The sequence below is a fragment of the Nocardioides potassii genome (assembly GCF_021648885.1).
GTDB classification, from domain to species: domain Bacteria; phylum Actinomycetota; class Actinomycetes; order Propionibacteriales; family Nocardioidaceae; genus Nocardioides; species Nocardioides potassii.
This window is the reverse complement of the sequence record NZ_JAKJHZ010000010.1, coordinates 1-110,865: the sequence shown is the minus strand read 5'-3', so window position 1 is coordinate 110,865 and position 110,865 is coordinate 1. Positions and strand designations below refer to the sequence as shown.

Below are 110,865 nucleotides of genomic sequence, written 5' to 3'. Positions count from 1 at the left end.
GACGCGCGCGCGGTCGCCGAGCTGGCGCGGGTGCTCACGCCGGGCGGACGGATGCTGCTGTCGGTGCCGGCCTACCAGTGGGCGTGGAGCGACCACGACGTCCAGGCCGGCCACCACCGGCGCTACACCCGGCCCCGGCTGGTGCGGCTGGTCGAGGGCGGCGGCCTGCGCGTCGCGCGGGCGACGTACGCCTTCACGGGGGTGTTCCCGCTGTTCGTCGCCGAGCGGGCCAGGCGCCGCCTGTCCCCGCCGCCGCCGGGTGACACCCGGCTCCCCCAGGTGTCACCGCGCACGGACCGGGCGCTGATGGCGCTGTGCCGGGCCGACGCGCGGGTGCTCCGGCGCCGCGACCTGCCCTACGGCTCGTCGGTGCTGCTGGTCGCGGTCAAGCCCGACCGCCCGGCCTGACCGAGTCGCAGCGACCCCCGCGCCACCACCGCCAGCGCGAGCGTCGCGGCGGCCTCGGTGACGAGGAAGGCCGTGGCCGTCCGCGCCACCGGCGCCCACCCGGCGAGGACGACCACCGCGATCGCGCCGGCGAGGACCGCGGCGGCCCACGCGCCCACCACCCGGAGCGGACGGTCGCCGGCCAGGGCGGCGACCATCACGACCACGTTGGCGACCGCCAGCGTGCACGCTGACGCGATGACGCCGGCCACGCCCGCGCCGACGTCGACCGTGCTGCCGAAGACCAGCCGGAGCAGCCACGGACCGAGCGCCCAGCCGAAGAGCCCCGCCAGCGGTACGGCGACCACGGTGACCACGGCCAGCCGGCGGGCGAGCAGCCGCAGCCGGTCGACGGCGCCCGTGACGACGTGGGTCGTCACGCGCTCGGTGAGCTGCGGGAGCGTGCCGAGGACGACCATGTAGGGCGCACGGAAGAGCGCGAGCGCGGCGAACATCGCGGTCACCTCCAGCGGGGAGCCGCCGAGCAGGGCCAGCAGGACGGCCCCGCCGGTGAGCACGCCCTGCCCCACGACCTGCGCGCCCGCGGCGCCGCCGAGGAAGGCGAAGGCACCGGCGTCGCCCGCGGTGTCCCCGGCACGCCCGAGGCGCCACGCGGACGGCCACGCCGCGACCAGGCCGCCGGCGACGAGGGCGACGCCGTGGACCACGGGGTCGTGGACCTCGGCGACCAGGAGGCCCGTGACGAGCACGCAGCGCAGCGCGTTCTCCGCGACCAGGCTCCACGCCACCGCGACGAAGCGCCCGCGACCGGCGAGCCCACCGCGCACCACTCCCACCGCGGCCGAGGCGAGCGTGACCGCGACGACGAGCACGGGGAACCAGGCGTCGTCGCGGTGGAAGAGCCGGTCACGCAGCAGCCACGCGACGAGGCCGAGGACGAGGGACGTCGCGACGACCACGGCGGCCACCCGCGGCGCCGCGCGGCGGACGCTGCCCTCGTGGCCGGCGACCGTGCTCCGGGTGATCCAGTGCTGCAGCGGGAAGGTCAGTGCCGCGGCGGCGAAGGTCCACTGGGTCCACAGGACCGAGACCGGCGCGGCCGCCTCGGCACCGAGCCCGCGGGTGACGAGCGCGAAGAGCACGTAGGCGAGCAGGCCGCTGACCACGGACCCGCCCGCGAGGGCGACGGGCGCCCGGCGCGCCATTCCCATCAGGGCGAGTCCTCCAGCACCGCGAACGGGTCGGCGGGGTCGTAGTCCGCTGCCTCGCGGAGCCGCGCGATCGTCTCCTCGCCGAGGTCGGCGCGGGCGTACCACTCCCACTGCGGCGCACGGCCGACGAACACGTAGTCGGGCGTCAGCGCCCGGCGCCAGGTGAGCGAGACCGTCTCGCCGGTGGAGACGAGGTCCGGGCCGTCGGCGACGAGGTCGCGCTTGAACCCGTCGAGCCCGCCGGGCCAGGTGTCGTCCATGTAGTCCTGCAGGCCGCTGCGGAACATCTGGTAGCGCGTCGGGTTCGTCCGGTCGGTCAGCACGAGAGGCTGCGGTCCCTCGACCGAGGTGATGGTCGCGCCGTCCGGCAGCTCGGCCAGCACCGCCTCGGTCGCCTCGCGCTGGAGGTCGAGTGTGTCGTCGCGGGTGGTGAGCGAGTAGTCGAGCGCCAGCGCCAGGCAGGTGACCGCGGCGGCCGCGGCGAGCAGCCACCGCGGACGCGGAGCGAGTCGTCGTACGACGACCGCGGCGGCCGCGCCCATGCCGAGCGCCGCGAAGGGCAGGAGCGGGAACAGGTCCGCCCAGGAGTCGTACTCCTTGGTGATCCACCACAGGCCGGCGAGGAGCCCGGCCGTCATCGCCGGCAGCACCTCGAGCGCGGGGAACGCGCGGCGGGCACGCGGCACGACGGCGGCGAGGGTGACGACCACGAGGGCGGCGGCACCGCCGAGCAGCAGCCAGGCAGTGGCGCCGTAGGCCTCCTGGAGTCCCAGCCAGACCTGGTCGAGGTCGAGGATCGGGTCGGGCACGGTGTAGCGCCGGTTGATCACGTAGAAGGCGTCCCAGGACTCCCGCAGCGAGCCGGCGAGCGCGAACCACGCGGCGAGGACGGCCACCGGCACCAGTCCTCCGAGCGCGACCCGGAGCAACGCGACGAGGCGGCCCCTGACCCGGTCGCCGTGCGCCACCGGCACCAGTATCGCGGCGACGACGACCGCGGCGAAGGTGCTGAAGAACGCGGTCTGCAGGCACAGGGTCGCGAGGCTGGTGCAGATGCCGGCGGTGAGCCACCGGCGCCGGGTGACCGCCCACAGCGCGAGGACCACGAACAGCACCATCGGCGTCTTCTCGCGCGGACCGTCCGAGGCGTACTGGATGAAGCCGTGGAACGACAGGAGCCCGCTCGCGGCGACCAGGCCGGCGGCCCGGGAGTCGAGGAGGTCGCGGCCCAGGAGGTAGGTCACGACGACCGCGGCGGTCGCGAAGACCATGAAGACGACCCGCATCGTCACGACCTGGTCGGCGCCGAGCGCGCGCCCGAGGAGCGCGCCGATGGCGGGCAGCACGTGGGCGAGCGGGCCGGCGCGGTTCAGGAGGCCGAGGTAGGGAGGCACGCCGTCGGCGACCTGCTGGCCGGCGTAGCTGTAGAGGCCGAGGTCCCGGGTCAGCGCACCGTGGAAGCCGTGCAGCGTGTAGACGACGGCGGAGACGATCGCCACGAGGGGGGCGAGGGGGTCGCGACGGATCACCTCGGGCACGCGCTCACCCTACGGACCGGGTGCCGGTCGTCGGCGACCGCCTCGCGGGTGTGCGGGGCGGGTGTGCAGGCGGGTGTGCAGGCAGGTGTGCAGGCAGGTGTGCAGGCTCAGCGCATGTGGGGCTCGAAGATGGCGGCGACCAGGTCCGCCGCCCGGACCGGGTCCTGCGCCGCGATGGCCTCCACGAGGTCGTGGTGGTGTCGCCGGGACAGCTCCTCGTCGGCGTGCCCCTCGGCGTCCTCGTCGCGCATGTGCGCGGCGAACACCGCGGTCATGCTCGTGTAGAGCTCGAGGTAGAGGGGGTTGTGGGTCGCGGCCACGACGGCGCGGTGGAGGGCGAGGTCGGCGTCGGCCTTGCCGGCGGCGTCGCCGCCGGTCCGGCTCGCCTCGCGGGCGTCACGCAGCTCGCGGAGCGCCGCGACGTCGGCCTCCGTACGACGCTGGGCGGCGAGCTGCGCGGCGGTGGTGTCGAGCGCCAGCCGCAGCTCGAGGTAGTCGCGGCGGCTGCCGCCGGCCAGACCGCGCTCCAGCGGCCCGGTGAGCGAGGAGTCGGAAATGACGAACGTGCCGCGGCCCTGCTCGCGGCTCACCAGGCCCGCGTGCACGAGGGACTGGACCGCCTCGCGCACGGTGTTGCGACCCACCCCGAACTGGGCGACGAGCTCGGGCTCGGTCGGGATCCGGTCGCCCACCGCCCACCGGCCGGAGGTCACCTCGTCGGTGAAGCGCCGGGCGACCTGGTCGACGAGTCCTGCTCGACGCACCGGCTCCTCGGTGCCAGACTGCTCCACATTCATCCCATGATCCCATCATTCAGGTCTGGAGAGATCGTGCCCGACCCCCTGTCGACCACACCACCTGCCACGTCAGCTGCCACGTCGGCTCCTGTGCCCGAGCACGGTAGCCGTCCCGTCGTCCTCGCCGGGCTCGCGATCGCCGTCACGGCGGTCAACCTCCGCACCGCCGTCACCGGCATCACCCCGTTGCTGGAGGTCGTCGGCGACGACCTCGGCTACGGCCTCACGATCGCGGGCCTGATCGGCACGCTGCCCGCGGTGGCATTCGCCGTCTTCGGCTTCCTCGCGCCCGTGGTCACCCGCCGCTTCGGGCTCGAGCGCACGGCGACCGCGGCTCTCGGCCTCACCGCGGTCGCCCTCGTGCTGCGGGCGCTCTCCCCGACACCCGTCGCGCTGGTGCTCTCGACCGTGCTCGCACTGGCCGGGATGGGCGCGGCCAACGTCGTGATGGTGCCCCTGGTGAAGGTCTGGTTCGCCGACCGCCTCGCGCTCTGGACCTCGCTCTACATGCTGCTGCTCCAGACGGGGCAGTTCGTCGCGCCGCTGATGGCCGTGCCCGTCGCCGAGGCCGCGTCCTGGCGGGTGTCGCTGGGGCTGTGGGCAATCCCAGCGGCCGTGGCGTCGCTGGTCTGGCTGCTGCTGACGGTCCGGCTGCGCGCCGACCACCACGCCACCGCCACCAGCACCTCGGGCCGGACCGCGCTGCGGGTCTCCGGCTCACCCACCGCGTGGGGGCTCATGGTCCTGTTCGCCACGATCTCCGTCGCCAACTACGGGATCGTCACCTGGGTGCCGTCGGTCATCACCGACGCCGGGGGCAGCACCGCGCTGGGCGGCGCGATGGTGGGGCTCTACTCGGCGTGGGGCGTCCTGGCCGCGCTCGTCGTACCGCAGCTGGCGACGCGGATGGAGAACCCGTTCGTCGTCGTGGTCGGGTGCGCGGTGCTCCTGCTCGTCGGGTACGCCGGCCTGGCCCTGTCCCCGCTGGACGGGACCTACCTGTGGATGTGTGCGCTCGGGATCGGGGTCAGTCCCTTCCCGCTCTGCATGACCCTCATCAACCGGCGCACCCGCACCCCGCAGGCCGCGTCGGCGACGTCGGGGTTCGTCCAGGGCCTCGGCTACGGCGTCGCGTGCATCGGACCTGTCGGCCTCGGGCTGCTGCGCGAGGCCACTGGGTCGTGGACCGTCCCGCTCGTTGCTCTCGCCGCGACGGTGCTCCCGGGCGTCGTCGCCGGGTGGTTCGCCTGCCGCCCCCGCTACGTCGAGGACTCCGTCCACCCGCTCGCGTGACGTCCTCCGCCCGTAATATACCCCTAGGGGGTATAGGTTGGCGCGGAGTACCATCACACCCGGAGGCGATCGATGTCCATGCACGACCACCAGACCACGCACGAGCACCACTCCACTCATGCCGACGGCCACGCGAGCCGGGCGATGGCGCTCAGCGCCACCCTGCACTGCCTGACGGGCTGCGCCATCGGCGAGATCGCGGGCCTGATGATCGGCACGGCGCTCGGCCTGGCGGCGGGCTGGACGGTGGTGCTGTCGATCGTGCTGGCGTTCGTCTTCGGCTACTCGCTGTCGACCCTTCCGCTGCTCAAGGGCGGGCTGACCCTCGGCGCGGCGCTCGGTCTCGTGCTCGCCGCGGACACGCTCTCGATCCTCACCATGGAGGTGGCCGACAACCTCGTCATGGTGGTCATCCCCGGCGCGATGGACGCAGGCCTGGTCAACCCCACCTTCTGGGTCAGCATGATGGTCGCGCTCAGCGTGGCCTTCCTCGCCGCGTACCCCGTCAACCGCTACCTGCTCGCGCGGGGCAAGGGCCATGCCCTGACCCACGGGCTGCACGGGGACGAGGGGGCCGCGTCCGGCGCCCGGCGGTTCATCCCGGACCTCGCGGCGACCACGCTCGCGGCCGTGATCATCGCCTTCATGCTGGGCGGGCTCGTCGTCTCGGTGGCGGACGAGATGGGTGCCGCACCGTCCTCCTCCGGGCACGCCGCCCGAAAGAACTCCTAGGGTCGATGTCGAAGCGGCCCCGGGCCGTTCGACGTACGGGCGACAGAGCAACCCACACCCAGTAGCAGGAGAGACCACGATGCCGCGTTTCATGGGATTCGTCAGGATGGAAGAGAACATCGGGATGCCCCCGCAGTCGCTGTTCGAGGCGATGGACACCTACATCGGCGAGCGGGCCGCCAACGGGACGTTCCTCGACGGCGGCGGCCTCTACGGCACCGAGGACGCCGTGAACTTCGTCGTCCGCAAGGGCGAGGTCACCCGGGTCGACGGGCCCTACGCCGAGGCCAAGGAGATCGTCGGCGGCTGGTCGCTGCTGCAGTACGACAGCCTCGAGGACGCCGTGGCGGATCAGCAGGCCTTCGCTCAGCTGCACGCAGACCACTGGCCCGAGGTCACGGTCGTCGCCACCCTCCGCCAGATCTCCGAGGGCCCGGAGCCCGCCGAGGCCTGAGGCTGCCCACCCGCCGTCGTCACTACGCTGGCCACGTGCCAGCCAGCGACGACGCCACGGCAGCGGTCCACGCCGCGTGGCGGGCCGACTCGGCCCGCCTCGTCGGCGCCCTCACCCGGATGACGCGCGACGTCGAGCTCGCTGCCGACCTCGCCCAGGACGCCCTCGTCGCCGCCCTCGAGCAGTGGCCCGTCACCGGGGTCCCCGACAACCCGACCGCCTGGCTGATGACCACTGCCAAGCGGCGCGGCATCGACCACTTCCGGCGCGCCGACAACCTCCGGCGCAAGACCGCCGAGCTCGAGGCCGACACCAGAGGAGAGGAGGCGGACGTGCCCGATCTCGAGAGCCAGGTCGACCACATCGAGGACGACGTGCTGCGCCTCGTCTTCCTGTCCTGCCACCCCTCGCTCACCGCGGACTCCCGCGTCGCGCTCACGCTGCGGCTGGTCGGCGGCCTGACGACGGCCGAGATCGCGCGGGCACTGCTGACCTCGGAGCCGACGGTCGGCCAGCGCATCTCGCGGGCGAAGAGGACGCTGGCCACCGCCGGGGCGACCTTCGAGCTGCCGACCGGCCAGGAGCGGGTCGACCGGCTCGACGACGTGATGGCCGTCGTCTACCTCGTCTTCAACGAGGGCTACACCGCCACGGCCGGCGACGACTGGATGCGACCCGAGCTCGCCGTCGAGGCCATCCGCCTGGCGCGGATGCTCGCCTCGCTCGCCCCCGACGAGCCCGAGGTGCTCGGCCTCCAGGCGCTGCTCGAGCTGCAGGGGTCGCGGATGCGCGCCCGTCTCTCCCCCACCGGCGAGCCCGTGCTGCTCGAGGACCAGGACCGCTCGCAGTGGGACGAGCTGATGGTCCGGCGCGGGCTCACCGCGCTGTCGCGCGCGTCCACCCTGGCCGCGTGGGGACGGCCCGTCGGCCGTTACTTCCTCCAGGCGTCCATCGCTGCCGAGCATGCTCGAGCCACCCGGGCCGCCGACACCGACTGGACCCGCATCGCCCAGCTGTACGACGTCCTCGCGACGGCCGCCCCCGGCCCGGTCGTCGAGGTCAACCGCGCCGTCGCTCACGGGCGGGCACACGGCCCGGAGGCCGGCCTGGCGGTGCTGGACGGCGCCGACCTCTCGTCCCTCGCCGACTCGCCGCTGGTGCCGAGCGTGCGGGGGGACCTGCTCGAGCGGGTCGGCGCCCACGCCGACGCGGCGGCCGCCTTCGCATCCGCCGCCTCCCTCACCCGCAACGCGGGCGAGCGGGCACTCCTCGAGCGACGCGCCGACGCCTGCCGCGCGAGGACGTGACTGTGCGGCGGCGACGACGCAGGGTGCGCATCGCCACCGCCGCACAACGGCTGGCGACAGAGCCTCAGCCCTGGACGCTGACGCTCCAGGTCACGCCGAACCGGTCGGTGACCATGCCGAAGCCCGGGCTCCACGCCGACGCAGCGAGCGGCTCGACGACCGTGCCGCCGGCGACGAGCCGGTCCCAGTGGCGCTGCGCCTCGTCCAGGCTGTCGAGGGCCACCGCGACGAACGTCGCCTGGTCGGTGAGGGTGGTGCCGTTCTCGCGGCGGGTCGTGGCACCACCGGTCAGCGTGCCGCCGGTCTCGCCCGGGACGTCGTACGCCATCACGCGGAAGCCGTTGTCGGCGGCGACCAGACCGAACACGACGCCGTCCGCGCCGGGGAGGTCCGCCGGCATCCCGAGCTCGGCGTAGGTCGTGACCACGGCGTGGCCGCCGAAGACCGAGGCATAGAAGTCGAGGGCTGCCCGGGCGTCGCCGCGGAAGTTGAGGTGGGTGGTGGTCTGGACGCTCATGTCTGCTCCTGCAGGTGGTGGGTGCTTGCAGGGACGACGCTCGCAGCCGAGTAGGTCAGTTCCTGTCCTCCACTTCACCTAATCTCGTGGCATGACCACGACGTCACGGCTGCTGCAGCTCCTCTCGCTCCTGCAGGCGCGGCGGGACTGGCCGGGGACCGCTCTCGCGGAGCGGCTCGAGGTCAGCGCGCGGACCGTGCGGCGCGACGTCGAGCGGCTGCGCGAGCTCGGCTACACGATCCACACCACGATGGGTCCCGACGGCGGCTACCGGCTCGGCGCGGGCGAGGAGCTCCCGCCCCTCCTGTTCGACGACGACCAGGCCGTGGCCGTGGCGGTCGCGCTGCAGACGGCGCCGGCGTCGGGCGTCGGGATCGCAGAGGGCGCGATCCGCGCCCTCGCCACCATCCGCCAGGTCATGCCCTCGCGCCTGCGCCACCGGCTCGATGCCCTCGACGTGACAGCGATCGCCGGCACACCGGGAGCGTCGGCGATGTCGGTCTCCCCCGACGTGCTGATGTCCCTCGCTGCCGCGATCCGCGACCGCGAGGTGATGCGGTTCGACTACGCCGCCCGCGACGCGTCCGCCGACGATCCGGTCTCGCCACCGCGGCGCGTCGAGCCCCACCACGTCGTCACGTCGTCCGGACGCTGGTACCTCCTCGGCTGGGACCTCGACCGCGAGGACTGGCGCCTCTTCAGCGCCGACCGGATCACCCCGCGCACCCCGACCGGACCGCGGTTCGACCCGCGCGAGGTGCCGGGAGGAGACGTGCACGAGTTCGCCTCGGCACGCTTCAAGGGCCGCGACGTCAACGAGTGGCCGTGCCGAGGCACCGTCGTGCTCGACCTGCCGGCCCGCGAGGTCCTGCCGTTCGCCGGCGACGGCGTCGTCCGCCGGGTCGATGACGACCGCTGCATCCTCGAGGCCGGCTCGTGGTCGTGGGGATCGCTGGCCGCCTCGCTCGGACGCTTCGAGGTCGGAATCGAGGTCCTCGAGCCGCCCGAGCTGGCTGAGGCCTTCGGCGTCCTCGCCGAGCGCTACGCGGCCGTCAGCCGCCGGTCTCCCACACCCTGACCCAGTCGACGTACATGTGCTGGGGCAGTCGGCGCGCCGTGATCTTCGGGATCTCGTAGTCGGCGGCGATCAGGCTCAGGATCGGGAACTGCCGGACCGCCGAGACGTTGCCCCGCATCCGCACCGTCTCCTTGCCGTCGATGCGGAAGACGAGCGTCGTGGGCGTCCACTCGACCGAGAAGACGTGGTAGTTGCGCGACCAGCCGTCGCGCCGGCTGCGGAGGTACGACGACGAGTCGGGGACCCAGCCGCCCGCCGAGACCCGGCGGCGGCCGTCGTAGCGGTGCGTGAAGGTCGCGAGGCCGCCCTGCGGGTGCCGGTCGCCGAAGTACTCCACGACGTCGATCTCGCTGCCGAGGGCGCCGGGGTACATCCCGCCGGTCGGCTGCAGCCAGAAGGCGCCGTGCTGGCCGCGCAGCCGGTGGAACTTCACGCGCGCTGCGGCGACGCCGTACCGGAAGCCGAACGAGCCCTCCGTGCCGACGTGGCCGTTGAGGCGGTAGGCGTAGCGGCCGGGGGCGGCGTCGCGGCCGCGGATCCGGCAGGTGCCGGTGGCGTCGGGGTCGCGGATCACGCTCAGCCGCAGCGCGCCGTCGGCGACCCGGACCGCCCGCGGGTCGCCCTTCGAGCAGGAGCGGCGGTTGGAGTGCACGTAGTCGCGGCCGCGGTGGTTCCACGCCTCGCGGAGCTGGGTGCCGGAGAACTCGTCGGTCCACGTGGGCTCCTGCCACCGCTCCGTGCTGACCGGCAGGCTCGCGACGGCCGCCAGGCCACCCCACCGACGGGCCCTGATGCGGTACGTCAGCGGCTCGCCGCCGGGCGACTCCGCAACGGCCGCCACCTGGACCCGTCCGCGGGCGTCCTGGCGCGCCGTGGTGACGGGGAGCCAGGCCTCGCCGTCCCGCACCTGCAGCTGGACGGGCCGACCGATGCGGACCGGCTTCATGGTCGCGGTGAGCGCCGCCTTCGCCGCGTCCGCGCTCGCGACGCCGGCGCCGTGCTGGACGATCTGGGGCAGCGCCTCGAGCCGTACGCGCTGGCGTGACGTCACGTGCACGGAGACGTTGGTCGGCCCGTCGGCGGCGACGGACGCGGAGGGCTCGTCGGCGGACGTCGGTGTGCTCCATCCCACGAGCGAGGCGGAGAGGGCGAGCGCGAGGACCGCGGACAGGCGACGGGCAGACATGCGCCTGTGACGTCGGCAGCGCGGCTTTGGTTGTCGAGTCCCCGTCAGGACCGGGGCTGGTCCTTGGTGAGGTGCAGCAACCACTGCGACCCGCCGGTGTGGATGAGCGCGTAGCGGCGGGTGCCGGTCCTACCGTGCAGCGCGAACAGGAGCCGGCGCTCGCTGCGGTCCAGCTCCTCCCACGTCCCCTCGTCGGCGATCGACTTGTGCTCGTCCTTGAAGTCGACGTGGTCGAGGTCGTGGTCGTCGACCGCGATCGCGAGCCGGTCGTGGCCGGTGTCGTCCGGCATCCCCTTCGGCACCGCCCAGCTCCGCAGCACGCCGTCCTCCTCCAGCCGCAGGTCGAAGTGTGGGCTGGGCCTGCGATGGTCGTGCAGCACGAACCGCGGGGCGGACGTCACCGGTGCACCGTACCGGCGGACTACGTCGAGACGCGGGCGGTGAGGGTCCGCAGCGTCTGCTGCAGCTCCTCGAACTCCTGCTTGTCGAGCCCCAGCTGCTCCACCATGTCGCAGTGGATGCGCTCGGCGTGCGAGCGCAGCGACTCGCCCTTCGTCGTCAGCGAGACCACGACGTAGCGCTCGTCGACGTCGTCGCGACGCCGTTCGACCAGACCGCCCGCCTCCATCCGCTTGAGCAGCGGGGTGAGGGTCCCGTGGTCGAGGCGCAGCTGCGCGGCGAGGTCCCGCACGGTGCAGCTCTCGTGCTCCCACAGGACGACGAGGACGAGGTACTGCGGATAGGTGATCCCGAGCTCGGTGAGCACCGGCCGGTACGCCGCGGTGACCGCGCGAGAGGCGGCGTAGAGGTCGAAGCACAGCTGCTGGTCGAGCGGCGGTGCCTCGGTGGTCCTCATGCCCCCATTCTGCCCCACGATCCGATACCTTGCACACAAGTGGTTTGTGCACGAGGCATGATGCCGCAGCGGGGAGCTTGGGAGGGCACCTGTGGTCGGAGGTACGACGACGCGAGACGACGCGCGTCCGGGTCGGGAGCAGCTGCTGCTCCTGACCGCACGCGGCGACGTCGGCGCCTTCACCGCGCTCTACGACGAGCTGGCCCCCAAGGTCTTCGGCCTCGTGTCGTGCCTGACCCCCGACCGGGCCACCGCCGAGACCGTCACCCGCGACGCGTTCCTCGAGGTCTGGCGTCGCGCACCGTCGTACGACGCCACCACGGCGAGCGCATCGGCCTGGGTCATCTCGATCGCCCACCGCCGCGCGACGCGGTCGCGGCGAGAGTCCCCGGCCAGCGCGCCGGCGTCGGCGGGGCGCGCGGTGGAGGCGCGGTTGCGCGCAGCGGGGGCCTCCGCCGTGGAGGCCCATGCCGTGCGCCGCGCCTGGTCCGACGGCCTCGACCACCGGAGCATCGACGTGCAGGTCTACGGAGGGGCCCCCGCGGCGCAGCTGATCGCCGACGGGCTGCGGACGCTGGCAGTCGCAGGCGTCCGGCGATGAGTGCCGGCAGCCGCCAGGCCGGTAGATTCGGGCGGTGCCCGACGCCCGCCCCCGCCGTACGTTCGCCGTCATCAGCCACCCCGACGCCGGCAAGTCGACGCTCACGGAGGCGCTCGCGCTGCACGCGCGAGTGATCACCGAGGCGGGCGCGGTCCACGGCAAGGGCGACCGCCGCGCGACGGTGTCGGACTGGATGGCGATGGAGAAGGCCCGCGGCATCTCGATCACCTCCGCCGCACTGCAGTTCGTCTACCGCGACCACGTCATCAACCTCGTCGACACCCCGGGCCACAGCGACTTCTCCGAGGACACCTACCGCGTGCTGTCGGCCGTCGACTCCGCCGTGATGCTCGTCGACGCCGGCAAGGGCCTCGAGCCGCAGACCCTCAAGCTCTTCAAGGTCTGCGCGCTGCGCGGCATCCCGGTCATGACGGTGATCAACAAGTGGGACCGCCCCGGCCTCTCCGCGCTCGAGCTGATGGACCTGATCCAGGAGAAGATCGGCCTGCGCCCCACTCCCCTGACCTGGCCGGTCGGCGAGGCGGGCGACTTCCGCGGCGTCCTCGACCGCAGGACCGGCGAGTTCGTGAAGTACACCCGCACGGCCGGCGGTGCGACGCGCGCCCCCGAGCGTCGGATGTCGTCCGACGAGGTGGAGGAGGACGACGTACCTCTCTGGGAGGCGGCCGTCGAGGAGCACGAGCTGCTCACGCTGGACGAGGCCGACCACGACCAGGCGCGTTTCCTGGCCGGCGAGACCACGCCCGTCATGTTCGCCTCGGCGCTGCAGAACTTCGGCGTCGCGCAGCTGCTCGACCTGCTGCTCGACATCGCCCCGGACCCGAGCCCGACCGAGGGCGTCGACGGGTCGGTGCGCGACGTGGACGACGACTTCAGCGCGTTCGTCTTCAAGGTGCAGTCGGGCATGAACAACCAGCACCGCGACCGGCTCGCCTACGCCCGCGTCGTCTCCGGCACCTTCGAGCGCGGCATGGTCGTCACGCACGCCGGCACCGGCAAGCCGTTCGCCACGAAGTTCGCCCAGTCCGTCTTCGGCCGCGACACCACGGTCGTCGAGACCGCCGAGCCCGGTGACATCGTCGGCTTCGTCAACGCCCAGGCGCTGCGCGTCGGGGACACGGTCTACGTCGGCGATGCGATCGAGTACCCGCCGGTCCCGAGCTTCGCACCGGAGCACTTCGTCACCGCGAGCGCGGGCGACATCGGCCGCTACAAGCAGTTCCGGCGCGGCATCGAGCAGCTCGACCAGGAGGGGGTGGTCCAGGTGCTCCGCTCGGACCTGCGCGGCGACCAGAACCCCGTCCTCGCTGCCGTCGGCCCGATGCAGTTCGAGGTCGTCGAGGACCGCATGACCAATGAGTTCAACTCGCCGATCCGGTTCTCGCGGCTCGACTACCAGGTCGCCCGGCGCACCGACGCCGACGGCGCGAACGCGCTGAAGGGGATGCGCGGCGTCGAGGTCCTCGAGCGCAGCGACGGCACCCACATGGCGCTCTTCGTCGACCAGTGGCGCGCGATGGTCACCGCCCGCGACAACCCGGAGATCATGCTCGAGGAGCTGCCCGCCGGGGGTGCGTGAGGCATGACGCCGCAGGCAGTCGGGTAAGGACTGGCGTGGAGCCGATCCCAGAGACCCTGCGAGCGATCGACGAGCTGGACGTCGTCCTCGGCGAGCACACCCTCCTCGACCAGCTGCGCGCCACAGCCGACCGCGCCCGGCAGGTGGCGCCCGGGCTGGTCGGCGTGAGCATCGCCTCACGCCGGGAGGGCATCACGTTCACGCTCGTGGCGACCGACGAGCAGATCGCGGCGCTCGACGCCGTGCAGTACGTCGCCAGCGGACCGTGCGTCGACGCGATGGACATGGGCCACGGCATCGCGACGTCGGCCGAGGGCCTGCTGGACGAGGACCGGTGGCAGGAGTTCGCCCGCGCGAGCGCGGCGCACGGGGTGCAGAGCACCCTCACGCTGCCCGTGATCAAGGACGAGGAGGTCGTCGCGACGGTCAACCTCTACGGTCGGGCCGCCGACACCTTCGTGGGTGTCCACAAGGCTCTCGCCGAGGTCTTCGACGCCTGGGCCCCGGGCGTGGTGGCCAACGCCGACCTCTCGTTCACCACCAGGACAGCCGCGCAGCGGGCCCCCGCGGACCTGCGCGCGCTCGCCCGGGTCGAGGCAGCGACGGGCATCGTGGCCGCGCGCAACGGGATCTCGGTGGCCGAGGCACGCCGGCGGCTGGACGACGCGGCGCTCCGCGCCGACGTGCCGGTGGTGGAGCTCGCGATCGTCATCATCGACCTCCACCACACGGACTGACCCACTCACCCCGCGTATCCTCGAAGGAGTGAATCCGCCCGTGTCGACGTCCGCGTCCACCACGACCAGCCTCGGCAGCCGCTACGCGACCGAGCTTCCCGACCTCGCGCTCCCCTGGCAGGCCGCCGAGACGCCCGAGCCGCGGCTGCTCCTGCTCAACAAGGCGCTCGCCGCCGACCTCGGGCTCGACCCCGCGTGGCTGCACACCGACGAGGGCATCGGGATGCTCACCGGGACCGTTGTCCCGCCCGGCGCGACGCCCGTGGCACAGGCCTATGCCGGGCACCAGTTCGGTGGCTACTCACCCCGCCTCGGCGACGGCCGTGCGCTGCTGATGGGCGAGGTGACCGGGCCAGGCGGTGAGTTGCGCGACCTGCACCTCAAGGGCTCCGGACGCACGCCGTTCTCCCGCGGCGGCGACGGCTTCGCCGCGGTCGGACCGATGCTGCGCGAGTACGTCGTGAGCGAGGCCATGAACGCCCTCGGGATCCCGACCACGCGCTCGCTCGCCGTCGTCGCGACCGGTCGGCCCGTACGCCGCGAGGCCGTCCTGCCCGGTGCGGTGCTGGCCCGGGTCGCGAGCAGCCACCTGCGGGTCGGGACCTTCCAGTACGCCCGCTCCACCGGCGACACCGACCTGCTGCGCCGCCTCGCCGACCACGCGATCGCGCGGCACCATCCCGCCGCCGCGGACGCCGAGACGCCGTACGTCGCGTTCTTCGAGTCGGTCATGCAGGCGCAGGCGGAGCTGGTCGCGCAGTGGATGCTGATCGGCTTCGTCCACGGCGTGATGAACACCGACAACATGACGATCTCCGGCGAGACCATCGACTACGGCCCGTGCGCCTTCATCGACGCCTTCGACCCGGCCACCGTCTTCAGCTCGATCGACGAGCAGGGGCGCTACGCGTTCGGCAACCAGCCGATCGTCGCGGGGTGGAACCTCGCCCGCTTCGCCGAGTCGATCCTGCCGCTGCTCGCCGACACCGAGGAGGCGGCGGTCGAGGTCGCGACCGCGTCCCTGCAGACGTTCCGCGACCGCTACTCCGCGGCCTGGACGGCCGGGATGCACGCCAAGCTCGGTGTCGCGCACGCCCCGGAGGAGCTGGTGTCCGACCTCGTCGCGCTCATGCGGGACAACCACGTCGACCACACGTCGTTCTTCCGCGGCCTCGGCGCCGCGGCCCGCGGTGACCTCGAGCCCGCCCGCGCCCTCGTCCTCGACCTCGCTGCCTTCGACGCGTGGAGCGAGCGCTGGCTCGCGCTCTCCCCCGACGCCGACGCGATGGACCGGGTCAACCCGGCCTACGTGCCGCGCAACCACCTCGTCGAGCAGGCCCTCACGGCCGCGACCAGCGGCGACCTCGGCCCCGTCGAGCGGCTGCTCGAGGTGCTCGCGGCGCCGTACGACGTACGCCCCGGGCTCGAGGACTACGCCGAGCCCGCGCCGGACTCCTTCGGTCGCTACACCACCTTCTGCGGCACCTGACCGCGGCATCCACGCGCAGCCCAGGACGCACCTAGGGCGCGACGATCAGTGCCTGCGGCGCCGCGACCTTGATCCGGGTGCCGAGCCACGTGATCTGCCGGGCGGTCTGCTCGCCCGCCTCCTGCGCGACCCGCAGCAGCTCGGGGTCACGGAGGCCCTGCGCCCCCTGCGCGACGACCATCCAGGTCGTCTGGACGAGGCTGGCGAGGACGTGGAGGTCCTGCAGGTCGCGGAGCAGCCCGATCTCGCCCGGCCGTGCCTCGGCGAGGCCGGCGGCGTGGAGGCGGTCGGGCTCGTCGACCTCGGCCTCGCCGTAGCGCTCGACGACGGGTGCCAGCGCCGTCCGGTGCTCGTCGGACCAGCCGGCGAGCATGCCGCAGGTGTGGAAGACGTCGGCGACGTCGGCGTGGCCCTCACCGATCGCTCGGAACGAGTCCGCGAGGGTCTCCTCGCTGCGGTCGGCGAGGCCGAGGTAGGTGGTGAGGTGCGGCATCACGAGTCTCCTTGCGCGGGGTCGAGCGGGTAGGTCGGCGTCTCCGCCAGCACCTGGCTGGTCGTGGGGCCGCCCCCGGCCGTCGGGCGTGGTCGGCGTCGGGAAGGGCCGGCCGGCGCGGACGCGGCGGTCGTAGGCGCCGGCGCGGGGCCGTCGCCGTCACGCAGCCGGGTCACCTGGCAGGCGGCGGTCTTGAAGGTCGGTTGCTTCGAGACCGGGTCCCACACCGTCATGGTGAGCTCGTTGGCGAGCCGGTGCCCGGCGTCCGGGGCCGCGTCGGCGTCCGGCTGCCAGTGGCCGTAGTGGAACGGAGCGAAGACCGCGCCGGGCATGACCTGGCCGACGCGGGCCCGCACCTCGATCGCGCCGCGCGGCGACTCCACGCGGACCCAGTCACCCTCCTCGATCCCGCGCTCCGCCGCGTCGTGCGCCGACAGCTCGACCCACGCGTCCGGTGCCGCTCGGTCGAGGTCGCGCGATCGCCCGGTCTTCGTGCGGGTGTGGAAGTGATAGACCGTGCGACCGGTCGTGTAGAGCAGCGGGAAGTCGTCGGACGGCAGCTCGTGCGGGGGCGAGTACGCCGCTCCCTTGAGGAAGGCCCGCCCGGCAGGTGCCGACGCCCGGTGCTCGGCCTCCGACACCGTGCCGCCGGTCGCGAGGTCGTGGCCGTAGGTCTCGCAGACGTCCGTGTCGGTCGGGAAGACCGCGTCGGCGTAGAGCCGGTCGGTGCCGTCCGGGTGCTCGTCGTTGACCGGCCACGGGATGCCGCTCGGCCCGCGCAGCTTCTCGTAGGACAGACCGGTGTAGTCGACGGGGCGCCCGGCCGTCACCGCGGCCCAGGCGTCGAACACCTCCTCGGAGGTCCGCCAGCTGATCAGCGGCTGTCCCGACTGGTTCGTGAAACCCATGCGGTCGGCGTACATCAGGAAGATGTCGAGGTCGCTGCGAGCCTCGCCGGGCGGCTCGACGGCCTGCTCGGACAGGTGGACCGTGCGGTTGACGTTGGTGAAGCAGCCGGTCTTCTCGCCCCAGCCGGCTGCCGGGAGCACGACGTCGGCGAGCTCGGCGGTCTCGGTGAGGAAGAGGTCCTGCACGACGACGAAGCACTGGTCGCCCTGGAGGATCCTCCGGATCCGTGCGGCCTCGGGCATCGACACTGCGGGGTTGGTCGCCGAGATCCAGAGAAACCCGATCGAGCCGGTCTCGGCGTAGGAGAAGATCTGCATCGCGTGCGTCGGCGGCGCCCAGTGCGGGATGACCATCGGGTCGACGTCCCACGCCTCGGCAAGCTGCTTCACGTGCGCCTCGTTGTCCCAGTTGCGGAAGCCCGGCAGGTCCCCGTCTGCCCCGCACTCGCGGTTGTTCTGCGCAGTGGGCTGGCCGTTCATCTGCAGGATGCCCGCGCCGGGACGGCCGATCATCCCGCGCAGCAGGTGGAGGTTGTTGACGGCGACGGAGGCCGCGGTCGCCTGGTGTGACTGGTAGAAGCCCTGCAGGACCGTGGACAGCACGGACCCGCTCTCGCCGAAGATCCGCGCCGCGCGCCGTACGTCGTCCGCGTCGACGCCGCACACCGTCGCGACGCGCTCAGGGGTGAAGGGGGCGACGACCTCCCGCAGGTCGTCGACGCCGAGGGTGTGGGCGGCGACCCAGTCGTCGTCCACCCAGCCGTGCTCGAACAGCTCGCGGGTCAGGCCGTTCATCAGCGCGAGGTTGGTGCCGACGCGGGGCGCGAGGTGCACGCCGCCGGTCCGCTCGGCCTCCCGCGCGACCAGCGTGCGCCGCGGGTCGACGCAGACGACGACGGGCGGGTCGTCGCCGCGGGTGCGGTCGAGGATGCGCGCCCAGAGCACGGTCTGGGTCTCGGGCATGTTGTGGCCGTAGAGGAAGACCGCGTCGCAGTGCTCGATGTCGGTGTACGACCCGGGCTGGCCGTCGGCGCCGAACGACTCCTTGAAGGCGGCCGCGGCGGTGGCGGTGCACAGCCGGGTGTTGCCGTCCATGTGGGGCGTCCCGATGCCGGCCTTCCCGATGACGGCCAGCGCGTAGTACTCCTCGAGGAAGAGCTGTCCCGAGGTGTAGAAGCCGTGGCTCAGCGGCCCCTTCTCGTCCAGCAGCGCCCGCGACCGCTCGACGATGCGGCCCATCGCGGTCTCCCAGTCGCTCTCGACGAGGCGCCCGCCCTGTCGCACGAGGGGCGTGGTCAGCCGGTCCCCTGCGCTGGCCCAGCGCGTGGAGCCGTACAGCCCCTTGGGTCCGAGGCGGCCGTGGTTGACGACGTCGGTCGCGCGCCCGCGGACGCCGACCATCGCGCCGGCCTTGACGGCGATGTCGACCCCGCAGCCGTTGCTGCAGAGCAGGCACGCCGACTGCACCCAGCGCTCGACGTCGGACTCCTCGACACCCGGGTCGAGGTACTGGTCCACCCGGGCCGGCCACACCGTGCCCTTCGCGTGCGGCGTACGGGTGCCGTGGATGTCGGCGACCCGGTCGACCTGCTGGTCCGGCTGGAACTGCTCGGGCACGTGCTCCTCCTCCGGTCATCCCCCGTGAGGCATGGCGTCGGACAGGCGCCGTCACTGGCAGTACCCGGGTGGGCCGATCTCACGCGCCAGCGTTCTGCTGTGAGCGGAACGGCGGGCCACCGCCGACCGACCATGGCTAGATTCGGCCCATGGGCGAGATCGTGCGGTTCCCGAGCCAGGCTCCCTCCCGCTCCGAGGGGGCGCCCGAGCCCCTGTGGCGCGAGCTCGTCGGCGAGGAGCTGCACCGCGAGCGATCGGCGCGGGGTGAGCGGCTGAAGGACGTGGCCGGGCGGGCCGGCGTCTCGATCCAGTACCTCTCCGAGGTCGAGCGCGGCCTCAAGGACCCCTCCTCGGAGATGCTCCAGGCGATCGCCGGCGCGCTCGACCTCAGCGTCCGCGAGCTCGCCACCCGTACGGCACGCCCGCAGACGCTGGCCCTGGCTGCCTAACCCCGCGCGGCCGGCACCTGGTCGCGCAGCACCGTGTCGACGATCCCGTAGTCGACGGCGGCCGTGCCCGGCAGCACGAGGGTGCGGTCGGTGTCCTGGCGGATCTGCTCGGGCGTACGACCGGTGTGCTGGGCCAGCACCTCCTCGAGCTCGAGCCGGACCCGGGCGACCTCGTCGGCCTCGAGGATCAGGTCGGGGATGGTCCCGCGGCCCTGGGTCGCGGGCTGGTGCAGGACCACCCGGCCGTGGGGCAGGATCGCGCGGCTGCCCGGCGCTCCCCCGGCGAGCAGGACCGCGGCCGTCCAGGCCGCCTGCCCGACGCAGACCGTCTCGACGCGTGGCTTCACGAACTGCATCGCGTCGTAGATCGCCAGCATCGCCGAGATCGAGCCGCCGGGCGAGTTGATGTAGAGGCTCATCGGCAGCTCGGGGTTCTCCGACGACAGGTGGAGCAGCTGGGCGATGACCGCGTTGGCGACGCCGTCGTCGATCTCGGTGCCGAGGTAGACGATCCGCTCCGAGAGCAGCCGGGAGTAGAGGTCGAGGGTGCGCTCGCCGCGCGGCGTCGACTGGACGACGTACGGGATCGTGTAGCTGCTCATCTCGTAGGTCATCGCACACCTGCCAGGCCGACGGGGCGCTGCGACGCCGGGGTCACGTGGTCGACCGAGGTGATCACCTGGTCGACGAAGCCGTACGCCAGCGCGTCCTCGGCGCTGAACCACCGGTCGCGCCGCGAGTCGCGCTCGACCGTGTCGCGGTCCTGGCCGGTGTGCCCGGCGATCAGCCCGAGCACCGTGTCGCGGGTGCGGCGCAGGTCCTCGGCCTGGATCTCGATGTCGACGGCCGTGCCGCCGATGCCGGCCGAGCCTTGGTGGAGCAGCACGCGGGAGTGCGGGAGGGCGTACCGCTTGCCGGGGGTGCCCGCGGACAGCAGGAACTGGCCGGCGCTCGCTGCCATCCCCATCGCCAGCGTGCTGACGTCGTTGGGGATCAGCCGCATCACGTCGTGGATGGCGAGCATGGCCGAGACCGAGCCGCCGGGCGAGTTGATCCAGAGGCTGATGTCGGCGCGCGGGTCCTCGGCGGACAGCAGGAGCAGCTGGTGCATCAGCCGGTTGCCGTTGCCCTCCCGCAGCTCCTCGCCGAGCACGATGATGCGTTGGTGCATGAGGCGGCGGACCAGCTCGTCCTCGATGCGTTCTGACGTGGGTTGGATGCTCATGCGCCGACCATTGCGCGCCACGACGGGCCACCACAGGGCGTTCTGCCGCGGGCGGATCCGCGGAGGGCGGACCGCCGCTGGTCGAGGAGGTCGCGCAGCGACCGTCACGAGACCCCCTCGGGAGCAGTCAGGCCTCGTACACGCACTCCCCGTCGATCCACGTCGACCGGACGCGGGCCGCACCGATCTCCTCGGGCGTCTCGAACGGGTCTCGGTCGAGCACCACGAGGTCGGCGACGGCACCCGGCACGATCCTGCCGGCGTCGTCGCGGTGGTTCACCCACGCTGACCCGCTCGTGTACGCCGCGAACGCCACCTCGAGGTCGAGCGCCTGCTCGGGCAGGAACGGGACCGTGCCGGCCGGCGCGGGTTCGTCGTACGCCGTCCGGTGCACCGCGACGTGGATCGCCGCGAGCGGGTCCGGGGTGCTGACCGGCCAGTCGCTGCCGGCGACCAGCCGGGCGCCGGTGCGGTGCAGGTCGCCGAAGGGGTACTGCCGCGCCGCCCGCTCCTCGCCGAGGAACGGGATCGTCAGCTCGGTCATCTGGTCGTCGAGGCACGCCCACAGCGCCTGGATGTTGGCAGCGACACCGAGCCCGCCGAAACGGGCGACGTCGTCGGGGTGCACGAGCTGGAGGTGGGCGATGTGGTGGCGGCGGGCGGGGTCCGTGCCCTCGAAGGCGTCGAGCGCCTCGCGGACGCCGCGGTCGCCGAGGCCGTGGACATGGACCTGGAAGCCGAGGCGGTCGAGCTCGCGGACGTGCCCGCGCAGCGCCTGGGGGTCCACGAACGACAGGCCCGAGTTCGTGGTGGCGTGCCCGCACCGGTCGAGGTAGGGCTCCACCAGGGCGGCCGTGCCGTTCTCCGCGACCCCGTCCTGCATGACCTTGACAGCGGTCGCGGCGAAGCGGCCGCGCGACCAGTCCCCACGCCGCGCCAGGAGGTCGTCGACCTGCTCGGCGCCGCGGTCGCGCTCCCACCACAACGCCCCGACGACCGCGCTGAGGAGGTCGCCGCGGGCGGCGGCACGGGCGTACGTCGACCCGTTGTCGCGGATGCCGGCGTAGGCGCCGACGATCGCGTCCTGCCAGCTGGTGACGCCGAGCGAGTGCAGGTGGCGCTGCCCCTCGAGCAGCCCGGCGTACAACTCGTCGTCGTCGGCGGCCGGGAGCACGGCGGCCAGCAGCCCCATCGCGCCCTCGTGCAGCATGCCGGTCGGGACTCCCGACGCGTCGCGCTCGAGGTGGCCGTCGGCGGGGTCGTCGGTCGCGGCGGTGATGCCGGCGAGCTCGAGCGCGCGGGAGCTGACCCACATGCCGTGGTGGTCGCGGTTGACCAGGGCGATCGCGCGCCCCGGCACGACCTCGTCGAGCTCGGCCGCGGTCGGCAGGCCGCCCGGGAAGGCGGCCATCGCCCAGCCACCGCCCTGGATCCACTCGAGCCCGGGATGGGCGTGCGCGTAGTCGGCGACGTGACGCAGGTAGGCGTCGCGGTCGACCGGGAGCGCGCTGAGGTCGCAGGCCAGGCGCTCGAGACCACCCTGCACGGGGTGGACGTGGGCGTCGGTGAAGCCCGGCAGCAGCAGGCCCCCGTCCACGTCGACGACGCTCGCGCCGACAGGCGCGTCCTGCCCGACGGAGACGATCCGGCCGTCGGCGACGACCACGTCCCCGACGCGACCGCGGTGGGTGGTGCCGTCGAAGACGGCGGCGTTGCGGAAGACCGTCGTGCTCACGCGCACATCCTGCACCCTGGCGCAGCCCGGGGCTCGGCGTCGGGGAGCCGAGGGGCTGGGCGGCCCGGGCTAGCGTCGAGGCATGGGCGAGGACCGGCTGCGACGTTCGGTCGACGCCGCCATGCTCCCGATCGTCGCCTCGCTCGCTCCGGCCGGTGTCGTCTCGGCGCACTGGCTGCCCGACCGCGCGGGCGAGCCGGTCGTGTGGCTGCGCGTGCGGGACGAGGCGGCGCGCGTCGCCGTGGAGTCGTACGCCTGGGTGCTGCCGCAGGTGCAGATCATCCTGACCCGGCTCGACGTACCGCCCGAGATGGTGCTGCGGCTCCGGATCGAGGTCACCTCCGCCGAGGCCGAGGACCGGTTGTTCGAGGGCTGACCCGTCACACCTTGCGGATCCGGATTGCACCCTTGGCCGTCGACGGGTCGACGACCTTGCCGCCCTGCGTGATGACCACCTCGCCGCGGTCGACCAGCCGCCGCGCTGCGCGCCGGGCCGGCTCCATCAGGCCGCGCCAGGTCTCCTCGTCGTCGCCGCCGACGGCACGTGCCGCGTCGGACGGGCAGATCGTCGACGTACGGGCGCGCTGGGCGAGCAGGTCGAGGATCGTCGCCTCGAGCCGGCGGTCGACGTCGTTCACACCGCGCTTGCGGCAGGCCGTCGAGCAGTAGCGCACCTGGTCCCAGTCGCGCTCCCACTTCTTGCGCCACTCGATGGTGCGCCCGCAGGACTGGCAGGTCTTCGGCTCCGGTGCCATGCGCCCAGTGTGCCGAGCACGTCCACACGGTCGTCTGCACGGACTGTGACCTCGCACCCATCGGGGCCCGGACCGGCATACGCGACGCCCGCGGCGGGTTGGTGACGACGTACCCCGCAGTCGATGGAAGGCATCAGCATGCGCGCACTCGTCCAGCCCCGGTTCGGCGACCCGGCCGAGGTCCTCGCGGTCCAGGACGTCCCGGACCCCGAGCCCGGTCCCGGCCAGGCGCTCGTGCGCGTGCTGCTGTCCCCGATCCACAACCACGACCTCTGGACGGTGCGTGGCAGCTACGGCTTCAAGCCCGATATGCCCGCCCGCGCCGGCACCGAGGCCGTCGGCGTGGTCGAGGCGCTCGGCGAGGGCGTCGACCACCTCCAGGTGGGCCAGCGGGTCGCGACCGGCGGCTCGTTCGGCGCGTGGGCCGAGCTCATCGTGGCTCCCGCCAAGGGCCTGGTCCCGGTGCCGGACGCGATCTCCGACGAGGCGGCGGCCCAGCTGGTGTCGATGCCGTTCAGCGCCATCGCGCTGCTCGACTTCCTCGAGGTGTCCGAGGGCGACTGGATCGTGCAGAACGCCGCCAACGGTGCAGTCGGACGGCTCGTCGCCCAGCTCGCGGCAGCCAGAGGCGTACGCGTCCTCGGGCTGGTACGCCGGGGCGACGGTGTGGCCGAGCTGGCCGAGCAGGGCATCGGCGACGTGGTCGCCACCGACGACGACGGCTGGCGCGACCGGGTCCGCGGGATCGTCGGCGACGCCCCGATCGTGGCCGGCGTGGACTCGGTCGGCGGCGCGGCCGCCGGCGACGTGGTGTCGCTGCTCGCAGAGGACGGCGTGCTCGTCGTCTTCGGGGCGATGGCCTCCCCCACCCTCGAGATCTCCTCGGGCGACGTGATCTTCAAGCAGGTCACGGTCAAGGGGTTCTGGGGCAGCAAGGTCTTCCCCGCGATGGACAACGAGAAGCGCGCCCGGCTGATGGGCGAGCTCGTCTCCGGCATCGCGTCCGGCACGCTGACCCTGCCGGTCGAGAAGGTCTACGGCCTCGACGAGATCTCCGACGCGGCGCGCGCCAGCGCCGAGCCCGGCCGCCGCGGCAAGATCCTGCTGCGTCCCTGACCAGGGGCGGGGTCAGTCGACCTTCATCTCCCCCAGCTCGCTCCAGTCGTCCTGCTCGACGCTCTGGCTGACGATCTTCGGGGTCGCCGCGAGGTAGGGCGGCAGCTCGGCCTGCGCGGCCCTGAAGTGGTCCGACGAGACGTGGGCGCCACCGGCGTCGCCGTCGCGGAAGGCCTCGACCAGGACGTACTCGTGCGGGTCGTCGAGGCTCCGCGACCAGTCGAACCACAGGCAGCCGTCCTCGGCCCGCGTGGCCTCGGTGAACGACCTCGAGATCTGCGGCCAGTCGTCGGCGTGCTCGGGCTTGACCTGGAACTTCGCGGTGATGAAGATCAACGGCTTCTCCTCGGATGGGTGGACGGTCGACGTCGAGGCTAGCGACCCGCCCTTCGGAGGTGACCGGCCCGCCGCGGACCGCCCTAGCGTCCTCGCATGCCTGACCGCGGACCCGTCGTGCTCGCCGACCCGACCGAGGACGAGCAGGACGAGCTGCAGGACCTCGTGGACCGTGCGGTCGAGACCGGCCCCGACGTGTCCGGTGCGCTGGACCTCGCGCGCGAGATCGGCGAGGCGCTCCCGACCCCGGGCTCGGGACGGACCGCGCACCTGTGGTCGGCCCTCGCGAGCGTCGCGGCCGTCGACCTGACGATCGCCCGCACGATCGAACCGCACCTCGACGCCCTCGCGATCCTCGAGCAGGCCGGCCTCTCCCCCGAGCCCGGCACGTGGGGCGTCTTCGCCGCCGAGGGCCCCGGCGAGCCGTTGCGAGCCTCGCGACCGGACGAGGCGTTCGTCCTCGACGGCCGTAAGCACTGGTGCTCCCTCGGCGGCGTGCTCGACCACGCGCTGGTCAGCGCGTGGGTCGGCGAGGAGCGCCAGCTCTTCGCCGTCGACCTTCGCCAGGACGGCGCCACCGCCGTGGCGGGCACCTGGGTGGCGCGCGGACTGACGGCCGTCGACTCCGGGCCGATCGACTTCTCCGGCGCGATGGCGTACGCCGTGGGCGAGCCGGGGTGGTACCTCGAGCGGCCCGGCTTCGCGTGGGGCGGCATCGGCGTCGCGGCGGTCTGGTACGGCGGCGCGGTCGGTGTCGCCCGCCGCATGGTGCGCGCCGCCGGCACCCGCCTGCCCGACCAGGTCGCCCTGATGCACCTCGGCGCCGTCGACTCGGCGCTGCACGCGGCGGGCTGCGTGCTCACCCGGGCGGCGTACGACGTCGACGCGGGCCGGCTCGGTGGTGCCGACGGCTGGCGCGCCGCGCTGCGGGTGCGCGAGGTCGTCGCGAACGCGGCCGAGACCGCCCTGTCGCGCGCCGCCCACGCGCTGGGGCCCGGGCCGCTCGCGACCGACGAGGACCACGCCCGACGCGTGGCGGACCTCGAGCTCTACCTGCGCCAGTGGCACGCTGAGCGCGACCAGGCGGCGCTCGGCGAGCAGCTGCTCCAGCACGGCGCGCGCGGATGGTGAGCGCCCCGGACTTCCGCCACGACCGGGCGGGCACGCCGCCGAGCGCGTGGGACGCGACCGTGGCCGCCCTGCCCGTGCTCACGCTGCCGACCAGCCGGCGCCGGATCGTGGTTGCCGGCGCCCACCCCGACGACGAGACGCTCGGCGCCGGTGGCCTGATCCGTGCCGCGGCGACCTCCGGCCGGCAGGTGCAGGTCGTCACCGCGACGGCTGGCGAGGGGTCCCACCCCCACTCGCCCACCCGGACGCCGGACGAGCTCGCCGGGATGCGGCGCACCGAGCTCCGGACGGCGATCGCCGCGCTCGCCCCCGACGCCGACGTGCGCTGCCTGGACCTGCCGGACGGGGACGTGGCGGCCCACGTCGAGGCGGTCGTCGCCGCCCTCGTCGAGGCCATCGGCACGAGCGGCGACGAGGTGGTCCTGTGCGCCCCGTGGCGCGGCGACGGCCATCCCGACCACGAGGCGGTCGGACAGGCGGCCGCGATCGCCGCGGCGCGCGCGGACGCGCTGCTGCTGGAGTACCCGATCTGGCTGTGGCACTGGGCGCAGCCGGGCGCCCTTCCGGCCGCGGCGTCCCGGCTGGCACTCGAGACCGACGACCTCGCCGCGAAGCGGTCGGCCGTGGCAGCCCACCGGAGCCAGGTCCGGCCGCTGTCACCCGCACCCGGTGACGAGGTGATGCTCGGCCCCGACCTGCTCGCCCACTTCGACCGCCCCGCCGAGGTCTTCCTCCACCCTCCGGCCGGGGAGGACAGCGGCGACGACGCCCTCGACCGGGTGCACCGCGACGACCCCGACCCCTGGCAGGTCGACTCCCCCTACGAGCGGCGCAAGCGCGCGGTGACGCTCGCGAGCCTGACCCGTGAGCGGTACGGCGACGCGCTCGAGGTCGGCTGCTCGGTCGGCGCCCTGGCCGTCGACCTCGCGGCGCGCTGCGACCACCTGCTCGCCGTCGACGACAGCCCGGCGGCGCTCGAGATCGCCCGCCGGCGTACGTCCGACGTCCCCCACGTCGAGCTGCGGGGGGCGCGCGTGCCGCGGCAGTGGCCGGAGGGACGGCGCGACCTGGTCTGCATCTCCGAGGTCGGCTACTTCCTCAGCCCGCGGGAGCTCGGGGCCGTGGTCGACCTGGCGTTCGGCTCGCTCACCGAGGACGGCGAGGTCCTGCTCTGCCACTGGCGCCACCAGCCCGTGGGCTGGCCGCTGGCCGGACCGGCGGTGCACGACGCGTTCCTCGCCACCGGTGCGCCCGTCCTCGTCGAGCACCAGGAGCCCGACTTCCTGCTCCACGTCCTGGGACGGCCGTCCTGATCACCTCCGTGGCCGTGGTCGTCCCGGCGCGCGACGAGGAGCAGCTCCTGCCGGCGTGCCTCGACGCCGTGGCGCGCGCCCAGCAGGCGCTCCGGTCGGCGCACCCCGCCGTGCTCACGCGCACCTTCGTCGTGCTGGACGCGTGCCAGGACGACACCGCCGGGGTCGTCGCCGCCCGGCCCGAGGTGGCGGCCCTGCCCAGCCGTGCCGGCAACGTCGGCGCCGCCCGCGCCCTCGGGGTCGAGGCCGCCGCACGGTGGGCGGGCGGGCACGCCGGCCGGCTCTGGGTGGCGGGCACGGACGCCGACTCCGTCGTACCGGAGCACTGGCTCGTCGCGCAGGTGGACATGGCCGCGCTCGGGCGCGAGGTCGTCATCGGGACGGTGGTCCCCGACCCCGCGGACCTGCCGGCCGACCTGATGGAGGCATGGCACGCCGCGCACGACCCCGGCGACGGCCACCCCCACGTCCACGGCGCCAACCTCGGCTTCTCGCTCGACGCCTACGTGCGGGTCGGCGGCTACGCCCCGCTGCCGGTGCACGAGGACGTCGAGCTGGTCACCGCGATGCAGGAGGCCGGCCTCGACTGGGTGGCCACCGGCGCGATCCCGGTGACGACCTCGGGACGTCGGTCGGCCCGGGCGCCGCTCGGCTTCGCGACCTACCTCGACGGTCTCGGCGCCTGAGCCCACGAGTCGGCGTCGGTGCCGCCGACTAGGCTGGCGCCGAACGCCATGACCACCCGCTCCCCGTCCCGCGCCCGCCGCCTGCTCCTCGTCGTCGACGCGCCGTCGCTGCTGCACCGCAACCACCACGCGCGCGCCCACACGATGCTGCGCGACCGGCAGGGCCGGCCGATCTGGGCGCTCCACGGGATGCTGCGCCAGATCCTCGAGTCGATCGACTCCTTCGCCCCGGACGCCGTGGTCTTCGGGCTGGACGACCGCACGTCGTCGGTGCGCCGCGAGGTCTACCCCGACTACAAGGCCGGGCGCGCGCAGAAGGACCCCGAGCTCGTCGACCAGCTCGACCGCGCGGCCGCCCTCCTCGACGCGCTCGGCCTCCACACGGTCACCCCGGCCGGGCTCGAGGCCGACGACGTCAACGCGTCGGGCGCCACCTGGGCCGAGGCCAACGGGTGGGACTGCGTGATCATCACCTCCGACCGCGACGCCTTCGCCCACATCAGCCCCCACACGCAGGTGCTGCGCCTCATCGACGGGGGCATCCACGGCTCGCCGATGCTCAACCCGGCCCGCCTGTTCAACATGTACGGCGTCCGCGCGAGCAACTACCTCGCCTTCGCCGCCCTTCGCGGCGACTCCAGCGACAACCTCCCCGGCGTGCAGGGCATCGGCGAGAAGACCGCCGCCGTCCTGCTCGACGTGGCCGGGTCGATGGACGCCGTCTGGGCAGACATCGACCACAACGGTGGCCAAGCGCTCCTCGGGGCCTTCGACGACTGGGCGACCGAGACCGGCGGCCGCCGCGTCGGCCCGACCGTCGTACGACGCCTGATGGCGGACGGCGCCCGTGAGCGCTACGACTTCAACGTGCGGATGATGTCGGGCCGTCACGACCTCGACCTCGGCCTCACCCCGGACGTCCCCGGCTCCCCGGGGTTGCTGCCGCTCGACGTCGACCGGGTGACCAACGTCGTGCGGTTCCTCGACAACGACTTCACCACCGACTTCGCGGTGCGCGTGCTGACCAGCCTGCCCGCCTCCCGCTGAGCCTCACCCCCGGTCCGCGAGCTCCTCCCGCAGCGAGGCCACCTCGTCCTCGAGCGCCAGCACGCGGGCGATCCCCGCGAGGTTGAGCCCGTCGGCCAGCAGGTCGCGGATCCGCTCCAGCCGGTCGACGTCGTCGGGGCTGTAGAGCCGGGTGCCGCCGTCCGTGCGGTCCGGGGTCAGCAGGCCGCGGCGCTCGTAGACACGCAGGTTCTGGATCTCCATCGACACCATCGAGGCGGCCACCGAGATGGCGTACACGCCTCGCGCCCTGTCGGCCATCGGCCCTCCTCGGATCGGGTGTCGGTGGACTTGATTCTGCCTGCTCGTCTGAGTATAAGAAATGTGTAACAGCAAATACACGTCGTGGATCGACCGACGATCCACCCGGCCGAACCAGGAGGAGACGATGTTGCTTCGAACCACCGACCCGTTCCGTGATCTCGACCGCCTGACCCAGCAGCTCATGGGCACCACCAACCGTCCCGCGGTGATGCCGATGGACGCGTGGCGCGAGGGCGACCGCTTCGTCATCGAGTTCGACCTGCCGGGCGTCAACGCCGACAGCATCGACCTCGACGTCGAGCGCAACGTGCTGACCGTCCGTGCCGAGCGCGTGGCGCGCAACGGCGACTGGGAGCCGCTGGCGTCCGAGCGTCCTCGTGGCGCCTTCAGCCGCCAGCTGGTGCTCGGCGACAACCTCGACCTCGAGCGGATCGAGGCGGGCTACAGCGACGGTGTGCTGCGGCTCGTCGTACCGGTCGCGGAGAAGGCGAAGCCGCGCAAGATCGAGATCAAGGGAGCCAGCGGGGCCGGCCAGCACGCCGAGCTGACCAGCTGATCCGGCCGGCTGACGTCCAGTCCCCCCGCCACGGCCGCGGGACCGCAGCCCTCGCGCAGTGAGCTGCGGCCCCGCGGCCGCTACGCGTCCGCCTGCTGGTGGAGGTCCAGCCGCAGCAGACGCGCCGTGAGGTCCACCGCGGGACCGAGGAGGAGGATCACCGCGAGCGTCCCGACCCCGATGGTCGCGCCCATCAGCCACCCGCCGAGCGCGCCGCCACCCTGGACCACGCTGTAGCTCCATCGGAACGCGACGGGCGGGTCCCACGCGAGCGCTGCCGCCTCGGCCGGGCCGGCGCCGGTGTGGCTGCCGAGGTAGAGCGCGATCCCGACGGCCAGCACCGGGAACGCTGCCACGAGCAGCACGGCGCGCCCCGCCAGGCTGTCGGGCGTCGCGACGAGGTCGAGCACGAGACCGACCACCACCCCGACGAGGACGACCTGCACGACCGTGCCCACCCCTGGCCGTACGTGGCGCAGCGCGGCCAGCACCACCAGCACGGCGCCGACGATCGCGTTGGCGATCCAGAACTCGAGCCCGGACGTGAGGGAGATGCCGTTGACGAAGGTCGAGTAGCCGTCGGAACCGAGGTCGGCGGCCAGCAGCATCGCGACCCCGCTCCCCAGGACGACGCACCCGACGAGGAGCATCGCCGTACGGCGCGGGCTGGGGATCACAGCGCCAGCATCTCAGCCGCCTGCGGTCGACCCGCTCCCGGGCATGCGGGCGTCCGGGAGGGGAACAGGGACGCCGTGACCCAGCGAGAGGACGACCGGATGACCACCTCGGACGACGAGCAGGACGCCCTGGCGGCGGAGGAGCGCGAGTCCACGCCCAACGCCTCCGGCCCCGCGGGCGCCGCTGGTGGCAGCGGGTCCAGCAGCGAGTGGGTCGGGCACGCCGGCCCGGGCCAGGTCGGCGCCGACGGAACCCGCGACACGTCGGTCGTCGACACCCCGGACGACGCCCCACCGGAGCAGAGCGAGGGCGGCGTGGAGCCGAACCCCGACGACGTCGAGCCCAAGGCGGGCTACCCCAGCCTCCACCCCCAGCACGACGACAAGCCCTACTGAGAGGCCGTACCGACAGGTCGGCCGACGTTCACCCGTCGGCCACCTGCCGGACCCTCGTACGGCGACCAGCGGGGCGAGGGTCGGGCCCATGACCTCACGCCTCGACCTCCGCCTGCTCCCGATGTCCGGCAAGACCCACGGCAACCGCAGCGCCGTCACCTGTCACCTGCGCTGCGGCGACGCCTGCTCGAAGGCCGCCCCCAACACGACCGAGACGTCGTACTTCCGCGACGTCGCCACCGCGGCCCTCAGCCGCCGCTCCGTCGTCGGCACCGGCCTGACCGTCGCCGCCATCGCCGCCGTGAGCTCGAGCCCGCTGGCCGCCGCCGCGGCCGAGGGTCCGAAGCCCGGCAAGGGCGGGAACGGCGCGCCCGGGACGCTCCCGTTCGCGCCGATCGCTGCCGTCCCCACCACCGTCGACACGGTCACCGTGCCCAGCGGCTACCGCTGGGACCCGATCCTGCGGTGGGGTGACCCGATCCTCCCCGGTGCGCCGGCGTTCGACGGCGCCCACCAGTCGCCCGAGGCGCAGGCCGGCCAGTTCGGCTACAACAACGACTACCTCGACATCATCGAGACCAACCGCGCCGGCACCCGCGCGCTGCTCGTGTGCAACCACGAGTACACGAACGAGAACATCATGTTCCCGCCCGGCACCCCCGCCGAGACCGTCATCCGCACGGTCTGGGCCGCGCACGGCATGTCGGTGGTCGAGCTCGAGCGCCGCAAGCGTGGCGACGTGTGGACGTACGTCCCGGGCGCGCCCCTCAACCGCCGGATCACGCTCGACACGGTCTTCGCGCTCGACGGACCGGCCGCCGGGTCCGAGCTCCTCAGGACGGTGGCCGACCCGACCGGTACGACGGTGCGCGGCACGATGAACAACTGCTCGGGCGGCACGACCCCGTGGGGAACGGTGCTCTCCGGCGAGGAGAACTTCAACCAGTACTTCAGGGCGACCGGCGGCACCGGGACGGCGGAGGGACGCTACGGCCTCGCGTCCAGCGGTGACACCCGCAACTGGCGCTCGGTCGACCCGCGGTGGGACGCCACGACGGCGGACTACAAGAACGAGCCCAACCGCTTCGGCTGGATCGTCGAGATCGACCCCACCGACCCGACGTCCACCCCGGTCAAGCACACCGCGATGGGCCGCTTCAAGCACGAGGGCGCCAACGTCATCGTCAACGGCGACGGCCACGTCGTGGCCTACATGGGTGACGACGAGCGCTTCGACTACGTCTACCGCTTCGTCTCCCGCGACGCGATGCGGCCCGGCAGCAGCGCGAAGGCGCGCAAGCACAACCTCCAGCTCCTCAGCAACGGCGACCTCTCGGTGGCGCGCTTCACCGGCGACGGCCTCGGCGACGGCGTCAGCGACGGCACCGGCGAGTGGATCCCGCTGACCGTGGACGGCGAGTCCGTCGTGCCCGGCTTCACCACCGAGCAGGTGCTGGTCTACACGCGCCTCGCCGCCGACGCGGTGAAGCCGACGAAGATGGACCGCCCGGAGGACGTCGAGCCGAGCCTGCACAACGGCCGGATCTACGTCGCGTGCACCAACAACACGTCCCGCACGGCCCTCCAGGTCGACGAGCCCAACCCGCGCCCGGCCAACAAGGACGGCCACGTCGTCGAGATCATCGAGGACGGCGGCGACCACACGTCGGCCACCTTCACCTGGAACCTGTTCCTGGTCTGCGGCGACGAGGCGTCGGCAGGCCGCTACTTCGGCGGCTGGACCGGCCCGGTGTCACCCATCTCCTGCCCCGACAACGTCGCGTTCGACAGCGTCGGCAACCTGTGGGTCTCCACCGACGGGCAGCCCAGCGCGATCAAGAAGAGCGACGGCCTGTTCAAGGTGCCGGTCGAGGGTCCCGAGCGCGGGCACGTGCAGCAGTTCCTCGCCGTGCCGGCGGGCGCCGAGACGTGCGGCCCGGTCGTCCGGGACCGCGACGACTCGGTGTTCGTCGCCGTCCAGCACCCCGGTGAGGACGGCTCGTGGGCGGCCCCGCAGTCGCGCTTCCCCGACTTCGTCCCCGCAGGCAGCACGCCGTCCCCCGGGCAGTTCGCCGGACCGCGCCCCACCGTGGTGCAGGTGACCCGCAGCTGAGGATCCCTACGATCGGCGCATGACCCGGCCCGTCGCCACCGCCTCGGCGGTGGCGGCGGGCTCGGTGTGCCTGCTGGTCCTGGCGGTCGGCCAGGGCTGGCTCGGACCGGACGTCGGGCGTGGGGCGAGCTTCTGCGAGGCCGCTCGAGGCAGCCTGGTCCGCCAACCGGCGAACACGTTCTCCAACGTCGGCTTCGTGGTGGCAGGGCTCCTCGTCGCCCGCCGGGCCGGCCGCCTCCCCGACGACGCCGTCATGTCCCGCACCGTCGCCACCTTCTTCGCGTGCGTCGTCGTCCTCCTCGGACCCGGCTCGGCCGCGATGCACGCCACCCAGAGCGAGTGGGGCGGGCACCTCGACATGCTCAGCATGTACCTCGTCGCGGGCTTCGCCGCCGCGTGGGCCGGGGTGCGCTGGACGCGGGCCGGCACGACCGCCCTCGTGACGTCGTACGTCGCCTGCGTCACCGCCTGCGAGGTCGCGGGCCGGTGGCCCGACCCGGTCCCCGTCGTGCACCACGCCGGCAACCTCGCCTTCGGTGTCCTGCTGCTCACTGCGGTCGTCCTGGAGACGCTCGTGTGGCGCCGCGTCGAGACCGCGATCGTGTTCCGCCACGGCGTCGTCGCACTCGCCGCCGTGCTTGTCGCCTTCACGATCTGGCTGCTCAGCAACGCCGGCTGGTGCGACCCGCGCTCGCTGCTGCAAGGTCACGCCGCCTGGCACCTGCTGTGCGCCGTGTCGGCGTACTGGCTGTTCCGGATGTACGCCTCGGAGCGCACGTCGCGACAGGCCTAGCCGTTCACCCCGGCGGGTGGTCCCGGTCACATTCGAACCGCATCCGGACCAATCCGTCCTCACCTGCCGCCCCGAAGCCCGTCGGTCAGACCAGCCGGGCTCGAGTCCCGGCGGGGCCGCCAGAGGCTTGGCGACCTTGGCAACAGCGACATCCCTGAATGGAGAACGCATGTTCGGCAAGGCAGTAGTCAAGGACATGATCAACCGGAGCGCGGAGAACGAGACCGACCGCCGCCTCTTCCTCAAGTCGGCCGGCGTGGCCGGTCTCGGCGTCGTCGGCGCCGGTGCGCTCGGCGGACTCGCCTCCGCACCGGCCGAGGCGGCCGGGGTCAGCGACGGCGCCGTCCTCAACTTCGCGCTCAACCTCGAGTACCTCGAGGCCGAGTTCTACTCGTACGCCTTCCACGGCCACGGGCTGCCCGACAGCCTCACCGGCGGCAAGGGCAACAAGGGTGGCGTCACCGGCGGCCGGCAGGTCAACTTCCAGTCGAAGTCGATCTACAACTACGCCAAGGAGATCGCCTGGGACGAGCTCCACCACGTGAAGTTCCTCCGCACCGCCCTCGGCGGCGCCAAGGTCTCGCGTCCGGCGATCGACCTGCAGAACAGCTTCACCGCCGCTGCGACCGCGGCCGGGCTCATCCAGCCGGGCCAGACCTTCGACCCGTTCGCCAACGAGAACAACTTCCTGCTGGCGGCGTTCCTCTTCGAGGACGTGGGCGTCACGGCCTACAAGGGCGCCTCGCCGCTCATCTCGAACAAGACCTACCTCGAGGCGGCTGCCGGCATCCTGGCCGTGGAGGCCTACCACGCCGGCCTCATCCGCTCGCAGCTGTGGGACCGCGGCCTGCAGGACGCGGCTCGCGCCATCTCCAACGCGCGCGACAGCCTCGACGGCAAGTCCAACCGGGACCAGGGCATCGGCAAGGCCGACACGGCGAACATCCAGCCGACCGACAAGAACGGCATCGCCTTCAGCCGCACGCCCGGCCAGGTGCTCAACGTCGTCTACCTGAACCCGAAGTCGGTCACCAAGGGCGGGTTCTTCCCCAAGGGCGTCAACGGCGCCGTCTTCCAGAGCGCGTGATCGACGTGTCTGCGATGGAGATCGTCGGGATGCTGCTGCTGGCTGCCGTGGTGCTGCGCGCCGCGTGGCTGGTCACCCACCCCGCCGCGCACCACGCCGTCCTGCGGCCCGCCCACTGGGCGGACCAGGTCGACCGCGCGATGCACACCACCCAGCACCGCGCGTGACCGCTCCCGGTGGTCCGGACGCCGCCCCCGTGGCGTCCGGACCACCCCGGAGCACGACCTGACTCCTCGAGAGGAGACACCCATGTTCGGAATCGGACTCCCCGAGCTCGCCGTCATCGCCTTCTTCGGCGTCGTGCTCATGGGCCCGGACAAGCTCCCCGGGCTGGCCAGGCAGCTGGCCCAGGGCATCAGGGCCGCCAAGCGCATGGGCGACTCCGTGCGCGACGACCTGCGTACCTCGCTCGGAGACGACTACGCCGACCTCGAGCTGCGCGACCTCAACCCGCGCGAGATGGTCCGCCGCCAGGTCGCAGAGATCCTCGCCGAGCGCGACGAGGACGACCGCGACGACGACCGTGACGAGGACCGCGACGACGTCATCTCCCGCACCACCACTGCACCATCATCCGAGAGGAAGACAGCATGACTTCCACCATCACTCCCCTGCTCGTCGGCGGACTGGGCGGCATGGAGCTGCTCATCGTCCTGGCCGTCCTGGTCCTGCTCTTCGGGGCCTCCAAGCTGCCGGAGCTCGCCCGCGGCTCCGGTCAGGCGCTGCGCATCTTCAAGGCCGAGACCAAGGGCCTCATGGACGACAAGCACGGCGACAAGCACGGCGACAAGGCCGATGACACGACCACGGTCGAGGCCGCGCCGCTGACCCAGGCGGTGTCCGAGCCGGTCGTCGTCGAGACCTCGCGCGAGCACGACGCGCACCGCGGCTGACGGGAGCCCACCGATGTCGATCGCCACTGCTGTCAACGTGCTGCGGATCGCTCCCAGCCGACCGGGCTCCACGCCCGGCAGCATGTCGCTGGCCGACCACCTCCGTGAGGCGAGGGCCCGGCTCATCCGCTGCGCCCTCGTCCTCGTGGCGGCGTTCTTCGTGGCGCTGCCGTTCTACGACCAGCTGCTCGCGCTGGTCCTGGGCCCCTACAACCAGGCCCAGACCCTCATCGGCGCCGACACGGTCAGCACGGCGTACGTCGCCGGCGCGACCGGTCCGCTGATGCTCAACCTCAAGCTGTGCGGCACCGCGGCGCTCGTCGCGGCCAGCCCGTACTGGCTGTGGCAGGCGTGGTCCTTCGTGGTGCCCGGCCTGCTGGAGCGCGAGAAGCGCTGGTCGAAGGTCTTCGCCGCCGTGGCCGGCCCACTGTTCATCGCCGGCGTCGCCCTCGGCTACTACGTGCTCCCCAAGGGCCTCGGGGTGCTCATCGGCTTCACCCCCGCCGGCATGGAGAACCTGGTCGAGTTCGGCGACTACTTCTCCTTCTTCAGCAGGATGCTGCTGGTCTTCGGCCTCGCCGTGGAGATCCCCTTCTTCCTCGTGCTGCTCAACCTCGCCGGTGTCGTCACCGGCGCGCAGCTCGGCAGGCACCGCTCCGTCATCCTGATGGCCGCCGTCATCTTCGCGGCGGTCGCGACACCCTCCACCGACCCGTTCTCGATGCTGATGCTCGCCATCCCGATGATGGTGCTGTTCATCCTCGCCGAGGTCGTCACGCGGGCCATCGACCGGCGCCGCGCGAGCCGTGCGCTCGCCCACGTCGCCCCATCCGTCGTCGACCGGACCGAGGACTGACATGTTCCAGACCAGGCGCTACGCAGCCCCGCCCGTGCGTCGTACGACGTCCGCTGCCGCGGCGGTGCTCGACCGGCCGACGCCGGCCGTCGGGATCCGCGGGCGGCTCGGCCGGATGTGGCCGCTGCTCGGCCCGGCCTTCGTCACCGCGGTGGCCTACGTCGACCCCGGCAACTTCGCGACCAACATCGCGGCCGGGTCGGCCTACGGCTACCTCCTGGTGTGGGTGGTCGTCGTCAGCAACATCATGGCGATGCTCATCCAGTACCTCTCCGCCAAGGCCGGCGTCGCCACCGGCATGAGCCTCCCGGCACTGTGCCGCGCCCACCTGCCCCGCCCCGTCGTGCGGGGGCTCTGGGGCCAGGCCGAGCTGGTCGCCATCGCCACCGACCTCGCCGAGGTCGTCGGCGGCGCGCTCGCGCTCAAGCTGCTCTTCGACCTCCCCCTGCTGGTCGGCGGCACGATCACCGCGCTCGTCGCCTTCGCGCTGCTCGCGGTCAAGGGCGCCGGGCACCGGCACTTCGAGACCGTCATCATCGGCCTGCTCGGCGTCATCCTCTTCGGCTTCGTCTACGACGTCGCGATCAGCGGGGTCGACTCGATGGCCGTCCTCGACGGCACCCTGCCGCGCTTCGCCGGGATGGACAGCGTGATGCTCGCCGCGGGCATGCTCGGCGCGACGGTCATGCCGCACGCCATCTACCTCCACAGCGGGCTGACGTCCGAGCGGCTCCACGCCCGCACCGATGCGGAGCGGCGCACGGTCATGCGTGGCCAGCGCATCGACGTCATCGTCGCGATGACGATCGCCGGCCTGATGAACCTCTCGCTGCTGCTGGTGGCCGCCTCCGCGCTGTCCGGCCAGGGCATTGACACCATCGAGGGCGCTCACGTCGGGCTCGGCGAGAGCCTCGGGAAGGGCGCCGCGCTGCTGTTCGCGCTCGGCCTGCTGGCCTCGGGATTCGCGTCGAGCAGCGTCGGCACGCTCGCCGGCCAGGTGGTCATGGAGGGCTTCATCCGCCGCCGGATACCGCTGGTAGCCCGCCGCCTCGTGACCCTCGCCCCGGCCGTCGTCATCCTCGCCCTGGGCATCGACCCGACGAAGGCACTGGTGGCCTCCCAGGTCGTCCTGTCGTTCGGGATCCCGTTCGCCCTGGTGCCGCTCGTGTGGTTCACCGCGCGCCGCGACGTGATGGGCTCGCTCGTCAACCGGCGCCTCACCACCGTCGCCGGCGCGCTGGCGGCGAGCGCGATCATCGCGCTCAACGTGGTGCTCCTGGTGCAGCTGGCCCGCTAGACCGACGCGAGGTCCGCGCGAGGTTGACCCGGGGCGTCGTCGTGTAGGTAGATGGACCGGCTCCGGCCGACCGGATGCCCTCGGAACCCTCGGAACCTCTCGGAAAGTGGTCATCGCATGCCCTCGCAGCCCCATCCCTCGCGCCGTACGGTCCTCACCGGCGCAGCAGCCCTGACTGCGGCCGGGTTCGTCGCCCAGCCGTTGCCGGCCCTCGCGAAGCCGGGTCGGCAGACCCGGCTCACCGTCCTCGGCACGACCGACCTGCACGGCAACGTCCTCAACTGGGACTACTTCAAGAACGTGGAGTACGACGACTCCACGCACAACGACATCGGTCTCGCCAAGGCCGCCACCCTGATCAAGGCGCACCGCGCGAAGCACCCCGACCAGCCGATCCTCACCCTCGACGCCGGCGACACCATCCAGGGCACCCCGCTCGCCTACTACTACGCGCGCATCGACCCCATCACCGGCGGCTCGGTCCACCCGATGGCCAACGCCATGAACCTCGTCGGCTACGACGCCGCCGCGCTCGGCAACCACGAGTTCAACTACGGCCTCGACACCCTGCGCACCTTCGAGTCGCAGCTGAACTTCCCGCTGCTCGGCGCCAACGCCGTCGACGCCGCCACCGGCCGGCCGGTCTTCCCGCCTTACGTGATCAAGCGCTTCAAGGTGCACGGCGCACCCGACCTCACGGTCGGCGTGCTCGGCCTCACCAACCCCGGGATCGCGATCTGGGACAAGGCCAACGTCGAGGGCAGGCTCGAGTTCCCCGGGCTCGTCGAGCAGGCGAGGAAGTACGTCCCCGAGCTCAAGAGGCGCGGCTGCGACGTGGTCGTCGTCAGCGCGCACAGCGGCATGGACGGCACCTCGTCCTACGGCGACGCACTCCCCTACGTCGAGAACGCCTCGACGCTGGTCGCCGAGCAGGTGCCGGGCATCGACGCCATCCTCGTCGGGCACGCCCACAAGGACCTCGTCGCGAAGCCGACCAACACGACGACCGGCCAGGAGGTCCTCCTCGTCGAGCCGCTCTACTGGGGCATGCGGGTCGCGGTGATGGACCTCGACCTCGAGCTCGAGCGCGGTCGCTGGAAGGTCGTGGAGAGGTCAGGCCAGCTGCTCGACTCCAACACGGTCGCCGGCGACGCCGCCGTGCTGGCCGCCGTGCAGGAGCAGCACGACACGGTGGTCTCCTACGTCAACTCCCCCATCGGCACCTCGACGACTGCACTGTCCGCGGCGCGGGCCGTGGTGGAGGACGTCCCGATCATCGACTTCGTCCAGCTCGTGCAGGCCGACGCGGTCAAGGCCGGTCTCACCGGGGCCGACGCGGCCCTGCCGGTGCTGTCCATCGCCGCGCCGTTCAACCGGTCCGCCTCGTTCCCGGCCGGCCAGGTGTCGGTGCGCGACGTCGCCGGCCTCTACATCTACGACAACACGCTGCTCGGCGTGAAGGTCACCGGCGCCCAGGTGAAGGACTACCTCGAGTACTCCGTCCGGTACTTCAAGCAGGTGTCCGGCACCGGTCCGTTCACCCTCGCGGACCTCACCAACGCCACTGCTCCGCCCCCGCCCGGCCAGACCGTCGGTGCGACCATCCCGGACTACAACTTCGACTCGGTCGCCGGCCTCGACGCCCCGCTGACGTACGACATCGACGTCTCGCAGCCGGTCGGCTCGCGCATCGTCGGTCTCGCCTACGACGGCGTACCCGTCGCGGCCGGGCAGGAGTTCGCGATGGCGGTCAACAACTACCGCCAGTCCGGCGGCGGCGGCTTCCCGCACGTCAAGACCGCCCCCGTGGTCTACAACCGGCAGAACGAGATCCGCCAGCTCATCATCGACTGGGTGACCGCCCACGGTGTCATCGACCCGGCGCAGTTCGCCTCCGTCGCCTGGCGCCTGGTCTCCGGCGGCCAGCCGATCACCATCAGCTGAGCGTCAGGGGCGCCGTCCCGCGTGCACGACGCGGGACGGCGCCTCAGACGTAGTCCTTCGCGACGTACCGGCCGTCGGGGGTGACCGGGTTGTCCTCGTTGATGGCGACGACGTTCTCGCCCGGCTCCGGCAGCTGCTCGGGCCGGTGGTCGAGGTGCACGCCCGCGATCATGCAGCGCACCGAGCCGCCGGCGAGCTCGATCGTCGGGATGTCGACGGCGACGATCTCGCACGACTCCTCGATCGCGGCGACCTGGTCGGGCCGCAGCGACGCCTTGGCCCGGGCCGACATGGCCATCACGTAGCGGCGCCTGCCCTCCGGCGTACGGCCGCAGAGCTCGACGGCGTTGCCGGCGAACTCCCGGATCTGGTGCTCTGTCAGCTCGACGACCGTGCGACCCGTGACCGCGAGGCGCTCGCGCACCTGCTCACGACGGTCCTGGTCGGGGATCATCTCGAGGGCGATCATCGCGACGTCCGTGCCGACGCAGGCGATCACGTTGGTGTGGTAGACCGGCACTCCGTCCGAGTCGATGGCGTCGAAGGCCATCGGCTCGTAGTTGAAGTCGGTGCAGAAGCGCTCGAGCACGGCGACGTCGGCGCGGTGGCTGCGGGCCGTGTAGGCCACCCGCGACACGTGGTCGAGCACCATCGCGCCGGTGCCCTCGAGGAAGATGCCGTCCGGCTCGAGGCCGGAGTAGTCGACGATCGCCTGCACGCGGTACTCCGACTTGAGCATCTCGAGCACGTCGTGGCGGCGCTCGTGGCGGCGGTTGGAGGCGTACATCGGGTAGACCGCGACCGTGCCGCCGGCGTGGGTCGAGAGCCAGTTGTTGGGGAACACGCTGTCGGGGCGCGTGTGGTCGTCGTCCTCGAACACGTGGACCCGTACGCCGACCGCGCGGAGGGCCGCCGCGAGGGCGTCCATCTCGGCCAGCGCCTTGGCCGACGTCGCCTCGTCGGACTGGCCGGCGGGGACGTCGCGCTGGAACGCGTTGTCCGCGGCGGTGGCGGGGTTGGGGACGAAGCTGGTCGCGCGGACGAGGATGACTGCGGAGGGGGCCTGTGCACTCACGGGAGGACGATAGCGAGTGCCTCGGCCATCATCCCGGCCACCTCGGCAGGGTCCTTGCCGACCGCCGAGTCGTAGCAGGTCAGCTCGGTGACGACCCACCCCGGCACGTCGGCCGGGCTCCAGAGCCCGCACGGCACGACCTTGCGCTGCTCGGTGAACGACACCACCCGCTCGTTGACCTCGTCGGGCGTGCCCTCGGCGTAGGCCAGGAAGGTCGCGATGTGCGGCACCTCCGGGAAGGTGCGGATCCCGTGCTCGTGGAGCGCGGCCGCGAGGTCGATCGCCCACTGGCGGTAGTCGCCGAACCGCGTGAGCTGCTCGTCGAGGCCCTTCAGCCCGCCGACCGCCGCGGTCGTCATCGAGAAGATCGTGCCGCCCATCCGCTGGCGCCACGACCGCAGCTCGCCGGCCAGGTCCTCGGGGCACACCACGAGCGCACCGCTCGAGCCGCCGAGACCCTTGTAGAGCGAGACGTACACCGAGTCGAACAGGTCGGCCGCCTCGGCCAGCTCCCTGCCCCAGTGGGGCACCGACTCCCAGATCCGGGCGCCGTCGGCGTGGAGCGGCACCCCGCGCTCGCGGGCGGCGGCGGACAGCTCGAGGAGCTCGTCCCACGTGGGGAGCAGGCAGCCGGCGTCGCGCAGCGGCAGCTCGACCATGGCGGCGCCGAGGCGGCCGCCGACCTTCGCCAGGGCGGCCGCGGTCGGGACCTCGCGGCCGGTGGTGAGGTGCTCCAGCTCGAGACCGAGGACCCGTCGGGGCCCGTCCTGCTCGTGGTGGAGCAGGTGCGAGAGGTCGGGCAGCGCCACCCGGCGCGAGCCGCTGCGGTCGCACCACGCGCGCAGCGCCGCCTGTTGGGCCATCACGCCGCTCGGGAACATCACTGCGGTGGGCTTGCCGAGCAGCTCGGCGACGCGGCCCTCGAGCTCGGCGACCGGCCCGCCGTCGCCGTACCGGTCCCACGTGGTCCCGTGCTCCCCCGCGTAGGCCGCGAGGTCGCGGAACATCTCCGCCGGCGACGACTGCGGTCGCCAGAAGACGACCTCCGCGTCGGCCGACGCGGCCCGGAAGCGGTCGCGCAGCTCGTCCATCGGATCGTCAGGCCGGGGCTCAGGCCTGGCGCTTGAACCAGTACGTCGTCTCGACGCCGGGGATCACCTGCACCAGCTCCCAGCCGTTGACCGAGAGCGACGTCAGCAGGTCCTCCCACGACTCGGTGTCGGCGACGAGCGCCTCCGGGTCGGCGTTGTAGCCCCCGACCTCCACGTTGCCCTGGTCGTCGACGGTGATCTCGAGGTGTGCCCATGCAGCCATGCATCGATCCTGCCACGGCTCACCGCCAGCAGCGCCCCCAGGACCCCCGGTCGGCCCGCATCGCCCGCCGCTCGGCGCGCTGGTAGGCGCCGACCCGGTCGAACGGGTCCCGCCGGTAGACGTACACCTGCGCCAACCCGGCGCTGACCTGTGCCTTGCCGACGTCCTTCCCGCTGCGCTGCACGTAGCGCAGGAGCCGGCCGTACCTGTCCCGGTCGCCCTGGCTCGGGTCGGACACGATCACCACGCTCGACCCCACGGGTGCCAGCCGTCGCATCGCCCGAGTGGCCTGGGGACCCCCGCACTCCCGGCGTGAGTAGATCTCCGGGGTGTCGATCCCGAGGAGCCGGACGTACTCCTCCGTCCCGTCCGGCATGAGCACCCGCAGCGTGTCGCCGTCGCTGACCCGGACGACCACCACCCGGTCGCGCGGCGTCGGCCCGCTGGTGCCGGAGCCGTCGGGGTCGACCGCCGGTGTCGGAGAGGGCGTCGGCGTCGGCGTCGCGGTCCCGACGAGGGGCACGATGCTGGTCGAGCACGGGCAGGGGTTGCCCTCGCACGCGACCCCGTCGCCGTCGGCGTCGAGCAGGTGCGGATCGCCGGGACCGGCCGCGACGAAGAACGCCTGCGCCTCCGACTGCGTGGCGAAGTCACCGCAGTCCATGTCGGCCGCGGACGCCGACGGCACGACCAGCAGTGAGGTGGAGACGAGCGCGACGAGCAGCAGGACGAGGCGGTGCATGCGGCAAGGGTCGCTCAATCGTGCGGCCTCCACCCCGTGATTCGAGCAATCCCTTCGGTCGTCGAGGTGCGAGCGATCCCTTCGGTGGTCGAGGTGCGAGCAATCCCTTCGGTCGTCGAGGTGCGAGCAATCCCTTCGGTGGTTGAGGTGCGAGCACTCCCTTCGGTGGTTGAGGTGCGAGCGGAGCGAGCCTCGAAACCATCCACCTATCCGCCCAGCGCCCACTCCTGCATCACGTGGCAGCTCCCCGACTCCCACCACGCGAGCTGCAGCCGGTCGAGCACCACGTCCACCGGTACGACGTCCCGCAGCAGCGCGGCGGTCGACGCGAGCGTGACGATGTCGGAGGCGGCGTCGACGGTGAGGTGCGGCCTGACGTCGTCGCCGAAAGCACCGCCGTACGGCGGGTGCGCGGGGAACGCCGCGACCAGTCGACGCGTCAGGTCACGCAGCTCGTCGGCCGGGTCCGGGACGAGGTGGATGATCCCGTCGGGGAACTGGTCGAGCCGGGCCAGCCGCGTCCGCACCGGCCCGGTCGACCTCGCGATCGCAGCGACGGTCCGCAGCGTCGCCGGCGACGGGTCCGGGTCGAACGGCCCCAGCGCCGTGACGTGCGCGTGCCCGAAACGCGGGTCGTCCGAGACGAAGCCCGTGTCGTAGTGGGCCGTCCTCGCCCGCACCCACTCCTCGAGCGCGGGCACCGGCAGCTGGAGGAAGGAGTGACCGGGCACGGGTGCAGCCTGCCCTAGGCTGGCGCGGCCATGGACCGCACCCCGATCGCCCCGCCCTCGCCCACCGTCCTCGCCGCCGCGCGGGAACGGCTCGCGGGCCTCGCCACTCCCCCGGGCGCGCTGGGACGGGTCGGCGAGCTGGGTGCCTGGCTGGCCGCTGCGCAGGGCGTGGTATGTCCCGAGCGGCTCACCGACGTACGCCTCGTGGTGCTCGCCGGCGACCACGGCGTCGCCGCGCACGGCGTCTCGGCGTACCCGCCCGCCGTCACCGAGGCGATGGTCCGGACGATCGTCGCCGGACACGCGGGCGTCTCGGCGCTCGCGCGCGAGCACGGGGTGTCGGTCACCGTCCTCGACGTGGCCGTCGACGCCGACCTCGCCGACCTGCCGTCGGAGGTGACCGCCCGCAAGGTGCGCCGCGGCTCGGGCGCCATCCACCTCACCGACGCCCTCACCTCGGCCGAGAGCGCGCAGTCGCTGGCGCTCGGGGCCCAGGTGGCCGGGGAGCTGGTCGACGACGGAGCCCAGCTGCTGATGACCGGTGACCTCGGGATCGGCAACACGACGCCGGCCGCCGCGCTCGTCGCCGCCTCCCTCGGACTGCCTGCGGACGAGGTGACTGGACGCGGGACCGGGGTCGACGACGAGGGCTGGACCCGCAAGCGCGACGTCGTCGCTCGGGCGCTGGCACGCGCCGGTGACCGTGTCGCCGACCCCGTCGACCTGCTCACCGCCCTCGGCAGCGCCGACCTGGCCGCCACCGTCGGCTTCCTCGTCGAGGCGTCGCGCCGTGGCACCCCCGTGGTCCTCGACGGCCTGATGTCGGTCGCGTGCGCCGTCGTCGCCGAGGCGATGGCGCCCGGAGCGTCCGCGTGGTGGGTCGCCGGCCACCGCTCCACCGAGCCCGCCCAGACCCATGCGCTGAAGTCGCTCGGCCTCGACCCGCTCCTCGACCTGGGCATGCGCCTCGGCGAGGGCTCGGGTGCCGTCGCCGCGCTCCCCCTGCTCCGCTCGGGCATCGCGGTGATGCGCGACGTGGCGCTGCTCAGCGAGATCCTGCCCCAGTGAGGGTGTCGTGATCCTGCGCGACGCCTGGGTCCTCGCGACCGGCACCCTCACAGCCGTACCGGTGCGGCCCCCCTCACGCGTCGACCGCCCCGTGGCCGGACTGGCGATGGCCCTCGCACCGGTCGCGGTGCTGCCGCTGGCCGTCGCCGCAGCGACGCTCGCGCTGCTGGGTCAGTGGCTCGGCGTCGCCCCGCTCGTGACGGCGTACGTCGTCCTGCTGGCGCTCGCGCTCGGCACCCGGGCCTTCCACTGGGACGGTCTCGCGGACACCGCCGACGGCCTGACCGCGTCCTACTCCCCCGAGCGCTCGCTCGAGGTGATGCGCACGGGACCCGTCGGCCCCGCCGGAGTCGTCGCCGTAGTCCTGGTCGCCGGGCTCCAGGCCGCCTCCCTCGCGTCGGTCGTCCGGCACGACCACGGCTGGCTCGCCGTCGGGCTCCTCGTCTGCGCCTCCCGCACGTGCCTGGCCCTGGCGTGCGTCCGCGGTGTCCCCGCGGCCCGGGCCGACGGCCTCGGCGCCACCCACATCGGCTCCGTGCCGGTCGTCGGGGCGCTTCTCTCCCTCGCCCTCGCGATCGTGCTCGTCGCGCTGGCCGGCTTCATCCTCGGCGCGGTGTGGCCCGCGCTGGCCGGCCTCGTCCTCGTGCTCGCGGCCCTCCTGGCCCTGGTCCTCCGCTGCGCCCGCCGCCTCGGCGGCATCACCGGCGACGTCCTCGGCGCCGCCGTCGAGATCTCCTTCGCCCTTCTCCTCCTCGGCGCCTCCATCTCCTAGCTGGTCGACAGCCCGTTTCTCTTCCGGTGGTCGAGTAGCCCGCGAGGAACGAGCGAGGCGTATCGAGACCCAGCCCGAGCCCTCAGTCCCCCGAGCCCGGCTCCGCCATCTGCCGGTGCATCGCGGCCTTGAGCTTGTCGGGCATCGCCTTGCCCGCGGCCTCCTGGACCTTGGTCTTGATCCCGCCGCCGACCAGCCGCGACTTCCCCGCCATCAACGCGTCGTAGCCCTGCCGCGCGACCTGCGCCGGGTCGTCCTTCTTCGACGTACCGACCTTGGTGTCGTCGGCCATGTCGGCGCGCTCGAAGAAGTCGGTCTCCGTCGGTCCGGGCATCAGCGACGTCAGCGTCACCCCGGTGTCCTTGAGCTCGTTCTGGAGCGCCTCGGTGAACGACTGCAAGAAGGACTTCGAGGCGTTGTAGACCGCCTGGAAGGACCCCGGCATGGTCGAGGCGATGGACGAGGTGACGAGGACCCGGCCCTCGTCGCGCGCCACCATGTCGCGCAGCACGAGCTTCGCCAGCCGTACGGTCGAGATGATGTTGAGGTCGATGATGGACAGCTCGTCCTCGAGGTCGTTGTCCACGAACGCGCCGCCCTGGCCGTGGCCCGCGTTGAGCGCGATCGCGGCCAGCGGCCGGCCGTCGGCCTTGATCGCGGCGTAGAGCTCCTCGACACCGTCGGGGCGGCGCAGGTCGACCTGGATCGGCGTCACGGCACCGGCGCTCTCGGCGCGCAGGACGGCGGCCGCGACGGCGATCTCCGCGTCCTCGGCCGCGACGATGACGTCGAAGTGGTGGTCGACGAACTGTCTGGCCAGCTCGAGCCCGATGCCGCTCGAGGCTCCGGTGACCACCGCCAGCTGACGGTCGCGGGTCGTCCCGGTCGTGGAGGTCGTGTCATGCGTCATGGCGTTCCGTACCCCTGCGATCTCGTCCGATTCGTCGACGTGATCGCCTGTCAGGCCGGTCCTGCCTGACAGGATGCGTTTCATGCGGATCCTGGTCACCGGCGGCGTACGGTCCGGCAAGTCCACCCACGCCGAGGCACTCGTCGGCGACGAGCCCGCCACGTACGTCGCGCCCGGGCCGACGCCGGACGCCGAGGCCGACCCCGACTGGGCCGCCCGGATCGACGCGCACCTCGCCCGCCGACCTCGCTCGTGGTCGACGCTGGAGTCCCGCGACGTCGCCGCCGCGGTCCGTGGTGCCGACCGCCCCGTCCTCGTCGACTGCCTCGGCACCTGGTTGACCGCGCTGGTCGACGACGCCGGTGCCTGGGAGCAGGACAGCGACACCGTGCACGAGATGGTGGTCGCGCGCACGGACGAGGTGGTCGACGCCCTCCGCTCCTGCGAGCACGACGTCGTGGTCGTCACCAACGAGGTCGGCCTCGGCATCGTCCCCGAACATCGCTCCGGCCGCCTGTTCCGCGACCTGCTGGGGATCGTCAACCAACGAGTCGGCGCGGCCTGCGACGAGGTGCACCTCGTCGTCGCCGGCCGCGTGCTCCGGCTCTGAGAGGACCCGATTGATGACCGACCTCCGTCAGTGCTGGGCCGACGGCACCGCCACCCACGGCCTCTGGAGCCTGCTGCCCGGAGCAGTGACCGCCGAGCTGCTCGCCCGCACCGGGGCCGACTACGTCGTCGTCGACCTCCAGCACGGCGCCGCCTCCGAGGCGGACCTGCCCGGCGTGGCCGCGGCGATCCGGTCGGCGGGCGCCGTCCCGCTCGTACGCACCCGCAGCCCGCTGTTCCCCGACGTCGGACGTCCCCTCGACCTGGGCGCCCACGGCGTCATCGTGCCCAACATCAGCGACGCCGAGCACGCCCGCGAGGTGATCGCGGCGGCCCGCTACGCCCCCGACGGGGGTCGGTCGATCGGCCGGCTCTCCGGCGGCTCCGACGAACCCCTCGTGATCCTGATGGTCGAGACAGCGACCGCGCTCGACGACCTGGACGCCCTCCTCGCCCTTAACGGCCTCGACGGGATCTACGTCGGTCCCGGCGACCTCTCGCTGTCCCTCGGGCTCAGCGCGCCTGACCGCAGGGACGACCTCCGGGCCGTCCTGTCGTCGATCATCGCCCGAGCGGTCGCCGCCGGCGTACCGGTCGGGGTGCACGCCTACAGCGGCGAGGACGCCCGCTCGTACGCCGACGAGGGCGCCACCATCGTCACCGTCGCCGTCGACACGGTGTCGCTGACCGATGCCACCACCCGCCACCTGGACGTCGGGCGGGCTCACCGCAGCAGCTGACCCGACCTCGCGTCGTCGCCCCAGGCCCTCTTCCACCAGTCCGGGGAGTGGACGAGACTGAGGGCATGCGTCCAGGGGGACGGCGCGCGTACGCCGTGGTGCTGATGGTCGGTGTGCTGGGCGCGCCTGGGTGCGGCGTACAGGACTCCCCCGAGGTCGCGCAGGAGCCGACCCCGTCGGAGGCGACCACCACGATCTCCAAGGCGCCTGCGAAACGGCCCCCGCTCGACCGGACCGAGCTGGACGCCCATCTCGCTGCGCTGTCCTCGGACGACCGGGCGCTCGTCGACCACTACCTCGAAGTCGAGCGAGACGAGAACCTCGGCGAGGGCACCTGGGTCGTCACCGCTCCGCTGACGGTGGAGGAGGCGAAGCGGCGACTGCTGGGGCTTGACGCGCGGCCCATGTCTGCAGCCGAGAGGGAGAGGATGGGGTTCGAGAAGTCTGCATACACCTTCGTCCAGGTCGGCGACGGCGTGGTGGCCTACGAGGACACCGGCTTCGCGGACCCGCCCAAGCGTCTCCTGGCTGCACTGTCCGAGGACGGTGCAGTCAGCGCCGTTGCCACGGACAACATCGAGGCGATGACCCGCTTTGGCTACGCACGCGACGGCAAGGTCGTCTACGACAACTACGAGTACGCCTTCGAGGACGACCTCGACGACATCCCCCTCGAGGTCCGCGACCTCGCCAGGCTCGCGCGGGTCGATCCGAAGGGGCCGATGGTCGAGACCGCCAGCTGGTCCGCGGTCGCCCTGGCCATGAGCGAGAAGGTCACCGGAGTCCGTGCCGTGCGTCCGGGATGGGAGACCGGCGACTGGTACGTCGTGCCGGTGCCGTGGGGCGTGTCGGAGGATTACTGAACGAGCCCGGTGACCGCCGCACCGCACCGACTCTCACGAAATCACCCGTACCTTTGGTCCGACAGGACGACAACGGACTCGCGATCGACAGTTCAGTCCCTCGTGCTTTCGACAGAGCTCCTCACGTCCGCCTGGTGAAGAGCACCTGTCCGTGCTTGTCGAGACCGTGCTGGAACGCCGGGTCGTGGACGAGCCGGTGGTGCTTCGGACACAGCAACCGGCCGTTCTCGACGCTCGTGCGACCACCGCGCGCCCACGCGTCGTCGTGGTGGGCGTGGCAGAACGCCGGCGGCGCATCACAACCGGCCGCGGTGCAGCCGCCATCGCGCACACCCATCGCGACCCGTTGCGCCTCGGAGTGGAACCGCCGCCTCCGGCCGACGTCCAGCACCACCGACGGCCCGCCCAGCACCACCGGGACGATCCCCGCCCGGCACGCGATCCGACGCGCCTCACCCGCACTGATCCGCCCACCCGTGTCGAGTGATGCTGCCTTCAGACCACCCGTCAAGGTGTCGAGGTCCATCGTGACCACCACCGTCGCCGGCAACCCACCCGCGGACGGCACCGACTCGACCGGGCGGGACTCGATGTAGTCCACGAACGCCAGACCCATCCGACGCTTCGTCGCGCCCCGTTCGGGAGGCGCCGTGCTCGCGGCATCGCTGCCCGGGTCGCGGCGGAACCGGCTCGGGAACGCGATCGCCAGCAGGTGCTTGCGCAGCACCTCGCCGTGCAGCGTCGGGATGCTGAACCGGCCGTGGGACTGCCCGTGCCCGTCGTCGACCATCGTGAACGACGCCCGCGCCCGCGCGTCGGCCTCCTCCGCCTCCAGCCGGCGTGCTTCCTCAGCATCCGCGGCGACCGGATCGACCACCTCCAGCACCCGCCGCCCCAGCACCCCCAACGCCTTCGCGTCGTGCTCGACGGCTTTCGCCAACAAGAAGGACGTGGCCGCCTCCGGCACCCCCGACTCCACGGTCGACGGCAGTGCGTCGAGCGCATCCACGATCACCCGCGCCTGGTCCGTCCGCACCGAGCCCGCCGCGAGCGCACCAGCCACGTCGTCGTACCGCTCCAGCGCAGACGCAAGCGACGACGTGCGGTTCGCCTCCGCCCGTGTCGTACGCGTCTCCCGAGACCACCATGCCGACGTCGACAGACCCGCCTCGGCACCCGTCCCCGCTGCTGTCGCCTGTCCCAGGACCCGCACCAGCAACGCGTCCAGCTGCGACCGCGCCCGCGTCAGCAGCACCAGCGCATCACCCGCATCCGACGCCGACATCGACCACACCGGCACCCCCGCCACCTCACCCAACAACGCACACAGCTCACGCGCCACCGCGGTGACCCGGTGCTCCTGGGAGAGTGGGAGTGCTGACATGCCTCCACCCTCGAGACCGCCACCGACAGCACAGCAACGACCACACGAAGCCTGTGGAGAACGCACCAGAGCACGGTTCTGTGGACGGTTGGTGGCCATGAACGGTGGCAGGCTGGCCACATGCGCGCGTTCGTCCTGGTCGGCGGCTGGCCGGGATCGGGCAAGACCACGCTGGCCGGCGACCTCGCGACCGAGCTCGATCTCCCGCTGCTGTCCAAGGACGAGGTCAAGGAGGCTCTGATGGACGCCCTCGGCGCGCCGGCGAGCGTCAAGGAGTCGCGAGAACTGGGAAGGGCTGCGGTGTTCGCCCTGCTACGTGCCGCCCGAGGCTGCCCCGGCGCCGTCATCGACAGCACGTGGTTCGACTACTCCGAGCCGCTCGCGCGGGCGCTCCCGGGTCCCGTCATCGAGGTCAGGTGTCGCGTGCCGGTCGACGTCGCGCGAACCCGCTACCGGGCGCGACGGAGGGATCCGCGCCACCTCGACGACGAGAGGGACGAGCTCGAGCTCTGGGGTGACGAGGTGGCACCCCTCGACATGGGTCCACTGATCGAGGTCGACACCACCGAACCAGTCGACCTACGCGCTCTGGCCGCCCGCATCCGCGACGAGATCGGCCGTCGCTCAAGCCTGACGGAGGACTGTCAGTGATGCGTCCTCACGGGCTGCACGCCGGCTCCACCCACTCGGAGATGGCCGAGGTGTCGAAGCGCACCAGGTGCGGCGTCATCGGCCGTCCCTTCTCCTGGTAGAGCCGCGAGCCCGACTCGCTGACGACCCACAGCCGGTCCGGCCCGGTCAGCGCCATCCCCTCCGCGCCGGGGACGAACGCACGACTGCGGCCGTCCGGCCCGACCAGCACGCCGCAGGACGTGTTCGACCGGGCGAGCCACAACCCCGGACCGATGCCGCCGAGCTCGCCCCAGAGCGCACCCTGTGTGTCCGGCGGGATCCGCACGGCGTCGACGGCGTCGTCCTCGTCCAGCACGTACGACGACGAGGCGAGCAGCGCCTCGACGTCGTACCACCACAGCCGGGCGGGGTTCTCCGCCCGGAACCGGCCCAGCCCGAGCCGGCCGTCGTCGTCGAGCACGGCGAACGACCCGCGCACCGGCTCCGTGAGCGCCCATCCGCGCAGCGGCTCGAGCGTCGCCCGGTCGAGCAGCCACAGCCGTTGTGTCTCGGCGAGCCACACGCCGTGCTCGTCGGCCACGACACCGCCGCCGTGGCGGCACTCGGTCGGCTGCCGCGGTCCGACCTGCCCGCGCACCGGGTAGCGCGTCCGCATCACGTCACCAGAGGCGAGGTCCATCGACTGCATCGTGCACAGCCGGTGGCGGCCCATCTGCGTCCCGTCGAACCCCGCTACGTAGGCGACCCCGTTCGCGATCGTCATGCCCTGCGGCACCAGCCACCCGTCGGCCCCCGGCACCCAACGCCCAGCGCACATGTGCTGCGCGTTGAGGAAGTACGTCAGACGGTCGGGGCCGTAGGTCGGACGCGCACCACGCACGTCGTCGTACGTCACCGGGCCGCAGCCACCCAGCGACCTCAGCTGGTGCTCGTACGGCGCCGCGCTGAGGCAGCCGGAGACGAGCACCGACGCGAGGAGCGCCGCCAGCGCCGCCAGCGCCGCGATGCTCCTGACCCCCGTCACGGCTCGCACGCTACGCGCACCCGAGCTAGACCCCCACGGTTCACGGCCGCGGGACGGCGAACTCCGTCTCTCCGCCGCGCCCGCGCAGGGTGACCGAGCCGTGGTCGACCCAGCGCTCCGCCTCCTCGGTGTCGGCCGCCTCGACGCTGGCGCGGGAGGCCAGGACGCGGCCGTCCTCCTTCTTGGCGAGGTCGGTGAGGCGGGACGCGGAGTTCACGGCGTCGCCGATGACGGTGTACTCGAAGCGCTCTTCGTGACCGACGTTGCCGGCGACGACCTCACCGGTCGCGACGCCGACCCCGGCGGAGAGCTCGGGCACGTCGGACGCGAGACGTGAGGCGATCGCTCGCGCGGCACCGAGCGCGCGACCGGCGTGGTCGTCGACGGGGACGGGAGCACCGAAGACCGCGAGCACGGCGTCGCCCATGAACTTGTTGACCAGGCCGCCGCGTCGGTCGACCTCCTCGACGATGACCGCGAAGAACCGGTTGAGCACCCAGACGACCTCGGCCGGGTCGTGCTCGGTGGCGTACGTCGTCGAGCCCTCGAGGTCGACGAAGAGGACGCTCGCCGTCCGGGACTCCCCTCCCAGCTCGACCTCCCCCGCCGTCTCGGCGGCCCGCTGGGCCACCTCGCGACCGACGTGGCGGCCGAAGAGGTCGCGCAGCTGCTCGCGCTCGCGAAGCCCGGTCGCCATCCGGTTGAAGCCGACCTGCAGCAGCCCCACCTCGGTCCCGTCGAACACCACGACCTCGCGGTCGAGGCGGCCGCGCTCGACGTCGAGCAGCGCGTCGCGCACGGCGAGGACCGGGTCGACGACCGCCCCGGCCGAGAGGACCGTGACGAGCAGACCGAAGACCAGCACCACGGCCCCCACGACGATGGTCGTGACGCCCAGGCGGGTGACGGTCACCGAGTCGTCGACCAGCGCGACCACCCCGGCAACCATCAGGGCGACGACCGGCGCGGCGGTGCCGACGACCCAGAAGATGACCGAGCGCGCCTTGACCCCGACCAGGCTGGGACGACGGCTGAGCTCGGCGCCGGCCAGCGCACGCGCGGCCAGCGGGCGCAGCGCGAAGTCGGAGAGCAGGAAGGCGATGCCGGACACCACGATCGATGCCGTGCCGACCGTCAGCCCGACCCCGAGCGCGCGCTCCGGCTGCAGGATCGACGCCAGCACCGTGAAGAGGACGGTCGCCGTCGCCCACAGCGCGAACTGCAGGACGGTCAGCCGCACCGGGACCCGCAGCGTCCGTCGTACGGCGCGCGCGTCCGGCGGCTCGTCGTCGTACTGCCACCGGAGTGCGCGCAGCGACGACGCGGTGCCGATCCAGGTCCCGAGCAGGATCGCGACGGCCACGTAGACCGGGACGGCCACCGCCGTCGCGACGATCATTTGGTTGCTGGCGGGCGGTAGTGGAAGCACGACGGTGGCGATGACCACCACGACTGCGGCGCCGACGAGGTTCGTGGCGAGCAACAGGCCGGTCAGCAGCAGCTGCACCCGGATCCGCACCGCGCGGGGCGACTGGCCGGGGCGCCCCAAAACCCAGGAGCCGTACGGCGCCCGGGTCCGCCAGCGTCGAGCCATGGCCGGAGCGTAGTGGCAACGCCGCGGGCTCAGACGAAGGGCAGCAGCGCGTCGATCGAGTCCGTCGGCGTCTTCAGCGCGACACCGGTGCCGATGGCCGTGAGCGTCCAGTCGTCCCCGGCGCGGGAGAGCTTCGCCATCACCAGGCCCGTCTCCCGTACGCCGAGGGTGATGGTCACGCGCGCGAGCTCGGTGCCGTCGTCGTCGACCAGGCGGCAGTAGGCGTTGCGGATGTACTCCAGGGAGTGCCCCTGGTAGCTGGTGATCAGGAACAGGATCGTGTCGACTTTGGCGTAGACCTTTCCGAGGTCGACCGTGATCACCTCGTCGTCGCCGGTCCCCTTGCCGGTCGTGTTGTCACCGAGGTGCACCACCGAGCCATCGCGGGTGGCCAGGTTGTTGAAGAAGGCGATGTCGAAGAACTGTCCGCCGGCGAACTGCACGGCCGATGCGTCAAGGTCGATGGGCGGCGCCCCGCTGCCGATGAACCCCGCGGTCGGGTTGTGGTCCCACCCGACGGCCATCTGTAGCCGGCTCAGGGGCCGTCCCTCGACGGCGGAGAGGGCGAGCTCCTGTCCCTCGGTCAGGTCGATCACGGGCCGCTCCCTCCGGTGGACTGCTCGTCGTCGAAGGTACAGGTGGGGCGATCACACGAGCAGCACGAAGGACCCGAGCGCGACCAGCCAGGACACGAAGGACCCGAGCAGGAAGTACTCGGTCATCTCGTGGACGGTCTGCTGCTCGTGGCGAGAGGAGAGCTCGGGGAAGCGGAGCAGGCCCTTGGCGGCGACGACGATGGAGGCGGCCGTCACCTGGCCGCCCATCGCGAGGGCGAGGATGAAGACCCGCTCCAGCGGGCCGAGCAGGCGACCGCCCTTGAGCTGGGTGGGTGGCATCCCGCCGTCCTTGCGCGGGTTGATGGTGCCGGTCGACTTGAGCACCAGCCGGACCAGCACGTTGCCGGTCGAGAGCTGCAGCAGGAAGGCCCCCAGGAGCAGCAGGAACCGGTCGGCCGAGACTCCGTCGAGCGCGGGCAGCGGGCCCGAGCCGAGCCAGTGACCGATGGGTCCGTCCGCCGGTGGTGCGAGCACCGAGCACGCGATGGCGACCACCAGGGCGCTCGAGAAGAGCCCGAGCGGCGCCCACGCGGCGTTCTGGGCGGGATGCCCGAACCCCCAGGTCACCGCGAACCCCCACGCGAGCACCACCACCGCGATCACCGCCAGAGCGACCAGGTCGCGGCCGGAGGTGAGGTCGGCGAGCATCCCCAGGACCAGCACGCTGAGGGCGCCGACCATCTGCGGCAGCACCTTGACCTTGCGCACGGAGTGCACGAGGTCGGTCACGGCGAGGCCGACCAGCAGGATCCCGAGCCAGCTCAACGCCTCCCCCTCTCCTGCCCTCTCGACTACAGCTCTCGTAGCAGCTCGTCCGACGCGAGCACGACGCCCAGTCCCTCGGCGCGGATCCGCTGGGAGACCGCCGACGCACTGATGCCGAGCTCGTCGGCGATGTCCTGCTGCCGACGTCCCCTCATCAGACCATCCAGCACCGACATCCCCCGTTCCGACAGGCCGGACACGATCTGGTCCCGCGTCATCAGGGCCGCGTTGACCAGCGCGGGCGGCGGCCCGGCCTCGCCGTCCGCGACGACGTACGCCGTCCGCACCGCGCGCAGCGGGGCCTTGCGCTCGTAGGCCTTGGCGGCGTCGATGGCCGCCCTGGCCGCCCACCAGCCCGGCCCGTCCTCGACCCGCGGCTCCTCCGAGAGCACCTGCACCCGGCCCAGGCCGATCCCCTGGCGCACGTCCACGTCCGGGAGCAGCGCCATCCGCAGCCGCAGCGAGGCCGCGACGGCGTCGCCCAGGGTCGCGAAGATGCCCTGGAACTCGTCCCCGAGCCCGATCGTCAGCGGCACGACGGGGGCGTACGCGGCGTTGACCGCGTCGATCCCCTTCTCGAACCGGGCATGGACGGCCGCGCGGTCCACGCTGCGGCGCGATCCCACCAGGTCACCGATGATGGTGACTGAAGTGAGAGCCTTCAGTTCGTCCATATGAAGAGCATACCTTATCTCGAGCGAGATGAAGCAAGGAGATTCATTCCCAGAACACCCGTTCGACCACCGCGTGGGCCCGGCGCGTGGTCCTCAGGTAGTCGTTGACCATCTGGTCCGACGACCCCTGCGGGTAGCCGAGCACACGCGCGACCGCCGCCCGCTCCTGGGCGTCACGCGGCAGCTGGTCGGCCGGCTTCCCGCGCACGAGCGTGACCGCGTTGCGCACCCGCGACACGAGCCGCCACGCCTCGGCGAGCGTCTCGGCGTCCTCGGCGGAGATCAGGGACGCCTCCGCCGCGGCGGAGAGGGCCGGCAGCGTCTGCGGCGTGCGCAGCCCGGGCACGGACCCCGCGTGCTGCATCTGCAGCAGCTGGACCGTCCACTCGACGTCGGCCAGTCCCCCGCGTCCGAGCTTGAGGTGGGTCTGCCGGTCGGCGCCGCGCGGCAGCCTCTCGTTGTCGACGCGGGCCTTGATCCGACGCACCTCGACCACGTCGTCCCGCGAGATCCCCGTCGCCGGGAAGCGCAGCGGGTCGATGAGCTCGGTGAACCGCGCCCGCAGGCCGGCATCGCCGGCGACGGGGTCGGCACGCAGCAGCGCCTGGAACTCCCACACGTGCGACCACTTCTCGTAGTACGCCGCGTAGGACTCGACCGTGCGCACCATCGGGCCGTTCTTGCCCTCGGGCCGGAGGTCCGGGTCGACCTCCAGCGGCGGGTCGCTGGCCGGCAACGACAGCAGGCGGCGTACCTCCGCGACCACCGCGGTGGCGAACGACGACGCGGCCTGCGCCTCGGCACCCTCGACCGCCTCGAAGACGAACATCACGTCCGCGTCCGACCCGTACGACAGCTCGAATCCGCCGTAGCGACCCATCGCGATCACGGCGAGCCGGGCGGGATCGGACTCCAGCCCGCGCGACGTGCGGACGGCGTAGGACGCGATGTCGAGCGCGGCCTGCAGCGTCGCGTCGGTCAGCCGGCTCAGCCCCTGCCCGACGAGCGCCACGTCGGTCCCGGCCACCAGGTCGCCGCAGGCGATCCGCAGCAGCTCGCGACGTCGTACACCGCGCACCGCCACGATGGCCGCCTCGGCCGTCTCGGCCCGCTCGGTCAGCGCCTTCATCTCGGCGAGCGCGGCCTCGGCGCTCAGCGGGACGAGCGACTCCCCGAGCATCTTCACGCCCTGCGGCTCGCGCTCGAGCAGGTCGGTGGCGTAGCGCGAGGTGCCGAGGACGTGGGCCAGGCGCTGCGCGACCTCGCCCTCGTCGCGCAGCATCGTGAGGTACCACGGTGTGCGGCCGAGGCTCTCGCTGATCCGCCGGAAGCCGAAGAGCCCGGCGTCCGGGTCGGGCGAGTCGGCGAACCACTCCAGCAGGACCGGCAGCAGCGTGCGCTGGATGTCGGAGGTGCGCGAGACCCCGCTCGTCAGCACCTCGAGGTGGCGCAGTGCCGCCTTCGGGTCGGCGTACCCGAGCGCCGCGAGCCGCGCCTCCGCGGCCTCGAGCGAGAGCCGCGCCTCCGGCCCCGGCAGCTTCGCGACAGCACCGAGCAGCGGGCGGTAGAAGAGCTTCTCGTGGAGGCGGCGGACCTCGCGGCGGTGGTACCTCCACTGCTTGTCGAGCTGCACGGCCGGCTCGGAGTAGAGCCCGAGCGACCGGCCCAGCCGTCTCAGCGACGCCTCGTCGGCGGGCAGCACGTGCGTACGACGCAGCTGGTGCAGCTGGACGCGGTGCTCGAGCGTGCGGAGGAAGGAGTAGGCCTCGTGGAGCTTCTCGCCGTCCTCGCGGCCGACGTAGCCGCCGTCGATCAGCGCCGCGAGGGCGCTCAGGGTGGCGCCCGACCGCAAGGACGCATCGGCCCGCCCGTGCACGAGCTGCAGCAGCTGGACCGCGAACTCGACGTCGCGCAGCCCGCCGGAGCCGAGCTTGATCTGGCGATCCGCCTCGGCGGCCGGGATGTTGTCGACGACGCGGCGCCGCATCGCCTGGACGTCGCCGACGAAGCCGTCGCGCTCGGCGGCGCTCCACACGAGCGGCTCGATCATCTCGACGTAGGCGCGACCGAGGGCGAGGTCGCCGGCAACGGGCCGGGCCTTGAGCAGCGCCTGGAACTCCCAGGTCTTGGCCCACTTCTCGTAGTAGCCCTGGTGGCTCGCGAGCGTGCGGGTCAGCGGCCCCTGGCTACCCTCGGGCCGCAGGTTGGCGTCGACCGGCCAGATCGTGCCCTCGCGGGTGTGGTCGGAGCAGATGCGCATCAGGTGCGAGGCCAGCTGGGTCGCGGCCCGCAGCGCCGCGCCGTCCTCCGCTCCGTCGGCGGCCTCGTGCACGAAGATCACGTCGACGTCGGAGACGTAGTTGAGCTCGTGGCCACCGCACTTGCCCATCGCGATCACCGCGAGCCGGGCGGCGTCGTACGACTCGACGCGGGCGCGGGCGACCGCCAACGCGGCCTCGAGGGTGGCGGCGGCGAGGTCGGAGATCTCGGCGGCGGCGTCGTCGACCCCGACGTGGTGGGCGAGGTCGCGGGCGGCCAGGCGCAGCAGGATCCGGCGGTACTCCACCCGCAGCGCGTCCACCGCCTCCGCGTCGGGCTTGCCGGCGACCGGGACCGCAGACGCGGGGTCGGCGCCGACCGCGGCGAGCATCGCCTCGCGGACGGCGTAGGCCGCCGCGCGGGTGCTGCCGAGCGTCGGGTCGGTCAGCTCGCGCCAGTGCTCGGGGTGCCGGGCGAGGTGCTGGGTCAGCGCCGCGCTCGCGCCGAGCACCGAGCACAACCGCATCGCCGTGCCCTCGTCGTCGGCGAGCTCGGCGAGCATCGCGGCGCCGGCTCCGTCGGAGATGGAGTCCAGGGCGTCGACCACCCGCAGCAGCCCCTCCAGCGCGGCGTCGGGGTCGGCGGCCGCGGCGAGCTTGTCGGTCAGCGGACGCGCGGCCGCACCGAGCCGCTCGATGCCGGCAGCAGCGCTCGTCCCGTCGACGAACCCGGCCCTGACCAGCTGGCCGCTCGACGTCACGACCGCTCCCCCGAGGCCGCGATCTCCGCGAACCGCTGCACCAGCGGTCGCCACTGCGACTCCAGGTCGTGCGCCGCTTCCTTGATCTCCGCCAGCACGGCGTGCTCGTCGAGGCCGAGCGCGACCAGGTCGTCGCGGTCCTCTGCCGCCCAGCCGGTGACGACGTCGGCGTCGACCTCGGGGTGCGCCTGGACGCCCCAGGCCACAGGTGCGAAACGGGCGACCTGCACCTCGCCGCCGGGCGTGCGCGCGATGACGACGCCGTCGTCGGGGAGGGACACCACGACGTCGTTGTTCCAGTGGATCGCCCGCTCGTCGCCGGTCCGCGCCCCGAACACCCGGTCGGACGAGGCCTCGGCGCTCCAGCCCACCGGCTGCAGGCCGACCGTCTGGCCGCGCGGGTTCCGCACGACCTCGCCACCGAGCGCCACCGCCAGCACCTGGTGGCCCAGGCAGATCCCCAGCACCGGGACGGAGGCCGCGACCGCGTCGCGGAGCATGGCCTTGAGCGCGGGCAGCCACGGCGCCCGGTCGTCGTCGTACGCCCCCATGTCGCCGCCCATCACGAGCACGGCGTCGTACGACGTCACGGCGGGCAGGTCGTCACCGGCGTAGGGCCGGCACACCGACAGCGTGCAGCCGGCCTCCTCCAGCCACCGGCCCACGAGGTGCGGTGGGCACGACGCCTGGTGCTCGACGACGAGGACGCGGGTCACGGCGCGGGTCACGACGCGGGTCACGGCGCGGGTCACGGCGCGGGTCACGACGCAGCGATCAGAGGACCGGGAGCATCCGGTCGCGCTCGTAGGCGGAGACCTGCGTGCGGTACTCCTCCCACTCGGCGCGCTTGTTGCGCAGGAAGAAGTCGAAGACGTGCTCACCGAGGGTCTCCGCTAGCAGCTCGGACTCCTCGGCCACGCCGATCGCGTCGTGCAGGCTCTTGGGGAGCGGCGAGATGCCCAGCGCCTTGCGCTCACGCTCGGTCAGCGACCAGACGTCGTCCTCGGCCTCGCGCGGGAGCTCGTAGCCCTCCTCGATGCCCTTCATGCCGGCGGCCAACGTGACCGCGAAGGCGAGGTAGGGGTTGCAGGCCGCGTCGATCGTGCGCAGCTCGATGCGCGTCGACTGGCCCTTGTTGGGCTTGTACATCGGCACGCGGACCATCGCCGAGCGGTTGTTGTGGCCCCAGCAGATCGACGAGGGAGCCTCGCCGCCGCCGAGCAGGCGCTTGTAGGAGTTGACCCACTGGTTGGTCACCACGCTGATCTCGCTGGCGTGGCGCAGGATGCCGGCGATGAACTGGCGGCCGGTCCTCGACAGCTGGTACTCGGCACCGGCCTCGAAGAACGCGTTGCGGTCGCCCTCGAAGAGCGAGACGTGCGTGTGCATGCCCGAGCCCGGGTGGGTCGTGTAGGGCTTCGGCATGAACGACGCCCAGATCCCGTGGCCGAGCGCGACCTCACGGATGACCGTGCGGAACGACATGATGTTGTCGGCCGTGGTCAGCGCGTCGGCGTAGCGGAGGTCGATCTCCTGCTGGCCCGGGCCGCCCTCGTGGTGGCTGAACTCCACCGAGATGCCCATCGCCTCGAGCATCGTGATGGCCTCGCGGCGAAAGTCGGCGCCGCGCGACTGCGCGGTGTGGTCGAAGAACCCGCTGCGGTCCACCGGCTGCGGCTCCGCGCCCTGCTCCGGGGCGTTCTTGAACAGGTAGAACTCGATCTCGGGGTGGGTGTAGAAGGTGAAGCCCTTGTCGGCCGCCGCGCTGAGCGTGCGCTTCAGCACGTGCCGTGGGTCGGCGTACGACGGGCTGCCGTCGGGCATCCGGATGTCGCAGAACATCCGCGCGGTGGCCGGCCAGCCGTCGTCACCGGTGCGCCACGGCAGGATCTGGAAGGTCGAGGCGTCGGGGTGGGCCAGCATGTCGGCCTCGTAGACGCGGGCGAAGCCCTCGATGGCCGAGCCGTCGAAGCCGATGCCCTCGTCGAAGGCGTTCTCCAGCTCGGCAGGGGCGACGCTCACGCTCTTGAGGAAGCCGAGGACGTCGGTGAACCAGAGCCGGACGAACCGGACGTCACGCTCCTCGAGCGCGCGGAGTACGAAGTCCTCTTGCTTGCCCATGCTCCAAGCCTAGGGGCAAGCAAGAGGACTCGACGCCGGTGCTCGATCAGTGGCAGATGTTCACGTCCTGCGAGCCCAGGACGCCGTCCTGGACCTCGCGCATCGGCTTGAGCCAGCTCTCGGTGGTGGGCACGAAGGCGATGCTGCCGTTCACGTCCGTCCGCACGCCCTGCACGCGGACCTTCTCCACGACGATCGGGATGGTGACCTCGCGCTGGCGGGTGCCTTCCCAGCAGGCCGAGGCCTTCTTCTTCGTCACGGCCTCGGCGAGGGTGACGGTGTCGCCCTGCAGCTCGCCGTTGTAGCGCCACGCCAGGGTCGTGCGGTAGCCGGTGAAGCCCTCCCACGGCGCCTCGACGGCCACCGACATGCCCCAGGTGCGCTTCGTCGGGACGGTGAAGGTGACGGAGCCGCCCTCGACGGTCTTGACCTTGCTGTTCCAGACGTCGACCTTGCCGGCGTCGGCCTCGGCGTAGGTGCCGACTGCGCTCGAGAGCTGGATCTCGCAGCCCTCGCAGTCGTCGACGGTGAACGTGACGGCGGTGCGCGGCTGGGCGGCGCGGTCGGCCGGGGCCGCCGCCGGCGCGGCGGAGGTGGCCGACGGCGCGAGGACGGTGGCGAGGACGGTGGTGAGCAGTGCGGCGATGACCGCAGCGGTACGGGTGAACATGGGTCTCTACTTGTCTGTGAGGTGGGTTGTCACCGTCAGGACGCGACCCACCTCACCGAGGTTGCAAGAGAATCATCAGTCGCCCAGCGTGTTGCGCTCGAGCTCGGCCAGGGTGGGTCGCCCCCGGTTGCAGAAGACCTCGAGGTCGACGGAGTTGCGACCGTCGCTGAAGACCGCGTCCACGTCGTCGTCGGGGCCCTTCTCCCAGCTGACGACGTCCCAGCCGTCGGCCTCGTCGGGGCGTACGCCGACGCCGTAGGCCCACGTGTCGCGGCACTCGACGTCGAAGGACCCCCACTCGCCGGTGATCGCGTCGCTCACGGCCGGCCCCTCGGGTGACGGCACCGACGTCGGGTCCGCGTCAGTGTCGCGGATGACCTCGGCACCGACCGGCCCGCGGTCGCGGATCGTCGCGCCGACCGTCGACACCGCGAGCACGCCGACCAGCACGGCCACGGCCGTGGTCGCGGCCCACAGGCCGACGTAGATCATCCGACGCCTCACCCGGCCATCGTGCCGCCTCCTCGGCAAGCGCGAGGTCAGGAGGCGGTTAAGGGAGTGCTAAGGCGAGCGGTGGGCTCGCGCACGGGCGGTACGGTCACCGCGTGGCCGAGGTGCTGATCATCGAGGACGACGACCGGATCCGGCCGTTGCTGGTGCGTGGCCTGCGCGACTGCGGCCACACCGTCACCTCCGCGCCCACGGGGATGTCCGGACTCCAGCTCGCCGTCGACTCCTCCCCCGACCTCGTCGTGCTCGACCTCGGCCTGCCCGACGTCGACGGCACCCAGGTGCTCTCGATGCTGCGCGCCGTCAGCACCGTCCCGGTGATCATCGCCAGCGCCCGCGCCGACGACCCGTCCCTCGTCGGCGCCCTCGACGCCGGGGCCGACGACTACGTCGTCAAGCCCTTCACCAGCGCCCAGCTCGACGCACGCGTGCGTGCGGTGCTGCGTCGTACGGCGTCCGCGCGCGAGCGCCCCGCCACGCTCACCGTCGGCGGCCTGTCCGTCGACCTCACCGGCCGCCGGGTCCACCTCGACGGCGAGGAGGTCGAGCTGACGCCGCGCGAGTTCGACCTGCTCGCCCACCTCGCCGAGCGTCCCGGCGAGGTCGTCACCAAGCGCGACCTGCTCGTCGAGGTCTGGCGCCAGCCGTGGGGCGGGTCCGACAAGACCGTCGACGTGCACCTGTCGTGGCTGCGCCGCAAGCTCGGCGAGACGGCGGCCGAGCCGCGCTACCTGACCACGGTGCGCGGGGTCGGCGTACGACTCACGGCTCCGGCCGACTCCGGCTCCTCCGGCAGGGACGGCTGAGGTGCGCCGCAGCCTCCTCGTCACCGCCGCGGCGGCGATCTCGATGGTGCTGCTCGCCCTGCTCGTGCCGATGGCGATCCTGGTGCGCAGCTACGCGTTGGAGGACCGGCTCGCCCGCGCCGCGCTGGAGGTGCAGGCGGTCGAGACCGTGGTGTCCGGGCAGGACAAGGGCATCGTCGGGCAGTACGTCGACCGGCTCAACGACGGCAGCCACACCCAGGTGACCGTGCTGTACCCGGACGGCACCGGGATCGGGCCCGACCCCGGCGAGGACGCGCGGGTCCTCGACGCCCGCAACACCGGCCGCGCCCGCGTCGACGACGTCGACGACGGATCGCAGATCCTCGTGCCGGTCTCGCGTGGCGGCAACTCGGCCCTGCCCTCGCAGACCCCCGTCATCCGGGTGATCGTCGACGAGCCCGGCATCGACTCCGTCGTCGGCGTCGCCTGGGGTCTCCTGGCCCTGCTCGCGGTCGCGCTGCTGGCCGGGTCGCTGGTGGTCGTGGACCGGCTCGGGCGCTCGTTCGTGCAGCCGATCCGCCGGCTCGCCGAGCACACCCAGACCCTGGGGCGTCCCGGTGCGGCCGCCTCCCCCACGTCGGTGAGCGGTCCACCCGAGGTCCAGGAGCTCGCCGGTGCGGTGGACCGCCTCGTCGGCCGGATCCAGCTGCTGCTCACCCGCGAGCGCGAGAACGTCGCCGACCTCTCCCACCGCCTCCGCACCCCCGTCACCGCGCTGCGCCTGCGGGTCGAGGGCGTGGCCGACGACGACCTGCGCGAGCGCCTCGGCGGAGACCTCGACCGCCTGCAGGCGACGGTCGACGAGATCGTCCGCGAGGCCCGCCGCTCGGAGCGCGAGGGCCTCGACCCGCAGACCGACGCGGTCGCGGTGCTCGCCGAGCGGGTCCGCCACTGGGAGGCGCTCGCCGAGGACCAGGGTCGCGGCTACGTCACCGACCTCGCGACCGACGGGCCGCTGGTCCGGGCCAGCCGGGCCGACCTCGAGGCCCTCGTGGACGTGCTGATGGACAACGTCTTCTCGCACACCCCCGACGACGCCGCCGTACGCATCACGCTCGCCGCGGCCGACGACCGCGTCGACCTCGTCGTCGACGACGCGGGACCCGGCCTGCCCGGCGGCCTCGACGTCACCGGCCGTGGCGCAAGTGGTGCCGGCTCGACGGGGCTCGGCCTCTCGATCGCGGCCCGCACCGCCGAGGACACCGGCGGCGAGGTCACCGCGGGTGCCTCCGACATGGGAGGAGCCCGGGTGGCCGTCACGTTGCGGACGGCCTGACCCGGGCTCCTGGGTGGTCCTTCGTCAGGCGGCGGTGACCTTCAACGAGCAGGCGCTACCGCCGGCCGGCGTCACGGTGACCTTGAAGGTGTCCTTGCCGGTCGTGTTCTTGCGGAACGTGTCGAGGTCGAGCTCGCCCTCGTCGTCGGCCCTGAGGGTGCGGGAGACGGCGACGGTGCCGTTGTGGCGGATCGTGAGGCGCCAGGTGCTGGAGGCCTTGGCGCCCTCGATGTCGGCGTCGACGTCGTAGCCGCCGCGCTCACGGTCGACGTTGAGCTCGTACGTCGCACCGGCGCAGGTGCCGCGTCGCTCGACGTCGGCGTTGGCGGGCGCGGCGACCAGGACGGTCGCGCCGGCGGTGGCGGTGGCGAGCAGGGTGGTGGCGGCGATGGTCTTCTTCACGGGTTCTCCTCGGTGTGGGGTGTGGGTGATCTGGGTGGATGGGTCAGCCGCCGAGCGTGCCCGTGCAGGGCTCACCGTCAGCCGGGGTGAACGTGACCTCGTAGGTCGCGTCGCCGGGGTTGCCGGAGGCGTGGACGTCGACGTCGATCTCGCCGTCCTCGTCGGTGGTGCGCTCGCCGGAGAGCAGCGAGGTCCCGTCGCGCAGGATCTCCACCTGCCAGGCCTCGCCCGGGCCGGCGGACTGGAGCTCGGCACCGACCTCGGTGCCCCCGTCCTCGGCCTCGGCGTCGAGCTCCCAGGTCGCACCGCCGCAGGTGCCGCGCTCGCCGGTCTGGGTGTCGACGGCGGCATCGACCGCCCACCACGAGCCGAGCCCGACCGCGACCGCCGCTGCCGCGACGCCTCCGATGACTGCCTTCTTCTTCTGCACGATTCCTCCTGTGGCCTGCTGGTCCGAGTGACGCCGTCCGGCGTCATGACAGGAGGTTCGTACGAGCGCGGCTAACCCCGCTCCAGCCCGTGGCTAAGGGCGCGTTAAGGGTGTGTCATCGCTGGTTGAGGTGCGAGGAGCGCCAGCGACGAGCCTCGAAACCAACGCTGATGACGTGGTTTCGAGGCTCGCTTCGCTCGCGCCTCAACAACCGAGAGCTCAGCTGGCCGGGACGTCCCGATCGATCTCGGCCAGCCAAGCCGTCCCGCGAGCGTCCGACGGCATCCGCCAGTCGCCGCGGGGGCTCATCGTGCCGCTGGGGCTGACCTTCGGACCGTTGGGCAAGGCGGACCGCTTGAACTGGTTGGCGAAGAACCGCTTCACGAAGACCACGAGCCAGGTGCGGACGTCCTCGAGCGTGTACGCCACCCGCGCGTCGGCCGGGAACCCCGGAGGCCACTCGCCCGACTCGAGGTCCTTCCACGCGTGCCACGCGAGGAACGCGATCTTGCGCGGCCGGAAGCCGTGCCGGACGACGAGCGCCAGCGTGAAGTCCTGCAGGTTGTAGGGCCCGACGGTGTCCTGGGTGGCCTGCGGCTTCTTTCCCTCCTCGACCGGGATCAGCTCGGGCGTGATCTCCTGCGTGAGGATCTCGCCGAGCAGCTCGCCGACGTCGGCGGAGAACTCGCCGTGGCTGATCACCCACCGGATGAGGTGCTGCACGAGCGTCTTCGGCACGCCGGCGTTGACCGTGTAGTGCGACATCTGGTCGCCGACGCCGTACGTGCACCACCCGAGGGCGAGCTCCGACAGGTCACCGGTCCCGACGACGATCCCGCCGCGCTGGTTGGCCAGCCGGAAGAGGTAGTCGTAGCGCAGCCCGGCCTGCACGTTCTCGAAGGTGACGTCGTAGACCTTCTCGCCGCGGCCGAACGGGTGGCCCATGTCCTTGAGCATCTGCTCGGCGGCGGGCCGGATGTCGAGCTCCTCGAAGGTGACGCCGAGTGCCTGCGACAGGCGCGTGGCGTAGGACTTGGTCGTCTCGCCGGTCGCGAAGCCGGGCATCGTGAACGCCAGTACGTCGCTGCGCGGCCGGCCGAGCCGGTCCATGGCCTTGCAGGCGACGATCAGCGCGTGCGTGGAGTCGAGGCCGCCGCTGACGCCGATGACGGCCTTGGGCGTCCCGATGGCCTTGAGCCGCTGCTCGAGACCGGAGACCTGGATGTTGTAGGCCTCGTAGCAGTCCTGCTCGAGGCGCTCGGCGTCGTCGGGCACGAAGGGGAAGCGGTCGACCTTGCGCCTCAGCCCGATGTCACCGGCCGGCGGCTCGAGCTCCCACTCGACGGTGCGGAAACGCTGCGTGCGCTCGGCGTGGGTGCGACGGTTGTCGTCGAAGGTGACCTGCCGCATCCGCTCCTGCCGCACCAGGTCGAGGTCGACGTCGACGACCGTACGACGGGGCCCGTCCGGGAAGCGCTCGCTCTCGCCGAGCAGCGAGCCGCACTCGTAGACCATCGTCTGGCCGTCCCAGCTGAGGTCGGTCGTCGACTCCCCCTGCCCGGCGGCCGCATAGACGTACGCCGCCGCGCACCGCGAGCTCGCGCTCCGGACCAGCAGCCGACGGTCCTCGGCGCGCGCGATGGTGATCGGTGAGCCGCTGAGGTTGGCGAGGACGGTCGCCCCGGCGAGCGCCGCCTCCGCGCTCGGCGGAACCGGCACCCACATGTCCTCGCAGACCTCGACGTGGAGGTCGAGGCCCGGGACGTCGAGGCAGCGGAAGATCAGGTCCGGGCCGAACCGCACGTCCTGGCCGGCAACCGTGATCCACTCGAGCTCACGGTCGTCGCCCGGCGCGAACCAGCGGCGCTCGTAGAACTCACGGTAGTTGGGGAGGTAGGACTTCGGGGCGACGCCGAGGATCGAGCCGCGGTGGATGACGACGGCGCAGTTGAAGACCCGGTTGCCCTGCACCAGCGGCGCGCCCACGACCAGTGCGGTCATCAGGTCGGCGCTCGCGGCGACGATCTCCGCGACCGCCTCCTGCACGCCTTCGAGCAGCGCGTCCTGGAGGAAGAGGTCGTCGACGGAGTAGCCCGTCAGGCACAGCTCTGGGAACACCGCCACGGCCACGCTGTCCTCGTGGCAGGCGCGTGCCTGCTCGATCACCTCGGCGGCGTTGGCCGCCGGATCGGCCAGGTGCACCGGCAGCGTGACGGCCGCGATGCGTGCGAAGCCCTGCGCGTAGGCGGAGTAGAAGTCCACGAGCCCACTCTAGGGAAGGCGCCACCCGCCGCTGGTCGAGGAAGGACGAAGTCCGGTCACGAGACCACCCGCCGCCCACCCGGGGTAGTCCAGTGGGTTCCTGTCGCGATCGGCGGTCGCGGACGACAGAAACCCACTGGACTACCCCGGCAGCGCGAAGCCACAGTGCCGCCATGGCCCTCGAGATCACCCAGTGCGAGACCGACGCCGACTACGAGGACTGGCGCCGCGTCCGGATCGCGGTCATCCCCTACGAGCGCACCCAGTCGCTCGCCGAGCTGCGGCGTGGCGACAAGCCCGAGCGCCTGATGCTGCTCGCCCGCGAGGACGGCGTCGTGGTCGGCCACGGGCTCGCCCAGCCGTCCGACACGTCCGGCGGCGGCTCGGTGATCCCGCGCGTGCTGGAGGACCACCGCCGCCGCGGGGTCGGTACGGCGCTGCTCGAGCGCCTGACCCAGCACGTCGTCGACCTCGGCCTGCCGATCCTGCGCGCAGGCGCCGACGACGAGGGCTCGCTCGCCTTCGGGCAGCGCTTCGGCTTCGCGGAGGTCAACCGGGAGGTCGAGCAGACCTACCGGATCACCGGACCGGTCACCGTGACGCCGGTGCCGGACGGCGTCGAGGTCGTGACCGAGCAGGAGCGACCGGGGCTGTGGGCGGCGGCCTACGAGCGGTTCGGCCTCGAGGCGCTGCAGGGCTTCGCGGTGGACACGCCCCTTGACGTCAGCCCCGAGCGCTGGGCGCGAGACTGGCTCGCCGACCCACAGTTCCTCGCCGTCCACGAGGGCGAGGTCGTCGGGTGCGCCGGCCTCGACCGCGACGCCGACTCGCCGACCCGGGCCGAGAACGGGCTGACGGCCGTACGACGCGACTGGCGCGGGCGCGGCCTCGCGGTCCACCTCAAGCTGCGGACCCTCGCGTGGGCCGCCGACCACGGGATCGACGAGGTCTACACCTGGACGCAGGACGGCAACGCGGCGATGCGGGCGCTCAACACCCGCCTCGGCTACACCACCACCCGCACCGGGATCCAGCTGGCAAAGCCGGTGTCCACCGACTGACCTCTTTACCGCTGTCCGACCCCACGGCTACCGTCGTGGAGGTGCCTCGATCCCACGCCGTCGCCCTCTCCGCCGCGCTCGTCGCCGGCCTGCTCGTCGGACTGTCCCCCTCGGTCGCGGGGCCGGCGCACTCCCCCAGCATCGGGCAGGTCTTCGACCAGCGCGCGCCCGCACTGCGGATCCGTACGGTCGCCCGCCGCCTCCAGCACCCGTGGGACGTCCAGCAGGCGCCCGGCGGGCGGCTCGTCGTCTCCGAGCGAGACCGCGCCCGCATCAGCGTCGTCCGCAACGGCAAGAGGCGGACCCTCGCCGACCTGTCGAAGCAGGTCTGGGTCTCCGGCGAGACCGGGCTGATGTCGCTCGCCGTCGACCCCGGGTCGCGCACGCTCTGGGCGTGCCACGGCTCGTCCGCGGGCGGCAACCACGTCCAGGTCACCCGCTGGCGGGTCGACGAGAAGTGGCGCACCCTCAGCAAGCGGCGGACCGTGATCTCCGGCCTCCCGTCGAGCTCCGGGCGACACGGCGGGTGTCGGCTGCTGCTCGACCGCGACAGCGATGCCCTCGTCATCGGCACCGGCGACGCCGCGATCGGCACCAACCCGCGCGACCTCGACTCCCTCGGCGGCAAGGTGCTGCGGGTGCACCGGCGGACCGGGAAGCCGATGGCCGACAACCCCTACGCCGACGCCTCGACCGACCGCCGGTTCGTGTGGACCTACGGCCACCGCAACGTCCAGGGCCTCGCGCAGCGCGCGGACGGCTCGCTGTGGTCGGTGGAGCACGGCAGCTACCGCGACGACGAGGTCAACCTGCTCGTGAGGGGCAGTGACTACGGCTGGAACCCGGTCCCCGGCTACAACGAGCAGGTCCCGATGACCGACCAGTCCCTCCCCGGCACCCAGCAGGAGGCGGCCTGGTCCTCGGGCACCCCGACCATCGCCACCTCGGGTGCCACGTGGGTGCGCGGCTCCCAGTGGGGCTCGCTCGAGGGGACGCTCGCGGTCGCCGTGCTCAAGGCCTCGGAGATGGTCTTCCTGCGCTTCGACGACTCCGGCTCGCTGGTGTCGGCCACCCAGCCGCCCGCGCTCGCCCGGTTCGGCCGGCTCCGCTCGGTGACGTCCGCCCGCAACGGCGACCTGCTCGTCACGACCGACAACGGCGACGACGACCGCGTGCTGCGGATCTCTCCTCGCTGACCGGCTGGCTCCACAGATCCCGCGGCGCGGGTTTGAGGCTCATGGGGTCGCGGGAAGAAGAGGTGCATGACGCCTCCTGCGATCGAAGCGGGCCCCCCGGACCCCACGGCCGACGACCCGATGCTGCGGGTCCTGCGCGAGCGGCACCCCGAGGTCGACATCGTGGTGCTCCCGCAGAACGCACCCGCGCCCGTCGCGCCCGTGCTCACCGCCGACGAGCGCGACGCCCTGGCAGTCGGCGTCGAGCGGCTGCTGGACGACCTGCTCGCCCGGCTCGCCCTCGGAGACCGTACGGCGACGCGTGAAGGCCGCTGGCACACCGACGAGTGGGACCAGACCTGGTACGAAGCGGTCGCGGTCGTCGAGGACCTCGGCCGCGGGGAGAACGTGACGCTGCTGCGCTCGACCGGCAACGCCCTGGTCGGGCTCGGCTGGCAGGCGCGACCCGTGCCGGGTGACCGCCCCCGACTGGTGGCGCGCCGCCGCGGTGGCTTCGAGGCCGCGGCCACCGTGCGGCCGACCGCGCTCGTCGTGACCGTCCGCACCGCCAAGGTCCGCGCTGCGGAGGGGGCCGCCGGATGACCATCCAGATGTGGACGGCCACGCTCCAGAAGGCGCGCACCGCCTGGGAGGAGCAGTCCGAGGGCCTCAACGGCCCCCGCAAGAACCTCGCCCAGGCCGATCCCGCCCTGCTCGGCGACGCGGTCCAGGGCGCCGCCGACGCATTCCTCACCACGTGGGAGCAGCGCACGCTCGCCCTGCGCGACCAGGCGTCCGCCCACGCCGACGCGCTGGCGCAGACGATGTACGACTTCCTCGTCACCGACGCCGAGAGCGTCGAGGCGACCCAGCAGCTGCTGATGTGGGAGGACCGCGACACCCCGCCGGTCCAGGCGGTAGGCCCGTGACCACGATCGCCGTCCCGGCCTGGCTGCCGGCCGAGCCGGAGCTGAAGGTCACCGAGGCGTCGAGCGCCATCCTCACCGACGTACGCGCTGCGGCGACGGCCGTCAGCGACGTCGCGGACTGGGCCCGCGCCAACGGCGCTCCCGCGGACTTCAGCGGTGACGCGGCCGAGGCGGCGAGGAGCGCCGTCACGACGTTCGCCGCCGACACCGACGCGGTCAGCGCGGCGCTCGAGCGCGGAGCGCTCGCCATCGACGAGTTCCTCACTGCGATGCGACAGCGCCGCACCGAGCACGACGAGCTGATGGAGCGACGCCAGACGCTGAACTCCGAGCGCGAGGACCTCCTGCGCCGCATCGAGGGCGCGACCGAGGAGCAGGTCCCCGGTCTGCAGGCCGACGCCGCGCAGCTGCGCAGCCGGTTCGCCGCCTACCAGCGCGATCTCGAGACGTGGCGCGACCGGGTCGACGCCGACGAGCAGGCCTGCGTGCGGGCGCTGGCAGCGGTCGACCAGCTGGCCGAGGGCGCCGCTGCGGCCAAGGCCCCCGGGCGCGCCGACACCGACGCCCTCAAGGCCGAGCTCACCCGCCTCGGCACGGACACCGACGCGGTCTTCGCCTGGTGGAACGGGCTCTCCGAGGCCGAGCGCAACGCGCTGATGATCAGCGACCCCGACCTCGTCGGCAACACCAACGGCATCCCGACCGGCGACCGCGACGAGGCCAACACCTCGGCGGTGCAGCGCGACATCGAGTACCTCCTCGGCAAGCAGGCCTCCGGTGAGGAGCTCAGCGCGTCGGAGCAGCGGTGGCTGGACAACGCGCAGTCCATCGAGCAGGCGGTCGCCAACGCCCAGTCCCCGCAGTACGCCGACCTCGGCGTCGACGCCTTCGTGATGGCCTACCAACCCCACGCCTTCGGCGGCGACGGCATCGCCGCGGTGGCCTACGGCGACCCCGACACCGCCGACCACACCGCGGTCTACGTTCCGGGGATCATGCAGGACGGCACGCAGATCGACGAGAACGGCATGCAGGCGCTCAACCTCTACGAGGAGACGGTCAACAGCATGGCCGGCGAGGACCCGCCGCGCACCGGGTCGGTCTCCACCATTGCGTGGATCGGCTACGACTCCCCCAACTTCAACCCCGAGTCGAAGATGCCGTGGGACCTCGTCGACTCGGCGGGCGACGTCTCGCACACCGTGACCGAGGCCAACGCGCAGGCGGGCGGCATCGCGCTGTCGCAGTTCGTCGACGGGCTCAACAGCACCCACACCGGCGGCGACCAGCCGCACCTCACGGTGATCGGCCACAGCTACGGCTCCACCACGTCGTCGTACGCCGCCGCGGGCGGGATGGACGCCGACAGCCTCGTCCTGATCGGCAGCCCCGGCGCCAGCGAGGGCGTGCACCACGCCTCCGACCTCAACATGCCGGCGGGACAGGTCTTCGTCGGCGCCGCCGACAACGACCCGGTGTCCTGGCTCGGCGGCGAGGACGGCCTCCTCCCCGGCACGTGGGACGACAGCCTCGGCCTCGGCGCCGACCCGGCCCAGCACGACTTCGGTGCCACGGTGTTCGCAGTCGACAACGGCGAGGAGTTCCACGGCGCCGGCCTCGTCACGACCGGCTTCATGGAGAACCACACCAACTACTTCGACGACGGCAACCCCGCGCTCGCCAGCATGGCCGACGTCGTCTCCGGCAACTCCGACGCGGTGGTCGACACCGGCGGCCGCACGCAGGAGGCCCACGACTACCTCTACGACTGGGTCGGCGGCGAGGTCCAGCACCACGTCGTCCAGCCCGTGGTCGACACCTACACCGACGTGCGCGACGGGGTCGTCCAGACCTACGAGGACGTCCGCGACGGCGTGGTGGAGACCTACGAGGGCGTGCGCGACGGCGTCGACGACGCGATCGACCGGACCGGCGACGCGTTCGAGGACGCGTGGGACACCGTCTGGCCGCCGCGATGGCCGTGACGACTACGTTGGGCCGCATGCGCACCACGCTGCTCCTCGTCGCCCTGGCCGTCGCGCTCTCGGCCTGCTCGAGCGGAGGTGGCAGCGGCGGTAGCGGCGAGACGCCCGACGCGGTGGCGAAGACGACCACCGACCACGCCGAGGCCGCCGTCCCGGTGGCGGTCCGCGCGCTGGAGGGCGACAAGGTCAAGGCGTTCGGCCAGTGGCAGAGCTGCATGGCGCTGAGCTGGCGCTACGAGGTCTTCGCGAGCATGACCGCGCCCGAGGGCGACACCGCCACCCAGCTGGCGGCCGTCAAGGACGCCCTCGTCGAGGACGGCTGGACCGACGACACCCAGGTCGACGACCACGTCACCCTCACCCGCGACGACACCACCGTCGACGTCACGCCCTCCCCCGCCCGCGGTCCCGGCACCTGGGTGGTCAAGGTGCAGTCGGGCTGCGCCGACTACGACGGCGACGACAAGGACGTGGTCGAGCACGACGAGGCCCGGCCGATCGAGGGCCTGACCTCCTGACCCGGCGATTCGTCGTCGTGTGACAGCCACCACAGCGTCGTACCGGCCGGTCGGGACTAGCCTGAAACCGGTCCGTGGACTCCACTCGGGAGCTGCGAGATGACGAGGAGCAGACATGCCCACCCAGCCTGAAGAGACGGCGCCCTACGGCTCCGGCCCCGCCGCACCGGCCGCCCCCGTGAAGCGCGTGCGCACCCATCACCTTCGGGAGATGAAGGAGCGCGGCGAGAAGATCACCATGCTGACGGCGTACGACATGTACACCGCGGCGACGTTCGACGAGGCCGGCATCGACCTGCTGCTCGTCGGTGACTCGGCCTCCAACAACGTCTACGGCAACGAGACATCGCTGCCCGTCACCGTCGACGAGCTCCTCCCCCTCACCCGCGCCGTGTCGCGCTCGGTGAAGCGCGCGATGGTCGTCGGCGACCTGCCGTTCGGCAGCTACCAGGCCTCTCCCGAGCAGGGCTACCTCACCGCCGTCCGCTTCATGAAGGAGGCGGGGGCGCACTGCGTCAAGCTCGAGGGCGGCGCCGAGATGGCACCCGTCATCGAGAAGTGCACCCGCGGCGGGATCCCGGTGATGGCGCACATCGGCTTCACACCGCAGAGCGAGCACACCCTCGGCGGCTATCGCGTCCAGGGCCGCGGCGAGGCCAGCGATCGCGTCATCGCCGACGCCCGCGCCGTGCAGGAGGCGGGCGCCTTCGCCGTCGTCATGGAGATGGTGCCCGGCGACGTCGCCGAGCAGATCAGCAAGGAGCTGGTCATCCCCACCATCGGCATCGGCGCCGGCGCGGGCTGCGACGGCCAGGTGCTGGTGTGGCAGGACGCCTTCGGCCTGCGGACCGGCAGGATGGCGCGCTTCGTCAAGCAGTACGCCGACGTGCACGGGGTGCTGCTCGACGCGGCCAGGGCGTACGCCGACGACGTCCGCGGTGGGACCTTCCCCGGCCCCGACCACACGTTCTGATCGGCTACGCGCCGCCGGCCAGGCCCCAGCCGAGCCACCTGGCCCCGGCCAGGATCGTCGCCAGCCACACGAGCGCGACGACGACCGGCAGCACGACGACCGTGCGTGGCCTCGCGGTGAACCACTGGATCGCGAGCAGCAGCGCCACGACCCACACGGCGCCGAGCGGGAGCACGACCCACCAGTGCGTGCCGACGACCTCGGGCGTCGCGCCGATCAGGAAGGCCACGCAGGCCAGCCCGATCACCCCGGCGAACGGCCAGGGCGAGAGCGGTTCGCGGACGGGCGTGGTGGGCACGCCGACACGCTAGCCGGTGACATCCGTCCCGTCGCAGGGCACGATCGGGGTCCGACGACGCGAGGAGCCACCCATGAGCGAGACCCCGACGACCGCTGCGAAGAAGTCCACCGCTAAGAAGACGACCGCCAAGAAGACGACGGCGAAGAAGTCCGCGCCAGCGAAGAAGACAGCCGCGAAGAAGACCACCGCGACGTCGACCAGCACGACCGCAGCGAAGAAGTCCACCGCCAAGAAGACCACCGCCACCTCGACGCCTGCGAAGAAGTCGGCTGCGAAGAAGTCGGCTGCGAAGAAGTCGGCTGCGAAGAAGTCGGCTGCCAGGAAGACGACGACCAAGAAGTCGCCGGCGAAGAAGGCCCCTGCCACGAAGACGGCAGCGAAGAAGACCACGACCTCCACGCCGTCCACGCCCAGGCCCGTGACCCCGACTGCACGCCGTACGGTCGCCGGCCGCGCGCTCGACGCCGGCGCTCAGGCCGCCAGCACCGCACTTCTCGTCCAGCGCGTCGCGCAGGAGACGGCCGAGCGGGTCGCGGCCGAGACGGCGGCGCGGGTGAGCCAGCAGTACGAGACGGCGATCGCCGAGCTGACGAAGACGCTCGACAAGAACACCAAGCGCGCGCTCAAGAGCGTGCGAGCGGCCGCCGACCTGGCTCAGTCGGCCACGGGCAAGGGCAAGAAGAAGGGCAAGAAGGACTAGTTGTCGGGCGTGCCGTCGCTGAGGCCGTTGCCGGAGCCCGGGCCGTTGTCGTTCCAGTCCGGGTCGTTGTCCCACTCCTCGTTGCGCTCCTGCACCTTCTCGAGCGCGTGGGAGGCCTCCTCGGCCGTGGCGTAGGGCCCGAGCCGGTCGGCGTTCTTGCAGCCGTCGCGACCCTCGACCGCGTGGTGCTTCAGGCAGAACCAGTATTCGTTCTCGCTCATGCGCCGAAACTACACTCGGCGAGTGACAGTCGTATCCCCCGCAGAGGTGTCGGCGCGCCGCAGCGTGCCCGCCCACATCGCCCGTCCCGAGTACGTCGACCGCCCCGCGCCGCAGCGCTTCACCGGCGACGAGGTGAAGGACGCCGAGACGATCGAGCGGATGCGGATCGCCGGCCGGCTGGCCGCCCAGGCCCGCGAGCTGGTCGGCTCGCACGTCGTGCCCGGCGTGACCACCGACGAGCTCGACCGGATCGGCCACGAGTTCCTCTGCGACCACGGCGCCTACCCCTCGACGCTCGGCTACCGCGGCTTCCCCAAGTCGCTGTGCTCGAGCGTCAACGAGGTGATCTGCCACGGCATCCCCGACTCCCGCGTGGTCGAGGACGGCGACATCGTCAACATCGACATCACCGCCTTCATCGGCGGCGTGCACGGCGACACCAACGCCACCTTCCTCGCCGGTGACGTCGACGAGGAGTCACGCCTGCTCGTCGAGCGGACCAAGGAGTCGCTCGACCGCGCGATCAAGGCCGTGAAGCCCGGTCGCCGGGTCAACATCATCGGCCGCGTGATCGAGGCCTACGCCAAGCGCTTCGGCTACGGCGTCGTCCGCGACTTCACCGGCCACGGCATCGGCACCGCGTTCCACTCCGGCCTGATCATCCCCCACTACGACGACCCGCGGTTCGACGACGAGATCCGCGTCGGGATGACGTTCACGATCGAGCCGATGCTCAACCTCGGCACCCCCGACTACGACATGTGGGACGACGGCTGGACCGTCGTGACCAAGGACCGCCGCCGGTCCGCGCAGTTCGAGCACACCCTCCTCGTCACCGAGGACGGCGCCGAGGTGCTCACGAACCCCTGAGGTCCCAGCGGGTCGAAACACCGACGCAACATCCGAGTCGTCACTGCAACACGCACGACACGGATCCGGTCTAGGGTCCGACCCATGTCCCGCCTGTTCGACGACTACGCCACCGGCGAGGCCTATGACGAGATGTACGACGCCGACTCGGCGCGCGAGCCCTACGCCACGCTGAGCCGGTCGGTCGGTGACCTCGACCGCGACGACGTGGCGGCGCGCGTCGAGGCGCTGCGGACGGCCTACCTCGACCAGGGCGTCACCTTCGACATCGGCGGCGAGGAGCGCGCCTTCCCGCTTGACATCGTGCCGCGCGTGATCGAGATGGAGACGTGGCAGGAGGTCGACGCTGGCGTCCAGCAGCGGGTGCGCGCGCTCGAGGCGTTCCTCGCCGACGTGTACGACGCCGGGCAGGTGTTCCAGGACGGCGTGATCCCGCGCCGGGTCGTGGCGACGTCGTCGCACTTCCACCGCGAGGCCGCGGGCGTGCGCCCGCCCAACGGCGTACGCGTGCACGTCTCCGGCATCGACCTGATCCGCGACGACGAGGGCAGGTTCCGGGTGCTCGAGGACAACGTCCGGGTGCCGTCCGGGGTGTCCTACGTGATGACCAACCGGCGCGCGATCGCCGCCGCGCTGCCCGAGGCGTTCGCCCACCACCGGATCCGCCCGGTCGCCGGCTACCCCCAGCGCCTGCTCGCCGCCCTCCGCGCGGCAGCGCCCGCCGGCGTCACCGACCCGACCGTCGTGGTGCTGACCCCCGGCGTCTACAACGGCGCCTACTTCGAGCACGCGCTGCTCGCGCGCACCATGGGCGTCGAGCTCGTCGAGGGTCGCGACCTGCAGTGCCGCCGCGGCCGGGTGATGATGCGCACCACGCACGGCCTCGAGCCGGTGCACGTGATCTACCGCCGCGTCGACGACGAGTTCCTCGACCCGGTGCACTTCCGCGGCGACTCGCTGCTCGGCTGCCCCGGCCTCATCGACGCCGCCCGCAACGGCCAGGTCACCCTCGCCAACGCCGTCGGCAACGGCGTTGCCGACGACAAGCTCGTCTACACGTACGTGCCGGACCTGATCCGCTACTACCTCAGCGAGGAGCCGATCCTCCGCAACGTCGACACGTGGCGCCTCGGCGACGCCGATGCGCGCGAGGAGGTCATGGACCGCCTCGACGAGCTCGTGGTCAAGCCGGTCGACGGCTCCGGCGGCAAGGGCATCGTCATCGGCCCCCGCGCCGACAGGGCCGAGCTCGACGAGCTGCGCCGCCGCGTCCTGGAGGACCCGCGCTCGTGGATCGCCCAGCCGGTCGTCCAGCTCTCGACGGTGCCGACGTACGTCGACGGGCGGATGGCCGCTCGTCACGTGGACCTGCGCCCGTTCGCGGTCAACGACGGCCAGCGGGTGTGGGTGCTGCCCGGCGGCCTGACCCGGGTCGCGCTCGAGGAGGGCGAGCTGATCGTGAACTCCTCGCGCGGCGGCGGGTCCAAGGACACGTGGGTGCTGGCCGGCAGCAACGCGGTCATCACACCGCGCGAGGAGCCGGCGCCGCTCGTCCCCCTCGGGCGACCGCCCAGCCTCGGCCCGGCGATGGACGAGGTCGCCGCGCTGGTCGAGGACCAGCAACAGCAGCAGCAACAACAGCAGCACCAAGGACCTGGTGAGCCGGGCGGTGCCCCGTGCTGAGCCGGATCGCCGAGTCGATGTTCTGGATCGGGCGGTACGTCGAGCGCGCGGAGGACACCGCCCGCATCCTCGACGTGCAGACCCAGCACCTGCTGGAGGACTCGACCGGCGATGAGCAGACGACATGTCGCAACCTGCTGTCGGTGATGGGCGTCGACCCACCCGACGACCGCGAGGTCGACCTCGGCCTCGTGCTGTCCCTCCTGGCCTACGACACCGACGCACCGGCCTCGATCGCCACCGTGCTGGCCGCCGCGCGCGAGAGCGCCCGCCGCGCCCGCGAGACGCTGTCGGTGACGATGTGGGAGGCGCTCAACACGACGCACCGGGCGGTGACGACCGGGCAGTTCCAGCGGATGCAGCAGGGCAACGGCTTCCGCTGGGTGCGCGACCGCGCCGCGCTGATCAACGGTGCCGCGGACGCCTCGATGACCCGCGACGAGGGCTGGCAGTTCCTCGTCCTCGGCCGGATGATCGAGCGCGCCGACATGACCTCGCGGCTCGTCGCGACGGCCGCGCTCGCCGGAGGCGTCGGCTCGCCGTGGTCCAACACCTTGCGCGCGTGCGGCGGCCACGAGGCCTTCCTGCGCACCTACAAGGGGCTGGAGACCGAGCGCGGCGCGGCGGAGTTCCTGCTGCTCGACCGGCTCTTCCCCCGCTCCGTCGTCTTCGCGCTCTCGCGCGCCGAGCAGTGCCTCGACAACCTCGAGTCCGGGCAACGCGCCGGCTTCCAGAACGACGCCCACCGGCTCGTCGGCCGCACCCGCGCCGAGCTGGAGTACCGACCGCTCGCCGACGTGATCGCCGACCTGCCGGCGGAGATGGAGCGACTCCAGCTCACCTGCGCCCGCGCGACCGAGGCGATCAGCCACCGCTACTTCGCGGGCTCCGAGGGCACGCACTGGATGGGAGGGCGGACCTGATGGAGCTGCGCATCGTCCACACGACCGGTTTCGAGTACGACGGCCTCGCGCTGGCGTCGTACAACCAGGCGCGGATGACGCCGCAGACCGGGCCGGGCCAGATCGTGGTCCACACCCGGCTCGGGGTCTCGCCGACGCCGTGGACCTACGACTACAAGGACTACTTCGGCAACGACGTGACGTCGTTCGAGGTGCTCGACCCGCACGAGTCGATGACCGTCACCGCGGTCTCGACGGTGCACACCGACCGCGCGCCGGCGACGCTGCCGTCGCTGAGCTGGGAGGACCTGAAGGCGCCGGAGGTCACCGACCGGTTCACCGAGTACCTCGCCCTCCCCCAGCTCGTCGCTCCCCCGACGGACCTCGCCGAACGCGTCCGCGACATCGCGGCCAGCACGTCCTCGCCGGGCGAGGCGGCGCGTGAGGTGTGCTCGCTGGTGCACGCCGAGGTGGAGTACAACCCCGGCACGACCGATGTCGCGACCCCGGCCGTCGAGGCATGGGCCCAGCGCGGCGGGGTCTGCCAGGACATTGCCCACCTCGTGCTCGGCGGCCTGCGCTCGGTCGGCATCCCGGCGCGCTACGTCTCCGGCTACCTCCACCCCCTGGCCGAGGCGCGGGTCGGCGAGACCGTGCAGGGCGAGTCGCACGCGTGGGTCGAGTGGTGGGACGACGGCTGGCACGGCTTCGACCCGACCAACGACCTCGAGCCCGGGGACCGCTGGGTCGTCGTGGCCACCGGCCGCGACTACCTCGACGTCCGACCGCTCCACGGGATCTACTCCGGAGCGCAGACCTCGTCGATGTTCGTGAAGGTCGAGGTCACGCGGATCGCCTGATCCGCGCCCGGACCCCTAGAGTTCTCCCCGAGTGGGTCGGCCGGGCGGCCGCGGCTCCGCACCTCGGCTCGTCCGGGGTCGGCGTCGAGGAAGGTCCGGGCTCCACAGGGCAGGGTGGTGGCCAACAGCCACCCGGGGCAACCCGCGGGATCAGTGCCACAGAGAACAGACCGCCTCCCTCCTCGGAGGGCGGTAAGGGTGAAACGGTGGTGCAAGAGACCACCAGTGCGCCGGGCGACCGGCGCAGCTAGGCAAACCCCACCCGGAGCAAGATCAGACAGGATGCGTCCGAGGGCGGCCCGCCCGAGCATCCGGGTAGATCGCACCAGGCGGCCGGCAACGGTCGTCGCAGATGGATGGTCGCCCCTGCTTCGGCAGGACAGAACCCGGCCTACAGGCCGACCCACTCCCCCAGGTCACACGTGGGTGACGACGTCCCACGTACGGGTGTTGGCGTTCCAGCGTTCGACCACCCAGGGGCAGTTCTCCCGTTCGGAGGCCGTTCGCTTCGCGTTGTGTGTCTCCGCCCAGCGGCGGGCGTTGCTCTCAGCCATTGCTGGTGTCGCTGCGGGGAAGTCCCGCAGCCGTCGGTCGCGGGTGGTCGGGTCGCCGACCGTAGCGCGGTAGGCCACCCGGCACAGGACATAGCTCAGGGTCACGGTCCGAACCGCCCGCTCTCGGTGGGTGGCGGATCGACACCGGCGAAGATTCCGCTGGCAGCGACGATCTCCGCGGCGACCGCCTCGACGGACCGCCCGCTCGTACGAGCCATGACGTCGAGCAACCTCTCTGCCTGCTCGGCGCTGAGGCCGTCCATGCCCATGAGGAGACCGACGGCCGTGTCGACGTCCCTCTGCGCTCGCAGCTGCATGGGGGCGAGGAGGGCTCGCCTCCGCATGTCACCGTCCAGGTCGGCGTCGAGCGCGGATCGTCCCCGGACCGCGCCGAGCCGGTGCTCGAGTTCTCGTACGTCACCGACGAAGGCGTCGGTCACGTCCGAGTACAAGGTGACCGACGCGACGACGTGCGTCGTCGACCCGAAGGACAGCGCCAGGCTGGACCGCACCGTCTCGAGTGAGGACGACTGCTCCCCCGACGTCCACGCGAACAGCAGCGTGAGGTTCTCATCGATGAAGCAGACGGCGACCGCATGAACGTGAGGCACTGCCTCCGCGGTGGTCTCGCAGATCCACGCAACACGCCTGCGCACGTCGACGTCTCCGGCCTCAGCAAGCCAGTCGAGGACCTCAGCCGTCGCTGGAACGGGCTCCATGCCTGCCGCCCGCCTGGTGTCGCTATCCGGCGGTCGGTCGACCTCCGGGACTGACGCCTCGCGCCAACCCTAGCGCCTTGCGCTCAATCCGATGGGTGGATGCCACCGCCGAGTCTCCCCCGATGCCACATGGAGCGGCCCTGCCGAGCATCAGGCTCGGCAGGGCCTCGACCACGCATGTTTTGCCCCCATGACGTGGTCGTGCCCTGTAGGAGCCGCGTGACAGCGCCTTGATACACGCGTCTCACCCCTGGGGCGGGACTGCGTCAGGGTGGTCCAGACGCTTGCAGGTCTTTTGCTGGATCGCGCCCGGCTACAGGCGTCCTTCCCTAGGGTCGGGGCACGCGAGGTGACCGGGGGGTTCCCGCGACGGATCCGGGGGGATCAGATGAACGTCCAGTCATGCCCGTGGCCAGCCGCCGTAGCGCTGGCCCTGGCGGTCACGTTGTCCGGCTGCACGATCGGCGAGCCGGCGTCCGGCGACACGCCGTCGAAGGCGGAGCGCAAGAAGGACCGCAAGAAGAAGGCGGTCGCCAAGAGGCAGAAGGCGCCGGCGAAGGCCACGAAGAAGGCACCGGCACCCAAGCCGAAGCCCGCACAGAAGCCGAAGCCGGCTCCAAGGCAGGTCTGGGTCTGCTCGTGGTCCCCCACGTTCGACGACGACTGGCACAACGACGTCCTCTGCGAGAACGGCATCGCCAGCGAGCGGCCGCGGCTGCGCGAGTGGGACGACTTCGTCGAGCGCTGGGAGATCATGGAGTCGGCCCAGGAGTACGCCCGCCAGCGCAACGCTGGCTGAACACCACCGTCAGCCCGGGCTCGCGGCCTCGCTGGGTGAGGCGCTCGACGACGGACTCGGCGACGGGCTGGGCGTCTCGGACGTCGTGGGTGTCGACGACGGCGACTCCGTGGGCGAGAGCGTTTCGGACGGGGTCGGGGTCGGGGACGTGGTGGTCGTGGTCGGCGACTCTGTGGGCGACTCTGTCGGCGCCTCGGTCGTCGTCTCGGACGGGGTCGGGCTCGAGGTGTCGCTCGGCGACTCGCTGTCCGTGGAGGTCGGCGACTCGGTCGGGCTCGGTGTCTCGGTCCCGGTCAGCGGGCCGACGTCGGCCTCGATGATGTCGAGCACCTGCTGCTCGTAGGCCGAGAGCTGGTCCTGGATCTCGTCGAGCGGCACCGTCGCGATGTCCGCGCCGTAGGCGGCGATCTGCTGCCACAGCTCGTTGATCGAGGTGATCGCCTCCTCGCTCAGCGTGGCAGGGACGGTGAGGAACAGCTGGACGGCGAGGGCGTAGGTCAGGCAGCTCGTGCACTCGTAGTTGGCCGCGACCGCGAGGTTCTGCGGCACCGCGACGTCCACGTCACCCACCACCAGCACGATCTGGAAGGCGACGGCGACGGCCGCGCAGTTGGTGCAGCTCGCCGCCGCGAAGGCCTCGTTGGTGTTCTCCGCCGGCTCGGAGCCGTCGGCCCACACGAGGGCGAAGGCGACCGAGTACGACGCCGTGTTGTCGGTCGTGTTGGCCGCGACCGCCTGGTTGTCGCCCTCCCCCGGCGCCAGTGGCTCGTCGAACGGGAAGATCCAGGTGTCGTCGGTGCCCGACCCCGGGTCGGGGGTCGTGCCCTGCGTCGGGGTCTCCGTCGGCGTCGGGCTGGACGACCCCGTCGGCTCAGCCTGGGTCGGGGTCGACGACGGAGTCGGGCTCGCGCTGCTCGTCGTGGTCGGGTCGGTGACGGTAGACCCGTCGTCCGGCACCAGGACGGTGGCGAGCTGGGGGTTGGCTCGCGTCGGCAGCGCGACGTCGTTCGGCCACATCACCGAGCCGGCGCCCTGGTCGCCGACGCCCAGTGACGTCCGCGCCGAGGCGGGCAGCACGCTGCCCAGCGTCCCGCGCTCGTAGGCCTGGATCGGGCGGTAGCGCTCCTCCGACGGCCACCACGCGACGACCAGAGCGGCGACGATCGCGAGCGTCGTCAGACCGGCGAGGGCACGCTGCAGCGGCTTGCCCGCCGTACGACGCAGCACGGCGCCGCCGACCTGCCGCACCAGCCGGAAGAGGACGTAGGCGAACGCGGCGATCGGCAGCACGACGACCACCATGGCGAGCGCCCGGGCGGCGACAGTGATGAAGTCGCCGTCGCCCCAGGCAGCAGCCATCCGGTCCTGCTGCGCGCCGGCGGCCGCCCAGGCCGTACCGATCACGCGCGGCAGGGTGAGGACCATCAGCACGGTCGTCCCGATCAGCACCGGCACGACGATGAGCACCCACGTCGTGACCACCCCGCGCGCCCACGGCTTCAGCGCCTTGGCCTCCGGGTGTGCCGCGCGCCCCGGCACCAGGCTGCGCAGGATCGGCCCGATGCGCGAGAACAGGTCGGGGACGCCGGTGAGGTCCGCCAGCACGTGGTAGCCGTCGAACCGGACGAACGGCAGCAGCTGGCGCAGCATCTGCAGGATCTGCGTGGCGACGAGCAGCAGGATCGCGTCGTACCGCGTCAGCCACCAGGCTCCGGCGGTGAGCACGGCGACGATGGCGTTGAAGTAGAGGCCGCCGAGGTCGGTGCGCAGCCGCCCGGCCCGACCGAGGCGGTAGGAGTCGGTGACGTCGGTGTAGAAGGCGGGCCAGACGAGGTAGAGCCCGGCTCCCATCACCCCCGGCGTCGCTCCCCCGCGCCGCGCCGCGGCGGCGTGGCCGAACTCGTGGAAGCCCGCGGACAGCACGGTGATGGCGAGGACCGCCAGCAGCAGTCCCGGTCGGGCGAAGGCCTCGTGCGTGGCCGAGGCCAGCCCCTTGTCGAACAGCACCCACCACGTGATCCACGCGAAGGCGGCGAGCAGCGGGACGAACACGACCGGGTGGAACAGCGCCGTGAACGGCTCGGTCAGTCGCCGGGTCTTCTCCTCGTCGGTCACCGCCACCTTGAGGCGCAGCGCGAGCAACGGGTTGCTCCGCTTCAGCGGAGGTGACGTGCCGTCGCTGCTGGCGACGAGACCGGTCGGGTGGAGCTTCTCGACGAGCTCGCGGACGTTGGCCTCCGACACCGGCTTGCCCGTCGCCGCGGCCACGGCCTCGGCCACGTCGCCGTACGACCGCTGCCCGTCGAGCGCGGACAGCGTGGCGTAGAGCAGTGGTGTCAGCTGGACGGTCTGCCCGTCGGCGCGGCGCGCGAGGGCGGGCGGCGTGCGGTAGCCCGAGCCCTGCATCTCGCCCACCAGTACGACGCCGTCGGCGCGCGCGGGCGCGGCGGAGCCCCCGGCCCCGGCAGCACCGGTGATCGGGGGCGAGACCGCGTCGGTCACGGCTGCGGCTGGTCGGGCTGTGAGATCTCCGAGGCCTGGTCGGCGGTCGCCGAGGCGTCGCCGGTGATGTTCTGGTTGATGATCGCGTCCTGCTGCGCGACCGCGACGGCGTCGCTGTCGATGGACCCGATGTTGGCCGAGACCGCCGCGTCGATCGGCGCGGCCACGTTGGCGTTGGCCGCCACGGCACCGTTGATGGGGGCGGCGATGTCGGCGTCGGCAGCGAGGTCGACGTTGACGTTGAGCAGGTTGCCGTCGAGCATCCCGCTCACGTCGTCGGTCACGCCGCCCACACCGTCGGTGACCCCGCCGACGCCGTCCGTCACGCCACCGACGCCGTCGGTCGCCCCGTCCGTGACACCTCCGACGGTGTCGGTCACCTCGCCGGTCGTACCGTCCGTGACACCGTCGACGGTGTCGGTGACGCCGTCGGTCACACCACCCACGGTGTCGGTCGCTCCGTCGGTCCCTCCGTCGGTCACGCCACCCACGGTGTCGCCGACGGTCCCGGCGTCGAGGATCGCGGCGGTCGGCTCCGTGCCGCCCGCGGCCACGTCGGTCGAGGCAGCCGCGTCCGTGGCCGATGCGGCGTCGCCCTGCTCGATCGCGCTGTCCTGCAGGGACTCGGCGGTCGCGTCACCGGTGACGTCCTGGTTGATCATCACGCCCTGGTCGGCGAGCGCCTGGGCGCTCGAGCCCTCGGACAGGACGTTTGCGCCGACGGCGGCATCGATCGGGGCCGCGACGTTGGCGTTGGCGCCGACGGCGAGGTCGATCGGCGCGGCCGCGTCGATGGCGAGGTCCAGGTCGGCGTTGAGGTCGAGGATCGAGACGACCTCCTTGTCCGGGAGCGCGGTGGCGCTCTCGGCGGCCATCTCGTCGGCTGACAGACCTTCGTCGTTCATGGTGCGACCCCCACGTGTCGGGTGTGAACAGGACAGGTGTTCACCCAACGCGAAGGACGCCGGGGTGCTCAACACCCCTAGGGACTGGAACCGCGTACGACGGCAGGCGAGCTCGGACCACACCTACGTTCCCGGGTGGTCATCGAGGACGCCGACCACGTGTGGTCGTCCGACTCGCCGGGACCGACGCGAGCGGCGAGGGTCGGCCCGCAGGCCACCGCGCTCCTCAGGACCCGCGTGCCGATGCCGATCGGACGGGACATGAGCAACGGCCGCCGCACCGTCCCCGCAGTGCTCGGTGCGCTCGGCATCGGCGTCGCATCCGTGGTCGCGGTGACCGTCGCACTGCCCCGGCTCGACCTCGCCCCTGCCTGCGGGCCGCACGCTGAGCTGGTCGTGATCGACGGTGTCACGGCGTGCACCCACCTCGACATCGCGCCGCCCGGGGTCGACATCGACGAGCCGGCCTCGACCGCCGAGCTCCACGGCCGTGACGGCGTCGGAGCCAACGCCGTGGCAGCCGCCGAGGACCTGGGCGTGCCGGCGCCCGAGACCACCGCGGCCACGACCCCGGACGTCGTGTGCGACGGAGACGGCGTGTCCGGGTACCGCACCCAGGCCATGTACGTCGTCGAAGCCGGAGCCACCAACCGCTACGAGCAGGTCAAGGGCGACATCCAGAGGTGGGCGGCCGGCGTCGACGACGTGTTCAACCGCTCGGCAGCCCTGACTGGCGGCGTGCGTCACGTCCGCTACGTGACCGAGCCCGGGGGTGGCGGCTGCGTCGTCCAGCTGCTCAACGTGACCGTCCCGACCGGCTCGATGACGAGCTTCAACGCCACGATGGACGCCGTGCGCGCTCTCGGGTACGACCGGCCTGAGCGGAAGTACCTCATGTGGACCGACACGTCCGGGAAGGGCATCTGCGGCATCGCGTTGCGCTACACCTCGGACGCCGACGGGCAGGGGAACCCGAACAACGGCCTCTACCCGCAGTACTCCCGCATCGACAACCCCTGCTGGGGGTTCGGCGACGGTGCGTCACAGCACTCGGTAGAGGCCCACGAGCTGCTCCACACCATGGGCGGCGTCTCCCCGGCGGCGCCGCACGGGACCTCGATGAGCCACTGCTTCGACGAGTCCGACACCATGTGCTACGCCGATGGCAGCGGCAGGGCCATGCAGCAGGTCTGCGACCCCTCGCGCGAGTACCTCCTCGACTGCAACTTCGACGACTACTACTCCACCTACCCGGACCCCGGTTCGTGGCTCGACACCCACTGGAACTCCGCCGACTCCCGCTTCCTCATCGGCGGCGGCGCCAACGGCCAGCCGGGCACGCCGACGGTCCTGGGCGCCGCTCTCGGCGTGAACAACCCCGCCGTCCCCGGCCTGGCCACGCAGGCGAGCGTCGCCCCCGCGGTGCCGGAGGGGCGCACGCTGACCTCCGTGTCCTGGAGGGCCGGCAAGGCGGACTGCACGTTCAGCGACCCGACCAGCATCCAGACCGACGTGACCTGCTCGGCCGCGAGCTCGACCGCCACGACGGTGACGGCCACCCTCGTCGACAGCTCGGGAGCCCAGAAGGTCGTCTCGAGCCCGCTGACGTTCTCCACGGCTCCCCGTACGGTCGGGGTGCGATCGATGATCGCCGGCCAGCCGGCCACGACCAGCCCGACGGCGACGGCCTGCACCTCCGCCCCGACGCCGGTGCAGGCCTACTTCTACGACACGGCGACCAGCCTGCCCGTCAAGGGCCTCGCCGCAGCCATCACGAAGACCGTCGGGACGACGAGCACGGCACTGACCGCGACGAGCGACGCCTCGGGCAACGCCACCGCGACGGTCACGATGCCCGTGGCGACAGCGTTCTCGATGACCAACAAGGCGCTGCCGGTGTGGCCGGTCACCGCCCCGGTGGCACAGAACGCCACCGTGGCCACGTGCACGGTGGCCCTCCAGGCCGCCGTGGACGTCACGTCCCCGTGGTACGGCGACCCGGTGACCGTCACCGGGAGGGCGACCCGACAGGTCGGGGGCCTCGTCATCGGCGTCGCCGGCCTGTCCGTGCCGGTCTCGGTCGTCAGCACGTCGGTGGTGAACGGGAGCACCGTCACCAAGGTCACCTCCCTGGGGACCGCCAGGACCAATGCGGACGGGACGTTCACGTTCGTCGCGAAGCCGACGGTCTCCGGCGTCGTGAGGCTGGAGGTCACGGCCAGCACGTCGTACGACCGGACGAGACTCGACGTCGGCACCGTCACCGTACGCATCCCGGCGTCCTCCATGACGGCCTCGGTCGACCAGACCGCGCTGGCCTACGGCCAGACGGCCGCGGTCACTGGTCAGCTGCTCAAGGACACCGGATCGCCGACGCCGGTCCCCGGTGCCACCATCTCGGTGAAGGTGACCGCACCCGGCAAGGCGCCGGTGCAGGTCGCCAGCGGGCGGACCGGCACGGATGGCCGCTTCACCGTCCCAGCGGTGCTGACCACCTCCGGCGAGCTCACGGTGTCCTACGCCGGGACCGCCGGGGTCCCCGCTGCGTCGCGCTCCCTCGGCACGGTCGCTGTCGGGACCTGGACGACCGCGCTGTCTGCTCCTGTGGCGACCCCGGGGGTCGGCGCGGCGGGCACGGCCCGCACCATCACCGGGACCGTGACGCGCTCCTATGCGGACGTGACCGAGCCGGCGAGGTCGATCAGGCTCTCGGTGCTGGTGCAGCCCGTCGGTGGCACCATGACGTCCATCTCGACCACCACCACCAGCACCGGCACGTACTCGCTGAAGGTGTACCCCCAGGTCACCACGACCTACACGGTCCGCGTGCTCCGGGTGGCAGGACACAGTGACGCCACCGCGGCCCCGGTGACGTTGACCGTGGGCTGACCGCGCTCAGGCGAGCTCGAACGACACCGAGCGCGACGCCGGGTCGGCCTGCACGAGCCTGACCTGCACCTCCTCGCCCAGCGGGAGCTCCGAGGAGGACGACACCTTCGCCTCGATGGCCGGCTCCTGGATGGTCACGTCGCCCTTGGTGGGGTCCTTCTCCTCGACCTCGACGACGACGGCGCTGAAGGTCTCCCCGACGCGGTCCTTGAGCAGCTCGGCCTCGCAGAGGTCGACCACCGCGTTCTCGTACGCGTGCGCGCGACGGCCGGACTCGCTCATCGTGTCGGGGAGCTCGTGCATCGCCGCGAGCACCCACTCCGGTACGTCGGTGCCCGCACACAGGGCGACGCAGATCTCGCCGGCGTAGCGGTCGACCAGGCGGCGCAGCGGCGCGGTGACGTGGGCGTACTCCGCGGCGAGCGCCGCGTGCTGCGGCTGCTCGGGCAGCTCGCCGTTGAAGGTGACGTAGCCGGCGCCGCGCAGCAGTCGCGTGCACGCCACGATCATCGCGGCGTGGGTCGGCTTCGACGGGTCGAGCGTGCGGATGAAGTCGGGGTAGAGCTGCTCGGCCGGCCAGTCGATGCCGAGCGCGCGGGCGGTGCGGTGCAGCCGCTGGACGTCGCGCGGGTCGGCCGGCGGCAGGGTGCGGAGGATGCCGACGCGGGCGTAGACCATCAGCGAGGCCGCGGCGAAGCCGGTCAGCAGGGAGATCTGGGCGTTCCAGTTCTCGACCGCGGACAGCCGGCGGAACTCCAGCTCCCAGTGCCCGTCGTTCTCCACGAGCTCCTGCTCGGGCAGCGGCAGCGAGACGCCGCCGCGTGCGGCCTCGCGGGCCAGCCGCAGCTCGCCGACCTCCTGCAGCAGGCCGACCAGCTCGCTCGCCCGGCCGGCGTCGACGTCGGCCTGCACGCCCTCGTAGGTCAGCTGCTCGCGCGACCTCACCCGCGCGCGCCGCACGTCGACGTCGCTCCTCTGACCGGTCTCGTCGAGCTTGATCGTCCACAGCAGCGCGGGTCGTACCTCGTCGGGCAGCAGCGACGCAGCCCCCTCGCTCAGCACCTTCGGGTGCAACGGGATCTTGGAGTCCGCGCCGTAGAGCGTCTCGCCGCGCCGGTTGGCCTCGACGTCGACCGGGTCGCCCGGCGAGACGAACGCCGCCACGTCGGCGATCGCGTAGTGGACGACGTAGCCGTCACCGTCGCGCTCGATGTGCATCGCCTGGTCGAGGTCCTTGGCGCCCTCGGGGTCGATGGTGACGAGCTCGATGTCGGTGCGGTCGAGCTCGGGCAGCCGCGGGTTCGCGGCGGCCTCGGCCGCGGCCTTCTCGACCGCGTCGGGGAACGTCGGCGAGAGCCTCTGCTGCTCCTGGATCGCCGCGATGCCGTCGCGCATCTCCTGCGCGGTCACGCTGTCGCCGCTCGCTCGGACCTTCACCACACGGTTGCTGGGCATGGCCCGACCCTAGCCACTCGCCCAGACCCCACGGTGCCTACGCTTGCGCGCGTGCTGATCCTGCTGCCGCCCAGCGAGGGCAAGACCGCTCCCCGCCGCGGCAAGCCGCTCGACCTGGCCTCCCTGTCGTCGCCGACGCTCACGGAGACGCGTACGACGCTGCTGCAGGCGCTCACCGACCTGTGCCGTGACGACCCCGAACAGGCGGCCACGGTGCTCGGCCTCGGCCCGAGCCAGCGCGACCTCGTCGAGCGCAACGCCGTACTGACCTCGGCGCCGACCGCGCGCGCGGACGCGATCTACACCGGCGTCCTCTACGACGCGCTCGGCTTCGACAGCCTCTCCCCGGCCGCCCGCCGGCGCGCGACCGCCCGGGTCGCGGTCACCAGCTCGCTCTTCGGCATCGTCCGTCCCGGCGACCGGATCCCGGCCTATCGGCTCTCCGGCGACGCCACCCTCCCCGGCACCGGATCGGTCGCCGGCGCCTGGCGCGACGTCCTCGGCGGAGCCGTCCGCGACGCCGTCGGCACCGGGCTGCTGGTCGACCTCCGCTCCGGGACGTACGCCGCCTTCTGGCGGCCCGAGCCCGACCTCGCCCGCCGGGTGGCGACCGTCCGCGTCCTCCACGAGTCCGGCGGCAAGCGCACGGTCGTGAGCCACTTCAACAAGGCGACCAAGGGTCGCATCGTCCGCGCGCTGCTCGAGGACGGCGCGAACCCCGGCACCCCCAAGGCTCTGGCGGCCACCCTCGAGCGCCTCGGCTGGACCGTCGAGGTCGGCGACCCCACGCCCAAGGGCACCCAGCTCGACGTCGTCGTGACCGAGGTCTGAGCCGGCCCGAGCGGTGGCCCACCCACATTCGTGGGCCGGAGAATGTCGCTCGGCCACCGCCGAGCGGCGTGTCGCCGTACGACGCACCGGTGAGCGGTGCTCCAGCGACGTTCGAGCGGCCCCGAATGTGGCTCCACCACCGCCCGAGCGGGCGCCGGGTCCGGGCTAGCGCAGCGGGATCGCGTCCGTCGCCTCGAGCGGGTCCATCCCGCACATGGCGAGCAGGTCGGCGATGATCGAGCGGACCTGGGCCAGGATCACCTCCGCCGACAGGTCGTCACTGTGCTCGACGGTCGCCGTCGCGTGGGCGAGCGCGATGAGGTCGTCGATGACGGCGGTCGCCATCCGGTCCTCCACGAGCTCGGCGGCCACGCGGTCGGCGAGCCCGGCGAGGTCGCGCATCAGGGCGGCGTAGGACGCGGGCACGGGTTCGCGGCGGTAGCAGGCGACCGCCACGCGCCGTACGACGACGCGGGTGTTGCGCAGGGCCACGTCGAGCGGCTCGACGAGCTCGGCGAGCTGGCGCTGGTGCTCGCCGTGGTGGCGCCGGAAAGGAGATGAGCTGACGACCGACAGCCCCTCCTCGGACGCCGCCCGCAGCTCGGCGATCAGCTGGTCGGTCGAGCGGGCGTCGCGGAGGACCGCGAGCGCCTTCTCGACGTCGCCGTCGCCGAGCCGGTCGGCGGAGCACCGCAGCAGCTCGGCGATCTTGCGTACGACGACCGCGGCCTGGTCGCGGGGCCGGCGCAGCGGCGCGCGGGGCACGACGGTCGCAGCGACCAGCGCCACCCCTCCGCCGATCAGCGCGTCGGTCCACCGGAGGAACGCAGCACCCGGCGCCGGGGCGAGCGCCGCGACGACAATCCCCTGCACGGCGGCCTGGATGACGATGAGCTGGGCGGCGTCGAGCAGCAGCGCGATGGACATCCCGCACGCCACCACGATCGCGATCTGCACCCCGCCCGAGCCGATCAGGTGGGTGAGCGTGTCGCCGAGCAGGACGCCGAGCGCTACGCCGATGGTCACCTCGGCGACCCGGCGCTGGCGCTGGCCGTAGGACATCCCGAGGGACACCACGGCGGCGATGGGTGCGAAGAACGGCGTGGCGTGGCCGAAGAGGTCCTTGGCCAGGAACCAGGCAACCCCGGCGGCGACCGCGCACTGGCCGATCACCCAGCCCTTCGAGCGCAGCCGGGCGACGCGGGCGCGCAGCGACATGCGGCTCCGCGCGGCGAACAGGTCCGCGTCGGGCATGCGCACGGGAGAGGCTCCTCTCAGAGCCCGGACTCGTCGGTGCGCACCAGGATGCGCTGGCACTCCTCGCAGCGGATGACCTCGTCGGCCGGTGCCGCCTTGATCCGCGAGATCTCGGACGCGTCGAGGGTCATGTGGCAGCCGCCGCACTGGCGGGCGCGCAGGAGCGCGGCGCCGACGCCCTTCTGCTCGCGCAGCCGCTCGTAGAGCGCCATCAGGTCGTCGGGCAGTCCCTCGGCAGCCGGCCCGCGGGCGCCGGTGACCTCGGTCAGGGACGCGTCGATCGCGGCCTGCTTCTCGTCGCGCTGGGCGACCAGCTCGGCGATGCGGGCGTCGAGGTCCTCGGCGCGGATGCCGAGGCCGTCAAGGACCTGCTGCGCCTCCTCGAGCGCCTCCATCACCTCGAGCTCGGCGTCCTCGAGCGTGCTGATCCGGCGCTCGAGGGAGACGAGCTCGTGCTGCATCCGCTCGAGGTCCTTGGGGTTCGTGATCTGCCCGCTGTCCATCCGGGAGCGGTCGCGCTCGCGCCGGGTCCTCACCTGCTCGACCTCGCGGTCGGCCTTGGCCTGCTCGACGGTCAGGTCGTCGACGACGATGCGGGCGTCGCGCACCTGGTCGGTCAGCGCGGTCCGCTCGGAGGTGAGCGTCGCTATCTCGGCCAGCTCGGGCAGGTGCGCGCGCTGGTGCCGCAGCTGCGCGGCGCGCGAGTCGAGCTCGGCGACGTCGAGGAGCTGGACCTGGTGGGTGGGATCGGCCTTCAACGGCTCTCCTGTGTCGTGCTCGAGTGGTTCAGTGGCGGAACGTCCACGGGTCCGTGCACCGCGTGCTGACCCTGGTCTCGACCCTATCGCCCAGCGTCTCGCGCAGCCGAGCCTCCACCACCGGCAGCCACGTCCACTCCGCCGCCCAGTGCGCGACGTCGACCAGCGCCGCTCCCCCGTGCTCGAGGAACTCCCCCGCGCGGTGGTGCCGCAGGTCGCTGGTGACGAAGACGTCGACGTCCTCGCCCACCAGCCCGTCGAGCAGGAAGTCGCCGGCGCCGCCGCACACCGCGACCCGTCGTACGACGCGGTCCGACTCCCCTGCCACCCGTACGCCGTGCGCCGTTGTCGGCAGCGCGTCCGCGACCCGTGCCGCGAAGGCTCCCAGCGTCGTCTCGTCGACCGTCCCGACGCGCCCCTGGCCCGTGGCAGACCCCGGCGCAGCAGGCACGATCGGCGCGAGGTCGCGCAGCCCCAGGGCGTACGCCATCGACTCCGAGACGCCGGACAGCGCCTGGTCGGCGTTGGTGTGTGCCGCCAGCAGCGCGCAGCCGCCCGACATGAGCGTGTGCAGCGTGCGGCCCTTGGGCGTGGTCGCGGCGACCGAGCTGACCGGCGTGAGGAACAGCGGGTGGTGCACGACGACCAGGTCAGCGCCCCACTCCACCGCCTCGTGCGCGACCTCGAGGGTCGGGTCGACGGCGAACATGACCTTGCCGACCTCGGCCTCCGGGTCGCCCACGACCAGGCCGACGGCGTCGAAGTCCATCGCCGTGGCCGGCGGGTACCACTCGTGCAGCAGGTCGACGACGTCCTCAAGCGTGGGCATGCGGGGAGGCTAGTTGACCTGCCGCTCCTGGCCCTCCCAGTAGGGCTGCCGCAGCTTGAACTTCTGCAGCTTGCCGGTCGCGGTCCGGGCCAGCTCGTCGCGGAACTCGATCGAGGTCGGCGCCTTGTAGCCGGCGGCCTTGTCCTTGCACCAGGCGATCAGCTCGGCCTCGTCCGCGCTCTGCCCCTCCGCGAGCACGACGAGCGCCTTGATGGTCTCGCCCCACTTCTCGCTCGGCACGCCGATGACGGCGACCTCGGCCACCGCCGGGTGCGAGAACAGGACGTCCTCGACCTCGATCGACGAGACGTTCTCACCGCCGGTGATGATGACGTCCTTCTTGCGGTCGCTGATCGTGAGGTACCCGTCGTCGCCGATCGTGCCGCCGTCTCCGGTGTGGAACCACCCGTCGCGCAGCGCGGCGCTGGTCTCGTCGGGCCGCTCCCAGTAGCCGTCGAGGATGACGTTGGACCGGGCCAGCACCTCGCCCTGCTCGTCCACCTGGAGCCGTACGCCGATGGCAGGCGCGCCGGCGCGGGTGAGCTTGCGGGCCTTCTCCTCGGCCGGGTCGTCGTCCCACTCCGAGCGCGAGCGGTTCACGGTGAGCAGCGGGGAGGTCTCGGTGAGGCCGTAGATCTGCATGAACTCCCAGCCGAGCTCCTCCTCCACGCGCACGATCGTCTTCGTCGGCGGGGGAGCTCCGGCCATGATGATCCGCACCCGGTCGCGGCCCGGGATCTCGCCCTCCCACGTCTGCGCGGCCTCGAGCACCGCCGCGGCCACCGCCGGCGCGGCGCACATCACCGTCACGCCGTGCTGCTCCACGCGGCGCAGGATCTCGGCGCCGTCCACCTTGCGGAGCACGACCTGCGGCACCCCGAGCCCGGTCATCGCGAACGGCATCCCCCAGCCGTTGGCGTGAAACATCGGCAGCGTGTGGAGGTAGACGTCGCGGTCGGTGACGCCGGCATGGAGGCCGAAGGTCACCGCGTTGGTCCAGAGGTTGCGGTGCGTCAGCTGCACGCCCTTGGGCCGCGCAGTCGTGCCGGAGGTGTAGTTGATAGTGGCGGTCGCGTTCTCGTCCGGCTCCCAGGTGCGCGGCTTGGTGCCGGGCGCGGCGAACATCGACTCGTCCTCGCCCAGCACGAAGGTCCGCTCCACGTCGATGCCCTTGACCGTGTCGACGAGCTCAGGGTCGACGTAGAGCACGCGGGCGCCGGAGTGGGCGACGATGTAGGAGATCTCGTCGGGCCGCAGCCGGAAGTTGATCGGCACCAGCACGCGGCCGGAGCCGCACACGCCGAAGAACGACGTCAGCAGTCGCGACGAGTTGTGGCTCAGCACGGCGACCCGGTCGCCGACCTCGAGGCCGAGCTCGTCGAGCTTGGCCGCCTGCCGCTGCGCGAGGTCGTACATCTCGCGGTAGGTGAGCCTGCCCCCGTCGCCGAGGGGCGCGGCGGGCTGGTCGGGCTCGTCGGTGGCGCCGGTGCGATCGCCGTAGACCGCGGCGGCGCGCTCGATGAAGTCGGAGACGCTGAAGGGGACGATCATGCGCCCACTCTGGCACGCGCTGGTTGGCGCCGGGATGGTCGAAGCGGGACGGGATCTGGCGAGATCACGTGAGATCGGTGGTGCGTCGGGACGGTTTCGAACCGCCGACCGCTCGGGTGTAAACCGAGTGCTCTACCGCTGAGCTACCGACGCGGGACGGCACACACTACGGGAGCCGCGAGGCGCCGCCGAAACGGGCGGCCGGCCCTGAAATGAAATGAGTTGAGCCGCTGGCGTCTCGGGTCACCAGCGGCTCAACAAGAAGAAGATTACACGACCGCCCAAGACCCGTGAGGGAATCGCCAAAACGTCCCCGATCGGTCTAGACCGGAGGCGGGATCCACGCCCAGCAGGAGCCTCAGGAGGCGGCCGCGTGGAGCTCGCGCAGGTGCTCGTCGAGGTCGCGCCCGTCGGGGTTGGCGTTGTGCACCGACCACCGCAGGCGGCCCTGCCGGTCCACGACGTACGACGACCGGCGCGGGGCACCCTTCCTCGCGTCGAAGACCTCGTAGGCCGAGGCCACCTCGCCGTGGGGCCAGAAGTCGGAGAGCAGCGGGAAGTTGAGCCCCTCCGCCTCCGCGAACGTCCGCAGCGCGTAGACCGGGTCGCACGACAGCGCGAGCACCTCGGTGTCGAAGGTCAGGAACTCGTCGAGCCGGTCACGCACACCCGACAGCTCGCCGGTGCAGACGCCGCTGAAGGCGAACGGGAAGAACATCAGCGCGACGGCCTTGCGGCCGCGGAAGTCGCTGAGCCGCACGTCCTGCCCGAACTGGTCGCGCAGCTGGAAGTCGGGGGCCTCGTCACCGATGCACAGCCCCTCGCGCGTCAACCCTGGTCCCCATCTGCGTCGGCGCCGGCGTCGGCCAGCTCGCGCTTGAGCACCTTGCCGGTCGCGTTGCGTGGCAGCTCGTCGAGGAACACGATGTCGCGCGGCACCTTGAAGCGCGCCAGGTGGGCCTTCACGTGGTCGCGCAGCTGCTCCTCGGTGACGTCACCCGAGCGGACCACGAAGGCCCGCAGCCGCTGGCCGTAGTCGGGGTCCTCGACGCCGATCGCCGCGACCTCGCGCACGTGCTCGTGGGCGACGAGGCAGTCCTCGACCTCCTGCGGGAAGACGTTCTCGCCGCCGGAGACGATCATGTCGTCGTCGCGGCCGGCGACGTGGAGGCGGCCGGCCTCGTCGTAGTAGCCGACGTCGCCGGACGACATCAGGCCGTCGACGACCTCCTTGTGCCCGCCGTTGGTGTAGCCCTCGAAGAGCAGGCCGTTGCCGACGAAGATGCGTCCGGTCTCCCCCTGCGGGAGCTCCTCGCCGTCCTCGCCGAGGATCTTCACGACCGTGCCGTAGGGCGGCTTGCCCGCCGACGACGGGTCGGCGCGCAGGTCCTCCGGCGTCGCGATCGAGGCGTAGGCCACCTCGGTCGAGCCGTAGATGTTGTAGAGGTTGTCGCCGAAGCGGTCCATCCACGCCTCGGCCAGCGTCGCGGGCAGGGCCGAGCCGGACGACGCGACGACCTTGACGCGCGACAGGTCGATCCGGTCGAGCACCTCGCTGTCGAGCGCCAGCATCCGCTGCAGCATGACGGGGATGACCACCATCGACTGGCAGCGCTCGTCCTGCGTGGTCCGCAGCGCGGTCTCCGGGTCGAACGAGCGCCGCAGCACGACGGTCGAGCCGAGCAGCATCGCGAGCGCCAGGTGGGCGAAGCCCCACGTGTGGAAGAGCGGCGCAGCGATGTGCGTGCGCCACCCGGCGCGCAGCGGCATCCGCGACAGCAGCGACACCGCCGCGTCGATGCCGGCCTCGTTGCGGGGCGCGCCCTTCGGCGTGCCGGTCGTCCCGCTGGTGAGGATCACGATGCGGGCGTGGCGGTCGGGCGGCTGCAGGTCGCTCTCGTCGTACGACGTCACGAGCTGCTCGAGCGTCTCGAGGCCGTCGGGTCCGGTGTCACCGTCCGTCCAGGCGAGGAGCCGCTTCTCGACGTGGGCGCCGGAGAGCAGACCGGTGAACTCCTCGTCGTGCACGACGAGGGTCGGCGCCTCGCGCTCGAGGACGTCGACGAGCTGCGGTCCGGCGAAGGCGGTGTTGAGGTAGAGGAGGTCCGCGCCGAGCTTGGCGACGGCGATCGAGATGTCGACGAACCCGCGGTGGTTGCGGCACATCACCGCGACCGAGTCGCCCTCCTGGACGCCACGCTCCGCGAGCGCGCGGGCCAGCGAGTTGGACCGACGCTGCAGCTCGCCCCAGGTGAGCTCACCGAGCTCGTCGATGATCCCCACCTGGTGGGGCGAGCGGGCGGCCAGCGTGGCGAAGCCGCCGGCGGGACCGGTCCCCCACCGCGCGACGGTGAGGCCGATGCTGGCGAGCGTCCGGGGTCCGTAGGGCCGGATGACGCCGGCCCTGCCGAGCACGCGGACGGTCGTGGCCGCGCCGGACAGGGTGCCGGAGATCGTCCCGGCCAGGTCGCGCCCGCTCACGCGGGGGTCTTCGGCGCGACCAGTCGCGTGGCCTGCCAGTCCTTGCTGACGGCTGCGGTCGTGGTCTGCGAGAGGCCGGCGATCGGCGCGGCCTCGGTGACGTCGGCGGGGTCGACGGTGCCGGAGCGGCCGACCTTGGGCGTGAGCAGCCAGATCGAGCCGCCGCCGACGAGGTCGGTCAGCGCGTCGACGAGCCCGTCGACCAGGTCACCGTCGTCGTCGCGCCACCACAGCAGCACCGCGTCCACGACGTTGCCGTAGTCGCCGTCGACCATGTCGGCGTCGATGGCGTCCTCGACCGCGACCCGCAGCTCGTCGTCGGTGTCCTCGTCCCAGCCGAGCTCCTGCACGACCATGCCGGGCTTGAGACCGAGACGGTCCCCCATGCCGGTCGCCTGGGCGCTGTCGCCCACCGTCGAGCTCACGCTGTGCCTCCGATGTCCGGGTCCGCGACGGACTGCCCGCCGAGGTGCCCCATAGTCCACAGGAACACCGGATGCGCCGCAACCCCGGCCCGTCAGGTGGTCTGGCGTCGGGGCCGCGAGGAGCCGTCGTACGGACGCCGCTGGGGACCGGGCGCGGGACTACCCGCGGGTAGATTTCTTGGCGCCGACACGCGTGACACGATGAGCGGGTGAGTGACGCCGAGAAGTCCGACGACAAGGTGAGCAAGAACCCCGGGATCGCGTCGGTGATCCACGAGGGCCTGCCGACCCAGCTGCCCGACATCGACCCCGACGAGACCCAGGAGTGGCTCGCGTCCTTCGACGCGCTGCTCGACGACCGGGGCCGCGACCGGGCCCGCTACGTGATGCTGCGCCTGCTCGAGCGCGCCCGTGAGAAGCAGGTCGGCGTCCCGGCCCTGCGCTCGACCGACTACATCAACACGATCCCTCCGGAGCGCGAGCCGTGGTTCCCCGGGGACGAGGAGACCGAGCGCCGCATCCGCGCCTTCATCCGCTGGAACGCGGCCGTCATGGTGTCCTCGGCCAACCGCAAGGGCCTCGAGGTCGGCGGCCACATCGCCACCTACCAGTCGTCGGCGAGCCTCTACGAGGTCGGCTTCAACCACTTCTTCCGCGGCAAGGACCACGAGGGTGGCGGCGACCAGATCTACATCCAGGGCCACGGCTCGCCGGGCGTCTACGCCCGTGCGTTCCTCGAGGGCCGCCTCAGCGAGGAGCAGCTCTACCGCTTCCGCCAGGAGGTCCAGCACGGCAAGGGCGCCGGCCTGCCGTCGTACCCCCACCCGCGGCTCATGCCCGACTTCTGGGAGTTCCCGACCGTGTCGATGGGCCTCACCGCCATCGGCTCGATCTACCAGGCGCGGTTCAACCGCTACCTCGACAACCGCGGCATCAAGGACACCAAGCAGCAGCACGTCTGGGCGTTCATGGGCGACGGCGAGATGGCCGAGCCGGAGTCGCTCGGCGCGATCCGCGTGGCCGCACGCGAGGAGCTCGACAACCTCACCTGGGTGATCAACTGCAACCTGCAGCAGCTCGACGGTCCGGTCACGGGCAACGGCAAGATCATCCAGGAGCTCGAGGCCAACTTCCGCGGTGCCGGCTGGAACGTCATCAAGGTCGTGTGGGGCCGCGAGTGGGACGCGCTGCTGGCGCGCGACGTCGACGGCGTCCTGGTCAACCGGATGAACTCCACGCCCGACGGCCAGTTCCAGACGTACTCGACCGAGGACGGCGCCTACGTCCGCGAGCACTTCTTCGGGGGCGACCCGCGCCTGCGCAAGATGGTCGAGCACATGTCGGACCAGCAGATCGAGAAGCTGCCGCGCGGTGGCCACGACTACCGCAAGGTGTACGCCGCCTTCGACGCCGCGACCAAGCACACCGGTCAGCCGACCGTGATCCTGGCCCACACGATCAAGGGCTGGACGATCGACGCGCTGGAGGGCAAGAACGCCACCCACCAGATGAAGAAGCTGACCCTCCCGGACCTCAAGAAGTTCCGCGACCGGCTCTACCTGCCGATCAGCGACCGCGACCTCGAGGAGTCCTACGAGAACACCGGCGGCGCGCCGTTCTTCCACCCGGGCGCCGACGCACCCGAGATCGAGTACATGCTCGAGCGCCGCAAGGCCCTCGGCGGCTCGATCCCCCGCCGCGTCAACCGCGCCACCGCGCTCAAGCTGCCCGGCGACGAGCTCTACGCCGAGCTCAAGCAGGGCTCGGGCAAGAACAAGTTCGCCTCCACGATGGCCGTCGTCCGCCTGCTGCGCGACTGGATGAAGGACCCCGAGATCGGCGAGCGGGTCGTGCCGATCGCGCCCGACGAGTACCGCACGTTCGGCATGGACTCCATGTTCCCGAGCGCCAAGGTCTACAACCCGGGCGGCCAGCAGTACGAGTCGGTCGACCGCAAGATGCTGCTCTCCTACAAGGAGTCGGCGCAGGGCCAAATGCTCCACGAGGGCATCTCCGAGGCGGGTGCGATGGCGTCGGCCACGGCCGCCGGGTCGGCGTACTCCACGCACGGCGAGCACATGATCCCGTTCTACATCTTCTACTCGATGTTCGGCTTCCAGCGCACGGGCGACTCGATCTGGGCGATGGCCGACCAGCTCGCCCGCGGCTTCCTCATCGGCGCCACCGCGGGTCGTACGACGCTCACGGGCGAAGGCCTGCAGCACGCGGACGGGCACTCGCCGCTGCTCGCCTCGACCAACCCGGCGGTCGTCCACTACGACCCGGCGTTCTCCTACGAGATCGCGCACATCATGCAGGACGGCCTCGAGCGGATGTACGGCTCCGGCGGGCCCGACGGCCAGGGTGAGGACGTCATCTACTACCTCACCGTCTACAACGAGCCGGTCTCCATGCCGGCCGAGCCGTCCGACGTCGACCGCGAGGGCATCCTCAAGGGCATCCACCGCGTCTCGACCGCTGAGGGCGACGGCCCGCGGGTCCAGCTGATGGCCTCCGGCGTCGGCTACCCGTGGATCGACGAGGCCGCGCGGATTCTCGCCGAGGACTGGGGCGTGAGGTCGGACCTGTGGTCGGTCACGTCGTGGAACGAGCTGGCGCGCGACGGTGCCGCGGCCGAGCAGTGGAACCTGCTCCACCCCGGGGAGGAGCGCCGCACGGCCTACGTCGCGGACAAGCTCGCCGGTGCGCCCGGCCCGGTCGTTGCCGTGTCCGACTACATGCGGGCCGTCCCGCTGCAGATCGCGCGCTGGGTGCCGCAGGACTACCGCGTCCTCGGCGCCGACGGCTTCGGCTTCGCCGACACCCGTCCGGCAGCCCGCCGCTTCTTCCACATCGACGCCGTCAGCGTCGTCGTCCAGGCCCTCCAGGCGCTGGCCGACGCGGGCGAGATCGAGCAGTCGAAGGTCGTCGAGGCCTCCGAGCGCTACAAGATCGACGACCCGACCGCGACGAAGGACATCAAGCAGGAGGGCGGCGACGCCTGAGCGTCACCCCGCACCACTGGTGGGCTACGCCTCCTTCGCGTAAGCGGCGGGAGGGTGGCCCACCAGCTGCGTGAAGGCCCGGATCAGGTGCGACTGGTCGGCGTAGCCGAGGCGGGCCGCGAGCCCTGCCCAGTCGACGTCGGCCTCCCCGTGCGCGGCCGACACCACGTCGAGCAGCCGGAACCGTTGCACGACCCACTTGGGCCCGATCCCGACGTGCGAGTGGAAGCGTCGCTGGAGGGTGCGCAGGCTCGTGCCGGCGATCTCGGCGAGCTGCTCGGCCCGCACCAGGTCGGTGTCCTCCTCGGCTCGCTCGACCAGCGTCGCCAGCTCCTCGACCTTTGGGTCGGTCTCGGGCTCGAGCCGGCGCAGCCAGGCGGCCAGCACCGCAGCGCCGTCCTCCGGCCGCTCGCTGGCCAGCACCGTGGCCGCCACGGCGCGGTCGTCCACCCCGAGGACGTCAGCCACCGTGGCCTCACGTCCCTCGAGGTCGCCGACGTCACCCCGGAGGAACGGCCGGAACCCCGCCGGCCTGAACCCGGCCGCGATCGTCTGCCCCTGACCTTCCAACCGACGGCTGAACATGCGCGGGCGCACCCCGTTGACCAGAAGACGCGGCTCGCCTGCCACGAGCTCGGCGGACACGTGCACCACCGGTCGCGGCACCACCTCCTGCTCGTGGGGCTCTGGCGTGTCCCAGCGGACCCACCAGAAGTAGTCGACGAGGTGGGCGAGGTCGACGTCCGGCTCGATCCGCCCGACCCGGATCCGCTGCTCGGCGGTGCTCGGACGCAGCACGGCTGCCTGGACGCGAGCGGTACGGGATGGCACGACGCCAACCTAGGCGGGCGCGCCGACAGCGGCTGTCGCCTTTGTCCAAGCCACGCACGTCGTGACGGAGGAGGCTGGTCGCGAACCCGACCCACGAGGAGGAACAGTGCCGGACAAGACCGCACGGATCGCGATGGTGACGCTGGACTGCGCGGAGGTGAAGCCGTCCGCCGACTTCTGGTCCGCCCTGCTCGGCTGGGAGGTCGCGGCCAGCACCGATGACTACGCGATGCTCACCGGCCCGGACGGCAGCCCGGCGCTCGGGCTCGGGCGCACCGACGACCACCAGCCGCCGAGCTGGCCCGACAGCGGACGCAAGCAGTTCCACCTCGACCTCGCGGTCGACGACATCGACGCGATGGCCGACCGCGCCGTCGAGCTCGGCGCCACGCTCGCCGACCCGCAGCCCGGCGAGACCTGGAAGGTCCTCATCGACCCGGCCGGCCACCCCTTCTGCCTGACCGACGCCGCCAACTGGGGCTGAGCGTCGTACGGCGTCAGGCGCCGGCTGCGCGTCGTACGGAGTGCACGGGACGTACCGGCGCCGAGCCGGCCTGCGCCTGGACGGGCTGCACCGCTGCGCCCTCGTCGAGGAGCTCGCGCCAGCGCTCGCGGTCGTAGTGGCTGGGCTCGGTCGAGCGGATGAAGTCGCGCACGATCCTGGCGAAGCGCTCGGGGTGGTCCTTGTGCGGGAAGTGGCCGGCGTTGGGCAGCACCTCGACCCGGGCCGTCGGCGCGAGCGCGCTCGCGTTGCTGGCGTGCGAGACCGGGATGACCTGGTCGTCCGAGCCCCACACGACGCACATCGGCATCGCCTCGGTCAGGTAGGCGCGGTCGGCCATCGTGACGACCTGGCCGCGCCAGTCGACGACGGCCCGCACGACGTGCGCGATCGCCGCCCGCGCCCGCGGGTCCTTGAACGAGTCGTAGATGTCGGCGACCTCGTCGAGGTCGCGCAGCTGGCTGATGCCGGTGGCCGCGAGCACGCGCATCGCAGCAGTCGTCACGTGCCGCACGCCGGGCGCGGCCAGCACGGACATCACCTGGTGGAAGCCGGGCGTCGTGATCGCGCGGATCGCCGGGCTGACCTCGGGGCCGAGGCCGCCGGAGGCCACGAGCACGAGCCGCTCGGCACGCTCGGGGAACTGGTAGGCGAACTGCATCGCCACCCCGCCGCCGAAGCTGTGGCCGACGACGGTGACGCGGTCGATGCCGAGCACGGTGAGCAGGTCCCGCATGCCGTTGGCATAACCGCCGAGGCTGTAGTCCGCCCGCGGCTTGTCGGACTCGCCGTGGCCGAGCAGGTCGGGCGCGATGACGGTGTGGGTGCGCGCGAGCGACTCCATCACCGGCGCCCAGGTCGTGTGGTCGCAGCCGAGGCCGTGCAGCAGCAGGAGCGCCGGGCCCGATCCCATCCGTACGTAGGCGCGCCGGTGGCCGTGGATGACCGCGTGCTGGACCTGCGGGCTGCTGCGTCGGGGCACTCGACCTCCACCTCTCGAACCGGCACGGGTCCCGACCGGACGGAGGGACAGGTTGGCGATTCAACCAGAGCATCGGCGCCCGTGGCCTCCACGCCCGGTGACGATGCCAAGTCGTGACCTGACGCCCGTTCCCCCGCCTTCGTGGGAATCCCACTACGCGCCGTGCGGCACTACAGTCGGGGCATGACCGCCTCCCGCCGGCGCTCCGCCGAGGCCCTGCGCAGCTCCTCGGGGCAGCTCAGCACGGCCGCGACCGCGCGGATGGCGAGCGACCTGCCGTGGTTCGACGACCTCAGCGCCGAGGACCGGTCGTGGGTCGGGCTCATCGTCCAGGCCGGCATCCGCGGCTTCGTGGAGTGGTACGACGTCGAGGCCGGCGCACAGGGCGACGCCGCGGTCCACCACCCGCTCGACGTCGTCGTCTTCGGCGCCGCACCCCGTGAGCTCACCGGCGTCATCTCGCTCCAGCAGACCGTCGAGCTGGTCCGGCTCAGCATCCGCGTGGTCGAGACCAACATCGACTCGATCCTCGACCCCGAGGACGTCCGCGAGGTGCACGACGCCGTCCTCCTCTACGCCCGCGAGGTCGCCTTCGCCACGGCGGCCGTCTACGCACGCGCCGCAGAGTCCCGCGGCGCGTGGGACGCCCGCCTCGAGGCGCTCGTCGTCGACGCGGTCGTGCGCTCCGAGGCCGACGAGACCGTGCTGTCGCGCGCGAGCGCCCTCGGCTGGGGCGCCCACGGCGACGTCGCCGTCGTGCTGGGCGCCGTACCTCCCCACCGGGCGGAGCTCGACGTCTTCGAGTCCGTACGACGCTCGGCGCGCGCCGGCGACATGGACGCGCTGTGCGCCATCCAGGGCGACCGGCTGGTCGTCGTGCTGGGCGGCGTCACCGACCCGCTCAAGGCCGCGACCCGGCTGCTCGACCACTTCGGCGACGGGCCCGTGGTGGTCGGCCCGGTGACCGCCGACCTCGCCGAGGCCAGCGCGTCGGCGCGCGCGGCGCTGTCCGCCCACCGGGCGGCCAGCGGGTGGCCCGACGTCCCCCGGCCGGTCGAGAGCCGCGACCTGCTGCCCGAGCGCGTGCTGGCCGGCGACGGCCACGCCCGCCGCCACCTCGTCGACGATGTCTACCTGCCGCTGGTCGCGACGCGGGGCGCGCTGCTCGAGACGCTCGCCGCCTGGTTCGAGCACGGCGGGTCGATCGAGGGGACGGCCCGCGCGCTCTTCGTGCACCCCAACACCGTGCGCTACCGGCTGCGCCAGGTCACCGACGTCACGGGCTGGTCGCCGACCCGCCCCCGGGAGGCCTTCGCCCTCCAGCTGGCGCTGATCCTAGGGCGTCAGTCCGGCCGGACGGAATTGTAGGAACCCTACAAGGATTGGCGGGCGAGTTTCGTCGGTGCCGGACCCGCGTCCCGCCCCGGCGACCCGGCACAGTTGACCTCGTGCTCGTCATCGTCGCTCCCGGCCAGGGGGCCCAGACCCCCGGCTTCCTCACGCCCTGGCTGGAGGACCCGACCTTCGCCGCCCGGTTCGACTGGCTGGCCACGGTCGCCGGCATCGACCTGGCCCACTACGGCACCGAGGCCGACGCGGAGACCATCCGCGACACCAAGATCGCCCAGCCCCTGCTGGTCGCCACCGGCCTCGTCGCGGCGCTCGACCTCTTCCCGCACCCGGCGGACGCCTTCGCCCGCATCGGTGCGGTCGCCGGGCACAGCGTCGGTGAGCTGACCGCCGCCTCGGGCGCCCGGGTCATCACCGCCGAGCAGGCAATGGTCCTGGTGCGCGAGCGCGGCAACGCGATGGCCGACGCGGCCGCGACGACCGCCACCGGCATGACCGCGGTCCTCGGAGGAGACCGCGACGAGGTGCTCGCGGCGATCGAGCGCCACGGCCTCACCGCCGCCAACGACAACGGTCCCGGCCAGGTGGTCGCCGCCGGCACGATGGAGCAGCTCGCGGCGTTCGCCGAGGACGGGCCGGAGAGGGCCCGCCTGATGCCGCTGAGCGTCGCCGGCGCCTTCCACACCTCGCACATGGCACCCGCCGTCGACCGGCTCTCCTCGCTGGCCCGCTCGGTGTCCACCCACGACCCACGCACCCCGGTCATCTCCAACCGCGACGGCCAGGTCGTCCACGACGGACGCGACGTGCTGCGCCGGATCGTCGGCCAGATCGCCAACCCCGTGCGCTGGGACCTCTGCCTGGAGACGATGAGCGACCTCGGCGTCACCGGCATCCTCGAGATGCCGCCCGCCGGCACCCTGACCGGCATCGCCAAGCGCGCGCTCAAGGGCGTCGAGACCTTCGCCCTCAAGACGCCCGACCAGCTCGACGCGGCCCGTGAGTTCTGCGACAAGCACGGTGAGGCCTCGCAGATCGAGACCACCCCGACCTGGCGGATGGTCGTCTCCCCCGCCAAGGGCACGTTCCACCTCGACGCGCAGGCCGCCGAGGCCGAGGTCCTGGGCGCCGGTGCCACGATCGGCGCCGTGGCCAGCCTGCGCGACCGCACCGACATCAAGGCCGCCCACGGCGGCTCGGTGGTCGAGTGGCTCGTCGAGGACGGCGACCTGGTCTCCCCCGGCCAGCCCCTGCTCCGCCTCCACCCGGAGGGCACGCACTGATGGCTCCCATCACCGCCCCGACGGGCGCCCCCCACGCGCGCATCATGGGCATGGGCTCCTACCGTCCCACGCGCCTGGTCCCCAACTCCGAGGTCGTCGACGCGATCGACTCCAGCGACGAGTGGATCCAGCAGCGCTCCGGCATCAAGACCCGCCGCTGGGCCGGTCCCGACGAGTCCGTGCAGATGATGTCCGTCGAGGCCTCGCGCACCGCGATCGAGCGGGCCGGGCTCACCGCCGCCGAGATCGACTGCGTCGTCGTCGCCACCGTCAGCCACCTCCTGCAGACGCCCGCGGTCGCCACGGCGATCGCCCACGAGCTCGGCACGGACGGCGCGGCCGCCTTCGACATCTCCGCCGCGTGCGCCGGCTTCTGCCACGGCATCGCGATGGCCTCCGACATGGTCCGCGCCGGCAGCGCCAAGCACGTCCTGGTCATCGGCGTCGAGCGGCTCACCGACATCCTCGACCTCACCGACCGCGGCACCGCCTTCATCTTCGCCGACGGCGCCGGCGCCGCGGTCGTCGGTCCCAGCGACACCCCCGCGATCGGCCCGGTCGTGTGGGGCTCCGACGGCGAGCAGTTCGACCTCATCCGCCAGCGCGAGGACTGGCGCGACGTGGTGGGCAGCGACGACCAGCCCGGCTCCGGCGTGATGCCGCACCTGACGATGCAGGGCAACCCGGTCTTCCGCTGGGCGTCGTTCGCGATGGCCAAGGTCGGCCAGCAGGCGCTCGACGTCGCCGGGGTGTCGATCGACGAGCTCGACGTCTTCGTGCCCCACCAGGCCAACATGCGCATCATCGACGCGATGGCCCGGTCGATGAAGCTGCCCGCCTCCGTCAGGATCGCCCGCGACGTGGCCGACCAGGGCAACAGCTCGGCCGCGTCCATCCCGCTCGCGCTCGACCGCATGATGCTCGAGGGCGAGGCCCGCAGCGGCGACACGGCCCTCCTCATCGCCTTCGGTGCCGGACTGGCGTACGCCGCCCAGGTCGTCACCGTCCCCTGACCAGCAGCACCCCAGCACCACCCCCGCCTCCACCCACCCAGACCACCCAGCACCACCGAGAAGAAGGGAAGGCCCCATGGCCACCACCGAAGAAATCCGCGCCGACCTCGCCGACATCGTCAACGAGGTGGCCGGCGTCGACGCCGACGACGTCCAGCTGGACAAGTCCTTCGTGGACGACCTCGACGTCGACTCGCTCTCCATGGTCGAGGTCGTCGTGGCCGCCGAGGAGAAGTTCGGCGTGACCATCCCCGACGACGAGGTCAAGAACCTCAAGACCGTCGGCGACGCCGTCGCCTTCATCGAGCGCTCGCAGGGCTAGTCCCGAACAGCTCGCTCTCCCGCACGTCACGGGCGGCCGGCACCGCGCCGGCCCCCGTGGCCACTGGACGCAGACCACCCCCCACCGCACGGAACGGAACCCCACCAGATGCCCTCGACCCGCGTAGTCGTCACCGGACTCGGCGCCACCTCACCTGTCGGTGGGGACGTCGCCTCGACGTGGCAGGCCCTGCTGGCCGGCACCTCCGGCATCGGCTACCTCGACGACGAGTGGGTCGACACCCTCCCGGTGCGCATCGGCGGCCGCGTCGCCGTCGACCCGTCCGAGGTGCTCGAGCGCGTCAAGGCCCGGCGGTGGGACCGGTCCACCCAGTTCGCCATGGTCGCCGCCGACCAGGCGTGGGCCGACGCCGGCCTCGAGGGCTCCGGCCTCGAGCCCGAGCGCCTCGGCGTCGCGCTGGCCTCCGGCATCGGCGGCGTCACCACGCTGCTCGCCAACTACGACACGCTGCTCGAGAAGGGCGCCCGCCGGGTGTCCCCGCTCGCCGTCCCCATGCTCATGCCCAACGCCCCGGCCGCCAACGTCAGCCTCGCGTACGGCGCCCGCGCAGCGGTCCACGCGCCCACCTCGGCCTGCGCGTCCGGCAACGAGGCCATCGCGATGGCGATCGACCTGATCCGCCTCGGCCGCGCCGACGTCGTCCTCGCCGGCGGCACCGAGGCCGCGATCCACCCGCTGCCGATGGCCGCCTTTGCCAACATGATGGCGCTGTCCAAGACCGCCAGCAGCGACGACGGCCGCGACCCCGCGTCCGTCTCGCGCCCGTGGGACGTCGCCCGCGACGGCTTCGTGCTCGGCGAGGGCGGCGCCGTGCTGGTCCTCGAGTCCGAGGAGCACGCCCGCGCCCGCGGTGCGACGATCTACGCCGAGGTCCGCGGCGCCGGCATCAGCAACGACGCCCACGACATCGCCCAACCCGACCCCGAGGGTCGCGGCGGCACCCGCGCCATCAAGATGGCGCTCCGCGAGGGTGACGTCGACCCGGCCACGGTCGTCCACGTCAACGCCCACGCCACCTCGACGCCCAAGGGCGACATCGCCGAGGGCCTCATGCTGCACGCCGTCCTCGGCGAGCACGTCGACCGCTGCGTCGTCACCAGCACCAAGTCGATGACGGGCCACCTGCTCGGCGGCGCCGGCGCCCTCGAGGCGGTCGCCACGGTCAAGGCGCTCCACGACCGCGTCAGCCCACCGACGATCAACCTCGACGACAAGGACCCCGAGGTCGACCTCGACATCCCCACGTCGAAGCGCGACCTGCCGGAGGGCGACATCGTCGCGCTGAACAACTCGTTCGGGTTCGGCGGCGCCAACGTCGCCGTGGCCTTCGGCTCCGTCTGACCCCGATCCACCCCACGAAGTTCTCCTCTCCCCCGCTTCGCTCCTCCGCAGACAACTCCGCGGGGACCCCGGAAGGACCCAGATGACCACCACCGCCGCTCCCGCAGCCAAGCCCGCCAAGCTGCCCCGCGAGGAGGACCCGCGCAACCCGGTCCACCGGCTCACGGCGCTCCTCGACGAGGGCACGCTCGAGCTGATCACGCCCGACGACGACTCGGGCATGCTCGCCGCGGTCGGCCGCGTCGACGGCACCCAGGTCGTGGCCTTCTGCTCCGACGCGACCGTCATGGGCGGCGCCATGGGCGACCTGGGCTGCCGTGTGGTCGTCGACGCCTACCACCGCGCCATCACCGACGGCGTGCCCATCATCGGGCTCTGGCACTCAGGCGGGGCCCGTCTCGCCGAGGGCGTGCTGTCACTCCACGCCGTCGGCCGGATCTTCCAGGTGATGACCCAGGCCTCCGGCGTGATCCCGCAGATCTCCGTGGTGCTCGGCCCCGCCGCCGGCGGAGCCGCCTACGGTCCCGCCCTCACCGACGTCGTCATCCTCGGACCCGAGGGCCGGATCTTCGTGACCGGTCCCGACGTCGTCCGCTCGGTCACCGGCGAGGACGTCGACATGCTGCGTCTCGGCGGCCCCGAGCCGCACGGCCGACGCTCGGGCGTGGTCCACATCCTCACCGAGTCCGAGCGCGAGGCGCTCGACAAGGCCCGCACGGTCGCCGCGCTGCTCGGCGCACAGGGCAGCCTGGACGCCGACGCGGTCGAGGACCGCGACCTCAGCGAGCTCCTGCCCGAGTCCAAGAAGCGCGCCTACGACGTCCACCCGCTCGTCGAGAGCCTCCTCGACGAGGGCACCATGCAGGAGATCCACGCACGCTGGGCACCCAACATCGTCACCGCGCTGGGTCGCTTCGGCGGCCGTACGGTCGGCGTGGTGGCCAACAACCCGCTGCGGCTCGGCGGCTGCCTCGACTCGCTCTCGGCCGAGAAGGCCTCGCGCTTCGTGCGGATGTGCGACGCGTTCGGCATCCCCCTCGTCGTCGTCGTCGACGTGCCGGGCTACCTGCCCGGCGTGGGCCAGGAGTGGGACGGTGTCGTACGACGTGGGGCCAAGCTCCTGCACGCGTTCGGCGAGTGCGTGGTGCCGCGGGTGACGCTGGTGACCCGCAAGACCTACGGCGGCGCCTACATCGCGATGAACGCCCGCTCGCTCGGCGCCACGCGCGTCTTCGCGTGGCCCGGCGCCGAGGTCGCCGTGATGGGCGCCGTCGCCGCGATCCGCGTGCTGCACCGTCGCAAGCTCGCCGAGGTCTCCCCCGAGATCCGGCCGCAGGTCGAGGCCGAGCTCGCTGCCGAGCACGAGCGGATCGCCGGCGGGGTCGACAAGGCCGTCGAGATCGGCGTGGTCGACGAGGTCGTCGAGCCCGTCCGCACCCGCAGCGCGATCGCAGCCGCCATGCGGCACGAGATCGACACCGTCGGCGTACGCCGCGGGCGGCACGGCAACATCCCGCTCTGACGGAGTCGCCCAGCTAGGCGGGGCCGACCGAGACCTCCCGGCTGCGTCGCCGCAACCCATGGACGGCAGTCCTCAGACGACCTGGTGCAGCCATCGCACCGGTGCGCCCTCACCCGCGTGCCGGAAGGTCTCGAGCTCGTCGTCCCACGGCTTGCCGAGGAGTGCGTCGATCTCGTTGAGCAGGGTGGTGTCACCGAGCGCGGACTTCACGACAGCGGCCTTGAGCCGGTCCTCAGGGATGAGGATGTCGCCGTGCGGTCCGGTGATGGCGTGGAAGATGCCGAGGTCGGGCGTGCAGGAGAAGCGCGTGCCCTCCGTGGAGCTCGTCGGCTCCTCGGTGATCTCGAAGCGGAGGTGGTTCCACCCGCGCAGCGCCGACGCGACGGCGGCCGCCGTACCGGCCGTACCGGTCCACGACAGCTCGGCGCGGTAGGAGCCCGGCTGGGCAGGCTGCGGCGTCCAGTCGAGCGAGACGGCAACTCCGAGGACTCCGCCCACGGCCCACTCGATGTGCGGGCAGAGTGCGGAGGGAGCAGAGTGCACGTAGAGAATGCCCCTCGTCCCCGGACCGTCCGGGCGGGAAGCAATGCGTGTGGTCACCACGACCTCCTTGAGTTCCGACGCTCCAGATGCGCCTTCCCCAGCGGTCTGTCGTCGTTGCTCGACGGGTGTCGAGTGACACGTATGTGATTAGTGGCTCCATTGTGACCCATGGTGCGCCGGAACGCCAGCGCGCCACGGGTCAGGCCTGGCGGCTCTCCAGGGCGTCCGCGCGCCCGGCAGCGTCGGTGAGCTCCTCGGAGTCGATCGCGTGCGTGCGGTGGAACCATGCCAGGGCGTCTGCCTCGCGTCCGGCGGCCTCGAGGGTGTCGGCGTACGCGTAGCGCAGCCGCACCACCCACGGCTGGCGGCTCTTCGAGGTGAGCGGTGCGAGCTCGAGCGTGCGGAGCGCCGCGTCGAGCTGGCCCATGTCGCGCCGGGCACCGGCCTCGACCAGAGTCATCTCCGCCTTGGCCTCGGTGCTGAAGTTCGCGACGGACGGGCTCTTCGCCAGCTTGATGGCCTGCTCGGGGTTGCCGAGCGCGCGGTGGCAGTCGGCCATGATCGGCAGGTAGTCGGTGGCGCCGTTCATCCGCTTCGCCGCACGCAGCTCGGCGAGGGCGACGTCGTAGTGCCCGGCGGCGTAGGCCGCCTCCCCCGTCGCCTCACGCACGACCGCCAGTCGTGACGCGCGGGCGCGCGCGGCGAGCGTGTGGCGGTAGGCGAGCTCGGGATCCTCGTCGATCAGGACGCCGGCGGCCGCGAGGTGCCGCGCGACGCGAGCGGCGAGCTTCTCGGGCAGGCCCTTCAGCTGCGCCCGTACGCCGCGGTCCAGCTCGGCGCCGGTCACGTGCTCCGGCAGGGGCGGACCGTCGTACTCCGCCTGGTCAGCGGTGCGGATCTTGGGCTCGGCCCGGCCACGGAAGGCGCGATCCTGCCCGCCCCGGCCACCGGTCTTGCCACTGGCCGCCTTGTTGCCGCCACGGGTGGGCGCTCCGCCCTTGCCGCCGGCGCCGCGGGCGCCACCGCGCGGCGCGTCACCGCGGGAGCTGCCGCCACGACCGCGGGAGTCGTCGGAGCGTGACGACGAGCCGCCACGGCCGCCGGTCGCACCGCCCCGGCCGGCGCTGCTGCGTCCGGCTCCGGAGCCACCTCGGGAAGGTCGCTGTCCTCGACGGTCCTCGGCCACGGCCGCACTCTCCTTCGTCTCTCTTCTGCTGTGTCGGCCCCCGCCCAGGGGCCACCGTACTCACACAGGGCGTGAAATGACGCAGAGGCCACCAGATGACTGGTGGCCTCTGCCAAGTGTTGTCCGGCGGCGTCCTACTCTCCCACAACCTCTCGGTTGCAATACCATCGGCGCTGAAAGGCTTAACTTCCGGGTTCGGTATGGGACCGGGTGTTTCCCGTTTCGCTATGGCCGCCGTAACTCTTTCAACCTCGACAAACCGTGTCGCCCAGCTGGCTGTGGTCAGCCG

General features: G+C 72.4%; 112 protein-coding genes, 1 tRNA gene, 1 rRNA gene and 1 other RNA gene (1 of these 115 only partly in view). 60 read left to right on the top strand and 55 right to left on the bottom strand.

Annotated elements, in window-relative coordinates; translation table 11 throughout:
- Positions 1-408 carry the 3' portion of a class I SAM-dependent methyltransferase gene (locus L2K70_RS16755; protein ID WP_236403865.1) on the top strand. It extends 318 nt beyond the left edge of the window, so the window shows 408 of its 726 coding nt (coding positions 319-726); its start codon lies off the left edge, out of view; it ends in the stop codon at positions 406-408.
- Here the strand turns inward: L2K70_RS16755 and L2K70_RS16750 are convergent.
- The 3 genes from L2K70_RS16750 to L2K70_RS16740 form a co-directional block, all read right to left on the bottom strand.
- On the bottom strand, positions 357-1,619 hold the full coding sequence (locus tag L2K70_RS16750; RefSeq protein ID WP_236403862.1) for a polysaccharide biosynthesis protein: 1,263 nt from the start codon (positions 1,617-1,619) through the stop codon (positions 357-359). The two genes, L2K70_RS16755 and L2K70_RS16750, sit on opposite strands and share 52 nt — an antisense overlap.
- Complete coding sequence (locus tag L2K70_RS16745) at positions 1,619-3,157, bottom strand: ArnT family glycosyltransferase (protein ID WP_236403858.1); 1,539 nt, start codon at positions 3,155-3,157, stop codon at positions 1,619-1,621. The genes L2K70_RS16750 and L2K70_RS16745 overlap by 1 nt, the downstream gene beginning before the upstream one ends.
- A gap of 107 nt (positions 3,158-3,264) precedes the next feature.
- Positions 3,265-3,948, bottom strand: coding sequence for a FadR/GntR family transcriptional regulator (locus L2K70_RS16740; RefSeq protein ID WP_236403856.1), 684 nt, complete (start codon positions 3,946-3,948; stop codon positions 3,265-3,267).
- Between the two features lie 96 nt (positions 3,949-4,044).
- Here L2K70_RS16740 and L2K70_RS16735 point away from each other — a divergent pair, with 96 nt between their 5' ends.
- The 4 genes from L2K70_RS16735 (at position 4,045) to L2K70_RS16720 (ending at position 7,740) form a co-directional block, all read left to right on the top strand.
- Positions 4,045-5,247, top strand: a complete 1,203-nt coding sequence (locus L2K70_RS16735) for an MFS transporter (protein ID WP_236403854.1) — start codon at positions 4,045-4,047, stop codon at positions 5,245-5,247.
- 78 nt (positions 5,248-5,325) lie between these two features.
- On the top strand, positions 5,326-5,979 hold the full coding sequence (locus tag L2K70_RS16730) for a DUF4396 domain-containing protein (RefSeq protein WP_236403853.1): 654 nt from the start codon (positions 5,326-5,328) through the stop codon (positions 5,977-5,979).
- A gap of 106 nt (positions 5,980-6,085) precedes the next feature.
- Positions 6,086-6,433, top strand: coding sequence for a YciI family protein (locus tag L2K70_RS16725; protein ID WP_236403844.1), 348 nt, complete (start codon positions 6,086-6,088; stop codon positions 6,431-6,433).
- A 35-nt stretch (positions 6,434-6,468) separates the two neighbouring features.
- Positions 6,469-7,740, top strand: coding sequence for an RNA polymerase sigma factor (locus L2K70_RS16720; RefSeq protein WP_236403842.1), 1,272 nt, complete (start codon positions 6,469-6,471; stop codon positions 7,738-7,740).
- 64 nt (positions 7,741-7,804) lie between these two features.
- Here L2K70_RS16720 and L2K70_RS16715 read toward each other — a convergent pair whose 3' ends face one another.
- Positions 7,805-8,257, bottom strand: coding sequence for a VOC family protein (locus tag L2K70_RS16715; RefSeq protein WP_236403838.1), 453 nt, complete (start codon positions 8,255-8,257; stop codon positions 7,805-7,807).
- Between the two features lie 91 nt (positions 8,258-8,348).
- On the opposite strand from L2K70_RS16715, the gene L2K70_RS16710 reads away from it, so the two are divergent.
- Complete coding sequence (locus L2K70_RS16710) at positions 8,349-9,335, top strand: helix-turn-helix transcriptional regulator (RefSeq protein WP_236403836.1); 987 nt, start codon at positions 8,349-8,351, stop codon at positions 9,333-9,335.
- On the opposite strand, the gene L2K70_RS16705 is transcribed toward L2K70_RS16710, so the two are convergent.
- From L2K70_RS16705 to L2K70_RS16695, 3 genes are read right to left on the bottom strand one after another with little or no spacing between them, the layout of a single operon-like run.
- A complete protein-coding gene (locus L2K70_RS16705) occupies positions 9,310-10,521 on the bottom strand; it encodes a glycoside hydrolase family 16 protein (protein WP_236403831.1) in 1,212 nt (403 codons plus the stop codon). The genes L2K70_RS16710 and L2K70_RS16705 overlap by 26 nt on opposite strands.
- 44 nt (positions 10,522-10,565) lie before the next feature.
- Positions 10,566-10,922, bottom strand: coding sequence for a DNA polymerase ligase N-terminal domain-containing protein (locus tag L2K70_RS16700; protein WP_236403829.1), 357 nt, complete (start codon positions 10,920-10,922; stop codon positions 10,566-10,568).
- A 20-nt stretch (positions 10,923-10,942) separates the two neighbouring features.
- Entirely contained in the window at positions 10,943-11,377 is a 435-nt protein-coding gene (locus tag L2K70_RS16695; RefSeq protein ID WP_303645870.1) for a MarR family winged helix-turn-helix transcriptional regulator, read from the bottom strand.
- 91 nt (positions 11,378-11,468) lie between these two features.
- Between L2K70_RS16695 and L2K70_RS16690 the strand changes: the two genes are divergently transcribed.
- From L2K70_RS16690 to L2K70_RS16675, 4 genes are read left to right on the top strand one after another with little or no spacing between them, the layout of a single operon-like run.
- Entirely contained in the window at positions 11,469-11,978 is a 510-nt protein-coding gene (locus L2K70_RS16690) for a sigma factor (RefSeq protein WP_236403826.1), read from the top strand.
- A 34-nt stretch (positions 11,979-12,012) separates the two neighbouring features.
- The gene (locus L2K70_RS16685) at positions 12,013-13,578 is read left to right on the top strand and encodes a peptide chain release factor 3 (RefSeq protein ID WP_236403823.1); all 1,566 of its coding nucleotides are present in this window, start codon (positions 12,013-12,015) and stop codon (positions 13,576-13,578) included.
- 35 nt (positions 13,579-13,613) lie between these two features.
- Complete coding sequence (locus tag L2K70_RS21765) at positions 13,614-14,315, top strand: ANTAR domain-containing protein (RefSeq protein ID WP_236403820.1); 702 nt, start codon at positions 13,614-13,616, stop codon at positions 14,313-14,315.
- Between the two features lie 28 nt (positions 14,316-14,343).
- On the top strand, positions 14,344-15,804 hold the full coding sequence (locus L2K70_RS16675) for a protein adenylyltransferase SelO (protein ID WP_236403818.1): 1,461 nt from the start codon (positions 14,344-14,346) through the stop codon (positions 15,802-15,804).
- A 31-nt stretch (positions 15,805-15,835) separates the two neighbouring features.
- Here L2K70_RS16675 and L2K70_RS16670 read toward each other — a convergent pair whose 3' ends face one another.
- Positions 15,836-16,297, bottom strand: a complete 462-nt coding sequence (locus L2K70_RS16670) for a hypothetical protein (protein ID WP_236403815.1) — start codon at positions 16,295-16,297, stop codon at positions 15,836-15,838.
- Positions 16,297-18,822: a molybdopterin oxidoreductase family protein gene (locus L2K70_RS21760; protein ID WP_236403812.1), complete on the bottom strand. Its 2,526-nt coding sequence runs from the start codon at positions 18,820-18,822 to the stop codon at positions 16,297-16,299. Before L2K70_RS21760 ends, L2K70_RS16670 begins: the two co-directional genes overlap by 1 nt.
- A gap of 149 nt (positions 18,823-18,971) precedes the next feature.
- Here L2K70_RS21760 and L2K70_RS16660 point away from each other — a divergent pair, with 149 nt between their 5' ends.
- Positions 18,972-19,271: a helix-turn-helix domain-containing protein gene (locus L2K70_RS16660; RefSeq protein ID WP_236403807.1), complete on the top strand. Its 300-nt coding sequence runs from the start codon at positions 18,972-18,974 to the stop codon at positions 19,269-19,271.
- Here the strand turns inward: L2K70_RS16660 and L2K70_RS16655 are convergent.
- From L2K70_RS16655 to L2K70_RS16645, 3 genes are all read right to left on the bottom strand, one after another.
- Entirely contained in the window at positions 19,268-19,885 is a 618-nt protein-coding gene (locus L2K70_RS16655) for a ClpP family protease (protein WP_308195842.1), read from the bottom strand. The genes L2K70_RS16660 and L2K70_RS16655 overlap by 4 nt on opposite strands.
- Positions 19,882-20,496, bottom strand: a complete 615-nt coding sequence (locus tag L2K70_RS16650) for a ClpP family protease (protein ID WP_236403806.1) — start codon at positions 20,494-20,496, stop codon at positions 19,882-19,884. Before L2K70_RS16650 ends, L2K70_RS16655 begins: the two co-directional genes overlap by 4 nt.
- A gap of 127 nt (positions 20,497-20,623) precedes the next feature.
- Positions 20,624-22,231 carry an amidohydrolase gene (locus tag L2K70_RS16645; protein ID WP_308195841.1) on the bottom strand — a complete coding sequence of 536 codons (1,608 nt, stop codon included), beginning with the start codon at positions 22,229-22,231 and terminating at the stop codon, positions 20,624-20,626.
- Between the two features lie 82 nt (positions 22,232-22,313).
- Between L2K70_RS16645 and L2K70_RS16640 the strand changes: the two genes are divergently transcribed.
- Positions 22,314-22,607 carry a hypothetical protein gene (locus L2K70_RS16640; RefSeq protein ID WP_236403804.1) on the top strand — a complete coding sequence of 98 codons (294 nt, stop codon included), beginning with the start codon at positions 22,314-22,316 and terminating at the stop codon, positions 22,605-22,607.
- Between the two features lie 4 nt (positions 22,608-22,611).
- Here the strand turns inward: L2K70_RS16640 and L2K70_RS16635 are convergent, their stop codons facing one another.
- A complete protein-coding gene (locus L2K70_RS16635; protein WP_236403801.1) occupies positions 22,612-22,986 on the bottom strand; it encodes a DUF2256 and DUF3253 domain-containing protein in 375 nt (124 codons plus the stop codon).
- A 123-nt stretch (positions 22,987-23,109) separates the two neighbouring features.
- Between L2K70_RS16635 and L2K70_RS16630 the strand changes: the two genes are divergently transcribed.
- On the top strand, positions 23,110-24,102 hold the full coding sequence (locus L2K70_RS16630) for a zinc-binding dehydrogenase (RefSeq protein WP_236403798.1): 993 nt from the start codon (positions 23,110-23,112) through the stop codon (positions 24,100-24,102).
- A 12-nt stretch (positions 24,103-24,114) separates the two neighbouring features.
- Here the strand turns inward: L2K70_RS16630 and L2K70_RS16625 are convergent, their stop codons facing one another.
- Positions 24,115-24,438, bottom strand: a complete 324-nt coding sequence (locus tag L2K70_RS16625; protein WP_236403793.1) for a putative quinol monooxygenase — start codon at positions 24,436-24,438, stop codon at positions 24,115-24,117.
- A gap of 96 nt (positions 24,439-24,534) precedes the next feature.
- Between L2K70_RS16625 and L2K70_RS16620 the strand changes: the two genes are divergently transcribed.
- Genes L2K70_RS16620 through L2K70_RS16605 form a run of 4 tightly spaced genes read left to right on the top strand, consistent with a single transcriptional unit; the run spans position 24,535 to position 28,615 of the window.
- Positions 24,535-25,569, top strand: coding sequence for an acyl-CoA dehydrogenase family protein (locus L2K70_RS16620; protein ID WP_236403790.1), 1,035 nt, complete (start codon positions 24,535-24,537; stop codon positions 25,567-25,569).
- On the top strand, positions 25,563-26,882 hold the full coding sequence (locus tag L2K70_RS16615; protein ID WP_236403787.1) for a PIG-L family deacetylase: 1,320 nt from the start codon (positions 25,563-25,565) through the stop codon (positions 26,880-26,882). The genes L2K70_RS16620 and L2K70_RS16615 overlap by 7 nt, the downstream gene beginning before the upstream one ends.
- 8 nt (positions 26,883-26,890) lie before the next feature.
- Positions 26,891-27,568 (top strand): glycosyltransferase family 2 protein, encoded by a 678-nt coding sequence (locus L2K70_RS16610; RefSeq protein WP_236403781.1) that lies wholly within the window; start codon positions 26,891-26,893, stop codon positions 27,566-27,568.
- A 48-nt stretch (positions 27,569-27,616) separates the two neighbouring features.
- Positions 27,617-28,615: a 5'-3' exonuclease H3TH domain-containing protein gene (locus tag L2K70_RS16605; RefSeq protein WP_236403778.1), complete on the top strand. Its 999-nt coding sequence runs from the start codon at positions 27,617-27,619 to the stop codon at positions 28,613-28,615.
- Positions 28,616-28,618: 3 nt separating this feature from the next.
- On the opposite strand, the gene L2K70_RS16600 is transcribed toward L2K70_RS16605, so the two are convergent.
- Positions 28,619-28,894 carry a MerR family transcriptional regulator gene (locus L2K70_RS16600; RefSeq protein WP_236403775.1) on the bottom strand — a complete coding sequence of 92 codons (276 nt, stop codon included), beginning with the start codon at positions 28,892-28,894 and terminating at the stop codon, positions 28,619-28,621.
- A gap of 127 nt (positions 28,895-29,021) precedes the next feature.
- Between L2K70_RS16600 and L2K70_RS16595 the strand changes: the two genes are divergently transcribed.
- A complete protein-coding gene (locus L2K70_RS16595) occupies positions 29,022-29,453 on the top strand; it encodes an Hsp20/alpha crystallin family protein (protein ID WP_236403771.1) in 432 nt (143 codons plus the stop codon).
- A gap of 80 nt (positions 29,454-29,533) precedes the next feature.
- Here L2K70_RS16595 and L2K70_RS16590 read toward each other — a convergent pair whose 3' ends face one another.
- Positions 29,534-30,130, bottom strand: a complete 597-nt coding sequence (locus tag L2K70_RS16590; RefSeq protein WP_236403769.1) for a DUF6198 family protein — start codon at positions 30,128-30,130, stop codon at positions 29,534-29,536.
- Between the two features lie 99 nt (positions 30,131-30,229).
- Between L2K70_RS16590 and L2K70_RS16585 the strand changes: the two genes are divergently transcribed.
- The 10 genes from L2K70_RS16585 to L2K70_RS16540 all read left to right on the top strand — a co-directional run bounded on the left by L2K70_RS16585 (position 30,230) and on the right by L2K70_RS16540 (position 39,509).
- Positions 30,230-30,526, top strand: coding sequence for a hypothetical protein (locus tag L2K70_RS16585; RefSeq protein WP_236403756.1), 297 nt, complete (start codon positions 30,230-30,232; stop codon positions 30,524-30,526).
- 88 nt (positions 30,527-30,614) lie between these two features.
- Positions 30,615-32,639: a PhoX family protein gene (locus L2K70_RS16580; protein WP_236403753.1), complete on the top strand. Its 2,025-nt coding sequence runs from the start codon at positions 30,615-30,617 to the stop codon at positions 32,637-32,639.
- Between the two features lie 19 nt (positions 32,640-32,658).
- Entirely contained in the window at positions 32,659-33,432 is a 774-nt protein-coding gene (locus L2K70_RS16575) for a ceramidase domain-containing protein (RefSeq protein WP_236403741.1), read from the top strand.
- 169 nt (positions 33,433-33,601) lie between these two features.
- Entirely contained in the window at positions 33,602-34,519 is a 918-nt protein-coding gene (locus tag L2K70_RS16570; protein ID WP_236403734.1) for a ferritin-like domain-containing protein, read from the top strand.
- Positions 34,516-34,686 carry a hypothetical protein gene (locus L2K70_RS16565; RefSeq protein ID WP_236403731.1) on the top strand — a complete coding sequence of 57 codons (171 nt, stop codon included), beginning with the start codon at positions 34,516-34,518 and terminating at the stop codon, positions 34,684-34,686. The genes L2K70_RS16570 and L2K70_RS16565 overlap by 4 nt, the downstream gene beginning before the upstream one ends.
- An 82-nt stretch (positions 34,687-34,768) precedes the next feature.
- Positions 34,769-35,113 carry a twin-arginine translocase TatA/TatE family subunit gene (locus tag L2K70_RS16560; RefSeq protein WP_236403729.1) on the top strand — a complete coding sequence of 115 codons (345 nt, stop codon included), beginning with the start codon at positions 34,769-34,771 and terminating at the stop codon, positions 35,111-35,113.
- A complete protein-coding gene (gene tatA, locus L2K70_RS21430; RefSeq protein ID WP_303645869.1) occupies positions 35,110-35,412 on the top strand; it encodes a twin-arginine translocase TatA/TatE family subunit in 303 nt (100 codons plus the stop codon). The genes L2K70_RS16560 and tatA overlap by 4 nt, the downstream gene beginning before the upstream one ends.
- A gap of 13 nt (positions 35,413-35,425) precedes the next feature.
- On the top strand, positions 35,426-36,268 hold the full coding sequence (tatC, locus tag L2K70_RS16550) for a twin-arginine translocase subunit TatC (protein WP_236403724.1): 843 nt from the start codon (positions 35,426-35,428) through the stop codon (positions 36,266-36,268).
- 115 nt (positions 36,269-36,383) lie between these two features.
- Positions 36,384-37,565 (top strand): Nramp family divalent metal transporter, encoded by a 1,182-nt coding sequence (locus L2K70_RS16545; protein ID WP_236404680.1) that lies wholly within the window; start codon positions 36,384-36,386, stop codon positions 37,563-37,565.
- A gap of 117 nt (positions 37,566-37,682) precedes the next feature.
- The gene (locus tag L2K70_RS16540; RefSeq protein WP_236403721.1) at positions 37,683-39,509 is read left to right on the top strand and encodes a bifunctional metallophosphatase/5'-nucleotidase; all 1,827 of its coding nucleotides are present in this window, start codon (positions 37,683-37,685) and stop codon (positions 39,507-39,509) included.
- 43 nt (positions 39,510-39,552) lie between these two features.
- On the opposite strand, the gene ctlX is transcribed toward L2K70_RS16540, so the two are convergent.
- The 5 genes from ctlX to L2K70_RS16515 all read right to left on the bottom strand — a co-directional run bounded on the left by ctlX (position 39,553) and on the right by L2K70_RS16515 (position 43,371).
- Complete coding sequence (gene ctlX, locus L2K70_RS16535; RefSeq protein WP_236403717.1) at positions 39,553-40,584, bottom strand: citrulline utilization hydrolase CtlX; 1,032 nt, start codon at positions 40,582-40,584, stop codon at positions 39,553-39,555.
- Positions 40,581-41,675, bottom strand: a complete 1,095-nt coding sequence (locus L2K70_RS16530) for a threonine aldolase family protein (RefSeq protein WP_236403715.1) — start codon at positions 41,673-41,675, stop codon at positions 40,581-40,583. The genes ctlX and L2K70_RS16530 overlap by 4 nt, the downstream gene beginning before the upstream one ends.
- Positions 41,676-41,694: 19 nt before the next feature.
- On the bottom strand, positions 41,695-41,898 hold the full coding sequence (locus L2K70_RS16525; RefSeq protein WP_236403711.1) for a hypothetical protein: 204 nt from the start codon (positions 41,896-41,898) through the stop codon (positions 41,695-41,697).
- Positions 41,899-41,917: 19 nt separating this feature from the next.
- Positions 41,918-42,640 carry a thermonuclease family protein gene (locus tag L2K70_RS16520; RefSeq protein ID WP_236403708.1) on the bottom strand — a complete coding sequence of 241 codons (723 nt, stop codon included), beginning with the start codon at positions 42,638-42,640 and terminating at the stop codon, positions 41,918-41,920.
- A gap of 206 nt (positions 42,641-42,846) precedes the next feature.
- Positions 42,847-43,371 (bottom strand): 2'-5' RNA ligase family protein, encoded by a 525-nt coding sequence (locus tag L2K70_RS16515; RefSeq protein ID WP_236403704.1) that lies wholly within the window; start codon positions 43,369-43,371, stop codon positions 42,847-42,849.
- Positions 43,372-43,401: 30 nt separating this feature from the next.
- Here L2K70_RS16515 and cobT point away from each other — a divergent pair, with 30 nt between their 5' ends.
- Together cobT and L2K70_RS16505 are read left to right on the top strand one after the other, a co-directional pair.
- Entirely contained in the window at positions 43,402-44,439 is a 1,038-nt protein-coding gene (gene cobT, locus L2K70_RS16510; protein WP_236403703.1) for a nicotinate-nucleotide--dimethylbenzimidazole phosphoribosyltransferase, read from the top strand.
- A gap of 7 nt (positions 44,440-44,446) precedes the next feature.
- Positions 44,447-45,211 (top strand): adenosylcobinamide-GDP ribazoletransferase, encoded by a 765-nt coding sequence (locus L2K70_RS16505; RefSeq protein WP_236403702.1) that lies wholly within the window; start codon positions 44,447-44,449, stop codon positions 45,209-45,211.
- Between the two features lie 82 nt (positions 45,212-45,293).
- On the opposite strand, the gene L2K70_RS16500 is transcribed toward L2K70_RS16505, so the two are convergent.
- Positions 45,294-46,121, bottom strand: a complete 828-nt coding sequence (locus L2K70_RS16500) for an SDR family NAD(P)-dependent oxidoreductase (protein ID WP_236403700.1) — start codon at positions 46,119-46,121, stop codon at positions 45,294-45,296.
- 82 nt (positions 46,122-46,203) lie between these two features.
- On the opposite strand from L2K70_RS16500, the gene L2K70_RS16495 reads away from it, so the two are divergent.
- The 3 genes from L2K70_RS16495 to L2K70_RS16485 all read left to right on the top strand — a co-directional run bounded on the left by L2K70_RS16495 (position 46,204) and on the right by L2K70_RS16485 (position 48,333).
- A complete protein-coding gene (locus L2K70_RS16495; RefSeq protein WP_236403694.1) occupies positions 46,204-46,731 on the top strand; it encodes a bifunctional adenosylcobinamide kinase/adenosylcobinamide-phosphate guanylyltransferase in 528 nt (175 codons plus the stop codon).
- A gap of 13 nt (positions 46,732-46,744) precedes the next feature.
- The gene (locus L2K70_RS16490; protein ID WP_236403692.1) at positions 46,745-47,470 is read left to right on the top strand and encodes an HpcH/HpaI aldolase family protein; all 726 of its coding nucleotides are present in this window, start codon (positions 46,745-46,747) and stop codon (positions 47,468-47,470) included.
- A 65-nt stretch (positions 47,471-47,535) separates the two neighbouring features.
- Positions 47,536-48,333, top strand: coding sequence for a DUF6461 domain-containing protein (locus tag L2K70_RS16485; protein WP_236403688.1), 798 nt, complete (start codon positions 47,536-47,538; stop codon positions 48,331-48,333).
- 121 nt (positions 48,334-48,454) lie between these two features.
- Here L2K70_RS16485 and L2K70_RS16480 read toward each other — a convergent pair whose 3' ends face one another.
- Positions 48,455-49,717 (bottom strand): HNH endonuclease signature motif containing protein, encoded by a 1,263-nt coding sequence (locus L2K70_RS16480; protein WP_236403686.1) that lies wholly within the window; start codon positions 49,715-49,717, stop codon positions 48,455-48,457.
- A gap of 120 nt (positions 49,718-49,837) precedes the next feature.
- Between L2K70_RS16480 and L2K70_RS16475 the strand changes: the two genes are divergently transcribed.
- Positions 49,838-50,368, top strand: a complete 531-nt coding sequence (locus L2K70_RS16475) for a P-loop nucleotide/nucleoside kinase family protein (protein ID WP_236403683.1) — start codon at positions 49,838-49,840, stop codon at positions 50,366-50,368.
- A gap of 7 nt (positions 50,369-50,375) precedes the next feature.
- On the opposite strand, the gene L2K70_RS16470 is transcribed toward L2K70_RS16475, so the two are convergent.
- The 10 genes from L2K70_RS16470 to L2K70_RS16425 form a co-directional block, all read right to left on the bottom strand.
- Entirely contained in the window at positions 50,376-51,374 is a 999-nt protein-coding gene (locus L2K70_RS16470) for a hypothetical protein (RefSeq protein WP_236403680.1), read from the bottom strand.
- Between the two features lie 40 nt (positions 51,375-51,414).
- Entirely contained in the window at positions 51,415-52,968 is a 1,554-nt protein-coding gene (locus tag L2K70_RS16465) for an adenylate/guanylate cyclase domain-containing protein (RefSeq protein WP_236403677.1), read from the bottom strand.
- A 29-nt stretch (positions 52,969-52,997) separates the two neighbouring features.
- Positions 52,998-53,564, bottom strand: a complete 567-nt coding sequence (locus L2K70_RS16460) for a TerD family protein (protein ID WP_236403675.1) — start codon at positions 53,562-53,564, stop codon at positions 52,998-53,000.
- Positions 53,565-53,615: 51 nt separating this feature from the next.
- Positions 53,616-54,350 carry a hypothetical protein gene (locus L2K70_RS16455; protein ID WP_236403666.1) on the bottom strand — a complete coding sequence of 245 codons (735 nt, stop codon included), beginning with the start codon at positions 54,348-54,350 and terminating at the stop codon, positions 53,616-53,618.
- 26 nt (positions 54,351-54,376) lie between these two features.
- The gene (locus L2K70_RS16450; RefSeq protein ID WP_236403664.1) at positions 54,377-55,024 is read right to left on the bottom strand and encodes a SatD family protein; all 648 of its coding nucleotides are present in this window, start codon (positions 55,022-55,024) and stop codon (positions 54,377-54,379) included.
- 43 nt (positions 55,025-55,067) lie between these two features.
- Complete coding sequence (locus L2K70_RS16445) at positions 55,068-58,043, bottom strand: bifunctional [glutamine synthetase] adenylyltransferase/[glutamine synthetase]-adenylyl-L-tyrosine phosphorylase (RefSeq protein ID WP_236403661.1); 2,976 nt, start codon at positions 58,041-58,043, stop codon at positions 55,068-55,070.
- Positions 58,040-58,807, bottom strand: coding sequence for a type 1 glutamine amidotransferase (locus L2K70_RS16440; protein ID WP_236403659.1), 768 nt, complete (start codon positions 58,805-58,807; stop codon positions 58,040-58,042). The genes L2K70_RS16445 and L2K70_RS16440 overlap by 4 nt, the downstream gene beginning before the upstream one ends.
- Positions 58,808-58,817: 10 nt before the next feature.
- Positions 58,818-60,164, bottom strand: a complete 1,347-nt coding sequence (locus L2K70_RS16435; RefSeq protein WP_236403657.1) for a glutamine synthetase family protein — start codon at positions 60,162-60,164, stop codon at positions 58,818-58,820.
- A 46-nt stretch (positions 60,165-60,210) separates the two neighbouring features.
- Positions 60,211-60,834, bottom strand: coding sequence for a hypothetical protein (locus L2K70_RS16430; protein ID WP_236403654.1), 624 nt, complete (start codon positions 60,832-60,834; stop codon positions 60,211-60,213).
- Positions 60,835-60,909: 75 nt separating this feature from the next.
- Positions 60,910-61,338 (bottom strand): hypothetical protein, encoded by a 429-nt coding sequence (locus tag L2K70_RS16425; protein ID WP_236403652.1) that lies wholly within the window; start codon positions 61,336-61,338, stop codon positions 60,910-60,912.
- Positions 61,339-61,439: 101 nt separating this feature from the next.
- Here L2K70_RS16425 and L2K70_RS16420 point away from each other — a divergent pair, with 101 nt between their 5' ends.
- Positions 61,440-62,150, top strand: coding sequence for a response regulator transcription factor (locus L2K70_RS16420; protein ID WP_236403650.1), 711 nt, complete (start codon positions 61,440-61,442; stop codon positions 62,148-62,150).
- A gap of 1 nt (position 62,151) precedes the next feature.
- On the top strand, positions 62,152-63,447 hold the full coding sequence (locus L2K70_RS16415; protein WP_236403648.1) for a HAMP domain-containing sensor histidine kinase: 1,296 nt from the start codon (positions 62,152-62,154) through the stop codon (positions 63,445-63,447).
- 24 nt (positions 63,448-63,471) lie between these two features.
- Here L2K70_RS16415 and L2K70_RS16410 read toward each other — a convergent pair whose 3' ends face one another.
- From L2K70_RS16410 to L2K70_RS16400, 3 genes are all read right to left on the bottom strand, one after another.
- Entirely contained in the window at positions 63,472-63,849 is a 378-nt protein-coding gene (locus L2K70_RS16410; RefSeq protein ID WP_236403646.1) for a hypothetical protein, read from the bottom strand.
- A 43-nt stretch (positions 63,850-63,892) separates the two neighbouring features.
- Positions 63,893-64,279 carry a hypothetical protein gene (locus L2K70_RS16405; protein WP_236403645.1) on the bottom strand — a complete coding sequence of 129 codons (387 nt, stop codon included), beginning with the start codon at positions 64,277-64,279 and terminating at the stop codon, positions 63,893-63,895.
- Positions 64,280-64,498: 219 nt separating this feature from the next.
- Positions 64,499-66,541, bottom strand: coding sequence for an NAD(+) synthase (locus L2K70_RS16400; protein ID WP_236403644.1), 2,043 nt, complete (start codon positions 66,539-66,541; stop codon positions 64,499-64,501).
- 173 nt (positions 66,542-66,714) lie between these two features.
- Between L2K70_RS16400 and L2K70_RS16395 the strand changes: the two genes are divergently transcribed.
- The 7 genes from L2K70_RS16395 to panB all read left to right on the top strand — a co-directional run bounded on the left by L2K70_RS16395 (position 66,715) and on the right by panB (position 73,182).
- The gene (locus L2K70_RS16395) at positions 66,715-67,602 is read left to right on the top strand and encodes a GNAT family N-acetyltransferase (protein WP_236403639.1); all 888 of its coding nucleotides are present in this window, start codon (positions 66,715-66,717) and stop codon (positions 67,600-67,602) included.
- A gap of 41 nt (positions 67,603-67,643) precedes the next feature.
- Complete coding sequence (locus tag L2K70_RS16390; protein WP_236403635.1) at positions 67,644-68,798, top strand: PQQ-dependent sugar dehydrogenase; 1,155 nt, start codon at positions 67,644-67,646, stop codon at positions 68,796-68,798.
- A gap of 66 nt (positions 68,799-68,864) precedes the next feature.
- A complete protein-coding gene (locus L2K70_RS16385; protein ID WP_236403633.1) occupies positions 68,865-69,380 on the top strand; it encodes a hypothetical protein in 516 nt (171 codons plus the stop codon).
- Positions 69,377-69,706: a hypothetical protein gene (locus L2K70_RS16380; RefSeq protein WP_236403630.1), complete on the top strand. Its 330-nt coding sequence runs from the start codon at positions 69,377-69,379 to the stop codon at positions 69,704-69,706. Before L2K70_RS16385 ends, L2K70_RS16380 begins: the two co-directional genes overlap by 4 nt.
- Entirely contained in the window at positions 69,703-71,691 is a 1,989-nt protein-coding gene (locus tag L2K70_RS21755) for an alpha/beta hydrolase (RefSeq protein ID WP_236403628.1), read from the top strand. The genes L2K70_RS16380 and L2K70_RS21755 overlap by 4 nt, the downstream gene beginning before the upstream one ends.
- Positions 71,692-71,708: 17 nt before the next feature.
- Entirely contained in the window at positions 71,709-72,209 is a 501-nt protein-coding gene (locus L2K70_RS16370) for a hypothetical protein (protein WP_236403627.1), read from the top strand.
- A gap of 115 nt (positions 72,210-72,324) precedes the next feature.
- Positions 72,325-73,182, top strand: a complete 858-nt coding sequence (gene panB / locus L2K70_RS16365; RefSeq protein ID WP_268930744.1) for a 3-methyl-2-oxobutanoate hydroxymethyltransferase — start codon at positions 72,325-72,327, stop codon at positions 73,180-73,182.
- A gap of 4 nt (positions 73,183-73,186) precedes the next feature.
- Here panB and L2K70_RS16360 read toward each other — a convergent pair whose 3' ends face one another.
- Positions 73,187-73,480, bottom strand: coding sequence for a hypothetical protein (locus tag L2K70_RS16360; protein ID WP_236403623.1), 294 nt, complete (start codon positions 73,478-73,480; stop codon positions 73,187-73,189).
- A gap of 73 nt (positions 73,481-73,553) precedes the next feature.
- On the opposite strand from L2K70_RS16360, the gene L2K70_RS16355 reads away from it, so the two are divergent.
- Positions 73,554-74,183 carry a histone H1-like repetitive region-containing protein gene (locus L2K70_RS16355; protein WP_236403620.1) on the top strand — a complete coding sequence of 210 codons (630 nt, stop codon included), beginning with the start codon at positions 73,554-73,556 and terminating at the stop codon, positions 74,181-74,183.
- Here L2K70_RS16355 and L2K70_RS16350 read toward each other — a convergent pair.
- Entirely contained in the window at positions 74,180-74,404 is a 225-nt protein-coding gene (locus tag L2K70_RS16350; protein ID WP_236403619.1) for a hypothetical protein, read from the bottom strand. The genes L2K70_RS16355 and L2K70_RS16350 overlap by 4 nt on opposite strands.
- On the opposite strand from L2K70_RS16350, the gene map reads away from it, so the two are divergent.
- The 5 genes from map (at position 74,403) to rnpB (ending at position 79,130) form a co-directional block, all read left to right on the top strand.
- Complete coding sequence (map, locus tag L2K70_RS16345) at positions 74,403-75,275, top strand: type I methionyl aminopeptidase (protein ID WP_236403616.1); 873 nt, start codon at positions 74,403-74,405, stop codon at positions 75,273-75,275. The genes L2K70_RS16350 and map overlap by 2 nt on opposite strands.
- A gap of 84 nt (positions 75,276-75,359) precedes the next feature.
- Positions 75,360-76,958: a circularly permuted type 2 ATP-grasp protein gene (locus tag L2K70_RS16340; RefSeq protein ID WP_236403612.1), complete on the top strand. Its 1,599-nt coding sequence runs from the start codon at positions 75,360-75,362 to the stop codon at positions 76,956-76,958.
- Positions 76,952-77,881: an alpha-E domain-containing protein gene (locus L2K70_RS16335; protein ID WP_236403608.1), complete on the top strand. Its 930-nt coding sequence runs from the start codon at positions 76,952-76,954 to the stop codon at positions 77,879-77,881. Before L2K70_RS16340 ends, L2K70_RS16335 begins: the two co-directional genes overlap by 7 nt.
- Positions 77,881-78,720, top strand: a complete 840-nt coding sequence (locus tag L2K70_RS16330) for a transglutaminase family protein (RefSeq protein WP_236403605.1) — start codon at positions 77,881-77,883, stop codon at positions 78,718-78,720. Before L2K70_RS16335 ends, L2K70_RS16330 begins: the two co-directional genes overlap by 1 nt.
- Positions 78,721-78,752: 32 nt before the next feature.
- Positions 78,753-79,130: RNase P RNA component class A (rnpB, locus tag L2K70_RS16325), an RNA gene on the top strand.
- A 245-nt stretch (positions 79,131-79,375) separates the two neighbouring features.
- Here the strand turns inward: rnpB and L2K70_RS21750 are convergent.
- Complete coding sequence (locus L2K70_RS21750) at positions 79,376-79,885, bottom strand: ANTAR domain-containing protein (RefSeq protein ID WP_236403600.1); 510 nt, start codon at positions 79,883-79,885, stop codon at positions 79,376-79,378.
- Positions 79,886-80,381: 496 nt separating this feature from the next.
- Between L2K70_RS21750 and L2K70_RS16315 the strand changes: the two genes are divergently transcribed.
- On the top strand, positions 80,382-80,792 hold the full coding sequence (locus tag L2K70_RS16315) for a hypothetical protein (RefSeq protein ID WP_236403598.1): 411 nt from the start codon (positions 80,382-80,384) through the stop codon (positions 80,790-80,792).
- A gap of 9 nt (positions 80,793-80,801) precedes the next feature.
- On the opposite strand, the gene L2K70_RS16310 is transcribed toward L2K70_RS16315, so the two are convergent.
- Entirely contained in the window at positions 80,802-83,294 is a 2,493-nt protein-coding gene (locus L2K70_RS16310) for a hypothetical protein (protein ID WP_236403596.1), read from the bottom strand.
- The gene (locus tag L2K70_RS16305) at positions 83,291-84,199 is read right to left on the bottom strand and encodes a hypothetical protein (RefSeq protein ID WP_236403594.1); all 909 of its coding nucleotides are present in this window, start codon (positions 84,197-84,199) and stop codon (positions 83,291-83,293) included. The genes L2K70_RS16310 and L2K70_RS16305 overlap by 4 nt, the downstream gene beginning before the upstream one ends.
- A 135-nt stretch (positions 84,200-84,334) precedes the next feature.
- Here L2K70_RS16305 and L2K70_RS16300 point away from each other — a divergent pair, with 135 nt between their 5' ends.
- Positions 84,335-87,088 carry a hypothetical protein gene (locus tag L2K70_RS16300; protein WP_236403591.1) on the top strand — a complete coding sequence of 918 codons (2,754 nt, stop codon included), beginning with the start codon at positions 84,335-84,337 and terminating at the stop codon, positions 87,086-87,088.
- Between the two features lie 6 nt (positions 87,089-87,094).
- On the opposite strand, the gene L2K70_RS16295 is transcribed toward L2K70_RS16300, so the two are convergent.
- A complete protein-coding gene (locus L2K70_RS16295) occupies positions 87,095-88,543 on the bottom strand; it encodes an RNB domain-containing ribonuclease (RefSeq protein ID WP_236403588.1) in 1,449 nt (482 codons plus the stop codon).
- A gap of 51 nt (positions 88,544-88,594) precedes the next feature.
- On the opposite strand from L2K70_RS16295, the gene yaaA reads away from it, so the two are divergent.
- Positions 88,595-89,374, top strand: a complete 780-nt coding sequence (gene yaaA, locus L2K70_RS16290; RefSeq protein ID WP_236403585.1) for a peroxide stress protein YaaA — start codon at positions 88,595-88,597, stop codon at positions 89,372-89,374.
- Between the two features lie 165 nt (positions 89,375-89,539).
- Here the strand turns inward: yaaA and L2K70_RS16285 are convergent, their stop codons facing one another.
- The 8 genes from L2K70_RS16285 to L2K70_RS16250 all read right to left on the bottom strand — a co-directional run bounded on the left by L2K70_RS16285 (position 89,540) and on the right by L2K70_RS16250 (position 96,636).
- Complete coding sequence (locus L2K70_RS16285) at positions 89,540-90,628, bottom strand: FUSC family protein (protein ID WP_236404678.1); 1,089 nt, start codon at positions 90,626-90,628, stop codon at positions 89,540-89,542.
- Between the two features lie 20 nt (positions 90,629-90,648).
- Positions 90,649-91,389 carry a zinc ribbon domain-containing protein gene (locus tag L2K70_RS16280; protein ID WP_236403581.1) on the bottom strand — a complete coding sequence of 247 codons (741 nt, stop codon included), beginning with the start codon at positions 91,387-91,389 and terminating at the stop codon, positions 90,649-90,651.
- Between the two features lie 28 nt (positions 91,390-91,417).
- Complete coding sequence (locus L2K70_RS16275) at positions 91,418-92,218, bottom strand: Nif3-like dinuclear metal center hexameric protein (protein ID WP_236403579.1); 801 nt, start codon at positions 92,216-92,218, stop codon at positions 91,418-91,420.
- A 9-nt stretch (positions 92,219-92,227) separates the two neighbouring features.
- Entirely contained in the window at positions 92,228-93,769 is a 1,542-nt protein-coding gene (locus L2K70_RS16270) for an AMP-binding protein (protein ID WP_236403575.1), read from the bottom strand.
- Positions 93,770-93,847: 78 nt separating this feature from the next.
- Positions 93,848-93,922, bottom strand: a tRNA-Val gene (locus L2K70_RS16265).
- 205 nt (positions 93,923-94,127) lie between these two features.
- Entirely contained in the window at positions 94,128-94,601 is a 474-nt protein-coding gene (locus tag L2K70_RS16260) for a peroxiredoxin (protein ID WP_236403570.1), read from the bottom strand.
- Positions 94,598-96,250, bottom strand: a complete 1,653-nt coding sequence (locus L2K70_RS16255) for an AMP-binding protein (RefSeq protein WP_236403569.1) — start codon at positions 96,248-96,250, stop codon at positions 94,598-94,600. Before L2K70_RS16255 ends, L2K70_RS16260 begins: the two co-directional genes overlap by 4 nt.
- Positions 96,247-96,636: a DUF3052 domain-containing protein gene (locus L2K70_RS16250; RefSeq protein ID WP_236404676.1), complete on the bottom strand. Its 390-nt coding sequence runs from the start codon at positions 96,634-96,636 to the stop codon at positions 96,247-96,249. The genes L2K70_RS16255 and L2K70_RS16250 overlap by 4 nt, the downstream gene beginning before the upstream one ends.
- Positions 96,637-96,884: 248 nt before the next feature.
- Between L2K70_RS16250 and aceE the strand changes: the two genes are divergently transcribed.
- Complete coding sequence (gene aceE / locus L2K70_RS16245; RefSeq protein WP_308195836.1) at positions 96,885-99,680, top strand: pyruvate dehydrogenase (acetyl-transferring), homodimeric type; 2,796 nt, start codon at positions 96,885-96,887, stop codon at positions 99,678-99,680.
- Between the two features lie 24 nt (positions 99,681-99,704).
- Here the strand turns inward: aceE and L2K70_RS16240 are convergent, their stop codons facing one another.
- Complete coding sequence (locus tag L2K70_RS16240) at positions 99,705-100,511, bottom strand: helix-turn-helix domain-containing protein (RefSeq protein WP_236403566.1); 807 nt, start codon at positions 100,509-100,511, stop codon at positions 99,705-99,707.
- A gap of 106 nt (positions 100,512-100,617) precedes the next feature.
- On the opposite strand from L2K70_RS16240, the gene L2K70_RS16235 reads away from it, so the two are divergent.
- The gene (locus tag L2K70_RS16235) at positions 100,618-100,995 is read left to right on the top strand and encodes a VOC family protein (protein ID WP_236403565.1); all 378 of its coding nucleotides are present in this window, start codon (positions 100,618-100,620) and stop codon (positions 100,993-100,995) included.
- A gap of 13 nt (positions 100,996-101,008) precedes the next feature.
- Here L2K70_RS16235 and L2K70_RS16230 read toward each other — a convergent pair whose 3' ends face one another.
- The gene (locus tag L2K70_RS16230) at positions 101,009-101,995 is read right to left on the bottom strand and encodes an alpha/beta fold hydrolase (protein ID WP_236403559.1); all 987 of its coding nucleotides are present in this window, start codon (positions 101,993-101,995) and stop codon (positions 101,009-101,011) included.
- A 183-nt stretch (positions 101,996-102,178) separates the two neighbouring features.
- Here L2K70_RS16230 and L2K70_RS16225 point away from each other — a divergent pair, with 183 nt between their 5' ends.
- From L2K70_RS16225 to L2K70_RS16200, 6 genes are all read left to right on the top strand, one after another.
- Positions 102,179-103,363 (top strand): PucR family transcriptional regulator, encoded by a 1,185-nt coding sequence (locus L2K70_RS16225; RefSeq protein WP_236403557.1) that lies wholly within the window; start codon positions 102,179-102,181, stop codon positions 103,361-103,363.
- Positions 103,364-103,443: 80 nt separating this feature from the next.
- On the top strand, positions 103,444-104,628 hold the full coding sequence (locus L2K70_RS16220) for an acyltransferase domain-containing protein (RefSeq protein ID WP_236403554.1): 1,185 nt from the start codon (positions 103,444-103,446) through the stop codon (positions 104,626-104,628).
- A complete protein-coding gene (locus L2K70_RS16215; RefSeq protein ID WP_236403551.1) occupies positions 104,628-105,641 on the top strand; it encodes a beta-ketoacyl-ACP synthase III in 1,014 nt (337 codons plus the stop codon). The genes L2K70_RS16220 and L2K70_RS16215 overlap by 1 nt, the downstream gene beginning before the upstream one ends.
- Positions 105,642-105,717: 76 nt before the next feature.
- Complete coding sequence (locus tag L2K70_RS16210; RefSeq protein ID WP_056599877.1) at positions 105,718-105,963, top strand: acyl carrier protein; 246 nt, start codon at positions 105,718-105,720, stop codon at positions 105,961-105,963.
- A 108-nt stretch (positions 105,964-106,071) separates the two neighbouring features.
- On the top strand, positions 106,072-107,325 hold the full coding sequence (locus tag L2K70_RS16205; protein ID WP_236403542.1) for a beta-ketoacyl-[acyl-carrier-protein] synthase family protein: 1,254 nt from the start codon (positions 106,072-106,074) through the stop codon (positions 107,323-107,325).
- Between the two features lie 82 nt (positions 107,326-107,407).
- A complete protein-coding gene (locus tag L2K70_RS16200; RefSeq protein WP_236403539.1) occupies positions 107,408-108,847 on the top strand; it encodes an acyl-CoA carboxylase subunit beta in 1,440 nt (479 codons plus the stop codon).
- 72 nt (positions 108,848-108,919) lie between these two features.
- On the opposite strand, the gene L2K70_RS16195 is transcribed toward L2K70_RS16200, so the two are convergent.
- The 3 genes from L2K70_RS16195 to rrf all read right to left on the bottom strand — a co-directional run bounded on the left by L2K70_RS16195 (position 108,920) and on the right by rrf (position 110,815).
- A complete protein-coding gene (locus L2K70_RS16195; protein ID WP_129479707.1) occupies positions 108,920-109,399 on the bottom strand; it encodes a DUF3145 domain-containing protein in 480 nt (159 codons plus the stop codon).
- 190 nt (positions 109,400-109,589) lie between these two features.
- Positions 109,590-110,576 carry a tetratricopeptide repeat protein gene (locus L2K70_RS16190; protein ID WP_236403538.1) on the bottom strand — a complete coding sequence of 329 codons (987 nt, stop codon included), beginning with the start codon at positions 110,574-110,576 and terminating at the stop codon, positions 109,590-109,592.
- A gap of 121 nt (positions 110,577-110,697) precedes the next feature.
- Positions 110,698-110,815, bottom strand: a 5S ribosomal RNA gene (gene rrf / locus L2K70_RS16185).
- Positions 110,816-110,865: the final 50 nt, after the last annotated feature.

What these genes read in the sequence shown, in the direction of transcription:
- L2K70_RS16620 (WP_236403790.1), top strand. Translation starts at nt 24,535, where the DNA reads ATGCCTGACCGCGGACCCGTCGTGCTCGCCGACCCGACCGAGGACGAG.
- L2K70_RS16520 (WP_236403708.1), bottom strand. Translation starts at nt 42,640, where the DNA reads ATGCACCGCCTCGTCCTGCTGCTCGTCGCGCTCGTCTCCACCTCACTG.
- L2K70_RS16480 (WP_236403686.1), bottom strand. Translation starts at nt 49,717, where the DNA reads ATGTCAGCACTCCCACTCTCCCAGGAGCACCGGGTCACCGCGGTGGCG.
- L2K70_RS16605 (WP_236403778.1), top strand. Translation starts at nt 27,617, where the DNA reads ATGACCACCCGCTCCCCGTCCCGCGCCCGCCGCCTGCTCCTCGTCGTC.
- L2K70_RS16395 (WP_236403639.1), top strand. Translation starts at nt 66,715, where the DNA reads ATGGCCCTCGAGATCACCCAGTGCGAGACCGACGCCGACTACGAGGAC.
- L2K70_RS16695 (WP_303645870.1), bottom strand. Translation starts at nt 11,377, where the DNA reads ATGAGGACCACCGAGGCACCGCCGCTCGACCAGCAGCTGTGCTTCGAC.
- L2K70_RS16525 (WP_236403711.1), bottom strand. Translation starts at nt 41,898, where the DNA reads ATGGCTGCATGGGCACACCTCGAGATCACCGTCGACGACCAGGGCAAC.
- L2K70_RS16725 (WP_236403844.1), top strand. Translation starts at nt 6,086, where the DNA reads ATGGAAGAGAACATCGGGATGCCCCCGCAGTCGCTGTTCGAGGCGATG.
- L2K70_RS16370 (WP_236403627.1), top strand. Translation starts at nt 71,709, where the DNA reads ATGCGCACCACGCTGCTCCTCGTCGCCCTGGCCGTCGCGCTCTCGGCC.
- L2K70_RS16465 (WP_236403677.1), bottom strand. Translation starts at nt 52,968, where the DNA reads ATGGCTCGACGCTGGCGGACCCGGGCGCCGTACGGCTCCTGGGTTTTG.
- L2K70_RS16200 (WP_236403539.1), top strand. Translation starts at nt 107,408, where the DNA reads ATGACCACCACCGCCGCTCCCGCAGCCAAGCCCGCCAAGCTGCCCCGC.
- L2K70_RS16495 (WP_236403694.1), top strand. Translation starts at nt 46,204, where the DNA reads ATGCGGATCCTGGTCACCGGCGGCGTACGGTCCGGCAAGTCCACCCAC.
- L2K70_RS16315 (WP_236403598.1), top strand. Translation starts at nt 80,382, where the DNA reads ATGAACGTCCAGTCATGCCCGTGGCCAGCCGCCGTAGCGCTGGCCCTG.
- L2K70_RS16580 (WP_236403753.1), top strand. Translation starts at nt 30,615, where the DNA reads ATGACCTCACGCCTCGACCTCCGCCTGCTCCCGATGTCCGGCAAGACC.
- L2K70_RS16670 (WP_236403815.1), bottom strand. Translation starts at nt 16,297, where the DNA reads ATGCCGCACCTCACCACCTACCTCGGCCTCGCCGACCGCAGCGAGGAG.
- L2K70_RS16615 (WP_236403787.1), top strand. Translation starts at nt 25,563, where the DNA reads ATGGTGAGCGCCCCGGACTTCCGCCACGACCGGGCGGGCACGCCGCCG.
- L2K70_RS16350 (WP_236403619.1), bottom strand. Translation starts at nt 74,404, where the DNA reads ATGAGCGAGAACGAATACTGGTTCTGCCTGAAGCACCACGCGGTCGAG.
- L2K70_RS16450 (WP_236403664.1), bottom strand. Translation starts at nt 55,024, where the DNA reads ATGGACGAACTGAAGGCTCTCACTTCAGTCACCATCATCGGTGACCTG.
- L2K70_RS16710 (WP_236403836.1), top strand. Translation starts at nt 8,349, where the DNA reads ATGACCACGACGTCACGGCTGCTGCAGCTCCTCTCGCTCCTGCAGGCG.
- L2K70_RS16500 (WP_236403700.1), bottom strand. Translation starts at nt 46,121, where the DNA reads ATGACGCATGACACGACCTCCACGACCGGGACGACCCGCGACCGTCAG.
- L2K70_RS16660 (WP_236403807.1), top strand. Translation starts at nt 18,972, where the DNA reads ATGGGCGAGATCGTGCGGTTCCCGAGCCAGGCTCCCTCCCGCTCCGAG.
- L2K70_RS16485 (WP_236403688.1), top strand. Translation starts at nt 47,536, where the DNA reads ATGCGTCCAGGGGGACGGCGCGCGTACGCCGTGGTGCTGATGGTCGGT.
- L2K70_RS16750 (WP_236403862.1), bottom strand. Translation starts at nt 1,619, where the DNA reads ATGGGAATGGCGCGCCGGGCGCCCGTCGCCCTCGCGGGCGGGTCCGTG.
- tatC (WP_236403724.1), top strand. Translation starts at nt 35,426, where the DNA reads ATGTCGATCGCCACTGCTGTCAACGTGCTGCGGATCGCTCCCAGCCGA.
- L2K70_RS16635 (WP_236403801.1), bottom strand. Translation starts at nt 22,986, where the DNA reads ATGGCACCGGAGCCGAAGACCTGCCAGTCCTGCGGGCGCACCATCGAG.
- L2K70_RS16270 (WP_236403575.1), bottom strand. Translation starts at nt 93,769, where the DNA reads ATGATCGTCCCCTTCAGCGTCTCCGACTTCATCGAGCGCGCCGCCGCG.
- panB (WP_268930744.1), top strand. Translation starts at nt 72,325, where the DNA reads ATGCCCACCCAGCCTGAAGAGACGGCGCCCTACGGCTCCGGCCCCGCC.
- L2K70_RS16595 (WP_236403771.1), top strand. Translation starts at nt 29,022, where the DNA reads ATGTTGCTTCGAACCACCGACCCGTTCCGTGATCTCGACCGCCTGACC.
- L2K70_RS16630 (WP_236403798.1), top strand. Translation starts at nt 23,110, where the DNA reads ATGGAAGGCATCAGCATGCGCGCACTCGTCCAGCCCCGGTTCGGCGAC.
- cobT (WP_236403703.1), top strand. Translation starts at nt 43,402, where the DNA reads ATGGACCGCACCCCGATCGCCCCGCCCTCGCCCACCGTCCTCGCCGCC.
- L2K70_RS16435 (WP_236403657.1), bottom strand. Translation starts at nt 60,164, where the DNA reads ATGGGCAAGCAAGAGGACTTCGTACTCCGCGCGCTCGAGGAGCGTGAC.
- L2K70_RS16585 (WP_236403756.1), top strand. Translation starts at nt 30,230, where the DNA reads ATGACCACCTCGGACGACGAGCAGGACGCCCTGGCGGCGGAGGAGCGC.
- L2K70_RS16305 (WP_236403594.1), bottom strand. Translation starts at nt 84,199, where the DNA reads ATGAACGACGAAGGTCTGTCAGCCGACGAGATGGCCGCCGAGAGCGCC.
- L2K70_RS16205 (WP_236403542.1), top strand. Translation starts at nt 106,072, where the DNA reads ATGCCCTCGACCCGCGTAGTCGTCACCGGACTCGGCGCCACCTCACCT.
- L2K70_RS16475 (WP_236403683.1), top strand. Translation starts at nt 49,838, where the DNA reads ATGCGCGCGTTCGTCCTGGTCGGCGGCTGGCCGGGATCGGGCAAGACC.
- L2K70_RS16570 (WP_236403734.1), top strand. Translation starts at nt 33,602, where the DNA reads ATGTTCGGCAAGGCAGTAGTCAAGGACATGATCAACCGGAGCGCGGAG.
- L2K70_RS16225 (WP_236403557.1), top strand. Translation starts at nt 102,179, where the DNA reads ATGACCGCCTCCCGCCGGCGCTCCGCCGAGGCCCTGCGCAGCTCCTCG.
- L2K70_RS16330 (WP_236403605.1), top strand. Translation starts at nt 77,881, where the DNA reads ATGGAGCTGCGCATCGTCCACACGACCGGTTTCGAGTACGACGGCCTC.
- tatA (WP_303645869.1), top strand. Translation starts at nt 35,110, where the DNA reads ATGACTTCCACCATCACTCCCCTGCTCGTCGGCGGACTGGGCGGCATG.
- L2K70_RS16430 (WP_236403654.1), bottom strand. Translation starts at nt 60,834, where the DNA reads ATGTTCACCCGTACCGCTGCGGTCATCGCCGCACTGCTCACCACCGTC.
- L2K70_RS16730 (WP_236403853.1), top strand. Translation starts at nt 5,326, where the DNA reads ATGCACGACCACCAGACCACGCACGAGCACCACTCCACTCATGCCGAC.
- L2K70_RS16250 (WP_236404676.1), bottom strand. Translation starts at nt 96,636, where the DNA reads ATGGGGGACCGTCTCGGTCTCAAGCCCGGCATGGTCGTGCAGGAGCTC.
- L2K70_RS16385 (WP_236403633.1), top strand. Translation starts at nt 68,865, where the DNA reads ATGACGCCTCCTGCGATCGAAGCGGGCCCCCCGGACCCCACGGCCGAC.
- L2K70_RS16215 (WP_236403551.1), top strand. Translation starts at nt 104,628, where the DNA reads ATGGCTCCCATCACCGCCCCGACGGGCGCCCCCCACGCGCGCATCATG.
- L2K70_RS16340 (WP_236403612.1), top strand. Translation starts at nt 75,360, where the DNA reads ATGTCCCGCCTGTTCGACGACTACGCCACCGGCGAGGCCTATGACGAG.
- L2K70_RS16285 (WP_236404678.1), bottom strand. Translation starts at nt 90,628, where the DNA reads ATGCCCGACGCGGACCTGTTCGCCGCGCGGAGCCGCATGTCGCTGCGC.
- L2K70_RS16575 (WP_236403741.1), top strand. Translation starts at nt 32,659, where the DNA reads ATGACCCGGCCCGTCGCCACCGCCTCGGCGGTGGCGGCGGGCTCGGTG.
- L2K70_RS16545 (WP_236404680.1), top strand. Translation starts at nt 36,384, where the DNA reads ATGTGGCCGCTGCTCGGCCCGGCCTTCGTCACCGCGGTGGCCTACGTC.
- L2K70_RS16380 (WP_236403630.1), top strand. Translation starts at nt 69,377, where the DNA reads ATGACCATCCAGATGTGGACGGCCACGCTCCAGAAGGCGCGCACCGCC.
- L2K70_RS16705 (WP_236403831.1), bottom strand. Translation starts at nt 10,521, where the DNA reads ATGTCTGCCCGTCGCCTGTCCGCGGTCCTCGCGCTCGCCCTCTCCGCC.
- L2K70_RS16650 (WP_236403806.1), bottom strand. Translation starts at nt 20,496, where the DNA reads ATGAGCATCCAACCCACGTCAGAACGCATCGAGGACGAGCTGGTCCGC.
- L2K70_RS16600 (WP_236403775.1), bottom strand. Translation starts at nt 28,894, where the DNA reads ATGGCCGACAGGGCGCGAGGCGTGTACGCCATCTCGGTGGCCGCCTCG.
- L2K70_RS16210 (WP_056599877.1), top strand. Translation starts at nt 105,718, where the DNA reads ATGGCCACCACCGAAGAAATCCGCGCCGACCTCGCCGACATCGTCAAC.
- L2K70_RS16530 (WP_236403715.1), bottom strand. Translation starts at nt 41,675, where the DNA reads ATGGACGAGCTGCGCGACCGCTTCCGGGCCGCGTCGGCCGACGCGGAG.
- L2K70_RS16490 (WP_236403692.1), top strand. Translation starts at nt 46,745, where the DNA reads ATGACCGACCTCCGTCAGTGCTGGGCCGACGGCACCGCCACCCACGGC.
- L2K70_RS16715 (WP_236403838.1), bottom strand. Translation starts at nt 8,257, where the DNA reads ATGAGCGTCCAGACCACCACCCACCTCAACTTCCGCGGCGACGCCCGG.
- L2K70_RS16560 (WP_236403729.1), top strand. Translation starts at nt 34,769, where the DNA reads ATGTTCGGAATCGGACTCCCCGAGCTCGCCGTCATCGCCTTCTTCGGC.
- L2K70_RS16275 (WP_236403579.1), bottom strand. Translation starts at nt 92,218, where the DNA reads ATGCCCACGCTTGAGGACGTCGTCGACCTGCTGCACGAGTGGTACCCG.
- L2K70_RS16295 (WP_236403588.1), bottom strand. Translation starts at nt 88,543, where the DNA reads ATGCCCAGCAACCGTGTGGTGAAGGTCCGAGCGAGCGGCGACAGCGTG.
- L2K70_RS16540 (WP_236403721.1), top strand. Translation starts at nt 37,683, where the DNA reads ATGCCCTCGCAGCCCCATCCCTCGCGCCGTACGGTCCTCACCGGCGCA.
- L2K70_RS16640 (WP_236403804.1), top strand. Translation starts at nt 22,314, where the DNA reads ATGGGCGAGGACCGGCTGCGACGTTCGGTCGACGCCGCCATGCTCCCG.
- L2K70_RS16655 (WP_308195842.1), bottom strand. Translation starts at nt 19,885, where the DNA reads ATGACCTACGAGATGAGCAGCTACACGATCCCGTACGTCGTCCAGTCG.
- L2K70_RS16355 (WP_236403620.1), top strand. Translation starts at nt 73,554, where the DNA reads ATGAGCGAGACCCCGACGACCGCTGCGAAGAAGTCCACCGCTAAGAAG.
- map (WP_236403616.1), top strand. Translation starts at nt 74,403, where the DNA reads ATGCGCCGAAACTACACTCGGCGAGTGACAGTCGTATCCCCCGCAGAG.